The sequence below is a fragment of the Thalassobaculum sp. genome (assembly GCF_040219215.1).
Lineage (GTDB): Bacteria > Pseudomonadota > Alphaproteobacteria > Thalassobaculales > Thalassobaculaceae > Thalassobaculum_A.
In genome coordinates this window covers 56541-171292 of sequence record NZ_JAVJSX010000015.1, presented here as the reverse complement: position 1 = coordinate 171292, position 114752 = coordinate 56541, and the positions used below count along the sequence as shown (strand labels likewise).

At 67.0% G+C, this 114752-nt stretch carries 106 protein-coding genes, 1 tRNA gene and 2 pseudogenes (2 of these 109 cut by a window edge); 59 read left to right on the top strand and 50 right to left on the bottom strand.

Annotation, left to right across the window (positions count from 1 at the left end):
• A protein-coding gene (locus RIC54_RS13355) for a carboxymuconolactone decarboxylase family protein (protein WP_350091010.1) crosses the window boundary here: on the bottom strand, window positions 1-345 show its 5' portion. Its footprint begins 78 nt before the window's first position; only the first 345 of its 423 coding nucleotides appear in the window; it begins with the start codon at window positions 343-345; its stop codon lies off the left edge, out of view.
• A gap of 92 nt (window positions 346-437) precedes the next feature.
• Between RIC54_RS13355 and RIC54_RS13350 the strand changes: the two genes are divergently transcribed.
• A complete protein-coding gene (locus RIC54_RS13350) occupies window positions 438-1241 on the top strand; it encodes an SDR family NAD(P)-dependent oxidoreductase (protein ID WP_350091007.1) in 804 nt (267 codons plus the stop codon).
• An 84-nt stretch (window positions 1242-1325) separates the two neighbouring features.
• Here RIC54_RS13350 and cobB read toward each other — a convergent pair whose 3' ends face one another.
• Window positions 1326-2054 carry a Sir2 family NAD+-dependent deacetylase gene (gene cobB / locus RIC54_RS13345; RefSeq protein WP_350091004.1) on the bottom strand — a complete coding sequence of 243 codons (729 nt, stop codon included), beginning with the start codon at window positions 2052-2054 and terminating at the stop codon, window positions 1326-1328.
• Between the two features lie 120 nt (window positions 2055-2174).
• Here cobB and RIC54_RS13340 point away from each other — a divergent pair, with 120 nt between their 5' ends.
• Entirely contained in the window at window positions 2175-2654 is a 480-nt protein-coding gene (locus tag RIC54_RS13340) for a low molecular weight protein-tyrosine-phosphatase (RefSeq protein WP_350091001.1), read from the top strand.
• Window positions 2655-2658: 4 nt separating this feature from the next.
• On the opposite strand, the gene thpR is transcribed toward RIC54_RS13340, so the two are convergent.
• Both thpR and RIC54_RS13330 read right to left on the bottom strand, forming a co-directional pair.
• Window positions 2659-3249 (bottom strand): RNA 2',3'-cyclic phosphodiesterase, encoded by a 591-nt coding sequence (gene thpR, locus RIC54_RS13335; protein WP_350090999.1) that lies wholly within the window; start codon window positions 3247-3249, stop codon window positions 2659-2661.
• Between the two features lie 114 nt (window positions 3250-3363).
• Window positions 3364-4301, bottom strand: a pseudogene (locus tag RIC54_RS13330) (aldo/keto reductase).
• A 302-nt stretch (window positions 4302-4603) separates the two neighbouring features.
• Between RIC54_RS13330 and RIC54_RS13325 the strand changes: the two are divergent.
• The 3 genes from RIC54_RS13325 (at window position 4604) to RIC54_RS13315 (ending at window position 8015) form a co-directional block, all read left to right on the top strand.
• Window positions 4604-5797: a GmrSD restriction endonuclease domain-containing protein gene (locus tag RIC54_RS13325; RefSeq protein ID WP_350090997.1), complete on the top strand. Its 1194-nt coding sequence runs from the start codon at window positions 4604-4606 to the stop codon at window positions 5795-5797.
• Window positions 5798-5801: 4 nt separating this feature from the next.
• On the top strand, window positions 5802-6413 hold the full coding sequence (locus tag RIC54_RS13320) for a hypothetical protein (protein ID WP_350090995.1): 612 nt from the start codon (window positions 5802-5804) through the stop codon (window positions 6411-6413).
• Between the two features lie 486 nt (window positions 6414-6899).
• Window positions 6900-8015 carry a 3-deoxy-7-phosphoheptulonate synthase gene (locus RIC54_RS13315; protein WP_350090992.1) on the top strand — a complete coding sequence of 372 codons (1116 nt, stop codon included), beginning with the start codon at window positions 6900-6902 and terminating at the stop codon, window positions 8013-8015.
• Window positions 8016-8043: 28 nt separating this feature from the next.
• Here RIC54_RS13315 and RIC54_RS13310 read toward each other — a convergent pair whose 3' ends face one another.
• The gene (locus RIC54_RS13310) at window positions 8044-10443 is read right to left on the bottom strand and encodes a Lon protease family protein (RefSeq protein ID WP_350090989.1); all 2400 of its coding nucleotides are present in this window, start codon (window positions 10441-10443) and stop codon (window positions 8044-8046) included.
• Between the two features lie 118 nt (window positions 10444-10561).
• Here RIC54_RS13310 and pcaD point away from each other — a divergent pair, with 118 nt between their 5' ends.
• Window positions 10562-11347 carry a 3-oxoadipate enol-lactonase gene (pcaD, locus tag RIC54_RS13305; RefSeq protein WP_350090986.1) on the top strand — a complete coding sequence of 262 codons (786 nt, stop codon included), beginning with the start codon at window positions 10562-10564 and terminating at the stop codon, window positions 11345-11347.
• A 25-nt stretch (window positions 11348-11372) separates the two neighbouring features.
• Here the strand turns inward: pcaD and RIC54_RS13300 are convergent, their stop codons facing one another.
• The gene (locus tag RIC54_RS13300) at window positions 11373-12416 is read right to left on the bottom strand and encodes a lipid A deacylase LpxR family protein (RefSeq protein ID WP_350090983.1); all 1044 of its coding nucleotides are present in this window, start codon (window positions 12414-12416) and stop codon (window positions 11373-11375) included.
• A gap of 408 nt (window positions 12417-12824) precedes the next feature.
• Here RIC54_RS13300 and leuA point away from each other — a divergent pair, with 408 nt between their 5' ends.
• Together leuA and RIC54_RS13290 are read left to right on the top strand one after the other, a co-directional pair.
• Window positions 12825-14498 (top strand): 2-isopropylmalate synthase, encoded by a 1674-nt coding sequence (leuA, locus tag RIC54_RS13295; protein WP_350090980.1) that lies wholly within the window; start codon window positions 12825-12827, stop codon window positions 14496-14498.
• 365 nt (window positions 14499-14863) lie between these two features.
• Window positions 14864-15586, top strand: coding sequence for a metallophosphoesterase (locus tag RIC54_RS13290; protein WP_350151091.1), 723 nt, complete (start codon window positions 14864-14866; stop codon window positions 15584-15586).
• 10 nt (window positions 15587-15596) lie between these two features.
• Here the strand turns inward: RIC54_RS13290 and gluQRS are convergent, their stop codons facing one another.
• On the bottom strand, window positions 15597-16436 hold the full coding sequence (gluQRS, locus tag RIC54_RS13285; protein ID WP_350090974.1) for a tRNA glutamyl-Q(34) synthetase GluQRS: 840 nt from the start codon (window positions 16434-16436) through the stop codon (window positions 15597-15599).
• 87 nt (window positions 16437-16523) lie between these two features.
• On the opposite strand from gluQRS, the gene RIC54_RS13280 reads away from it, so the two are divergent.
• From RIC54_RS13280 to RIC54_RS13270, 3 genes are all read left to right on the top strand, one after another.
• Entirely contained in the window at window positions 16524-17192 is a 669-nt protein-coding gene (locus RIC54_RS13280; protein WP_350090971.1) for an alpha/beta hydrolase, read from the top strand.
• 222 nt (window positions 17193-17414) lie between these two features.
• Window positions 17415-18017, top strand: a complete 603-nt coding sequence (locus RIC54_RS13275; protein WP_350090968.1) for an HNH endonuclease — start codon at window positions 17415-17417, stop codon at window positions 18015-18017.
• 492 nt (window positions 18018-18509) lie between these two features.
• A complete protein-coding gene (locus RIC54_RS13270; protein WP_350090965.1) occupies window positions 18510-20471 on the top strand; it encodes a methyl-accepting chemotaxis protein in 1962 nt (653 codons plus the stop codon).
• A gap of 140 nt (window positions 20472-20611) precedes the next feature.
• Here RIC54_RS13270 and RIC54_RS13265 read toward each other — a convergent pair whose 3' ends face one another.
• The 5 genes from RIC54_RS13265 to RIC54_RS13245 all read right to left on the bottom strand — a co-directional run bounded on the left by RIC54_RS13265 (window position 20612) and on the right by RIC54_RS13245 (window position 23266).
• Window positions 20612-21130 (bottom strand): GNAT family N-acetyltransferase, encoded by a 519-nt coding sequence (locus RIC54_RS13265; protein ID WP_350090962.1) that lies wholly within the window; start codon window positions 21128-21130, stop codon window positions 20612-20614.
• Window positions 21131-21146: 16 nt separating this feature from the next.
• Window positions 21147-21728, bottom strand: coding sequence for a demethoxyubiquinone hydroxylase family protein (locus RIC54_RS13260; RefSeq protein ID WP_350090959.1), 582 nt, complete (start codon window positions 21726-21728; stop codon window positions 21147-21149).
• Window positions 21725-22228, bottom strand: a complete 504-nt coding sequence (locus RIC54_RS13255) for a disulfide bond formation protein B (protein ID WP_350090956.1) — start codon at window positions 22226-22228, stop codon at window positions 21725-21727. The genes RIC54_RS13260 and RIC54_RS13255 overlap by 4 nt, the downstream gene beginning before the upstream one ends.
• Window positions 22229-22231: 3 nt before the next feature.
• Window positions 22232-22813 (bottom strand): YqaA family protein, encoded by a 582-nt coding sequence (locus RIC54_RS13250; protein ID WP_350090953.1) that lies wholly within the window; start codon window positions 22811-22813, stop codon window positions 22232-22234.
• Between the two features lie 108 nt (window positions 22814-22921).
• The gene (locus tag RIC54_RS13245; protein ID WP_350090950.1) at window positions 22922-23266 is read right to left on the bottom strand and encodes a hypothetical protein; all 345 of its coding nucleotides are present in this window, start codon (window positions 23264-23266) and stop codon (window positions 22922-22924) included.
• Between the two features lie 171 nt (window positions 23267-23437).
• Here RIC54_RS13245 and RIC54_RS13240 point away from each other — a divergent pair, with 171 nt between their 5' ends.
• Entirely contained in the window at window positions 23438-24451 is a 1014-nt protein-coding gene (locus RIC54_RS13240; protein ID WP_350090946.1) for a 2OG-Fe(II) oxygenase, read from the top strand.
• Between the two features lie 69 nt (window positions 24452-24520).
• Window positions 24521-24607 (top strand) — tRNA-Leu (locus RIC54_RS13235).
• Window positions 24608-24674: 67 nt separating this feature from the next.
• On the opposite strand, the gene RIC54_RS13230 is transcribed toward RIC54_RS13235, so the two are convergent.
• Window positions 24675-25379 (bottom strand): glutathione S-transferase family protein, encoded by a 705-nt coding sequence (locus tag RIC54_RS13230; RefSeq protein ID WP_350090943.1) that lies wholly within the window; start codon window positions 25377-25379, stop codon window positions 24675-24677.
• Window positions 25380-25507: 128 nt separating this feature from the next.
• Here RIC54_RS13230 and RIC54_RS13225 point away from each other — a divergent pair, with 128 nt between their 5' ends.
• Window positions 25508-26404, top strand: a complete 897-nt coding sequence (locus RIC54_RS13225) for a LysR substrate-binding domain-containing protein (RefSeq protein WP_350090940.1) — start codon at window positions 25508-25510, stop codon at window positions 26402-26404.
• Between the two features lie 6 nt (window positions 26405-26410).
• Here RIC54_RS13225 and RIC54_RS13220 read toward each other — a convergent pair whose 3' ends face one another.
• On the bottom strand, window positions 26411-27130 hold the full coding sequence (locus RIC54_RS13220; RefSeq protein ID WP_350090937.1) for an RraA family protein: 720 nt from the start codon (window positions 27128-27130) through the stop codon (window positions 26411-26413).
• Window positions 27131-27159: 29 nt separating this feature from the next.
• Window positions 27160-28608 carry a multicopper oxidase family protein gene (locus RIC54_RS13215; protein WP_350090934.1) on the bottom strand — a complete coding sequence of 483 codons (1449 nt, stop codon included), beginning with the start codon at window positions 28606-28608 and terminating at the stop codon, window positions 27160-27162.
• A 197-nt stretch (window positions 28609-28805) separates the two neighbouring features.
• Between RIC54_RS13215 and RIC54_RS13210 the strand changes: the two genes are divergently transcribed.
• From RIC54_RS13210 to RIC54_RS13200, 3 genes are all read left to right on the top strand, one after another.
• Window positions 28806-29819, top strand: coding sequence for a methyltransferase (locus RIC54_RS13210; protein ID WP_350090931.1), 1014 nt, complete (start codon window positions 28806-28808; stop codon window positions 29817-29819).
• Between the two features lie 116 nt (window positions 29820-29935).
• Window positions 29936-30385 carry a lactoylglutathione lyase gene (gene gloA, locus RIC54_RS13205; RefSeq protein ID WP_502989674.1) on the top strand — a complete coding sequence of 150 codons (450 nt, stop codon included), beginning with the start codon at window positions 29936-29938 and terminating at the stop codon, window positions 30383-30385.
• Between the two features lie 122 nt (window positions 30386-30507).
• Window positions 30508-32091 carry an OpgD/OpgG family glucan biosynthesis protein gene (locus RIC54_RS13200; protein WP_350090928.1) on the top strand — a complete coding sequence of 528 codons (1584 nt, stop codon included), beginning with the start codon at window positions 30508-30510 and terminating at the stop codon, window positions 32089-32091.
• A gap of 7 nt (window positions 32092-32098) precedes the next feature.
• Here the strand turns inward: RIC54_RS13200 and RIC54_RS13195 are convergent, their stop codons facing one another.
• Both RIC54_RS13195 and cysE read right to left on the bottom strand, forming a co-directional pair.
• Window positions 32099-32734, bottom strand: coding sequence for an HD-GYP domain-containing protein (locus RIC54_RS13195; protein ID WP_350090925.1), 636 nt, complete (start codon window positions 32732-32734; stop codon window positions 32099-32101).
• Window positions 32735-32853: 119 nt separating this feature from the next.
• Entirely contained in the window at window positions 32854-33678 is an 825-nt protein-coding gene (cysE, locus tag RIC54_RS13190; protein WP_350090922.1) for a serine O-acetyltransferase, read from the bottom strand.
• 202 nt (window positions 33679-33880) lie between these two features.
• On the opposite strand from cysE, the gene RIC54_RS13185 reads away from it, so the two are divergent.
• From RIC54_RS13185 to RIC54_RS13175, 3 genes are all read left to right on the top strand, one after another.
• Window positions 33881-35464, top strand: coding sequence for a sensor histidine kinase (locus tag RIC54_RS13185; RefSeq protein WP_350090919.1), 1584 nt, complete (start codon window positions 33881-33883; stop codon window positions 35462-35464).
• Window positions 35465-35525: 61 nt separating this feature from the next.
• Window positions 35526-36011, top strand: coding sequence for a MarR family winged helix-turn-helix transcriptional regulator (locus RIC54_RS13180; RefSeq protein WP_007668306.1), 486 nt, complete (start codon window positions 35526-35528; stop codon window positions 36009-36011).
• Window positions 36004-37143, top strand: a complete 1140-nt coding sequence (locus RIC54_RS13175; protein WP_350090916.1) for an HlyD family secretion protein — start codon at window positions 36004-36006, stop codon at window positions 37141-37143. Before RIC54_RS13180 ends, RIC54_RS13175 begins: the two co-directional genes overlap by 8 nt.
• Before the next feature lie 6 nt (window positions 37144-37149).
• Here RIC54_RS13175 and RIC54_RS13170 read toward each other — a convergent pair whose 3' ends face one another.
• Entirely contained in the window at window positions 37150-37593 is a 444-nt protein-coding gene (locus tag RIC54_RS13170; protein WP_350090913.1) for a YybH family protein, read from the bottom strand.
• A gap of 86 nt (window positions 37594-37679) precedes the next feature.
• Between RIC54_RS13170 and RIC54_RS13165 the strand changes: the two genes are divergently transcribed.
• From RIC54_RS13165 to RIC54_RS13130, 8 genes are all read left to right on the top strand, one after another.
• Window positions 37680-38126, top strand: a complete 447-nt coding sequence (locus tag RIC54_RS13165) for a MarR family winged helix-turn-helix transcriptional regulator (RefSeq protein ID WP_350090910.1) — start codon at window positions 37680-37682, stop codon at window positions 38124-38126.
• Window positions 38127-38194: 68 nt separating this feature from the next.
• A complete protein-coding gene (locus RIC54_RS13160) occupies window positions 38195-39715 on the top strand; it encodes a cobyric acid synthase (RefSeq protein ID WP_350090907.1) in 1521 nt (506 codons plus the stop codon).
• Window positions 39712-40908, top strand: coding sequence for a GGDEF domain-containing protein (locus tag RIC54_RS13155; RefSeq protein ID WP_350090904.1), 1197 nt, complete (start codon window positions 39712-39714; stop codon window positions 40906-40908). Before RIC54_RS13160 ends, RIC54_RS13155 begins: the two co-directional genes overlap by 4 nt.
• A gap of 208 nt (window positions 40909-41116) precedes the next feature.
• Window positions 41117-41947, top strand: coding sequence for a transporter substrate-binding domain-containing protein (locus tag RIC54_RS13150; protein WP_350090901.1), 831 nt, complete (start codon window positions 41117-41119; stop codon window positions 41945-41947).
• A gap of 82 nt (window positions 41948-42029) precedes the next feature.
• Window positions 42030-42773, top strand: a complete 744-nt coding sequence (locus RIC54_RS13145; RefSeq protein WP_350090897.1) for an amino acid ABC transporter ATP-binding protein — start codon at window positions 42030-42032, stop codon at window positions 42771-42773.
• Between the two features lie 7 nt (window positions 42774-42780).
• Window positions 42781-43464: an amino acid ABC transporter permease gene (locus RIC54_RS13140; RefSeq protein WP_350090894.1), complete on the top strand. Its 684-nt coding sequence runs from the start codon at window positions 42781-42783 to the stop codon at window positions 43462-43464.
• A gap of 9 nt (window positions 43465-43473) precedes the next feature.
• Window positions 43474-44139: an amino acid ABC transporter permease gene (locus RIC54_RS13135; RefSeq protein WP_350090891.1), complete on the top strand. Its 666-nt coding sequence runs from the start codon at window positions 43474-43476 to the stop codon at window positions 44137-44139.
• Between the two features lie 223 nt (window positions 44140-44362).
• On the top strand, window positions 44363-45250 hold the full coding sequence (locus RIC54_RS13130) for a TauD/TfdA dioxygenase family protein (RefSeq protein ID WP_350090888.1): 888 nt from the start codon (window positions 44363-44365) through the stop codon (window positions 45248-45250).
• A gap of 21 nt (window positions 45251-45271) precedes the next feature.
• On the opposite strand, the gene RIC54_RS13125 is transcribed toward RIC54_RS13130, so the two are convergent.
• The 4 genes from RIC54_RS13125 to RIC54_RS13110 form a co-directional block, all read right to left on the bottom strand.
• On the bottom strand, window positions 45272-46930 hold the full coding sequence (locus RIC54_RS13125) for a peptidoglycan-binding domain-containing protein (RefSeq protein ID WP_350090885.1): 1659 nt from the start codon (window positions 46928-46930) through the stop codon (window positions 45272-45274).
• A gap of 141 nt (window positions 46931-47071) precedes the next feature.
• On the bottom strand, window positions 47072-47755 hold the full coding sequence (locus RIC54_RS13120) for a DUF1194 domain-containing protein (protein WP_350090882.1): 684 nt from the start codon (window positions 47753-47755) through the stop codon (window positions 47072-47074).
• A 3-nt stretch (window positions 47756-47758) separates the two neighbouring features.
• Window positions 47759-48520, bottom strand: coding sequence for a DUF1194 domain-containing protein (locus RIC54_RS13115; protein WP_350151089.1), 762 nt, complete (start codon window positions 48518-48520; stop codon window positions 47759-47761).
• On the bottom strand, window positions 48517-49227 hold the full coding sequence (locus tag RIC54_RS13110) for a DUF1194 domain-containing protein (protein WP_350090876.1): 711 nt from the start codon (window positions 49225-49227) through the stop codon (window positions 48517-48519). The genes RIC54_RS13115 and RIC54_RS13110 overlap by 4 nt, the downstream gene beginning before the upstream one ends.
• 171 nt (window positions 49228-49398) lie before the next feature.
• Between RIC54_RS13110 and RIC54_RS13105 the strand changes: the two genes are divergently transcribed.
• The 13 genes from RIC54_RS13105 (at window position 49399) to RIC54_RS13045 (ending at window position 65443) form a co-directional block, all read left to right on the top strand.
• Window positions 49399-50244 carry an FAD binding domain-containing protein gene (locus tag RIC54_RS13105; RefSeq protein ID WP_350090873.1) on the top strand — a complete coding sequence of 282 codons (846 nt, stop codon included), beginning with the start codon at window positions 49399-49401 and terminating at the stop codon, window positions 50242-50244.
• 12 nt (window positions 50245-50256) lie between these two features.
• Entirely contained in the window at window positions 50257-53022 is a 2766-nt protein-coding gene (locus tag RIC54_RS13100; RefSeq protein WP_350090870.1) for a molybdopterin-dependent oxidoreductase, read from the top strand.
• A complete protein-coding gene (locus tag RIC54_RS13095; protein ID WP_350090867.1) occupies window positions 53019-54515 on the top strand; it encodes a 6-hydroxynicotinate reductase in 1497 nt (498 codons plus the stop codon). The genes RIC54_RS13100 and RIC54_RS13095 overlap by 4 nt, the downstream gene beginning before the upstream one ends.
• Entirely contained in the window at window positions 54512-55411 is a 900-nt protein-coding gene (locus tag RIC54_RS13090) for a UPF0280 family protein (protein ID WP_350090864.1), read from the top strand. Before RIC54_RS13095 ends, RIC54_RS13090 begins: the two co-directional genes overlap by 4 nt.
• Window positions 55412-55479: 68 nt before the next feature.
• Window positions 55480-56355, top strand: a complete 876-nt coding sequence (locus RIC54_RS13085) for a PhnD/SsuA/transferrin family substrate-binding protein (protein WP_350090861.1) — start codon at window positions 55480-55482, stop codon at window positions 56353-56355.
• Complete coding sequence (locus RIC54_RS13080) at window positions 56355-57158, top strand: phosphonate ABC transporter ATP-binding protein (RefSeq protein WP_350090858.1); 804 nt, start codon at window positions 56355-56357, stop codon at window positions 57156-57158. Before RIC54_RS13085 ends, RIC54_RS13080 begins: the two co-directional genes overlap by 1 nt.
• 5 nt (window positions 57159-57163) lie before the next feature.
• On the top strand, window positions 57164-57955 hold the full coding sequence (phnE, locus tag RIC54_RS13075; protein WP_350090855.1) for a phosphonate ABC transporter, permease protein PhnE: 792 nt from the start codon (window positions 57164-57166) through the stop codon (window positions 57953-57955).
• Window positions 57956-58021: 66 nt separating this feature from the next.
• Window positions 58022-59596 (top strand): 2,3-bisphosphoglycerate-independent phosphoglycerate mutase, encoded by a 1575-nt coding sequence (gene gpmI, locus RIC54_RS13070; RefSeq protein WP_350091109.1) that lies wholly within the window; start codon window positions 58022-58024, stop codon window positions 59594-59596.
• Window positions 59574-60974, top strand: coding sequence for a murein hydrolase activator EnvC family protein (locus RIC54_RS13065; protein ID WP_350090852.1), 1401 nt, complete (start codon window positions 59574-59576; stop codon window positions 60972-60974). Before gpmI ends, RIC54_RS13065 begins: the two co-directional genes overlap by 23 nt.
• 8 nt (window positions 60975-60982) lie before the next feature.
• Window positions 60983-62341 (top strand): S41 family peptidase, encoded by a 1359-nt coding sequence (locus tag RIC54_RS13060; protein WP_350090849.1) that lies wholly within the window; start codon window positions 60983-60985, stop codon window positions 62339-62341.
• 16 nt (window positions 62342-62357) lie between these two features.
• The gene (locus tag RIC54_RS13055; RefSeq protein WP_350090846.1) at window positions 62358-63620 is read left to right on the top strand and encodes a divergent polysaccharide deacetylase family protein; all 1263 of its coding nucleotides are present in this window, start codon (window positions 62358-62360) and stop codon (window positions 63618-63620) included.
• A 4-nt stretch (window positions 63621-63624) separates the two neighbouring features.
• Window positions 63625-64137 (top strand): RNA pyrophosphohydrolase, encoded by a 513-nt coding sequence (locus tag RIC54_RS13050; protein ID WP_350090843.1) that lies wholly within the window; start codon window positions 63625-63627, stop codon window positions 64135-64137.
• A 49-nt stretch (window positions 64138-64186) separates the two neighbouring features.
• Entirely contained in the window at window positions 64187-65443 is a 1257-nt protein-coding gene (locus RIC54_RS13045; RefSeq protein ID WP_350090840.1) for a hypothetical protein, read from the top strand.
• Window positions 65444-65459: 16 nt separating this feature from the next.
• Here the strand turns inward: RIC54_RS13045 and RIC54_RS13040 are convergent, their stop codons facing one another.
• The 10 genes and pseudogenes from RIC54_RS13040 to RIC54_RS12995 all read right to left on the bottom strand — a co-directional run bounded on the left by RIC54_RS13040 (window position 65460) and on the right by RIC54_RS12995 (window position 77271).
• Window positions 65460-65810 carry a YdbL family probable chaperone protein gene (locus tag RIC54_RS13040; protein WP_350090837.1) on the bottom strand — a complete coding sequence of 117 codons (351 nt, stop codon included), beginning with the start codon at window positions 65808-65810 and terminating at the stop codon, window positions 65460-65462.
• Window positions 65811-65820: 10 nt separating this feature from the next.
• Window positions 65821-66024 carry a YnbE family lipoprotein gene (locus RIC54_RS13035; RefSeq protein ID WP_350090834.1) on the bottom strand — a complete coding sequence of 68 codons (204 nt, stop codon included), beginning with the start codon at window positions 66022-66024 and terminating at the stop codon, window positions 65821-65823.
• Window positions 66017-69193 carry an intermembrane phospholipid transport protein YdbH family protein gene (locus RIC54_RS13030; RefSeq protein ID WP_350090831.1) on the bottom strand — a complete coding sequence of 1059 codons (3177 nt, stop codon included), beginning with the start codon at window positions 69191-69193 and terminating at the stop codon, window positions 66017-66019. Before RIC54_RS13030 ends, RIC54_RS13035 begins: the two co-directional genes overlap by 8 nt.
• 129 nt (window positions 69194-69322) lie before the next feature.
• A complete protein-coding gene (locus tag RIC54_RS13025; protein WP_007668260.1) occupies window positions 69323-69736 on the bottom strand; it encodes a F0F1 ATP synthase subunit epsilon in 414 nt (137 codons plus the stop codon).
• Window positions 69737-69791: 55 nt separating this feature from the next.
• Window positions 69792-71216 carry a F0F1 ATP synthase subunit beta gene (gene atpD / locus RIC54_RS13020; protein ID WP_350090827.1) on the bottom strand — a complete coding sequence of 475 codons (1425 nt, stop codon included), beginning with the start codon at window positions 71214-71216 and terminating at the stop codon, window positions 69792-69794.
• A gap of 48 nt (window positions 71217-71264) precedes the next feature.
• Window positions 71265-72146, bottom strand: a pseudogene (locus RIC54_RS13015) (F0F1 ATP synthase subunit gamma).
• Between the two features lie 79 nt (window positions 72147-72225).
• Window positions 72226-73761 carry a F0F1 ATP synthase subunit alpha gene (gene atpA / locus RIC54_RS13010; protein ID WP_350151086.1) on the bottom strand — a complete coding sequence of 512 codons (1536 nt, stop codon included), beginning with the start codon at window positions 73759-73761 and terminating at the stop codon, window positions 72226-72228.
• Window positions 73761-74312, bottom strand: coding sequence for a F0F1 ATP synthase subunit delta (locus RIC54_RS13005; RefSeq protein ID WP_350090818.1), 552 nt, complete (start codon window positions 74310-74312; stop codon window positions 73761-73763). Before RIC54_RS13005 ends, atpA begins: the two co-directional genes overlap by 1 nt.
• Window positions 74313-74516: 204 nt before the next feature.
• Window positions 74517-75029 (bottom strand): GNAT family N-acetyltransferase, encoded by a 513-nt coding sequence (locus RIC54_RS13000; protein WP_350090814.1) that lies wholly within the window; start codon window positions 75027-75029, stop codon window positions 74517-74519.
• A gap of 40 nt (window positions 75030-75069) precedes the next feature.
• Window positions 75070-77271 (bottom strand): primosomal protein N', encoded by a 2202-nt coding sequence (locus tag RIC54_RS12995; RefSeq protein ID WP_350090811.1) that lies wholly within the window; start codon window positions 77269-77271, stop codon window positions 75070-75072.
• A gap of 198 nt (window positions 77272-77469) precedes the next feature.
• Here RIC54_RS12995 and fsa point away from each other — a divergent pair, with 198 nt between their 5' ends.
• From fsa to RIC54_RS12980, 3 genes are read left to right on the top strand one after another with little or no spacing between them, the layout of a single operon-like run.
• On the top strand, window positions 77470-78144 hold the full coding sequence (gene fsa / locus RIC54_RS12990; RefSeq protein WP_350151083.1) for a fructose-6-phosphate aldolase: 675 nt from the start codon (window positions 77470-77472) through the stop codon (window positions 78142-78144).
• Complete coding sequence (locus tag RIC54_RS12985) at window positions 78141-78878, top strand: DUF484 family protein (RefSeq protein ID WP_350092336.1); 738 nt, start codon at window positions 78141-78143, stop codon at window positions 78876-78878. Before fsa ends, RIC54_RS12985 begins: the two co-directional genes overlap by 4 nt.
• The gene (locus tag RIC54_RS12980) at window positions 78857-79828 is read left to right on the top strand and encodes a tyrosine recombinase XerC (protein WP_350092334.1); all 972 of its coding nucleotides are present in this window, start codon (window positions 78857-78859) and stop codon (window positions 79826-79828) included. Before RIC54_RS12985 ends, RIC54_RS12980 begins: the two co-directional genes overlap by 22 nt.
• A gap of 108 nt (window positions 79829-79936) precedes the next feature.
• On the opposite strand, the gene RIC54_RS12975 is transcribed toward RIC54_RS12980, so the two are convergent.
• The 7 genes from RIC54_RS12975 to mdh all read right to left on the bottom strand — a co-directional run bounded on the left by RIC54_RS12975 (window position 79937) and on the right by mdh (window position 89518).
• Window positions 79937-80230: a GIY-YIG nuclease family protein gene (locus RIC54_RS12975; RefSeq protein ID WP_350092331.1), complete on the bottom strand. Its 294-nt coding sequence runs from the start codon at window positions 80228-80230 to the stop codon at window positions 79937-79939.
• 213 nt (window positions 80231-80443) lie between these two features.
• On the bottom strand, window positions 80444-81853 hold the full coding sequence (gene lpdA, locus RIC54_RS12970) for a dihydrolipoyl dehydrogenase (RefSeq protein WP_350092328.1): 1410 nt from the start codon (window positions 81851-81853) through the stop codon (window positions 80444-80446).
• 38 nt (window positions 81854-81891) lie between these two features.
• On the bottom strand, window positions 81892-83181 hold the full coding sequence (gene odhB, locus RIC54_RS12965; RefSeq protein ID WP_350151080.1) for a 2-oxoglutarate dehydrogenase complex dihydrolipoyllysine-residue succinyltransferase: 1290 nt from the start codon (window positions 83179-83181) through the stop codon (window positions 81892-81894).
• A gap of 81 nt (window positions 83182-83262) precedes the next feature.
• The gene (locus RIC54_RS12960) at window positions 83263-86154 is read right to left on the bottom strand and encodes a 2-oxoglutarate dehydrogenase E1 component (RefSeq protein WP_350151078.1); all 2892 of its coding nucleotides are present in this window, start codon (window positions 86152-86154) and stop codon (window positions 83263-83265) included.
• Between the two features lie 174 nt (window positions 86155-86328).
• Window positions 86329-87204 (bottom strand): succinate--CoA ligase subunit alpha, encoded by an 876-nt coding sequence (sucD, locus tag RIC54_RS12955; protein ID WP_350092322.1) that lies wholly within the window; start codon window positions 87202-87204, stop codon window positions 86329-86331.
• The gene (gene sucC, locus RIC54_RS12950) at window positions 87204-88373 is read right to left on the bottom strand and encodes an ADP-forming succinate--CoA ligase subunit beta (protein WP_350092319.1); all 1170 of its coding nucleotides are present in this window, start codon (window positions 88371-88373) and stop codon (window positions 87204-87206) included. The genes sucD and sucC overlap by 1 nt, the downstream gene beginning before the upstream one ends.
• 191 nt (window positions 88374-88564) lie before the next feature.
• The gene (gene mdh, locus RIC54_RS12945; protein WP_350092316.1) at window positions 88565-89518 is read right to left on the bottom strand and encodes a malate dehydrogenase; all 954 of its coding nucleotides are present in this window, start codon (window positions 89516-89518) and stop codon (window positions 88565-88567) included.
• A gap of 176 nt (window positions 89519-89694) precedes the next feature.
• Here mdh and RIC54_RS12940 point away from each other — a divergent pair, with 176 nt between their 5' ends.
• Window positions 89695-90402 (top strand): class I SAM-dependent methyltransferase, encoded by a 708-nt coding sequence (locus RIC54_RS12940; RefSeq protein WP_350092313.1) that lies wholly within the window; start codon window positions 89695-89697, stop codon window positions 90400-90402.
• Window positions 90403-90423: 21 nt separating this feature from the next.
• Here RIC54_RS12940 and RIC54_RS12935 read toward each other — a convergent pair whose 3' ends face one another.
• Both RIC54_RS12935 and RIC54_RS12930 read right to left on the bottom strand, forming a co-directional pair.
• Window positions 90424-91602 (bottom strand): tetratricopeptide repeat protein, encoded by a 1179-nt coding sequence (locus RIC54_RS12935; RefSeq protein ID WP_350092310.1) that lies wholly within the window; start codon window positions 91600-91602, stop codon window positions 90424-90426.
• 208 nt (window positions 91603-91810) lie between these two features.
• Complete coding sequence (locus tag RIC54_RS12930) at window positions 91811-92866, bottom strand: hypothetical protein (protein ID WP_350151076.1); 1056 nt, start codon at window positions 92864-92866, stop codon at window positions 91811-91813.
• A gap of 201 nt (window positions 92867-93067) precedes the next feature.
• On the opposite strand from RIC54_RS12930, the gene RIC54_RS12925 reads away from it, so the two are divergent.
• The 9 genes from RIC54_RS12925 (at window position 93068) to RIC54_RS12885 (ending at window position 101652) form a co-directional block, all read left to right on the top strand.
• A complete protein-coding gene (locus RIC54_RS12925; RefSeq protein WP_350092304.1) occupies window positions 93068-94288 on the top strand; it encodes an ABC transporter substrate-binding protein in 1221 nt (406 codons plus the stop codon).
• Between the two features lie 40 nt (window positions 94289-94328).
• Window positions 94329-96095 carry an ABC transporter permease gene (locus RIC54_RS12920; RefSeq protein WP_350092301.1) on the top strand — a complete coding sequence of 589 codons (1767 nt, stop codon included), beginning with the start codon at window positions 94329-94331 and terminating at the stop codon, window positions 96093-96095.
• A complete protein-coding gene (locus tag RIC54_RS12915) occupies window positions 96092-97435 on the top strand; it encodes an MFS transporter (RefSeq protein WP_350092298.1) in 1344 nt (447 codons plus the stop codon). Before RIC54_RS12920 ends, RIC54_RS12915 begins: the two co-directional genes overlap by 4 nt.
• A gap of 157 nt (window positions 97436-97592) precedes the next feature.
• On the top strand, window positions 97593-98165 hold the full coding sequence (locus RIC54_RS12910; protein WP_350092295.1) for a DJ-1/PfpI family protein: 573 nt from the start codon (window positions 97593-97595) through the stop codon (window positions 98163-98165).
• 160 nt (window positions 98166-98325) lie between these two features.
• Window positions 98326-98595 (top strand): DUF1289 domain-containing protein, encoded by a 270-nt coding sequence (locus tag RIC54_RS12905; protein WP_350092292.1) that lies wholly within the window; start codon window positions 98326-98328, stop codon window positions 98593-98595.
• Window positions 98596-98614: 19 nt separating this feature from the next.
• Window positions 98615-99649: a betaine--homocysteine S-methyltransferase gene (gene bmt, locus RIC54_RS12900; protein ID WP_350151073.1), complete on the top strand. Its 1035-nt coding sequence runs from the start codon at window positions 98615-98617 to the stop codon at window positions 99647-99649.
• 25 nt (window positions 99650-99674) lie between these two features.
• Complete coding sequence (locus tag RIC54_RS12895; RefSeq protein WP_350092286.1) at window positions 99675-100070, top strand: RidA family protein; 396 nt, start codon at window positions 99675-99677, stop codon at window positions 100068-100070.
• A gap of 107 nt (window positions 100071-100177) precedes the next feature.
• Window positions 100178-100834: a peroxiredoxin-like family protein gene (locus tag RIC54_RS12890; protein WP_350092283.1), complete on the top strand. Its 657-nt coding sequence runs from the start codon at window positions 100178-100180 to the stop codon at window positions 100832-100834.
• Window positions 100835-100968: 134 nt separating this feature from the next.
• Window positions 100969-101652: a PAS domain-containing protein gene (locus RIC54_RS12885; RefSeq protein WP_350092280.1), complete on the top strand. Its 684-nt coding sequence runs from the start codon at window positions 100969-100971 to the stop codon at window positions 101650-101652.
• Here the strand turns inward: RIC54_RS12885 and RIC54_RS12880 are convergent.
• Window positions 101626-103974 carry a molybdopterin-containing oxidoreductase family protein gene (locus tag RIC54_RS12880; protein WP_350092277.1) on the bottom strand — a complete coding sequence of 783 codons (2349 nt, stop codon included), beginning with the start codon at window positions 103972-103974 and terminating at the stop codon, window positions 101626-101628. The two genes, RIC54_RS12885 and RIC54_RS12880, sit on opposite strands and share 27 nt — an antisense overlap.
• A gap of 135 nt (window positions 103975-104109) precedes the next feature.
• Here RIC54_RS12880 and RIC54_RS12875 point away from each other — a divergent pair, with 135 nt between their 5' ends.
• The gene (locus RIC54_RS12875; RefSeq protein ID WP_350092274.1) at window positions 104110-104916 is read left to right on the top strand and encodes an FG-GAP-like repeat-containing protein; all 807 of its coding nucleotides are present in this window, start codon (window positions 104110-104112) and stop codon (window positions 104914-104916) included.
• 52 nt (window positions 104917-104968) lie between these two features.
• On the opposite strand, the gene RIC54_RS12870 is transcribed toward RIC54_RS12875, so the two are convergent.
• From RIC54_RS12870 to RIC54_RS12855, 4 genes are all read right to left on the bottom strand, one after another.
• A complete protein-coding gene (locus RIC54_RS12870) occupies window positions 104969-105661 on the bottom strand; it encodes a glutathione S-transferase family protein (protein WP_350092271.1) in 693 nt (230 codons plus the stop codon).
• A gap of 130 nt (window positions 105662-105791) precedes the next feature.
• Window positions 105792-106268, bottom strand: a complete 477-nt coding sequence (locus RIC54_RS12865) for a cupin domain-containing protein (RefSeq protein ID WP_350092268.1) — start codon at window positions 106266-106268, stop codon at window positions 105792-105794.
• 127 nt (window positions 106269-106395) lie between these two features.
• Window positions 106396-107043: a TetR/AcrR family transcriptional regulator gene (locus tag RIC54_RS12860; RefSeq protein WP_350092264.1), complete on the bottom strand. Its 648-nt coding sequence runs from the start codon at window positions 107041-107043 to the stop codon at window positions 106396-106398.
• Between the two features lie 43 nt (window positions 107044-107086).
• Window positions 107087-107623, bottom strand: a complete 537-nt coding sequence (locus RIC54_RS12855; protein ID WP_350092261.1) for a cytochrome P460 family protein — start codon at window positions 107621-107623, stop codon at window positions 107087-107089.
• A gap of 158 nt (window positions 107624-107781) precedes the next feature.
• Here RIC54_RS12855 and serA point away from each other — a divergent pair, with 158 nt between their 5' ends.
• Window positions 107782-109026, top strand: a complete 1245-nt coding sequence (gene serA, locus RIC54_RS12850; protein ID WP_350092258.1) for a phosphoglycerate dehydrogenase — start codon at window positions 107782-107784, stop codon at window positions 109024-109026.
• A gap of 35 nt (window positions 109027-109061) precedes the next feature.
• Here serA and RIC54_RS12845 read toward each other — a convergent pair whose 3' ends face one another.
• Entirely contained in the window at window positions 109062-109682 is a 621-nt protein-coding gene (locus RIC54_RS12845) for a LysE family translocator (protein WP_350092255.1), read from the bottom strand.
• Between the two features lie 85 nt (window positions 109683-109767).
• A complete protein-coding gene (locus RIC54_RS12840) occupies window positions 109768-110121 on the bottom strand; it encodes a cyclic nucleotide-binding domain-containing protein (protein WP_350092252.1) in 354 nt (117 codons plus the stop codon).
• 413 nt (window positions 110122-110534) lie between these two features.
• Here RIC54_RS12840 and speD point away from each other — a divergent pair, with 413 nt between their 5' ends.
• Together speD and speE are read left to right on the top strand one after the other, a co-directional pair.
• Window positions 110535-111083, top strand: a complete 549-nt coding sequence (gene speD, locus RIC54_RS12835; RefSeq protein ID WP_350092249.1) for an adenosylmethionine decarboxylase — start codon at window positions 110535-110537, stop codon at window positions 111081-111083.
• Window positions 111080-111928, top strand: a complete 849-nt coding sequence (speE, locus tag RIC54_RS12830) for a polyamine aminopropyltransferase (RefSeq protein ID WP_350092246.1) — start codon at window positions 111080-111082, stop codon at window positions 111926-111928. Before speD ends, speE begins: the two co-directional genes overlap by 4 nt.
• Window positions 111929-111960: 32 nt before the next feature.
• Here speE and RIC54_RS12825 read toward each other — a convergent pair whose 3' ends face one another.
• The gene (locus tag RIC54_RS12825) at window positions 111961-112971 is read right to left on the bottom strand and encodes a putative sugar O-methyltransferase (protein WP_350092243.1); all 1011 of its coding nucleotides are present in this window, start codon (window positions 112969-112971) and stop codon (window positions 111961-111963) included.
• A 43-nt stretch (window positions 112972-113014) separates the two neighbouring features.
• The gene (locus RIC54_RS12820; RefSeq protein WP_350092239.1) at window positions 113015-114157 is read right to left on the bottom strand and encodes a succinylglutamate desuccinylase/aspartoacylase family protein; all 1143 of its coding nucleotides are present in this window, start codon (window positions 114155-114157) and stop codon (window positions 113015-113017) included.
• A gap of 183 nt (window positions 114158-114340) precedes the next feature.
• On the opposite strand from RIC54_RS12820, the gene RIC54_RS12815 reads away from it, so the two are divergent.
• Window positions 114341-114752: the start of a glycosyltransferase gene (locus RIC54_RS12815; RefSeq protein ID WP_350092236.1), read on the top strand. Its footprint extends 1520 nt past the window's final position; only the first 412 of its 1932 coding nucleotides appear in the window; it begins with the start codon at window positions 114341-114343; the stop codon falls past the right edge of the window.

Genomic DNA, 114752 nt, shown 5'->3' with positions numbered 1-114752 from the left:
GTTGAACATTCCGACCACGGCCAGCAGCTCGCCATACTCGGCGTCGGTCATGCCGAGCTTGCGGGCGGCGGCGGTGTGACTGCGGGTGCAGTAGTCGCAGCCGTTGGTGACGGACACGGCAACCGCGATCATCTCCTTGAACTTCGGGTCGAGCGCACCTGGCGCCATGACGTCCTTCAGCCCGTACCACAGGCGCTTGAGGGTCGGCGGATGGCTGGCGAACACCTTCCAGGCGTTCGGCACGAAGTCGATGCCCTTGGTGGCCCTGATGTCGTCGAACACCGCCCGCACCTCGTCGCTGGCGTCGGCGTATTCGACCATCGGCACGGTTGCCGGCTCGCCCATTGCTGTAGTCTCCTTCTGAACGTTCGCGCGGCGGCAACTGTGGCATGGCCGGGGCGTTACGACGAGTGCACGGCGACCAGAGGAGCACGTCCATGAAAGTCTTCGACACCAACCTGTCCGACCGCACCGCCCTGGTCACCGGCTCGACCCGCGGCATCGGCTACGCCAGCGCCGTCGGCCTGGCCGACATGGGCGCGACCGTGGCAATCAATGGCCGCGACGCGGCAGCGGTCGACAGCGCGATCGCCATGATCAAGACCCGGGTGCCGGACGCGAAGTTGGTCGGGGCGCCCGGCGATCTCTGCACTGCCGAGGGATGCGATGCGGTGATCGCAGCCGCCCCCGAGATAGACATCCTGGTGAACAACACCGGCATCTACGAGCCGAAGCCGTTCGAGGAGACTCCGGACGCCGACTGGCAGCGCATGTTCGACGTCAACGTGATGAGCGGGGTGCGCCTGACCCGCCACCACCTGCCGAAGATGCTGGAGCGCAACTGGGGCCGGGTGGTGTTCGTGTCGTCGGAATCGGCCATCGTGGTGCCGGCCGAGATGATCCACTACGGATTCTCCAAAGCCGCCCAACTGGCGATTTCGCGCGGCTGCGCCGAACTGACCAAGGGCAGCCGGGTCACCGTGAACTCGGTGCTGCCGGGGCCAACCTGGGTCGAAGCGCAGGTCGAGCGGGTGGCGGCACGGGCCTCGTCCCTCGGCATCACGTCCGAGCAGTTCAAGGAGCGCACCTTCACCGAGCGCCGGCCGTCCTCGCTGCTGCAGCGCTACGCCGAACCGGAGGAGGTGGCGTCGCTGATCTGCTACGTTTGCTCGCCGGCGGCGGCCGCGACCAACGGGGCGGCCCTGCGCTGCGACGGCGGCATCGTGCGCACGCCGTTCTGAAGCCGTGCGATTGCCCGGGTACCGCCGTGCCGAGCCGGGTTTCGGCCCTCGGTTCGGGATGGCGTCGAACGGCCGAGCGGCGCGCTAGTTCAAGCTCCCCAGCAGTTCCTCCACGAACGCCGGCACCACCACGGTTGCCGGGCCGTGCCGGGCCTCGTCGAAGTCGGTGGCGCCCATCGACGGCTCCAGGTTGAGCTCGACCGTGTGGGCGCCGGCGGCCCAGCGCGCCTCGCGCACGAAGTTGGCGGCCGGGTAGACGTTGCCGGAGGTGCCGATCGAGATGAACAGCGCGCACTCCGCCAGCGCCGCGACGATCCGGTCCATCTCCAGCGGGATCTCGCCGAACCACACCACGTGCGGGCGCATCGCGCCGGCCCTGCGGCAGGACGGGCAGGCGGTGTCGAGGGCGAGATCGCCCCGCCATGGCTCGATCACCGCGCAGGCCTCGCACCGCGCCTTCAGCATCTCGCCGTGCATATGGATCAACGCCGTGGACCCGGCGCGTTCGTGCAGGTCGTCGATGTTCTGGGTCACCAGCAGCACCGGGCCCGGCCAATCGCGCTCCAGCCGGGCCAGGGCGGCGTGCGCCGCGTTCGGCTGGACGTTCGGGTTCAGCATGCTGTGGCGGCGGGCGTTGTAGAATTCGTGCACCCGGGCCGGGTCGCGTCCGAACGCCTCGGGGGTCGCCACATCCTCGATCCGATGCCTGGCCCAGGTGCCGTCGGCATCGCGGAAAGTCTCCAGGCCGGACTCCTTGGAAATACCGGCGCCGGTCAAGATGACGATCGCATCTGTCGGTTTTAGTGTCTTCACGATACTTCCCGTTTAGCTTTTCTGCGGCAATCTCGGCCTTGACCGCGTCCGGTCGCCTCGCGACTGTAGCGGCCGACCGAGCCGGGTGCGACCCGGCATACCAGGAGCCGTCGGCCGCGCATGTACACCATCCTGTTCGTCTGCACCGGAAACATCTGCCGCTCGCCGACCGCCGAGGGGATCGCGCGGGCGATGATCGAGCAGCGCGGCCTCGGCGACCACATCACCGTCGACTCCGCCGGCCTGTACGACGGCCACGCCGGCGAGGCGCCGGACGTGCGGTCGCGGGCGATCGCCAAGTCCAACGGTTATGATCTTTCGGGCCTGCGCGCGCGCGCCTTCACGGATGCCGACTTCGATGCCTTCGACCTGATCCTGGGCATGGACCGCGGCCATGTGCACGACCTGCGGATTCGCGCCGGCACGGCCCACCGCGACCGGGTTCGCCTGTTCCTGGACTACACACCCGACCTGAAGGGCGTGCCGGTGCCCGACCCCTACGGTCGCGATGCCGCCGACTACCGCCGGGCGTTCGAGATGATCGAGACCGGCTGCAAGGCCCTGGTCGAGGGATTGGTGGCCGCCAAGCTGGCCGGATAGCACGCTACGCCGGCTCGGGACCGTCCCATTCGCCGTCCCAGTCGTCGGCGTCCGGCAGCCGGTCGAGCGGAACGGTCAGTCGCCGCTCGTAATGCGGCCCCTCGCGGCCCAGGAAGCTTTCGAACAGCACCACGTCGCGCACCGGGAACGGGCCGGCGGCGAACGGGCTGCGGCTGCCGATCCAATGGCTGACCGAGTCGTCCGAGATCGGTCCCGACATCCGGGCCAGGGTAACGTGCGGCACGAACCGCCGGCCCTCCGGCGGCAGGCCGGCGCGCCGTGCGGCGGCTTCGACCCGGCCATGCAGAAGGGTGAGTGCCGGCTGCGGCTCGACACCGACCCACAGTGCACGCAGGCGTTGGCCGCTGCCGAAATGTCCCAGTCCGGAGAGTCGCAGGTCGAACGCCGGCGCGCGCAGGCCGGACAGCGCCGCCGCCAGATCGTCGGCGGTGCCACGATCCACGTCGCCGACGAACCGCAGCGTCAGGTGGAAATCGTCGGGGTCGACCCAGCGCACGCCGTCCAGCCCGCCCTGCAGGTCGCACAGCGGGTCGGCAACGGCCTCCGGTATCGCAATCGCCACGAACAGGCGCATGGCGCGTGTCCCTTGTCGTCAGTCCCGCCGGCCTTGGGGACGCGCCGATGCAGGCGTCTCCGGTCGACCGGTTTGCAATCCGCTGCCGGGCATCGCCTCAACCCGAATGCAGCGTCACGGGCACGGGTTGGAATAGCGCTGCTGCAGCTCCTCTATGCCCTTCAGCACATCCTCGGACAGCACAACCTCGACGCTGTCGATGTTGGTCTTCAGCTGCTCCATCGAGGTGGCGCCGATGATGTTCGCCGTCATGAACCGCCGGGTGTTGACGTAGGCCAGCGCCATCTGCGCCGGGTCGAGGCCGTTGGCCCGGGCCAGGTTGACATAGGCGGCGATCGCCTCCTCGGCCAGCGGCGTGGCGTAGCGGGTGAAGTTGTGGGCGAACACCGTCATGCGGGCTCCGGCCGGCCGGGCGCCGCCGACGTACTTGCCGCTCAACGTGCCGCCGCCGAGCGGGGAGTAGGCCAGCAGACCGATGTCCTCGCGGATCGCCACTTCGGCGGCCCCGACCTCGAACGAGCGGTTCAGCAGGTTGTACGGGTTCTGCACCGAAACCACGCGCGGCAGGCCCGCGTCGTCGGCCAGCCGGGCGAAGGTCATCATGCCCCAAGGCGTCTCGTTCGACAGGCCGATGTGTCGGACCTTGCCGGACGCCACCAGATCCGCCAGCACGCCCAGGGTCTCGGCGATCGGCGTGGTCGCTTCGTCGTCGTCGTGGACGTAGCCAAGCTTGCCGAAGCTGTTCACCGACCGTTCCGGCCAGTGCAACTGGTACAGGTCGATGTAGTCGGTCCGCAGCCGGCGCAGGCTGTCGTCGACCGCCTGTGTCAGGTGCGTTCGGTCGAACTTCGGCCTGCCGTCGCGGACATGGGCGAACCGCTCGCCCGGCCCGACCGCTTTGGTCGCCAGGATCACCTTGTCGCGAGTGCGCGGGCGGCGAACCAGGTGCCGATGACTTCCTCGGTCTTGCCGTAGGTCTCCGCCGTCGGCGGCACCGCGTACATCTCGGCGGTGTCGAAGAAGTTGATTCCGCGCTCCAGCGCGTAGTCCATCTGCTGGTGACCCTCGGCCTCGCTGTTCTGCTTGCCCCAGGTCATCGTGCCAAGGCAGATCAGGCTGACCTGGAGGTCGGTGCGGCCGAGCCGGCGGTACTGCATGGAGAACGCTCCTGGAAAATGCGGCGGGCGAGACGAAGGGCGGGTGATAACGCGCAGGAGCAAGGTGGGCAATGACTGCGCGTGATATGGACAGACAGGTCAAATCCCATTTAGTCTGATGAGGCTGGAAAGTGAATTTCGCAGTTTAGGGATGCGTCTTTAGTTGGCTTGGCGTGTCGTGCCTGGAAGAGGAAGCAATGGCCGAGTATGCAGGCGTACCTGACGATCAACAGGAAGGCCTTGAGGATCTTGAGGAAGCTGGAAAGCAGTATCAAGCAGTTATAAATCAAACTGATTGGACTGTTGAAACAATAGTTCGTCAGATTAGAAAAGGCAATATAGAGTTAAATCCCGATTTTCAACGACGAGAAGCCTGGCGAAAAATTAGAAAAAGTCAGTACATCGAATCGTTACTGGTGAATATTCCGGTTCCTCAAATTGTTTTGGCCGAAAGAAAAGATCAAAGGGGAAAGTTTATTGTAATAGATGGAAAACAAAGACTGTTAACTCTTCGGCAATTTCATTCAACGGATCAAGAGTTTTTATCATTTAATCTTGAGGGTTTATCCCTTAGACGTGATTTGAATGGCGTTAATTTTGATCAACTTTCAACCGATATATTTAGGGATCAAGATCTTACAGCTCTTCAAAACAGTACAATTAGAACAATTGTGATTCGAAATTGGGAAGACGAACTATTTTTGTATTCAATATTTCTTCGTTTGAATACCGGCAGTGTGCCGTTGTCACCTCAAGAGTTACGACAAGCACTACATCCGGGAGATTTTGCAAAGTTTGTTGATAAATATTCTCAAGAAAGTGACGTATTGCATCGTGCAATGGGCCTTTCTCGGCCAGATCCGAGGATGCGGGATGCAGAATTAGTAATCAGATATTATGCATTTCGAAATTTTCTTGATAAGTATACAGGAAATTTAAAACCATTACTTGATGAAACTGTTAAATATTTTAACCTACGGTGGGAAAGCCATCAACGAGAAGTTCAGAAACAAAAAGTAGAATTTGAGAGAGCCATAGATATATCTATTCAGATTTTTGGTGAAAAAGAAGTTTTCCGTAAATGGAATGGTGAAAGATACGAGTATGCACTGAACCGAGCTGTATTCGACGTTATGATGTATTATTTTTCAGATACCTCAATACAAACAATAGCAATAGATAAAAAAATAGATATCGTTTTAGCATTCAAAAAAATATGTGCGGATGATGATTTTCGATCATCAATTGAAGGAACAACAAAATCGATAAGCGCAATCTTTACAAGATTGAAATTGTGGGGAGAACATATGAATTACCTCAACATACCCGTAGAGATTCCAACTTTGGTTGGTAACAAAATAATATTGGGCAATAGAACTACGATTGGGTAAATTGATGGCGTACTCTAAAGCCTTCAATACATTAAGGGCACGAGCTTCATCTCTGAGATCTCAGTTTCTACCAAAAAGGTTCTCAAAATTAGGCGCCTATAGCGATAAGCAACTGGATGGGGCGCGAGCGTTTAGAGTATTGATTCATGCAGAAATTGAGTACTATCTGGAAGTTCGTGCGCTAGAGATAGCTAATTTATCATTTAACCTTTGGCTTAATCAATCAGTTCCGTCAAATTCATTGGTTTCTCTTCTTTGTAATATTATAGGAGAACACACCGGTTTACCAAGGGAACTTGGTACCAAGAAAACACCCAGCTCAGTAATTGGAAAAGCCGTGGCGCAATACAATCATTCTGTAAACAACAACAACGGTATCAGATCAATGAATGTACTTCAAATTCTACTACCCGTGGGAGTTCTTGAATCACAAATAGATCCTGTTTGGCTGTCAACAACAGATGGATTTGCAGTTAAACGTGGCGCTACTGCGCATAGCACAGCAATTTCATATCAAATTGATCCCAGAGATGACTATCAAATAATTCAACAAATAATAAAAGGAATAAAAGATATAGATAAAATTATGAACTCCATAATTCAAACACTAAAATAGCAATTAGTAAATTTTAATTATATTCACATACTCAACAGTATATTGATTTAATTATCGCATTTTTCATAACAATCGAGTACATGAGATGAATATATATCCATGTATTCTGGTTGTAGGGGTAATTTTTGATATTCAGAGTGAGATATTGATACTTTTTCTTGAAAATCTCTCGTCTCGATGTTCTTTATCGACGATGGGTACATCTCTGTCTGGGAGTATGCCGGGTCGGGCGTCGCTGCAAGGACAGTTCTACGGAATCACGTTCCCGTACGTGACAACCCTCGCGGGCAGTCCTATAGTCAGCCCATGAACCTCGTGATCGCCAGCGCCCGATTTACCTATTGGTACTTTAGCTATCCGCAGACGCTGGCGGTTGAAGGGGTGCGCGCGATCTAGAGATTGCAGCCGAGACGTCCCGAAAGCCGCCAGTTCCCCTGGCGGCTTTTTTCATGCCGCCGGGGGTCTCCAACCCAAGGAGCCCTCGCCGTGAAGACCACTCTCGAAACGCCCACGCCGGACCGGTCCGGCACCGAAGCCGAGGCATTGACCCCGGGCACCGACGATCTGCGGATCGCCGCGATCACCGCGATCAGCCCACCCGAGACGGTGATCGGCGAGTTGCCGCGCACTGCGGTGGCGTCGCGCACGGTCGCCGGCGCCCGCACCGCCATCCACCGCATCCTGCACGGCGAGGACGACCGCCTGGTGGTGGTCATCGGTCCGTGCTCGGTCCACGACCCCAAGGCGGCGCTGGAGTACGCCGCGCGCCTGGTCGAGCAGCGCCGCCGGTTCGCCGGCACGCTGGAGGTGGTGATGCGGGTGTACTTCGAGAAACCGCGCACCACGGTCGGCTGGAAGGGGTTGATCAACGACCCGGACCTGGACGGCAGCTTCCGGATCGACCAGGGCCTGCGCACCGCGCGCGGCCTGCTGCTGCGGATCAACGATTTGGGCCTGCCGGCCGGCTGCGAGTTCCTGGACACTTCCACCCCGCAGTACTTTGCCGATCTGGTCGGCTGGGGCGCGATCGGCGCGCGCACCACCGAGAGCCAGATCCACCGCGAGCTGGCGTCCGGCCTGTCCTGCCCGGTCGGCTTCAAGAACGGCACCGACGGCAGCGTAAAGATCGCCCTCGACGCGGTCACCTCGGCCTCGCACCCGCACCACTTCCTGGCGGTCACCAAGAGCGGGCAGGCCGCCATCGCGGCGACCACCGGCAACCCGGACTGCCACGTCATCCTGCGCGGCGGCAACGACGGCCCGAACTACGACGCCGCCAGCGTCGAGGCGGCCTGCGCCGCAGCGGCCAAGGACGGCCTGCGGCCGATGGTGATGGTCGACGCCAGCCACGCCAACAGCGCGAAAAAGCCGGAGAACCAGCCGGCGGTGATTGCCGACGTGGCCGCCCAGATCGCCGCCGGCGACCGCCGGGTCATCGGCATCATGGCGGAGAGCAATCTGGTCGCCGGCCGCCAGGACCTGGAGCCGGGCCAGCCGCTGGTCTACGGACAAAGCATCACCGACGGCTGCGTCGACTGGGACACCAGCGTGGCGATGCTGGAGCGGCTGGCTGAAGCGGTGGAGCGGCGTCGGGGGCGGTAGCAGCCGCCCTGCTCCGCCCGGCCGGCGCTTACTCCTCTTCGGTATCGCCCAGGAAGCGCCGGCGGGCTTTCGCAAAGCCGATCAGGCGGTCCTCGACCCGGCGGTTGACGCTGTGGTCGGGGAACAGCCCGTCCGCGCCGCGCTCGCCCGCCGCAACGCCGGTCAGCACCTCGATGCCCTCGTCGATGGTGTCGATCGGCCAGATCCGGAACGCGCCGCGCCGGCACGCTTCGACCACCTCGCTCTTCAGCATCAGGTGCTCGACGTTGGCACGCGGGATCATCACGCCCTGCTCGCCGCTCAACCCTCTGGCGTTGCAGATGTCGAAATAACCCTCGATCTTCTCGTTCACTCCGCCGATCGCCTGGACCCGTCCCATCTGGTCGACCGACCCGGTCACCGCGATGCCCTGGCGGATCGGCAGCTCGGACAGCGCCGAGAGCAGGGCGTAGAGTTCGGTCGACGATGCGCTGTCGCCGTCGACGCCGCCGTAGGACTGCTCGAACACCACGCTGGCCTGCAGCGCCACCGGGATGTCCGTGGCGTAGGTGCCGGCGAGGAAGCCCTGCAGGATCAGCATGCCCTTGGAATGCAGCGGCCCGCCCAGTTCGACCTCGCGCTCGATGTCGATCACCCGGCCGCGTCCGACCCGCACCCGTGCAGAGATCCTAGTCGGGCGGCCGAAAGCGTGGGCGCCGATCTGCAGCACCGACAGGCCGTTGACCTGCCCGACCGCCGTGCCTTCGGTGGTGATGCGGATGGTCTCTCGCAGGATCTGCTCGCGCATCCGGCGCTCGATCCGGTCCGAGCGGTAGATCTGTGCCGCCAACGCGTCGTCGACGTCGTCGGCGCGGATCACCTTGTGGTTCTTGTCGCGCCCCACGTAGTCGGCCTCGCGCATCACGTCGGCGATCAGGCCGACCCGCGCCGTCACCTTGCGAGTGTCCGAGACCAGGCGCGAGCAGTGCTCGATCACCCGTTCCACCGCCTTCCGGTCGAACGACCGCAAACCGGCGCGGCGCTGAATCGTCGCAACCAGCCGGGCGTACATCGCGTCGTGCTCGGGATCGCGGTCCATCACGTCGTCGAAATCGGCCGCCACCTTGAACAGGTCGCCGAAATCCGGGTCCATCGCCGACAGGGCGGCGTAGACCTGCTGGTCTCCGAACAGCACGACCTTGACCGAAATCGGGATCGGGCAGGGCTGGATCGAGACGGCCAGCGCGGTGGCCGCCGAGTCCATCGGACCTTCGATCGTTACCTGTTCGGCGTAGAGCGCTCGCTTCAACGCGTCCCACGCGAAGGCGTTATTGAGCAGCTTGGCGGCGTCCAGCAGCAGGTATCCGCCGTTCGCTGCGTGCAGCGCCCCCGGCCGGATCAGCGTGAAGTCGGTCAGCATCGCGCCCATGTAGGCGCGATGCTCGATTCGGCCGATCAGACGGCCCAGGGTCGGGTGATCCTCGTTGACCACCGGTGCCCCGGCGTCCGGATCATGGGCGATCAGGACGTTGACCTCCCAGCGCCGGAACCGCCGGTCGGCCGGCTCGGTGGCCGCGCCGGCCGCCGCCTCCTCGCCGGAGGGATGGGCGAAGCGGGCGATGTTGCTGATCAGGTCGTCGCGCAACCGGTCGAACCACGCTGCCACGGGCGATGGCAGATCCAGCCCGGCGCGCGCCTCGGCAATCTGCAGGTCCACCAGGGCGGAGGCCTCGCGGCGGTCGAGGTCGCGGACCGCGATCTGCCGCTCCCGCTCGAGGATCGGCGCCTGGTGCAGCGCGGCGCGCAGATGCACCTGCACCTCCTCGATCGCCGTCGCCAGGGTCTCGCGTTGATCCTGCGGCAACTCGGCAAAGCGCTCCTGCGGCATCGGCTTGCCGTTCTCGACCGGTGCTATCACCAGCCCCTGTGGGGTGCGCACCAGCGCCAGGCCGCGTTTGGCCGCTTCGTCGGCCACTTCCTTGAAACCGCTCTCGCCGCGCTCGGCGAAACTCTTCTCCATCGCCTCGCGTTTCAGTCGGTAGTCCTCGCCCTCGAACAGGCTCGGCAAGGTGTCGCTGAGGTCCTTAACCAGTTCGGCGACGCGCCGCGCGAACGCCGGGCCGACGCCGGACGGCAGGCGCAGGCAGCGCGGCCGGTGCAGGTCGTCGAAGTCGTTGACGTAGACCCAGTCGTCCGGAGACGGAAAGGTCGCCGCGCGCTCCGTCAGGTAGGAATGGACGGCGGCGTGCTTGCCCGACCCCTTCGGGCCGATGACGAACACGTTGTACCCACGCGAGCGCATGCGGGCGGCAAAGCGAACGGCGTCGAGAGCACGGTCCTGGCCAACCAGCGTCTCCACGTCGGCCAGATCCTTCGTCGTCCGAAAACCCAGCGCGGACAGGTCGGTGGTGCGGTACAGGGCACTGGCGGGCAGCGGTTCGGGCGCCATCGGGTCCTCCGGTCAGGATGAGTCATTCGAACCGACCAACAGACCGGTGTCGAGAGGTGGTCTTGCGGGCGGGTCGCCAGTGCGGTCGAATGCCGCCGACCCGCCTCAGGAGATCCCCATGCCGCACGCGACCGTCAACGGAATCCAGCTGCACTACCAGGTGTCCGGCAACGCCGACGGACCGGCGCTGCTGCTGTCGAACTCGCTCGCTTCCACATTGAACATGTGGGACCCGCAGATGGCGGCGTTCGAGAAGCGCTTCCGGGTGATCCGCTACGACAGCCGCGGCCACGGACAATCGGCGGCGCCCGATGGCGGCTACTCCATCGACATGTTGACCGCCGACGCGGTCGGGCTGCTCGACCACCTTGATATCGCCAGGACCCATTTCTGCGGCTTGTCCAAGGGCGGCATGGTCGGCCAACGGCTGGCCACCCTGCACCCGGACCGCGTCGACCGGCTGATCCTGTGCGATACCGCCAGTTACATGGGCCCTGCCGAGCTCTGGGAAGGGCGTATCCAGTTGGCCAAGGACAAGGGCATGGCCGGCGTGGTCGACGCCACCATCGAGCGCTGGTTCACCGAGAGTTTCCGGGTCAACGACCCAGCCTCGGTCGCCCGGGTCCGGGCGATGATCCTGAACACCCCGGTCGCCGGCTTCGTCGGTTGCTGCCGGGCCATCCAGGCCATGGACCAGCGCGAGAGCATCCGGACGATCACGGCACCGACCCTGATCATCGTCGGCGCCGATGACCCCAGCACCACGCCGGACAAGGCACGGGAGATCCAGGAGCAGGTTCGCGGCTCCAAGCTGGTGGTGCTGCCGGACGCCGCACATCTGTCGAACATCGAGCAGGCCGAGAAGTTTGATCAGGCGGTGCTCGGATTCACCGGCGCCACCTGAAGTCGGCGACCGGCCCGGCTGCCGCTCAGAACCGATAGCCCGCGCTGAAGCCTCCGAACATGCTGGGGCCTTCCTGACCATCGAACTCCTTGGTGCGCATCACCTGAACGTAGGTCAGGCGGACATCGCCGAAGGTGACGACGGCACCGGCCGACAGATCGCCGACCAGCAGTTCCTTGTCGACGCTGCGGCTGTCGCGGAAGGTGTTGCCGTCCAGAAAGATGTTCCGGGCCACCGCGCGGCCCTCGACGCCGGCGAAGAGATACCAGCCGATCGCATCGTCGTCGTCGCCCGGCGGCGCAAAGTACTCCGAGCCCGGCGTATGCGGCTGCAGCCGCGGCGGCCCGTAATCGAACTTCGGCGGCTTGCCGAACCGGACCGTCAGACCGGCCGCGGCGTGGGTGAACACGTTGCCCAGCGCCGCGCCGACATGGGGCGATACGTCGGCGCGCAGGTCGTCGAAGATCGTCTCCGACGGCACCACCCAGCGCCGCTCCAGATTCAGCAGCACCGCCGGTTCGTCGTGAAGCTGATGGTCCCAGCCCTGCGGCTCCGGCGAGTTGATGACCTCGTGCACGGTCTTCTGCGCCAGTTCGCCCTGGGCGGACGGCCCGATCACGCCGAGCGACAGCTGCACGCTGGTCTGCGTGCGCCTGCCGTCCCCGGTCGCCAGATCGTTCAGCAGGCCGAAGCTGCCGTACAGCCAGGCAGCGTAGGGCTGGTCTTTTGGATCCGGGTTGCTGACGGTGATGTCGGACGGCGTGTACATGTTCTGGCCGATCGCGGCGGTCCATCGAACGGTTCCCACGGTACCGATCAACGGCTGCACGAAGTCGATCACCGATTCCGGAACATCGCCGACCGGGCTGGTGCGGGACAGCCGTATCCCATTGGTGAAGTACCGGTCGGTGTCGTTCGTCAGGTCGTTTTCAAGCGTCAGGGTCCAGACCGGGCGATCGGTCTTTTCCGATGGTTGTCCGACCTTCGGTTCCTCCGCCTGGGCGAACGCCGGCCACAGGATGGCCGCGGCCAGCAGCGGGAGAATTCGGATCTGGGAACCTGTGAGCATGACAACAGTATGCGCCCGGAAGCGCATCGCGGCCACTGTCTGTTGTCGGGTCCGGGCTGCGGCCAAATGACCACGAACGCTTGACCCGGCGCCGGGCTTGTGGCTCAAATCCGTTCCATGATGTTCGGAACCTGGACGCTCGGCCTTCGACTTACGGACCCGGCTCTCTGACGAGAGACCGGGAGTTATCCGTTCGCCGTCCGCGTCCAATCCAAGGGTTCCGCCGATGATCGTCGGCACGCCTGTCATCCCCGCCCCCGCGCTCTGCATTGCGAACCGAACAACTCGGTACGCACGGGGTGGGTTCCCATCGGGAAACACGGACGGCACGCACGCGCTGCACACCACACCTTGATTGATGAGACGCGCCCGCCGGTAACGTCGCGGGGCGCGGCATAGGAGACGATCATGAAAACCCCACCGACCAACAAGTACCGGCCCTACGCGACCGTCGCGTTGCCGGACCGGAGCTGGCCCGGGAAGACCATCGACAGGGCGCCGATCTGGTGTTCCGTCGACTTGCGCGACGGGAACCAGGCGCTGGTCGATCCGATGGATGGGCCGCGCAAGCGGCGGATGTTCGAAACCCTCGTCAAGATGGGCTTCAAGCAGATCGAGGTCGGATTTCCGTCGGCCTCCGATACCGATTTCAACTTCGTGCGCCAGCTGATCGAAGACCGGATGATTCCGGACGACGTCACGATCCAGGTGCTGACCCAGGCGCGGGAACATCTGGTCGATCGCACCGTCGACAGCGTGATGGGTGCGAAGAACGTCATCCTGCACCTTTACAACTCGACCTCCGAACTGCAGCGGCGCGTGGTGTTCCAGCAGGACCAGGCCGGGGTGAAGCAGATCGCGGTCGACGGGGCGGAGATGGTGAAGTCCCGCCTCGACCGGCTGAAGGACACCAACGTCCAGCTGCAGTACTCCCCGGAAAGCTTCACCGGCACCGAGCTGGACTACGCGCTCGAGGTCTGCGAGGCGGTGATGGATGTCTGGTTCCCGGCCACCGACAACCCGATCATCATCAACCTGCCGTCGACCGTCGAAATGTCGACGCCCAACATCTTCGCCGACCAGATCGAGTGGATGCACCGCCGGTTCTCCCGGCGTGACCGTATCGTCCTGTCGGTCCACCCGCACAACGACCGGGGAACGGGCGTGGCCGCCGCCGAACTGGCGGTGATGGCCGGTGCCGACCGGGTCGAAGGCACGCTGTTCGGCAACGGCGAGCGCACCGGCAACGTCGACATCGTGACCCTGGGCCTGAACCTGCTGACCCAGGGTGTCCACCCGATGCTCGACTTCTCCGACATCAACGGGCTGATGGAGGTGGCCGAGTACTGCAACCAGTTGCCGATCCACCCGCGCCATCCCTATGCCGGCGAGTTGGTGCACACCGCGTTCTCCGGCTCGCACCAGGACGCGATCAACAAGGGCATGAAGGCGATCCAGGCCTCGAACTCCGGCCTGTGGGAAGTGCCGTACCTGCCGATCGACCCGCACGACATCGGCCGGTCCTACGAGGCGGTGATCCGGGTGAACTCGCAATCCGGCAAGGGCGGCATCGCCTATGTCCTGGAGCACGATCACCACATCCGGCTGCCGAAGGAATGGCAGGCCCAGTTCAGCCAGGTGATCCAGCGCCTGACCGATGCCTCGTCCCAGGAGATCTCCAGCCAGGAAATCTGGAACGCCTTCGAGACCGAGTACGTGACCCAGCCCAACGGCGAGTTCGATCTGGTGTCGTTCGAGGCGGCCCGGGTACCCGGGTCGAACCAGACCGTCCGCATCGAGGCGGTGGTCAAGCGCAACGGCGTCGAGCAGACCATCAAGGCCGAGGGCAACGGCCCGGTGAATGCCTTCTCGCGGGCAATGCGCGACGCGTTCGGACTCAAGTTCAAGCTCAAGGACTACGCCGAGCACACCCGCTCGGTCGGCTCCGACGCCGAGGCGGCGGCCTATATCGAGTTGAAGGCACCGGACGAGAACGGACGCAGCGTGTTCGGCGTCGGTATCGCCACCGACATCACGCTCGCCCCGGTCAAGGCGGTGGTCAGCGCCTGCAACCGGTTGTGACAACCGCGAGCGGGCGGGCACCGATGCTCACGACACCGTGTCCGCCCCTCGATCGGTTCACCTCTGGTCCTGCGGGCATGCCGATACCACATGTTATCCACACCCGGACCGGCGTGGCGGCGCACCCTGCCCCCGCGCCGCGCTACTCCTAGGCTCCTCTCGACGGTCCGGGCCGCTTGAGTGAGGCTTGCGCCTCTTCTCGCGCGAACGGGCCGGCCCGCTCCATGCCCCCGGAGTTGGGTCGGCCCACCGCGCCGGCAGCCTTCCCTCTTGCATGCCGGCCCCGCCTACGGTTTCGTGACGGTATGGTGACAATCGAACACAGCGATTGGACGCACGCGCCCAAACCGCTTCACACGGACCATTTGATCTGCGCGATCGGTGACGTCCACGGTCGGGCCGATCTGCTTGATCCCCTGCTGGAGACACTCGCCGACGACGCACGGGTGCCGGGCGTTTCCCATGTGACCTGCGTGTTTCTCGGCGACCTGATCGACCGCGGCGACCAGTCACTGGAAGCGCTGGGTCTGGCTGCCGGCGGTCTTGGCGCCTATCTGGGTGACCGGCTGCCGGTCGACGACGTCCTGCTGCTCGGCAATCACGACGCCTGGCTGAAGGCCGCGTTCGAGGACACGCTGACACCGGAAATGGTGGATCTGTGGGCCGCCAACGGCGGGCAGCCGACCTGGCGGTCCCTGCGGGTCCCGCCCATGACGCCGCCCGGCAAGCTGGCCGACGCCCTGCGCAAGTCCGTGCCCGATTTCGTGCAGGAAGCAGTCCGCGGCATGCAGGGATGCCGGCAGATCGGCGACTACCTGTTCGTCCACGCCGGCATCGACCCGCGCCGGCCGTTCGACGATCAGCCGCTCGAGGTCGTCACCTGGATCCGCGACCCGTTCCTGCACCCGGCCGAACCGTGGCCGTTCGACACCGTGGTGATCCACGGACACTCGCCGGAAGACCCGCTGGAGGAACCGACGGTCGAGCGCCATCGCATCAACCTGGACACCGGCGCGGTGTTCACCGGGGTGCTGACGGCCATCGAGATGCGGAACGACCTCTACCGTTTCGTTCAGGCCAAGGGCTGACCGCCGCGGCTCACAATCCGACCATCGCGCGGATATCGTCCGGTGTCCGCCCGGCCTCGCGCAACGCCCGCAGCGTCAGGCTGCGGTCCCGCTTGGCATAGCGCCGGCCTTCCGCATCGGTCAGCAGGGGATGGTGGCTGTAACCGGGAACCGGCAGCTCCAGCAGCGCCTGCAGCAGGCGGTGGACGTGGGTCGCCTGGAACAGGTCCTCGCCGCGGACGATCCGGTTGACGCCCTGCAGCGCGTCGTCGACCACGACCGCCAGATGATAACTGGTCGGCGTGTCCTTGCGCGCCAGCACCACGTCGCCGAACACCTCGGGCGTCGCCGCCTGTTCGCCGTGCCGGTCGTCGGTCCAACCCACCGGGCCGGCCTTCGCCATCGCCTCCGCCATGCGCAGGCGCAGCGCGAAGGGCTCGCCGCCGGCCAGGCGCCCGTCGCGTTCCCCGGCCGGCATCAACCGGTCGGCATCCACCACCACCGGCCCCTCGGGGCCCTGCATCGGCTGGTGATGCGGCGCCGACAGCGCGGCATCGAGTTCCTTGCGGCTGAGGAAGCAGCGGTACAGCAGCCCCATGCCGTCCAGCCGGTCAAGCGCCGCGCGATAGTCGTCCATGTGTTCGGATTGCCGGCGCACCGGCCGCTCCCACTCCAGGCCGAGCCAGGCCAGATCCTCCTCGATCGCGTCCACGAACTCCTCGCGGCAGCGACCAAAGTCGATGTCTTCGATCCGCAGGATGAACCGGCCACCGGCGGATTGCGCCGCCCCGTGGGCCAGCAGCGCGGAGTACGCATGTCCGAGATGCAGCAGGCCGGTCGGGCTGGGGGCGAAGCGGGTGGTGACGGTCATTGACAGGCCTGGGGCAATGGCTGAGAAGTTTTCGATCCATCGACGCACATCGCTGACACAGCCTGCCGCTCCCAGGAGATTCCGCCCGTGACCCATCCGACGACCGTCGAACTGGACGGCCCGCGCCTCGCTCCGCAGGACGGTGCCCCGCCGAAGGCACTGGTGGTGATGCTGCACGGCGTCGGCGCCGACGGCAACGACCTGATCGGGATCGCCCCGATGTGGGCGCCGATGCTGCCGGGCGTCGCCTTCGTGTCGCCGAACGCGCCGGAGCCGTGCGACATGGCGCCGTACGGGTATCAGTGGTTCAGCCTGCAGGATCGCCGCCCGGCCGCGATGCTGGCCGGAGTCGAGTCCGCCGCCCAGGCGCTGGACGCTTTCCTTGACCGCGAACTGGAGCGCCACGGCCTCGGCCCGGACAAGCTGGCGCTGGTCGGGTTCAGCCAGGGCACGATGACGGCGCTTTACACCGCGCCGCGCCGGCCGGCGGCGGTGGCCGGCGTGCTCGGTTTTTCCGGCGCGCTGATCGGATCGGAAACCCTGTCCTCCGAGACGACCGCGAAACCCCCGGTGATGCTGGTGCATGGAACCGCCGACCCGGTGGTGCCGTTTCAGGCTATGGCGACCGCGGAACAGGGCCTGAGCGCGGCCGGCATTCCGGTGGAAAGCCATGCACGCCCCGGCCTCGCCCACGGCATCGACGATGGCGGGTTGCGCCTGGGCGCGGCGTTCCTGAAGCGCGTGCTCGGCGTTTGAGCGTGTCGTTTGCCTGGACGGTCTTGCGGCGACTATAAAACTGTAACAACATCTAGTTATACAGACGGTGCAGTTCGACCGGATATTCCCGACACGGGAGTGAATCGACTCGATGAAGACGGCGCTGACAGTCCAGATCTTGTGGCGGCACGAGCCGCGACACTCGACCAGTCGCCCTAGTCGCGATCACCGTCCGCTGCTCCCGACGTGGAGGGCGGTGCGGTGATCGGCCCGGACAACGCGCCTGCGCTTGTCCTGAACGCCGACTTCCGGCCGCTTTCGTATTTCCCGCTTTCGCTCTGGTCCTGGCAGGACGCCGTCAAGGCGGTGTTCCTCGACCGGGTGAACATCGTGTCGAATTACGACATCCTGGTACACAGTCCCAGCTTCGAGATGCGGCTGCCGAGCGTCATCGCGCTCAAGGAATACATCCACCAGTCGCGGCGGCCGGCATTCACCCGGTTCAACGTGTTCCTGCGCGACCGGTTCGCCTGCCAGTATTGCGGCGAGCGCCTGCCGACCCAGGATCTGACCTTCGATCACGTGGTGCCGCGCTCGCGCGGCGGCCGCACCACCTGGGAAAACGTGGTGACCGCGTGCGGCGGCTGCAATTTGCGCAAGGGCAGCCGCATGCCGCGCGACATCGGCATGATTCCGCGGGTGACGCCACGGCAGCCGACCGCGTACGACCTGCAGGACGCCGGTCGCGGCTTCCCGCCGAACTACCTGCACGAGAGCTGGCGCGACTATCTGTACTGGGACATCGAACTGGACCAGGACGACGACGCGATGCGCCCGGCGGTTGCGACGGTGCCTGCGTTCTAGGCTCCCGCGGGGCTGCCATGGGTGTGCCGCCTTCCGGAAGGCCAGCAATCCGGCCTCCGGGGATTCACTGCCTTGCCGGGTCAGGGTAGCGCCAGACATCATCCGATTGCCCGCCGAATCCCATACGAGAGATCACCGCAATACGCTGTGATTGAACACCTAACCGCTGTTCAGCGCGATCGCCGTATTTCAACGACGGACCGTCTTTCGTGGTTCACCCAGAGTCGAAACTGCTTTCACCCTCAGTGATTTCGATGAGCATCGAAGCAAAATCAAAACAATCTCGATGCTTATTTTTTTATCAACGTGATTATATTTACAGCAACTGCAGATCCCCATCAGATTTATCTTTTCTTCTCGGATTCAGTTTTTATTGAATGCCGAACATTTATAATTTTAACTAATAATTTGAAGCCGCTGTTAGGAATTTTGACCGTATTCAGCTGCCGTTCGCTCGGAAAGACGAGCTTTTAGCTGTTAGAGGACCGGGTTATGACGCAGCTGTTTAAAGGCATGAATCTGCGACTTCAGATCGGCCTGATTGTTGGATTGGTGCTGGTAGGCTTCTCGATCGTCGGAGTCGCCTATATCGCCATAGACGGTGAACGGGCGCACCAGCAAGCAATGGCGGACGTCTCAGTTCACCGCGCCGAGTTGACCCGCTTGGTTCAGATCGACTTGTTGAGCGCCCGCCGCCGGGAAAAGGATTTCATTCTCCGGCTGGATGAGAAATACGTCGCCCTGCATTCTGAGACCGCTACCCGGATCTTTGAACGTCTGAGTAAGCTTAAGCACAGCGCCAGCGAACAGGGCGCGGTACTGATTGAAAATATCAGCACTGCTGTTTCTGTCTACCAAGAGGTGTTCAACGCTATGGTAGACGACCGCAAACGCATCGGTCTTACCGAAAAGGAAGGCTTGCTCGGTAACCTGCGTGGTGCCGTGCACGCCGTCGAGACCAAACTGGAGACCTATAACCAGGACCGTCTCTCCGTACTGATGCTGATGATGCGGCGCCATGAGAAGGATTTCTTTGCCCGCCTCGACCCCAAGTACATCGACAACATTACGAAGCGTCAGGCCGCGTTCGCCGAGGCTCTGACCCAGAGCACCTTGAGCGAGGCCGATCGCGCTGAGGTGACCACGCTGATCGCCAGCTACGTGGCCGACTTCAACACCGCCGCCGCTCTGCGGCTGGCAATCGTCGACCGCGAAGAAGAGCTGTCGGCGGGGTATGCAGTGGCCGAGGACCTGCTGACCGAGCTTTCCAAGCAGATCGACGTCACCAACGATGCAGCGGCAGCCGAAGCGCGGGCCGCGGGCGAGTCAACCCGGATCGCGGTGTTCGCAGCCTTGGGCGGAACCGCTGTACTGGCGACCCTGGTCGCGCTAGCCATCGGCCAGATGATTATCCGCCCGATCACCCTGATGACAGACGCCATGAGCGCGCTGGCCCGTGGTGACCACAATATGGATACTCCTGCCACCGACTATCGCAACGAGATCGGCGCCATGGCGCAAGCCGTCGAGATCTTCAAGCAAGGCCTGATCGAGGCGGCCGAACTGCGCGCCGAACAGGCCAAGGAGCAGGCTGCCAAAGAAGCCCGTACGAGCGTCATTGAAGGGAGCATCGCGAACTTCGATCGCACCGTGGCAGATGCCTTGCGCGGCCTTTCGTCGTCATCGACCGACTTGCAATCGACTGCCAAGTCGATGTCCGCAACAGCCGAAGAGACCCAGCGCCAGACCACCACGGTCGCCGCAGCCTCGGAACAGGCATCGACCAACGTGCAGACAGTCGCCTCAGCTGCCGAGGAACTGTCCAGCTCGGTCACCGAGATCGCTCGGCAGGTCAGCGAGTCCGCGTCGATCGCCAACCAAGCGGTCGCCGATGCCGGGCGCACCAACGACGAGATCAAGGGCCTAGCCATTGCCGCGCAGAGCATTGGCGACGTGGTCAATCTGATCCAGGACATCGCGGCCCAGACCAACCTGCTGGCCCTGAACGCTACGATCGAGGCGGCGCGCGCCGGCGAAGCCGGCAAGGGTTTCGCGGTGGTCGCGTCGGAGGTCAAGTCGCTGGCCACCCAGACCGCCAGAGCCACGGAGGAAATCTCCTCGAAGATCGCCGAGATCCAAGCCGCGACAACCGGCGCGGTCAGTGCGGTGGAGGGCATTGGCAGCACGATCGGGCGGATCAACGACATCGCCACGACCATTGCGTCGGCGGTGGAGGAGCAGGGCGCCGCCACGGCGGAGATCGCCCGCAACGTTCAGCAGGCATCGGCCGGTACCTCGGAAGTGACCACCAACATCACCGGCATCAGACAGGCCGCGTCGGAGACCGGCACTGCGGCAAGCCAGGTCCTTGGGGCATCCGGCAATCTGTCCCGCCAAACCGAAGCGCTGCGCGCGGAAGTCGAGAGCTTCCTCGCCAAGATCCGGGCCGCTTGACGAACTCCGAACAGCATCTCTCTGGGTAGACTTGGCAGCCGGGACCACCGTTCGGGCTGCCTTACCTGTCCTTAGAACCGCTCGCCGATCCAGATGACGCCACGTAATCCCGGGCCGCAGATCGCCACGTTGCCAGCGCATCAGGGCCGCGGAGCGCCAGCGGCGCCCAGCGGCAGCTCCATGTAGACCGCGTCCTCGCCGTACTCCCGTAGCTTGGCGGCGAGTCCATCGGCTGCGACCTCCTGGAACCCGAGCTTCCGCCAGTAGCCGTCGGCGCCGGCAACCGCGACCAGCGCCACCACGGGGAACTTTTCGCGCTCGGCCGCCCGGATGATCCGGCCGGCGATCTCGGTCGCCGCGCCGGTGCCACGCACTCCCGCTCCCATTCCGAGATCGTGGACGTACCAGCAGTCCGCTTCGGCCGGCAGCTCGCCGATGAGACTGTCCAGGGCGGACGGGCTGCGGCGGCGCCATGGATGGCTGAGGATGTAGCCGACGATAGCGTCGTCGGATTCAAGCACGTGGCAGCCCTCCGGTGACAGCCGGATCTTCTCCGCGAACACCTCCTCGCGCTCGGGAAACAGGGTGTGGATGGAGTTCGACAGGCGCGCGATCCGCACCACGTCGTCCAGCCTCGCCGGCCGCCACGCGGTCGTCATCGACTGCTGCCGCCGCTCAGAACCGTTCGCTGAGCCAGATCGCGGCGCGCGAGCCGGCGCGGATCGCGGCGCGCATCACGGGATAGCCGACCGCTTCCTCGCCGCCGTGCTCCTTGCCGATGTCGCGGTGTTCCGCCTCCTCGGCGCGGAACTCCTCGATCGTCTCCTTCAGCGCCGCCTCGTCGTCGCCCAGCGCCTCGGTCTGGCGGCGGTAGTGGTCGTCGATCACTTCCTCGACCGCTATCGTGCACGCCATCGCCGCCTTCTCACCCAGCAGCGCGGTACCGGCACCCAGCGCAAAGCCCGCGATGTTCCACAGCGGGTGCAGGACGGTGGGCCGGACCCGGCGGCTGCGGATCAGCGCCTCGAACGCCGCAAGATGCCGTTCCTCCTGCTCCTTCATGTGCCGGATGGTCTTGGCGCACGGGCGGCGGCCGAGCACGGCGAGCTGGCCTTCGTAGATGCGCTGCGCCCCGAACTCGCCGGCGTGGTCGACCCGCACGATCCGGTCGATCAGCGCGTCATGGGACAGGTCGCCCGGCAATCGTCGCGGGTTCGCGTCAGCTCCGACCTTCGCGGTTCCGGCCTTGCTGGTCATGACCAGTCCTCCCTGCGGCGGTTGACGTTGCGGACCACGGCACCGAGACCGAGCCCGGCCAGCGCGGCGGCCAGCACCACGTTCCATCCTGCCATCGAAATCCCCAGGAACGCGAACACCACCTCGTCGCACCGCACGATCGGCTGGTTCATGATCTGCGCCTTCAGCGCGGCCAGACTGTCGGCCCCGCCGGTCGACCCGCAATCGGCGGTCCCTTGCCACCAGCCCTGCTCGACCCCGACGTGGAACACGCCGATGCCGCCGGTGATGACTTCGGCCGTGATCGCCAGCCCGAGCAGGCCAAGCGAAACCGCCGGCCAGTCGCGGAACGCCCAGACCGCAAGCCCCAGCGCCACCGCCGCTCCATGCGGCCAACGCTGCCAGATGCACAGCACGCAGGGCTGCAGGTCGAAGCCGTACTGCGCGACGAACACCGCCAGCAGCGCCAGGGTGGACGCCCACGCGATCAGCAAACCGGCACGGGAAACGAAAGAATCCATGGCCTACACGATGTATTTGAGGGCGACGAAACCACCAATCAACAACACGAAGAAGACAACCGTTATCGGCCCCAGGTAGCGCTCAAGCAGCCGCCGGATCGACGGCCCGAAATGCCACAGCAGACCGGCGACCACGAAGAACCGCAACGCCCGCGCCAGCACCGACGCGACGACGAAGACCAGAAGGTCGAGTCGGGTCACTCCGCTGGCAATAGTTATGACTTTATAGGGGAATGGTGTAATCCCGGCGCCGAACACGATCCAGGCGCCCCAGTCGTTGTAGCGGGCGGCAAAGTCCGTGAACTTTTCGGCGTAGCCGTAGAGATCGAGGATCGGACGGCCTATCGCCTCGAAGAACAGGCTGCCGATGGCATAACCGAGGAGCCCGCCCGCGACCGAAGCGACGGTCGCGATCGCAGCGATCCGCCAGGCCCGGCGGCGGTCGGCCAGGACCATCGGTACGATCATCACGTCCGGTGGAATCGGGAAGACCGAACTTTCCACGAAGGCGACCAGCGCCAACCACCAGTCGGCCCGCCGGTCACCGGCAACCCGCAGGGTCCAGTCGTAGAAGGGCCGGAGCATCGAGGCGAACCCCACAGAGTGTCGAAGCCGCCTGCGATAGCAGCGCCGGCCGAAAGCCGCAAGGAGAGCCGCCGGCGCCCGGTGCTTGCCGGGCGCCGGCGGCCGACCTCAGCGGCAGACCTGCACGTAGTTGCGGTGCCACTCGCTCCAGACGACCTGGCAGCGTTGGACATAGGCATGGGCGTATGGTCCGTAATAGGGCCGGTGGCCGCGCGCCCACGGCGGCGGACCATGCCGGTGGTGCCGACGGCCATGCCCGTGACCCCAGTGCCGGTCGTCGCCACGCCAGCCGTGATCGCGGTGGCCTCGGTGACGTGATCCGCGATGACCGCCACGATCGTCGTCGGTGGTGATCACGAATCCGAAGGAATCGGCACGGGCCGGCTCCGGTACGGCAAGCGCTACACCGGCAACCAGGGCCAGCGCAGCCAGCGAACGTGAAAGAACAGACATCCGAGTCTCTCCTCCTGTCGCCGTCCCCAATGCACATCCAACGCCCGAGCCAACGACTTCCGTCGCTCGCGTTCTATTTCATCGCCGCGCCCCATCGCGGACGGCCGCCAGACCGATGTTCCCGGCGACAGACGCGTTGCCCGGCAAGCCCGGTCCGGCCAAGATGCGGCCATGCAGAAACCCGCGCTCCATCCCTGGTTCGATGTCGGCGACGTGGCGCCGGTCGTCGAGCTCCGCACCGCCGACGGCAAGACACGGCCGATCACCCGAATGGCCGGACGGACGTGCGTCATGCATGTCGCCGTCGGATCCGGCGATCCGTCGCCGGTGATCGCCGCCATGCAGGCTCGATCCGACGCCTTCGCCGCCCTTGGCGCCGACCTGTACGCGGTCCGTCAAACCACGCCCGGGGCCATAGGCACCGTGCCGCCCGGCATCACCCCGCTCGCCGATCCCGCCGGCGCACTGGCCCGCAACTTCAACCTCACGGCGTCGGCGACCGTCGTGTTCGATCGCGCGTCACGTCTCGCCGGCGTGATACCCGGTGACGGCGATCCGGCGGCCCACGCCGAAGCCTGCCTCGCCCTGATCCGGTCCCGGCTGCCGGCGGCCGCGTTTCGGGAAGGCCCTGTCGCGCAGGCGCCGGTGATGGTGATCCCCGGCGTGCTGTCGCCGGAGTGGTGCCGGTGGCTGATCCATGTGCACGACAGCCAGGGCAACGAGCCGTCCGGCTTCCTGCAGCAGGTGAAAGGCGAGTCCGTCCTGCTGTCCGACGCCGAGGTCAAGGTTCGACGCGATCACGTGGTGCCCGAAGGCTCGCCCCTTGAAGCCGAGATCCGCCACATCTTCCAGCGCCGGCTGATTCCGGAGATCGCGCGGGCCACCCACTCGCCGATCCAGCGCCACGAACTGTTCAAGATCGTGCGCTACGAGGCCGAGGAAGGCGGGCATTTCCGCCCGCACCGCGACAACACCTCGACCGCCGGGCGCACGCGACGGTTCGCCGTCACCCTGAACCTCAACACCGGCGCCTATGACGGCGGGCACCTGGTGTTCCCGGAGTACGGCGACATCGGCTATCGGCCGGCCACCGGCGAGGCGGTGGTGTTCTCCTGCTCGCTGCTGCACGAAGCCCGTCCGGTGACCCGCGGCACCCGCTACGTGCTGCTGGCATTCCTGCATTGAGCTGGAGCGACGTGCCGGGTGAAAATTCTGGTCGAAAACCGCGCGATGCCGTAGTAGGACATCCGCGTCGCGGGCGTGGCGGAATTGGTAGACGCGCTGGACTCAAAATCCAGTTCTGGTGACAGAGTGTCGGTTCGACTCCGACCGCCCGCACCACCTCCTCTTTGACCATTCCGACGTCAGGCGGCATCGCCCATAAAGCCGATGCCGCCCGCATCGTCGATCAGCGGGCCTGCCGCGCTGCCAGCACCTCATCGAGTGACACGTGCCCCATGAAACCGCCACTGCTACGGGTCGGTTCTTCATGCTCGATGGCGTGGGCAAAGCGGACGGCGGGGTCGGACGCCATACGCTCGTAGAGCCTGTTCAAGCCCGGATAGTCACGCCGGTCGATCGCTTGGTGAAAATCGGCCCACCGCGCGATCCCCATGAAATAGGCGTCTGCCAGGCTACGCCGATCACCGACCAGCCAGTCCCGACCACCAAGCATCGCTTCCAACTGGGCGTGCGTCTTCTGCACGTTCGCCCGGCCATAGGCGGTCAGTACGTCCTTGGTCGACCGGTCGACTTCATGTTCGATCACGTGCCACAGAGGGCTGAAGGCGTTGAAGTAGCTGGTGTTCAGGAACGCCAGCATCTGGTTCAGACGGTCGAATTCCTGGCTGCCCTGGGCAAACGCCAAGCCACTGTCGATGCCCAGCGCTGCGATGTGATTCAGGATGGCCAGGCTTTCGCTGACCAGTTGACCGTCCGAAGTCATCAAGGTCGGAGTCTCACCAACCGGATTGAGCCGACGGAAGTCGTCGCCACTCGCCACCTCCGGCATCTGGATGCGGCACAGCCGATAGGGTCGGCCAAGCCATTCGAGCGCGACGATTGATCCGAACGAGCAGCCCTCGGGCACTCCGTAAAACAGAACTGGCTCCATGTGTGTCTCCGTCACCATGTCAAAGGCACCGCGCCTTCGTTGCCGATAACCTGGCTGTATGGACATCCGGGCGACAGTGGGCGATTCTCGAACTTATCGTCCCGCTCTGTGGACTTTGAGATCGACCAATGCTCAGCCTCAACGACCTCCACCTGTTCGTCCGGGCGGTGGAACACGGCGGGTTCGCCGCAGCCGCCCGACAGACCGGCATACCCAAGTCCACCATCAGCAAACGGGTGGCGGAGTTGGAGGCCGACCTCGGGGCCCGGCTTGTTCATCGAACATCACGCAGTTTCACGCTGACGGAGGCCGGTCGGGACTTCTTCGACCACGCTCGGGCGGCGCTGATCGAAGCGGATGCGGCCGAAGCGGTGGTGCGCCGCCGGACCGCCGAACCCAGCGGATCAGTGCGGCTTACCGCCTCGATCCCGACCGCGCAGTTCTACCTGGCACCGCACCTGCCGGCACTGGCGCGCGACCATCCGAAGCTCCTGGTGGAACTGCACGCCACCGACCGGTTCGTCGACTTGGTGCAGGAAGGCTTTGACATCGCAGTCCGAAGCCATTTCGCGCCGTTGCCGGACTCCTCGCTGGTGCAGCGTCGCGTGGCCGAGGAACCGGTGGTGCTGGTGGCCGCACCGAGCTATCTGGCACAGCGCGGCACCCCCGGCGATCCGCAGGATCTAGCGATCCACGACGCCCTGCTCACCGGGCGGAGTGCGACGGTCTGGCAGTTGAGTCGCGAGGATGGCGGAGGCTGCCGGGTCGAACCACGTCCACGCCTGATCGCCGACGAATCCATCGTTCTGCTCGAGGCCGCCGTGGCCGGCCTTGGAATAGCCTGCCTGCCGACAACGATCTGCCGCGACCGCATGGAAAGCGGTCAGTTGTCTGCTGTGCTGCCCGGCTGGACCGCCGGCCGGGTGACCACGACACTGCTGGTTCCGCACCGGCGCGGTCAGCTGCCGGCGATCAGGGCGGTCATCGAGTTCCTGGCCGATCGGATCGGGAGGATTGGCGGGTAGCCGCCCTCACACCTTCGCCGGTGACGCCGGGCGGATGTGGGCGAAGCGCGGGTTGCGCTTGAACACCTCGGCGCGGGTGCCACCTGCGCGCAGACCGTTGCCGATCTCGCGCTCGACCTCGGCCAGTTTCTCGGTGTCCTCGATCACCGTGGCGGCGATCGCCGCCGGGATGACCACCAGACCGTCGCCATCAGCCAGGATGTAGTCGCCCGGTGCGACCGGGACCGGCCGTCCCTCCTGCCCCGGCAGGGCGATCGGCACACCGACATCGGTCCACTGCCAGCGGCGCGAGCCGTTCACCGGCGTCACGGCAGCCGAGATCACCGGCAGGCCGAGGCCGCGGATCTCGTCGGCATCGCGTACCCCGCCATCCGACACGATCGCCACGCAGCCCGCCCGTTGCAGGCTGTAGGCGACGAACCCGCCGAACAGCGCACCACGGGTGAAGCCGCCGCTCTCGATCATCAGCACCGCGTTCGGGTGCATCGCCTGTTCCAGTGCCTCGCCCGGCATCGCCGGACGGGCATGCCGGCCCTGAACCGACGCCTCGCCGCGGGCGCATACCGCGATCCCGGCAAACCGCGTCCCGGCGGTCAACGGGGTGAGCGGGGTCAGCGCCGACGACAGCGCATGGTTCGACACCCCGGCCTCGTCGAGCACGTCGCTGACCTGCCCGGTTTCCAGTTTTGCAAGGCGGGCAAGCAGGTCGTCGGCGGTCTTGGTCACGGCGCGGATCCTTCGTTGTCGGGGGTCGGTCAGGTGCGGGAGGTGTCGGGCGCCACACGGATGACACCCATCATCCCGGCCGCCTGATGCTCCAGGATGTGGCAATGGAACATCCAGTCGCCAGGATTGTCGGCGACGAAGGCGATGTCCACCCGCTCGCGCGGATCCATCAGCACCGTGTCCTGCCATTCCCGGTACCGGGTGGGAACGCCGTTGCGGCCCAGCACCCGGAACGAGTGGCCGTGCAAGTGGATCGGATGGTGAAAGGCCGTGTCGTTGGTCATCGCCAGCAGGTAGGACCGTCCGTGCGCCAGTGTCAGCATCGGGTCCATGACGTGGCCGGTCGCGGAAACCCCGTTGATGTTCCAGATACCGCCGTGCTGCATCCCCGGCATCATGCGGCGCATCATCCCACCCATTCCGCCGCCCATCATCCCACCCATCATGCCGCCGCCGAAACTGACGACGTGTCGCTGCGCATCGGCCACATCGGGTTCGGCCAACGGGTTGGCGGGCAGTTCGATCATAGTCTCCAGCGGCGCTTCGCGAAGCGGGGTATCGGCATAGACCATGTCGTGCAGACGGTACTCGCGACCGCGGTAGAAACCATCGATCACCCGGAACCGGGCGCCCGGCGCGCCCGTCATGTCGATGACCAGATCGGCGCGCATTGCCGGCCCCAGCACCACACGCCCGCCGCTCGGCGCGTGTGGCACAACCGGCTGGCCGTCGAGCGCAACGATCCGCGGCTGGTGTCCCTCGAATTCCAGCGCGAAGATCCGTGCGTTGGCGGCGTTGATCAGCCGCAGGCGGATGCGCTCACCGGCTCGGACGGCGAAACGATCCGGCACGCCGCCGTTGATCGTCACCGTGTTGCCGATCCGGCCGGCCATCGCCGAATCGTGCATGTTCTCGAAATCACCGCTGATCGAGGCGTCGTTGCGCAAGCGCCAGTCGTCCAGGACCCAGGTCACGTCCCGATCGACGGCGACCGGCTCGGCCTCCTCGACGATCAGCGGGCCGTACAGGCCGCGGTCGACCTGCTCGAACCCGCGCTGGTGCGGGTGGTACCAGAACGTGCCGGCATCCAGGGCCTCGAACTCGTAGGCGAAGGTCTCACCCGGCGCGATCGGACGCTGGGTCAGATGCGGAACCCCGTCCATGGCGTTCGCGACCCGCAGGCCGTGCCAGTGCACGGTGGTCTCCTCCGCCAGCGCGTTCTCGACCAGCACCCTCACCCGCTCGCCCTGCCGGACCCGGATCTCCGGGCCGGGCACGGTGCCGTTGAACGACCAGACCGTGGTGTCGGGATAGGGCGCCGGGACCAACCTGACCCTGGCCGGCCCGGCCCGCAGCCGAAACTCGCGCGGCTCCGCCCGGCCGACGGATGGAAATGCCGCCCCCGCGCCCGCCAGCACGGCCGCGCTCCCAACGAGGAAACGCCGTCTGGTCGGTCCTTCCATTGTGAAACTCGGCATCGCAGCCATCCTGAATGTCGATGCGTCGAAGTCGCCAACGCAGCCTGACATGGTTGGCGCCATCGCGACACCGGGAACCTCGCCCCTCGGACCACCGCAGCGCACCATCCAAGCCAAGAGCCAGCGGCCCGATTTGTCAAAGTGTGTCGATTTCAGATAACTATTGTCGCCTTCAAACAATTTCTAAGGAACGCCGAATGACGCTGCTGACCAAGGCCGAAGAAATTTCCGATGTCGCATTCGGCTTCATGGGATCGAAGGCGCTGTTCGCTGCGCTGCACCACAAGGTATTCACCCGCCTCGCCGACGGTCCGATGACCGCCGAGGAAGCCGCGGCGGCGACCGGGCTGCATCCGGAGCGGGTACGGACCCTGCTGACCGCACTCGCCGCCCTCGGCGTGCTGTCCGTCGAGAACGGCCGGTTCGGCAACTCGCCGGCGGCGGACTCCTTCCTGGTCAAGGGCGCCAAGTACGACTTCGGCGACTATCTGCGCCTGCAGGTCGACCGGCAGATGTACAGCCTGCTCGACCAGATCGAACTGGCGCTCGCCAACAAGCTGCCCGAGGACGCAACCGCATCATACGCGGAGTGGTTCTCCGACCCCGAGGAGGCCCGCCTCTACTCGATGAGCCAGCACGCCGGCTCGCTCGGTCCGGCGCTGGGCCTCGCCAAGAGCGTCGACCTGTCGAGCGCCCGCCGCCTGCTGGACGTCGGCGGCGGCACCGGCGCGTTCGCCATCACATTGTGCGAAGCCTTCCCGGAGTTGACGGCGACCGTGGTCGACTTCCCGAACGTGGTGTCGCTTGGGATTCAGTACGCCGCGGACGCCGGGCTCAGCGACCGCATCGCCTATGTTCCCGGCGACGCCCTGAAGACGGAGTGGCCGGGGGAGCAGGACGCGATCCTAATGTCCTACCTGTTCTCCGGCGTACCCGGCGAGGCCCATGACGGCCTCCTGGCCCGGGCGTTCCAGCAGCTGGCGCCGGTCGGCCGGATCATGATCCACGACTTCGTCGTTTCGGCGGACCGGACGGGTCCGAAGCTGGCCGCGCTGTGGCAGTTGCAGCACACCGCGTTCACTCCCAAGGCCCGCTCGCTGGACGACGCCTGGCTGGCGCAGCAGCTGACCAAGGCCGGGTTTGTCGACGTGTCGGTGACACCGATGATCCCCGGCATGACAATGCTGGCCCAGGGAGTGCGGCCAAGCTGAACCTTCCCGATCTTGCGGACTCGGCTATCGGCTATCGACTCTTCGGCGCTCCGCGCTATGTATCGCACCGACGAACAATCCGAGTCCGCAACTCGCCCAAAAGGGAGGTATTCCCCATGTCCATGCAGTACCTGCACACCATGGTCCGGATCAGCAATGTCGACGACAGCCTGAAGTTCTACTGCGACCTGCTCGGCATGAAGGAAGTCCGGCGCTACGACAGCGAGAAGGGCCGGTTCACCAATATCTTCCTGGCCGCGCCGGCGGACGAGAAGGACGCCGCCTCCGACAAGAAGGCGCCGCTGCTCGAGCTCACCTACAACTGGGACCCGGAAGACTACAAGACCGGCCGGGCCTGGGGCCACCTGGCGTTCCGGGTCGACGACATCTACGCGACCTGCCAGCACCTGATGGACAACGGCGTCACCATCAACCGCCCCCCGCGCGACGGCTACATGGCGTTCGTGAAGTCGCCGGACGGCATCTCCATCGAGTTGCTGCAGAACGGCAGCGCCAAAGACCCGGCGGAGCCGTGGTCGTCGATGGCCAACACCGGCAGCTGGTAAGATCTTCGCCCTTCGGGATCCCGGCAAACGGCCCCGAAGGGCGGAACCACCCATCGGTCAACGCGTTCCGGAGCCGTTGCCTGCGCTGACGCAGGCCGCCCGCACAGCATCACGGACGGATCATGCCCGCTTTCGATCGACGCTCGCTCCTGCAGCTCTTGCTCGCCGCCGGTACCGCCCGGCTGGTCGGCGGCCCCGCATCGGCCATGGCCGCAAACGGCCTCAAACTCGGCGGGGCCGCGCCGTTCTCATACGAGTGGCTTAAGCAGCACGCCCGCGATCTGGCAGGGCAGCCGTACCAGGAGCCGCCACGCCCCGACCCCGGCATCGTCGCGAAGATCGACTACGACGCCCACGGCAAGCTGCGGTACCGCAAGGAGTTCGCGCTGCACCGGGACGACGCGTTTCCGATTTCGTTCCAGCACGTCGGTATGTTCTTCCCGAAGACGGTGCGAATGCACGCGATCGACGGCGCCAACGCCCGGGAGGTCCTGTACGACCCGACCTACTTCACCGTCGGGCAGGACCATGTGGCCGCCGGCTTGAGCGAACAGCCCTCGGCCTTTGCCGGCTTCTGGGTGCACGAGCCGGCCCGCAAGGGCGACCTGGACAAGGTCGAGCCGTGGGCAACGTTCCTCGGCGCGTCGTATTTCCGCGGCGTCGGCGAACTCGGTCAGGTCGGATTGTCGGCCCGCGGCATCGCTTTGGCGCCCGGTGCGCCGGGGCCGGAGGAGTTCCCTGATTTCGTGAGCTACTGGTTCGAGCCGGCCGGGACGGAAAGCGAGCCGGTAACCGTGTACGCGCTGCTGCACGGCCCCTCGGTCGCCGGTGCCTACCGGTTCAAGATGCACCGCACCTCGGGCGTCGTGATGGATATCGAGGCGTCGGTTCATCCTCGCAAATCCATCGAGCGCCTCGGGCTCGCGCCCCTCACCTCGATGTACTGGTTCTCCGAGACCGCCAAGCCGTCGATGGTCGACTGGCGGCCGGAAGTCCATGATTCCGACGGCCTGGCCCTGTGGACCGGAGCGGGCGAACGGATCTGGCGTCCGCTGAACAATCCGGGCCGGACCATGATCTCCAGCTTCCTGGACGAAAATCCGCGCGGCTTCGGCCTGTCGCAACGCGACCGGAACTTCGATCACTACCTGGACGGCGTGAAGTACGACAAGCGGCCTTCAGCCTGGGTGGAGCCGTTGGGCGACTGGGGCAAAGGGGTCGTGCAACTGGTCGAGATCCCGACCGACGACGAGATTCACGACAACATCTGCGCCATGTGGGTGCCGGATGCGCCGCATGGCGCCGGCAGCCACATCGAGATTGCCTACCGCCTGCACTGGCTGGCCGACGAGCCCTACCCGGGCGAGCTCGGGCGCTGCGTCGCCACCCGGATGGGTAACGGAGGACAGCCCGGGCAGCCGCGGCCGAAGGCCGTGCGCAAGTTCATGGTCGAGTTTCTGGGCGGACCACTCAAGGATCTTCCGATGGGCGTGCTGCCGGAAGCGATCCTGACGACGTCGCGCGGTGAATTCTCGTACACCTTTACCGAGGCGGTGCCGGACGACGTGCCGGGCCATTGGCGTGCGCAGTTCGATCTCGCCGTCGACGGCGACGAGCCGGTCAACCTGCGCTGCTATCTGCGCAGCGGCGACACCGTCCTGACCGAAACCTGGCTGTACCAGTACCATCCTACGCCGACGGCCTGAGCCGGGATCAAGCCTCGGCCACCGGCTCCCACAGCCGCCGGATGGCATCGGAGTTGTCCCGGAAGGCCTGCAGCACGACCGGATCGAAGTGACCGGGCAGACACCGGCCGTCGCCTTCGAGGATGATCCGGCAGACCTCGGCGTGGTCGAACGCCGGCTTGTATGGCCGCGCGGCGCGAAGCGCGTCGTACACATCGGCCACCGCCACCAGCCGGGCGACCAACGGAATGGCCTCGCCGGAAATGCCCGTCGGGTAGCCGGTCCCGTCATAACGTTCGTGATGATGCAGCGCCGCCTGGACGGCCAGCCCGTCGGGGTCAAAGCCGGCCTTCTCCAGCAGCATGGCGCCGTAGCCGGTGTGGCGGCGGAGTTCTGCGATCTCGTCGTCGGTCAGCGGATCGCACTTGGCGAAGGTCTCGTCGGACATCGAGTGCCGGCCGACATCGTGCATGGTCGCCGCGTACGCCATTTCGGCCGCCGACTCATTGTCATGACCGAGCGCGGTGGCCAGCAGATGGGTGATCAATCCGACCTTGGCTTCATGATGGAACAACGGCTCGTCGGTCGTCTGACGCAACGCCGTAAACAGTGCCGGGCTCGGCATGTCGCCGATATCGCCTGAAGCTGGTTGCTGATCGATCATCCTCGGTTCCCCCTTGGCCCGTCCCCGAGACGGTGCGCGGACCATCACTACCGATCAGGCGTCAACGAAAGGTAAACCCGAGTGAGTTCGTGCCGGCCCCGGGGGGCCGACCGACGCCGTCAGTCCGCACAATCCTCGGAAAAATGCTGATCCATGGCGAGAGCGGGGCGCTCGCAGCCGGCTTCGCCCACGACCTTCGCCGGCACGCCCGCCACCGTGGTATTGGGCGGGACATCGTGCAAAACCACGCTTCCGGCACCCACCCGCGAGCAGGACCCGATCTCGATGTTGCCGAGGATCGTCGCGTTGGCACCGATCAGGGCACCGCGCCGAACCTTCGGGTGACGATCGCCGGTTTCCTTGCCGGTGCCGCCAAGCGTCACGCCATGCAGCAGCGACACCTCGTCCTCGATGACCGCCGTCTCGCCGACCACCACGCTTGTGGCATGGTCGATCAGGATGCCCCGGCCGATGCGGGCGGCGGGGTGGATGTCCACGCCATACACCTCGGACGTCCGGGACTGCAGATAGAGCGCCAGCGCCTTGCGGCCGTTCTCCCAAAGCCAACGAGCCACCCGGTAGGCCTGAAGTGCCTGGAACCCCTTGAAGTAGAGGAACGGCTCCAGATAGCTGTTGCATGCCGGATCGCGGTCGAACACCGCGGAAAGATCGGCGCGGACCAACTGGCCGATATCAGCCTCGCCATGCACCGCCTGATCGATGGTCTGCCGCAGCGACAGCCCGGTGATCGATTCCGATCCGAGCTTCTGCGACAGGTGATAGGCGAGGGCGTGTTCAAGCGTATCGTGGGCCAGGACCGTCGCGTGCAGGAAACTCGCCAGCGCCGGCTCGTCGCGCGCGGTCGTCTCTGCGTCGGCCCGCAGTCCATCCCAGATCGGATCAAGGTGCGCCGCTACCTTGCGGGGCCAATGGGCTTCGGCCATTCGACAACCTCCACGCTGGCGCCCCGTGCAACGCTGCCGGGGTCTGCGGTCCTGACGTTGGTCGGCAGTCTATGCCTGTCAAGCGGGTGCGGTCACCATCTCCGGGGAACGGGTGCCGTTCCGGACGGTCACTCGACCCATCGATCACAGCCGATCCTCAACATCTGACGATCCTTAACGGCTGGTTAACGAGTCCCCCCGCATGATGGCCATCCAGCCCAGCGACGCGAAGCGCGCCATGACGAACGAAGTTCCCTCGGCTGCACGAACTGAACCCGGAACCGACCCCTCGGATACGGCGACGCATGGCCGTTCCGATGCCACTCCCGCGACGGACATCGCGATGGTGCGCCGGGCGCTTCGCCGCCTGACCATTGCGGTGACTGCAACCGTCCTGTTCTCCATTCCCGCACTGTTTGCGCTTGCCGGAATCCGCGCGCTCCACGAGCACGTCGGCCTGGAGGCCGCCATAACCGCTGAACGCCTGGCGAAGTACGCCCAGGGGGCAGGATCCCAGTGGGCCAGCGACACCGATGCCGTCCGCGACGTGATTGCCTCGGTTCCGTCGATGGGAATTCAGATCGAGCGGGCAGTGCTGTGGCCGAAAGGCGACGTCCTTCTGCCCCCGACAATCCATGTCGATCGGCCCGTCCTCACCGCCGCAGCGCCGGTTCTCGTCCACGGCAGACGCGCCGCCGAGCTGACCTCTACCGTCAGTCTCTGGCCGATCCTCTTCGAGACGGCACTGGTCACGATGTTCTCGGCGCTGATCGCGGCCGGACTGTACCTGGGGATCGACCGCGTCGTGCTGCGAGCGTTGCGCCAAGCGCTCGATCACCTGCAAACCGCCGTTCGGCAGCGCGACAGCGCGCTTCAGGAAACCTCCGACGCGCTCGCCCTGCTCGCCCGGCAGAACACCCGCCTGAAGGCGGCATCGGAGGAGCTGTCGCGGACCCGCGATGCCGCGCTGACGGCCGACCGCTCCAAGTCGATGTTCCTGGCCGCCATGAGCCACGAGCTTCGAACCCCGCTGAACGCGATCATCGGTTTCTCGGAGATCATGGCCAGGCAACTGTATGGACCGATCGGTCACGCCAAGTACCGCGACTACGCGAGTGATATCCGCTCGAGCGGTGACCATCTGCTCGCCCTCATCGACGATGTCCTGGATCTGTCACGGGTCGAAGCCGGAAAGCTGGTTCTGCGCCGCGAGCCGCTCGACGTGGTCGAACAGATCGAATCCTGCTGCCGGCTGGTCCAGGGGCGCGCCACCGATTCCGGCATCGATCTGCGGTTCGCTCCCGCAGCGAACCCGTCCGCGACGATCCTCGGTGACCGGGTTCGGTTCCGGCAGATCCTGCTGAACGTGCTGACCAACGCCGTCAAGTTCACCGACTCCGGCGGATCGGTCCAGGTCGAGGTTGGGGACGATGTCGCCGGCACGGTCGCCATCCGCATCGCCGACACCGGTATCGGCATGTCGGACGATGATCTGGAGCGCGTGTTCCGACCCTTCGAGCAAGCCGGCGTCAGCGGGGCGCGGGCCGTCGAAGGCGTTGGCCTCGGTCTCGCCCTGAGCCGGGCGCTGGTCCGCGAACACGACGGCACCCTGAACATCGCCAGCGCCCCCGGCCGCGGCACGACCGTGACACTGAGTTTTCCAACACTGCTTGAACCAACATCGGGCAATCAGCGTGATCAGATGTCTCTGCGAGAGGTCCTGCGCGCCGACGACGACGCCGATACGGCCTCGTCAACACCCTCATCATCCACGCGAGAGTCATGACCAGCCGACGGCATTCGACCCCGCTGTTGGCAACTATTGGCATGCCAACTATCATCGGGCCATGGAACGATCGGATTTACATCGAAACTTCGGCTTTCTGATCCACGACGTCGCACGGCTGATGCGTGTCGCGTTCGACCGTCGTGGGCGCGAGCTCGGCCTGACCCGGTCGCAGTGGTGGGTTCTGACCGCGCTGTACGCCAAGGAAGCCGTGACGCAGTCGGAACTGGCTGCGTTCATGGATCTGGAGAAGGCGACGCTCGGGCGGCTGCTCGACCGCCTTGAAGAGAAGGAATGGATCGAGCGGCGGCCAGATCGGCACGATCGCCGGATCAAGCGGGTCTATCTGACCGACCGCGTCCAGGGCTTGATGCGGTCGCTGCGCTCCATTGCCGCCGACATCCGGCGAGACGCGACGAAGGGCATCGAGGGCGAACGGCACGAGGCCTTCGTCGATACCCTGCTGCAGATCAAGGCGAACCTGCACGACTTTGACGAGCTGCGCAGCCCATTGGCGGAGAACGGTCGCGAGGCCGCCGATGACTGATGGGGCCGAGGCGGCCCAGGACGTAACGGCGACGCAGACACGGGCAAGACGGGGCCGGGGCCGGCGCATTCGCCGGCTGGTCATGCTGGTCCTGGTGCCGCTTGTCCTGATCGCGGGCGCAGCTTCGTGGTATGCGTTTACCGGGCGCTACGTGACCTCCGAGAACGCCTATGTGAAGGCGCACATCATTGCGATATCGACCGATATCGACGGCCGGGTGGTCGAGGTCATGGTGCGCAACGACCAGCGGGTGCAAGCGGGCGACGTGCTGTTCAGGCTCGATCCCGACCCGTATTGGCTGCAGTTGCAGATTGCCGAGGCCAAGATCGCAACCGTGCGCAACGACATCGATGCGATACGCGCCGAGTTCCACCAGATCGAAGCGGAAATCGACGAAGGAAACGAGACGGTCCGGTACTTCCAGCGCGAAGCCGAACGGCAACGCGCGCTCGCCAAGACCGGCGCCGGAACGTCCGCCAAACTCGACGAAGCCGAGTTCGAATTCGCCTCCGCCCGCCAGCGGGTGCGGGCGCTGCGCGAGAAGATCCGCAAGGTGCTGGCCGAACTGGGCGGCGACCCGGAGCGCGCTGCCGAGTTGCACCCGAAGTATCTCGAAGCGCTCGCCGAACGGAACCTGGCCGAGTTGCGCCTTGGGTACACCGAGGTAAGGGCGCCGACGTCCGGCATCGCCACCCAGGTTCACCTGGAGGCCGGCGAATGGCTGGAGGAAGGCAAACCGGCCTTCGGCTTGATCGAGGTCGACGATACCTGGGTGGTCGCAAACCTGAAGGAGACCGAATTGACCCATGTCCGCGAAGGTCAAGTGGTCGAAGTCTCGGTCGACGCCTACCCGGACGTAACATGGGCGGCTCGGGTAACGTCCATCGCGCCCGCTACGGGAGCCGAGTTCGCGGTGCTTCCGCCGCAGAACGCCTCCGGCAATTGGGTCAAGGTCGTGCAGCGTGTCCCGGTGCGCATCGACCTGGAGAAGATCGATGGCCGGCCGCCACTGCGCGCCGGCATGACGGCATCGATCGCGATCGATACCAAGCGCGAGCGGCAACTGCTGACGGTCGCGCGCGAGGCGCTGGCCGCCTGGCGCGACGATCGCAGCCAGGCGAGCGCGAAATAGCACCGATCAAGGGGTCAGATCGAACAGAGCCTTGCCGCTTTCCGGGTCGAACGGAGCCGAATAGTGTTCATGCGTGACCAACCAGCGGCCCGCCACCTTGCGGCACCCCACCGTCGCCCGCATCCACCCCATACGCTCCTTGCCGTCCGGCCCGGCGCCGCCGCAGCGCGCCAGATAGTGGGCAAAGGCGACCTCGTCGGCCGCGGTGATGTCCAGGTCATGGATCTCGAACGCCATCGACTCACACATCGTGAAACACAGCTTCCAGTGCTCCCGGTAGGCGTCCCGCCCGGTGAACTGCAGCTGCCCGATGGCATCGAACGCCCGGACGTCGTCGACATAGCACGCCATGATCCGGTCCAGGTCCTGGGCGGTCACCGCCCCGACCCAATCGTCGAGCAGGCGCCTGACCTCGGTCTGTGCCGCGCTGCTGCGGGTCGCACCATCCATACTGGCCTCCATTGTGATCGCGCTCGGTCGAGCGTCTCGGTTGCGATTGCGGTTGACTTTTACGTTGATATCAACACTATTATCTGATGTCAAACCCCGACGATCTGCCATTCGATCTCACCATCCGGGTCCGCGATCTGTGCGTGTGCCTTCATGTGCAGCGGGCGGCGCGGGCGGTGGCGCGACGGTACGACGACGCGCTGCGGCCGGCCGGGCTTACCAACGGGCAGTTCTCGCTGATGATGTCGCTGAACCGCCCCACCCCGCCAAGCATCCGGTCGGTCTCGACCCTGTTGGCGATGGACCGGACCACGCTGACCGCCAATCTCAAACCGCTGGAGCGGCGCGGCTTGGTTACCGTCGCGGTGGATGAATCCGACCGGCGCAGCCGTCTGCTGGCCCTGACGGATGCGGGCCGTGCCCTGCTGATCGAGGCCATGCCGATCTGGGAGAGAACCCACGCCGAGCTCGAAGCGCTGATCACCGCATCCGACCCCGACACCCTGAGGGCGGATCTTCGCGCGTTGTCCTGATCGACAAACGCGGGGCTATCTGAACGGACCCCGTTCCCAACGGTACGCACCTGCGCTAAGTCCGACCCATGGCGGCTCGCGCGATCATGTTCCAAGGCACCGGTTCCGACGTCGGCAAGTCGCTGATCGTCGCTGGCTTGTGCCGCCTGTTCGCCCGCCGCGGCCTGGCGGTCCGACCGTTCAAGCCGCAGAACATGTCGAACAACGCCGCCGTTACGGTCGACGGCGGTGAGATCGGGCGAGCCCAGGCGCTTCAGGCCCGGGCCGCCGGCATTGACGCGACGGTCGACCTCAACCCGATCCTGCTGAAACCGGAGACCGACACCGGTGCCCAGATCGTCATACACGGCAAACGGGTCGGCCACGCCCGTGCCCGCGAATACCAGACGCTGAAGCCGACCTTGCTGGCCGCCGTCCTGGAAAGCTTCTCCCGCCTGGCCGCCGACGCCGACCTGCTGCTGATCGAAGGTGCCGGCAGTCCCGCCGAGATCAACCTGCGCGAGGGCGACATTGCCAACATGGGGTTCGCCCATGCCGCCGGCGTGCCGGTCGTCCTGGTCGGCGACATCGACCGCGGCGGAGTGATCGCGGCCCTGGTCGGAACCCATGCCGTGCTGGAGCAGGCCGACCGGGCACGGGTGGTCGGGTACCTGATCAACCGGTTCCGCGGCGACGCTTCGCTGTTCGACGACGGCTTGGCGGCCATCACCGATCGCACCGCCTGGCCGAGCTTCGGCGTGGTGCCGTGGTTTGCCGATGCGGCCCGGCTGCCTGCCGAGGACGCGGTCGCTCTCGACCGGCCGGCGCGCACCGCCAAGCCCGGCGCCACCGTGGTGATCGCCGTGCCAAAGCTGGCGCGCATAGCCAATTTCGACGACCTGGATCCGCTGGGTGCCGAGCCGTCGGTGGACCTGCGGATCATCCAACCGGGGCAGCCGCTTCCCGGCAACGCCGATCTGGTGCTGCTGCCCGGATCCAAATCGACGATCGGCGATCTGGCCTTCCTGCGCGCCCAGGGATGGGATGTCGATCTGTCCGCCCATCTTCGGCGCGGCGGACGGGTGCTGGGACTGTGCGGCGGCTATCAGATGCTCGGACGGTTGATCCGAGACCCCGAGGGCATCGAGGGTCCGGCCGGTGAGGTCGATGGGCTCGGCCTGCTGGACGTCACGACGACTCTGACGCCCAGCAAGACCCTGACCCGTACCACGGCGCGGCACATCGCATCCGGCGAGACGGTCGAGGGCTACGAGATCCACATCGGCCGTACCGACGGCCCGGACTGCGGCCGTCCGGTCCTGCGCCTGCCCGACGGCACCAAGGACGGAGCGACCTCTGCCGACGGCAGGGTTTCCGGCTGCTACATGCACGGACTGTTCACCGCCGACGGCTTCCGTCGGTCGTACCTGCGCACACTGGGCGCGAACGAGGATATGGATCTCAACTTCGACGCGACGGTGGACACAACGCTCGACCGATTGGCCGACCATCTGGCGACGCATCTCGACACCGAGGCCCTGCTGGCCGCGGCACGGCCAGTGCTCGCCCAGCCGACAGCCGTCGCCAAGGCTCGGAAGGCAGTGCCGTGATCGACACCCTCGACGTTCGAACCTTGGCCGTCGTCACGGCGGCAGTGTTCACGTCGGTGAGCGCGATCCTCATTCTGGTCTACTTCACCCGCCAGGTGTACGCAGGCTTCGGGCACTGGGTGCTCTGGCAGCTTTGCCTGATCGCCGGTGCGCTGGTGTTTGCGGTTCGCGGGTCGGATCCGTCGGCCCTGGCCGTCATTCTGACCAACGCGCTCCTGCTGACGTCCTCCGCGCTGCTGTTCAGTGGCGTCGCCCGCTTCCACTCGCTCTACCCCGGCCGGGCGCCTGACCTCGCGAACTATGCGCTGGTCGCCGTCGCCGTCGCGGCACAGGGATACTTCGCCGGCGTCGAGCCCGACCTGGACAGCCGGGTCGTGATCTATTCGCTGACTCAGGCGGTCCTGCTGGCCCGTTGCGCCCTTGAGCCGCTTCGGGTGCCGGCGATCCGCCGCAGTCTCTCCTTCCTGGTGCTGTCGGCGGTCCTGCTGGTGCTGGTTGCGAACAACCTGCATCACGCCTGGCTCAGCGCCCAGCCGGGGCCGGTCATGGCACTCGAGAGCAATCCCAAGATCCGGCTGGCTCTGCTCCTGGTGATTGTCTTCGACGTCGTCGGTACCTACTCCCTGCTGATGCAGACCGGGGAGCGCCTGGAGGCCGAACTGCGCAAGGCCCGGCAGGACATCGAGACGCTCGCCCGAACCGACAGCCTGACCGGCCTTTGGAACCGGCGCCACTTCGAGGACATGATCGAGGTCGAGATCGCCCGCTCGCAGCGCGACGGATTGCCGCTCTCGCTTCTGGCGATCGATGCCGACCACTTCAAGCGGGTGAACGACCGGTTCGGCCACCACACCGGCGACGCGGTGCTGCGCGAGTTGACCGATCTGCTCGGCCGGCACGTTCGGGAACGCGACATCCTCTGCCGCTGGGGCGGGGAGGAGTTCATCATCCTGATGCCCGCAACCGACCGCAACGAAGCCGCCATGCTGGCGCGGACCATCCGGAACGCTGTCGCCGGACATGGCTTCACCGCCATCAAGACCATGACGGTCAGTATCGGGGTGGGCCGGATCCTGGCCGACGAGACTGCCGAGGACTGGCTGCGACGGGTGGACGCAGCCCTCTACGACGCCAAGCAGAGCGGCCGGGACCGGGTTTCGATCAGCGAGCCACAGGAACGCATCGCTTCCTGACCGCCCCCGGGCTCCACCTTCTTGTACGCGCTGTCATCGTATGCGCTTGGAAACCGGCGGCGAATCGTGCCAGCCTCCGCGAACACGGCCCGACCGGATCCCGTCCTGGGGCCGAACCGGTACTTCATTGCGACAGAGCGCGGACCAACGCGTCACAGCCAGATATCTCCGGGGAGGTCGGCACACGTTTCCAACTGGGGGACTGACCATGAACAGACTGACCGCAACACTCGGCGCCTTCCTGCTGACGGCCGGCACGGCGTTGGCGCAGGCGCCGCTGAAGACCGGCGTCGACGGCACCTTCGCGCCGCACGCCATGCCGACGCTTAGCGGCGGCGTGGAGGGCTTCAACATCGACCTCGCCAACGAGATCGGCAAACGCAGCAAGCGCGGCGTGACCATCGAGGCGACCCAGTTCTCGGGGCTGCTTCCGGGCCTGCAGGCCGGCACCTATGACTTCGTCGCCGCCCCGACGACCGTGACCAAGGAGCGCGCGGAGAACCTGCTGTTCACCGAGGGCTACCTGAACACCGATTTCCAGTTCGTCATTCTGGCCTCCACGCCCGACATCAAGGACCTCGCCGAGCTGAAGGGCAAGGTGATCGCCGTCAACCGTGGATCGGCCTATGACAGCTGGGTGCGCGGCCTCACCGACAAGATCGGCTGGACGGTCGAGACCTTCGGCACCAACACCGACGCGGTGCAGGCGGTGCTGTCCGGGCGCGCCTACGCCAATGTGGCCGGCAACACGGTTTCGGCCTGGGCGGTGAAGAAGAACCCGCAGATCAAGCTGTCCTACCTCCATTCCACCGGCCTGGTCTGGGCGGCCCCGATCCGCAAGGACAACGCCGAGATGCGCAAGCTGGTGGAGAACGCCATCGAGTGCATGAAGCTCGACGGCACCATGGCGGCGATGCACGAGAAGTGGTTCGGCATCAAGCCGGCCGCCGGTTCCGCCGCGGTCACCGTCTATCCAGGCTACGGCGTTCCCGGCACGACCGGGTACGATCCGACCGAGCACACGCCGAGCTGCGACTGACCCCACGGCTTGACGGGCGGCTCCGGTCGGAGCCGCCCCTCATCCCATCGGACTTGTGCATTCCGGCACCCGGAGGCCAACCGTGCCCGAATCCGCTGCAATTCTTGAAGTCACCGGTCTGCGCAAGAGCTTCGGCACCCTCGAGGTACTGCGCGGCATCGACCTGACGGTGCGGGCGCAGGAGCTTGTCTTCGTCATCGGCCCATCCGGCTCCGGCAAGAGCACCTTGCTGCGCTGCTGCAATCGCCTGGAGGAGCCCAACGAAGGGTCGATACGCGTCGACGGCGTGGAACTGCTCGACCCGAAGACCGACATCAACGCCATGCGGCAGCGCATCGGGATGGTGTTCCAGTCGTTCAACCTGTACCCGCACATGACGGTGCTGGCGAACGTCACCCTGGCGCTGCGAAAGGCCCTGGGGAAAGGCCGCGAGGAGGCTCGGGCGATCGGCGCAGCCGCATTGGCGCGGGTCGACCTGGCCGACAAATCCTCCGCGTATCCGGCGCAGCTCTCCGGCGGCCAGCAGCAGCGCGTGGCGATCGCCCGCGCCATGGCACTGGAGCCGAAGATCATGCTGTTCGACGAGCCGACCTCGGCCCTCGATCCGGAGTTGGTCGGCAGCGTGCTGTCAGTCATGCGCGAACTGCGGCACGACGGCATGACCATGGTGGTGGTCAGCCACGAGATGCGGTTCGCCCGCGACGCCGCCGACCGCGTGGTGTTCATGGACGCCGGCCAGATCGTCGAGCAGGGCCCGCCCGATCGGATCTTCGGCGCGCCGCAGCACGCGCGCACCCAAAGCTTCCTCGCCGACTTCGCGGCCTGACGACGCGATGGACAGCACCACCGTCTTCCTTGACGCGTTCTTCAACCGCGCCGTCATCGACAAGTACCTGCCCGACATCCTTTGGGGCATGATCATCACCGTGGAGGTGGCGCTGGCGGTCGTCGCGACCGGCATCGCGCTGGGCCTGCTCCTGGCGGCGGTGCGCAGCTTCAGGGTGCGTCCGATCAACGTCCTGATCGTGCTGTTCGTCGACGTACTGCGCGCGCTGCCGCCGCTGGTGCTGATCCTGATCATCTATTTCGGGCTGCCGAGTGTCGGGATCCGCCTTTCCGGCTTCGCCGTGCTGTGGCTGGTGCTGTCGCTGGTGCTGGCAGCCTTCGCCGAGGAGATCTTCTGGTCCGGCATCCTGTCGATCCGTAAGGGCCAGTGGGAGGCGGCGCGCTCAACCGGCCTGACGTTCCTGCAGACACTGACCCACGTGATCCTGCCGCAGGCCGTGCGGATGACGGTCCCGCCGCTGACCAACCGCACCATCGCGATCACCAAGAACACCGCCCTCGGGGCGGTGATCGGGGTGCCGGAAATCCTGATGCAGGCCCAGACGGCCCAGAGCTTTTCCGGCAACGCGACGCCGCTGCTGCTCGGCGCTCTCGCCTACATCGTGCTGTTCGTTCCGGTGGTCGTGCTCGGACGCTGGCTGGAGACTCGGTTCGCCTGGGGCCGGGCGTAGGAGCGCGGCATGGACATGTTCATCAGCCAGTTCCTGAACGTCGAGATCATCGGCCAGGCCCTGCCGCTGCTGCTGCGCGGACTGGGCATGACCGCGCAACTGTGCCTCGCCGTGGTGCCGCTCGGCCTGGTCGGCGGGTTGCTGATCGCACTGGTCTGCCTCAGCAAGCACCGCGCCATCCGCTGGCCGGCGTTCGTCCTGGTCGACTTCTTCCGCGCGGTGCCGCCGCTGGTTCTGCTGATCTTCATCTACGCCGGCTTGCCGTTCATCGGCATCCGGCCGTCGCCGTTCGTGGCGGTGTGTATAGCCTTCCTGCTGAACACCGGTTCTTACTACGGCGAGATCTACCGCGCCGGCATCGACAGCATCGGCAAGGGGCAGTGGGAAGCCGCCCGTTCCACCGGCCTCACCACCACGCAGACCCTGGTCTACGTCGTGATCCCGCAGGCGGTTCGGAACGTGCTGCCGGACTTGGTGTCGAACACGGTCGAGGTGGTCAAGCTGACGTCAATCGCCAGCGTGGTGGCCCTGCCGGAACTGCTTTACTCGGCCGACATGGCGCGGTCGCTGACCTACAACCCGTCGCCGATCGTGGCGGCGGCGGTCATCTACCTGATCCTGCTGTGGCCCTGCGTGCGGCTGCTGAGCCGGCTGGAGCACCGGGTGGCGCGTTAAGTCACTCATGCGCAGCGCGAAGCCGTTGGCCCCGACGATCACCGCGTCGACGTCAGACCCCCGCCATGCCGACGAAGCTCCGTTTCACGAACCGTCGGTGAGCGCGGCCCATCCGGTTGGATCGGGTACGACCAACGCAGCACAGCCGTTCCCGGCGCGCAGTGGAACAAGGCTCGGGGAACGCGCTATCGTTCCGGAAAACATCCTCCAGGGACGAAACGCCATGGCTCTCTCGATCCGACCGATCAACCCGAGGCGCGACGACTTTGTCGCCGAAGTTACCGGCCTCGACATCGCCGCCGGAGTTTCCAAGGCAGTAGCCGAGGAGATCGAGGAGGCAATCAACCGCTACGCTGTCCTGGTCTTCCCCGAGCAGCGGGTGAACGACGACCAGCAGTACACCTTCTCCACCCATTTCGGGCCGATGGAGACCGCCACCGGCGACATCGCCGCGCAAGGCGACCGGCGGCTGTCGATGGACATCAACGACATCTCCAACCTCGACAAGAACGGGCAGGTCCTGCAGCGCGACGACCGGCGGCGGTTGTTCGGCCTCGGCAACATGCTCTGGCACACCGACAGTTCGTTCAAGGCGACCCCGGCCAAGTTCTCGCTGCTGTCGGCCCGCACGATCCCGGGAGAGGGCGGCAACACCGAGTTCGCCGACATGCGCGCCGCCTGGGACGACCTGGACTCGAAGACCCAGGCCGACCTGATTCCGCTGGTGGCGGAGCACAGCCAGCTGTATTCGCGTGGCTCGTTGGGCTTTGACCAGTTCACCGACGAGGAGCGGGCCAAATGGGCGCCGGTGCCGCAGCGCATGGTGCGCCGCCATCCGGGCAGCGGCCGGCTCTCGCTGTTCCTGGCCTCGCACGCCGGCGCGATCCAGGGCTGGCCGATCCCGGAGGCGCGGATGTTCATCCGCGACCTGACCGAGCACGCCACGCAGCGCGAATACACCTACGCGCACCGCTGGCGGCAGTACGATCTGGTGATGTGGGACAACCGCGCGGTCATGCACCGCGCCCGGCGCTACGACCACACCCAGCCCCGCGACATGCACCGCACCACCGTTGCCGACTGCGCCCCGACTCTCGAGCAGCCGCTCTGAGACGGTCGAACAGGATCCCGGTCAGCGACCTTCGCCGGGCCCGTTCCGTCCCGCGAACGCCTGCACCGACGAGATGGGAATTCCCTCGGTTCCGAATAGGTCAGCCAGGGTGTTGACGATACCGTCCATCGGGCCGTCGCTCGGATCGGCGCGGCGCGGACGGGTCGAGGGCGCCGTCTTTAGGCTGCGCAGCAAGGCTGCGTCGATGACGCCGTCCGCCGTAACGCCGCGGTGGCGCTGGTAGGCCCGGACCGCCGCGACGGTCTGGGATCCCTGAATACCATCCACCGGTCCGGGGTCGAACCCGCGCTCGAGCAGGGCGCTCTGGACGCGGCCAACCAGCGGCGACCTCTTCGGGGTAGGCGGCGCGGCGGGCGCGCGTGCTGCCGGCGCCGGGTCGGAGACGCGCGAGACCTTCCGAGCCGGCGGTGCCTCCGGCGTGACTGATGCCAGCAGCTGCTCCGGATCGGCGTCGCGGGCGGTGATGTACTGCAGCGACGGCCGTACGGCCTGTTCCGGCCCGGCCATCGCCACCTGCTCGACAACCGGTGTCCAGGTTCCGGCTGGCGGCTGGCCGATCAGGCGCTGAAGCGCAGCTTCGACCGCCGTTGGTGCTGCAGGCCGCAACACGGCGTGTTCGACCGGATCGAGCGGCTCCAGGCTTCCCGGAACGATGGGGGACGCCGAAGGCGCCGGAGCCATCGGCTCCAACGACGCAACCTGGACCGAGGCGGGTTTCAAGGGCGCAGCTTCCGCCCCAATGGGCATCAGCGCCAGAACCGGCGGGCGAGTGACCGGCTCTGGGCCGGAAAGTGCTAGAGCCTGGTCGGCTGCCGTGGACGAGGCAACACTCTCCGCCAGGATCGTTTCCGCCAGCGGCGCTCTCGGCAGTCCCTTCGATGCCACTGGCACCGGTTTGGCGGCCAGGGTGGACGCTGGCACGTCCATCACCTCAGGCACCGGGACTTGTCCAGGCCGGGTTACGGGCGGCATCGCGGGCTCAATCGCGTCGACGTCAAGCGAGCGCGCCACGATCGTCTCCTCAAGCACGAGCGGGGGGACAGCCGATTGCCGGGGCGGGACAATCTCCGGAACCGGTCCGGCGGTCGCCAGCAACGCTGCCGCTTGCCCGGTCTGCGCCGTCGGCCCGTCGACCGGCGCGGCAATCGGTGACGTGCGCAACTCCAACGTCGGCACCGACCTCGGGTCCGGTCCCACGTGAACCGGGGCCACGAAATACGCCACCGCCACGCCGGCAATCGCCGCGGCTGCCACCATCGGCCGGGTGGGGAAGGGTTGCCTCGGCCGACGCCGCGCGGCCGGCCGGCTCCGTCGCTCGGGCGGCTTGACGGAAGTGCCGGCCGGACGGCGCGGGAAGTCCATGGCCTCGGCGGCGCGGTCAAATCCCTCGAACACCCGATCGTTCGGCACCGGGCGGCCGGTGCCCAATGGTGTCCAGTGGGCGGACCATTGGCTGGTCCACTGCGGGTGGTTTTCGGTCTGGCGGTCTTTCTGGTCCGGCTCCCGCAGACTATCGGGCCAGCCCTGCACTGCATCGGTCTCGGCCGCCGCTCGATGACCGGTGCCTGCGGGCGTACCGCCGACGATCGTTGCGAAGCCGTTCTCCCATTCCTTGGGTGGCTTCGACGGGTTGAAATCCGTCCGTTTGACGCGACGCATGGTGCGCGCTCCGGGTCGATGGTGCCGTTCCCGAAACGTCTTCCTCCGACCAGCGGTTCGCCCCTGACGTTCCGGGCCTCGCCCCTCCAACAGCGCCGGCGGCCGAAGGTTCCCGGCCATCTCGAATTCTGTGCCGCCGAACTATGACATCGGTGGCGCCTGGATCTCGCGCAGCAGCTTGCGGCGGATCTGGCCGAGATAGTCCCGATAATCGGTGGCGCGCATGGCGAACGCGGCGACGCCGCCGATCAGCTGTTGTTCGAAGTACTCGGTGAGCCCGAGCACTTGGTTCTCGATCGCCAGGGCGTTGATGGTGGTGCCAGTTGCCAATACGGCCGCTCGGGTTATGTCCAGCGGCTCGCCCTGGTTGTTGTATCCGTCACCAGACAGATCGATGACCCGTCGTACCCCCTCGAAGCCGTTGCCGGCGAACAGTCCATTGGCGAAGCCGATTGCCGACGAGATCGACGTGGCGCCGGTCTGCAACTGACGCGGCGACCGATCGATGGCATCGGCGAACGCGCTGGCGTCCGCCGCGGTGGCGATCCGCGTCCACGGCAGGGCCACCTCCTGGCGACCGATACTCGACCACTCCATCAGCGTGACCGCGATGACGCCGTGGATGCCGGCGCCGATGGTCGCCGCCAGTTCCGGATCCCGGAACGCCAGTGCCAACCCTTCCAACTGTAGACTGAACTCGCTGTAGTCGACGCTCGCCGAGGAGTCGACGGCTAGCACAAGCTCGAGGTCGACCGGCTCGGAGCGGGCATCGAGGCCCCATCCGGCCACGACAGCAACGATCGACGCAATCAGGCGCAAGCGCATGTTTCAGGGCCCTGGTGGCAAAGCGGCAACCAGTTGAACCCGGCTTTCGGGCGGCAATATGGCATCGCTGACCGTCAGGCTGCGGATTTCGCGGATCAGCTTGCGGCGGATCGCGCCGACATAGGCGCTGTAGTCCTCGGCGATCTCGACGAACGCGCCGGGACCGCCAATGACCCGGTCCTGGAAATAATGGTTCAGCGTGGGATGCTCGTTCAGGATCGCCAGCCCGTTGATCGTCACCCCATGCGCCACCACCAGCCGGCGCACATCCTCGACGTTCTGGCCCTGGTTGTTGCGGCCGTCCCCGGACAGGTCGATAACCCGGCGGGTCGCCTCGAACGGCGCGGTGCGCAACAGGGCATTGCCGAAAACCAGCGCGCCTGCGATCGACGTGGCCCCGGTCGGAATCGCCCGCTCCAGGGCGTCGATTCGATCGGCCAGGGTCAGCGCACCGGTCGAATCCGCGACCACCACCCACTCCACCGACACGGTCTGCTGGACCGCCCCGGCCCACTCCATGACCGTCACGGCGATGCGCCGCAGCGGTCCGGCGGCGATCGCCTCGACGACTTCACGGTCCCGGAACGCAGCGGCCAACCCGCCACGCTGCAGGGCGAACTCGTCGGCGTCGACGCTGGCGGACGAGTCCAGGGCGAGAACCAGGGCCAGATCGACCTCGGTGTCCGTGGCCCCAGCGGGTGTGGTTGCTATAAGCGACGTGATCATGGCGGCGACGGCCGCCAACGCCCTGCGGCGGACAGTCATGGCCGCGCCGCACGATGGCCGGCAGCGACCGGCAACCATGCCTGCTGGACCCGACCGTCATCGAGCACACTGACCGGCGTCTGGCCGATCTCGCGCAACAGTTTGCGCCGGATCGCCTCGGGATAGTCTGGGTAGTCGTTCGCCGCCATGACGAAGGCACCGAACCCACCGATCACCCGCTCGCCGAAATATTCCTCCAGATCCGGCATCTCGTTCAGGATTACCAGGGCGTTGATCGTAACGTCGCGCGCCAGGGTCGCCTCCCGCGCCAGGTCGATACGCCGGCCCTGGTTCTGGACACCGTCGGACGAGATGTCGATCACACGGCGCGCCGCGACGAAACCGTTGCCGTCGAACTGGGCGGTTGCGAAATCCAGAGCACCGGAGATCGATGTCACCCCTTCGTCGAAGGCGCGCCGCAGACCGGCAATCTCGTCGGCGAAGGCCAAGGCGGCCGCCGGACCGTCCAGCCGCGTCCATGGGATCTGCACGATCTGCTGGTACCGGCCCGACCATTCGATCACTGCAACGACGATCGATCCGAGCATTCCGCCCCGGATCGCCCGATGCACCTCGGGGTCGCGAAACGCCTGGGCCAGCCCACCGACCTGCAACGCGTACTCGCCGCCGTTGACGCTGTCTGAGGAATCGATCGCCAGGATCAGCTCAAGGTCGACGGGAACATCGGCGGCGACGGAAGTCGTCATACCCCCGTTCAACAAGGCCAGTATCACGGCCCTGAGAAGCCAGGGGAAGCTGGATCGACCCGCCATGATGACAGCCTTGCACCAGCCCGTGGTTAAATCCAGTGTGCCCGCTTGACCCCTCACGAGCGTGTGTTCACACTCGTATGCATACGAATGACTTGGCCGAGGACGATGGCCGTGGGTGCGTACACGCGACCGACCCGACTGCACGATGCGCTGGCAGCCCTGCGCGACGGTCCATGCACCGTGCTGGCCGGCGGAACCGACCATTTCCCGGCCCGCGTCACCCATTCCCCCAATGAGGCGATCCTCGATATCACCGCCCTGCCGGAACTGCGCGGCATCCACCGGACCTCCAATGGCGGCCTTGCGATCGGTGCCTGTACCACCTGGAGCGCGGTGATCGCGGCCAACCTGCCGACCGCCTGCGACGGGCTGAAGGCGGCCGCCCGCGAGGTCGGCGGCGTACAGATCCAGAACCGCGGGACGGTCGGCGGCAACCTTTGCAACGCCTCGCCCGCCGCAGACGGGGTTCCGCCCCTGCTGTCGCTGGACGCCGAGGTTGAGTTGACCTCGCTCGACGGAGTCCGCTGCCTGCCGCTCGACGGCTTCGTGCTCGGCAACCGTCGCACCGCCCGGCGACCGGACGAGCTGCTGACCGCGATCCGGATCCCGCCGGCAGCACTGGACGGGGCCGGCCGCTTCCTGAAGCTCGGCGCCCGGCGCTATCTGGTCATCTCGATCGTGATGGTCGCGGGCACATTGACCAAGGCTGCCGACGGCACCGTCGCCTCGGCTCGACTGGCGGTCGGTGCCTGCTCCGCCGCGGCCCTTCGGCTTCGCGAACTGGAAGCCGCGCTGGTCGGCCGTCCCCTTGCCGAGGCCGCGGCCTCGGTCGACGATGGTCATCTTGCCGGCCTGGCACCGATCGACGACGTGCGGGCCGACGCCGGATACCGGCGGGATGCCGCATCGGTCCTGGTCCGACGCTGCCTTGCCGATCTCGCGGCGGCCTGAGGGAGGGACGCGATGACCGTGACCATCGCTCTGACCATTAACGGAACCGAGCGGACGGCGACGGTCGATCCGGCCCGCCGGCTGGCCCGGGTCCTGCGCGATGATCTCGGCCTGACCGGAACCAAGATCGGCTGTGACGCCGGGGATTGCGGCGCCTGTACCGTCCTGCTCGATGGCGCGCAGGTTTGCGCCTGCCTGGTACCAGCCGCCCAGGTCGACGGTACGTCGATCGTCACTGTCGAGGGATTGGCCGATCCGGACGGTCGGCTATCCGCGCTGCAGCGTGCGTTCCAACGGCACGGCGCCGCGCAGTGCGGAATCTGTACGCCGGGCATGCTGATGGCCGCCGCCGACCTGCTGGCCCGCGAGATGCAACCGAACCGGCAGCAGGCAATGGACGCGCTGGGTGGCGTGCTGTGCCGCTGCACCGGCTACCAGATGATCGTCGAAGCCGTGCTCGACGTCGCCTCCAACGCGCCCGATCCGGCGATGCCCGACGCCGGAGCAGCCGTCGGCGCGCGGGTCGCCCGGCTTGACGGAACCGGCCGGCTCGACGGCAGCGCGTTGTATGCCGACGACCAGCATCCCGGTGGCGCGCTGTGGCTGAAGGTGCTGCGCTCGCCGCATCCGCTGGCCGATTTCGCCTTGGGTGACATCGACCGTTGGGCTGCCGCCACCCCGGGCGTGGTCGCGGTGCTGACTGCCAGGGACGTATCCGGCAACAACAGCTTCGGCATCTACCCGACGCTCAAGGACCAGCCGGTGTTTGCGGAATCCTTCGTGCGCTACCGCGGCGAGGCGGTAGCGGCCGTCGTGGTCGAGAATCGGGCCGCATTCGAGAGCGTCGACCTCGGTGGGTTTCCGATCACCTGGAACCCGCGGGACGCGGTGGTGGGCATCGAGGCCGCACTGGCCAGCGGATCGACGCAACTGCACGATGCCTCGCCCGGAAACGTTCTGATCCGTGGCCGTGTTGCGACCGGCAACATCGACGCGGTGTTCGCCGGCGCCGACGTGGTGGTCGAGGACGAGTTTGAAACCCCCTTCGTCGAGCACGCCTACATTGAGCCGGAAGCCGGCTGGGCACGCCCGGTTGGCGAACCCGGCGGCAACCGACGGATCGAATTGAGGGTCACCACCCAGACTCCCTACATGGACCGCGACGAAGTCGCCCATGTCCTCGGTATCGCGCCGGAGCGGGTGCGGATCATGCCGTCGGCGGTCGGCGGCGGGTTCGGTGGCAAGCTCGACCAGTCGGTCCAGCTGCCGCTGGCGGTCGCGGCCTGGACGCTCGGCCGGCCGGTCGCTGCGCTGTGGACCCGGCCGGAGAGTCTGGCGTCCTCGACCAAGCGTCACCCGGCGCGGATGCAGGCGGGCCTGGCCGCCGACCGGACCGGCCGGATCCTGGGCTACCGGTTCAACGGCGACTTCGACACCGGCGCCTACGCCTCCTGGGGACCGACGGTGGCCGGCCGGGTGCCGGTGCACGCACCCGGCCCCTACCGGGTGCCGGCCGTGCTGGCGACCAGCGCGGCGGTCTACACCGACGGGCCGCCTGCGGGCGCGTTCCGCGGCTTCGGGGTGCCGCAGGCGGCGATCGCCGGCGAAGCGCTGATGGATCGAATGGCGGACCGCCTCGGCCTCGACCGGCTGGAGTTCCGCCTGACCAACGCCCTGCGCGCCGGCGACGTCACGGCCACCGGCCAGCGCATCGAGGCGTCGGTAGGCCTCGTCGCCTGCCTGGAGGCCTTGCGACCACATTGGCAGGACTACCTGGACACCTGCGCCACGGCGAACGCACGCGGCGGAACATTGCGCGTCGGCGCCGGTATCGGCTGCATGTGGTACGGCTGTGGCAACACCTCGATGAGTAACCCGTCGATCATGCGGCTCGGCCTGAAGCCCGATGGCTCGCTGGTGCTGTACAACGGCGCCCTCGACATCGGCCAGGGCAGCCACACCATCATGGCGCAGATCGCCGCCGACGCGCTTGGCGCGCCGCTGGCACGGATCGCCCAGGTGTGCGGCGATACCGACCGCACCGCCGACGCCGGCAAGACATCGGCGTCGCGCCAAACCTTCGTGTCCGGAAAGGCGTCGGAACTGGCCGGTCGCGACTTGCGTGTCCAGTTGCTTCGGCTGGCCAATGCCGGTGACGACGCGGCCTTGAGCTTCGAAGACGGCCGCGTGATCGTCCGGCACGATGGTCGGGTCCGAGCGATCGAACTCTCCGATCTACCCGTCGACGGCGAGGGCGACGCCCTGGTCGGCACCGGCACCTTCGATCCGCCGACCGAGCCGCTCGATGCCGACGGCCAGGGCACGCCCTACGCCACCTACGCCTTTGCCGCCCAGATCGCACTGGTCCAGGTCGACGTTGAACTCGGAACCACCAAGGTCCTGAAGATGGTGGCCGCCCACGATGTCGGGCGCGCCATCAATCCGACCCTGGTCGAGGGCCAGATCCACGGTGGCATCGCCCAGGGCCTGGGGCTTGCGCTGATGGAGGAGTATCTGCCCGGCCGGACCGAGAACCTGCACGACTACCTGATCCCGACCTTCGGGGACATGCCGGAGATAACCTGCATCCTGGTCGAGGATCCAGAGCCGCTCGGCCCCTATGGCGCCAAGGGCATTGGCGAGCCGGCCCTGGTGCCGACCGCACCCGCCATCCTGGGCGCGATCCGCCATGCCACCGGGGTTGAGATCACCCGCGTACCGGCCCTGCCGCACCGGGTCCGAGCGGCGCTGAGGGCACAGGCGAGGGCTGCGGAATGAGCGAGGCACTGACGGCTGACTCCAATACCGGCGACATCGTGCGTTGCGATGCCTGCCCGGTGCTGTGCCGGATCCGCCGCGGCAAGGCCGGGGCCTGTGACCGCTACGCCAACCGCGACGGCGAGTTGGTCCGTCTCGACCCGCTGGTGGTGACCGAGCGTGCCGCCGAGCGAGACGGCGAGTTGGTGCCGTTCCTCGACGCCGCCCCCGATTGGGACGGCAAGCTGGTGGCCGCACCGCCGGTGTTCGTCACCGGCATCGGCTCCGGCACCACCTACCCCGACTACAAGCCGGCCCCCTTCATCGTCGCCACCGAGTGGCAGGGCGTCGATACCGTGACCGTGGTGACCGAGGGCATCTTCAGCTACTGCGGCGCCAAGGTGAAGATCGACACCGACCGCCATCTCGGCCCCGAGCAGGCGGCGATCCGGGTGGACGGCGAGCCGGTTGGCCATGTCACCACTGCCGAGTACGGCTCGCAGATGCTGTCGCTCGGCGGAGTGCGCCACCTGACCGGCGGATCCAAGCGCGAAGGCACGGTGACCTGCGCCACCCTGCTGGCGCTATGCAACGGCGAGGCGGTCGACCTGACCATCGACGGCGGGTCCACCGTCACCGTGCAGGCCGGCAAGGCGCCGGTGGTCGACGGCGAACGCGAGGAGCGCATGCGGGTCGGCTGCGGGTCGGCCACCATCGGCATCTTCGCCAAGCAGTGGATCGGCCACGCCGACGAGGTGATCGTGGTCGACGACCACATCACGGGGGTGTTGAGCGAGCATCAGGCCGGCCGCTTCCTCGACATGCGGCCGGGCGGCATCCGGGTGCGCGGGCGCAAATCCACCCCTGGCCGGTATTTCCAGGTCGCCGATCCCGGCTCCGGCTGGGGCGGCACCGACGTCACCGACCCGCTGGCAATCATCGACCGGATCGACACCAAGACCGCCTGGCCGGGCGAGCGGGTGCTGATGGTCTCCACCACCGGCGAGGACTCCGCCTATTTCGAGCTGGACGAGGCTCTACGGCCGGTGCCGATGCCGATGCCGGCGGCGTTGCAGGCGGTGGTCGACCGGATCGGCGAGAACTGCGAGCCGGCACTGTGCACCGTGCTGTTCATGGGTGGCGCCGGCGGCAGCCTGCGCGCCGGCGTGACCGAGAATCCGGTTCGGCTGACCCGCTCGGTGCAGGACATGATCACCCGCGTGACCTGTGGCGGAGCGCCGGCCTATGTCTGGCCTGGCGGCGGCATCACCCTGATGGCCGACGTTACCCGCCTGCCGGCCAACGCCTTCGGCTATGTGCCGACCCCGGCCCTGGTCGCGCCGATCGAGTTCACCCTGCCGCGCGCCGCCTATGAGCAGCTTGGCGGCCACATGGAATCGATTCGGGAACTGGATGCGGTGCTGGCCCGGCACCCGGAGCTGCGGCGCGAGCGTGGACGGGCCGACAACCCCTGGCCCTACGACCCGCCGGGGGACGCGAAGCGCCGGCCGTGACCGGCACCGCCGCCCGGCTGCCCAACGGGCGGCTGCATGTTCAGGAAGGGCCGATCGATCTGGTGATCGGTGCCGACGGCCCGCCTGATGCGGTGCAGCGTGCCTATGCCAGCGCAATCCACGCCTTCGACGGATTGCTGGCCGGGCTCGCCGCCGAACTGCCGGCACTGCGTCGACCCGCCGGGAACCAGCCTGCCGTCGTGCACGGCCCGGTCGCGCGCCGCATGGTCGAAGCCGTCCACCCGCACCGCCGCGTGTTCGTCACCCCGATGGCCGCCGTCGCCGGCGCGGTCGCCGACCATGTGCTCGCCGGCATGGTCGCCGCGGCGCCGGATCTCGCCAAGGCATGGGTCAACGACGGAGGCGACATCGCCTTCCACCTCACCCCCGGCACTACGTTTGAGCTCGGCCTGGTGCCCGACCTCGACGATCCGGCGCTGGCCGGAACCGCGACGATCCGGTTCGACGATCCGGTGCGCGGCGTTGCCACCAGCGGGCGCGGCGGGCGTTCGTTCTCTCTCGGCATTGCCGACGCCGCAACGGTGCTGGCCGCGACCGCCGCCCAGGCCGACGTCGCCGCCACCCTGATCGCCAACGCCGTCGACCTGCCGAACCACCCGGCGATCCGGCGCGGTCCGGCCAGTGCCGAGGACCCGGACAGCGACCTCGGCGACCGGCTGGTGGTGCTGAACGTCGGGCCGCTGACCGACGTCGAGATCGCCTGCGCCCTTGAGGCCGGCGCCCGTGAGGCCGAGCGTATGCGGGCGGCCGGGCTGATCCACGCCTGCGCGCTTGCCCTGCGCGCTGGTTGGGGGGTCGTCGGCATCGATCCGGCGCGTCTTTCCATCGCCACCGAAACGCTGCCGAACATTCACGCCAGCGTCACCGATCCGTAACGCCCCATGCGCATCCTGCGGCATCGACCGGCTCTCGGTCGGAACCGTGTTCCATGGGGAGACACCACATGACGATGTCCCGCATCCTGGGTGGCGCGCTGGCCGTTGCCATCGGGCTCTCGGCGGCGGCGGCCAGTGCTGCCGAAACCATCCGCTTTGCGGTTACCGACATCGCCGGGATGGAGAACCTGCAGCGCGAGTTCGCGCCGTTCCAGGCGGCACTGACCAGGACCACCGGCTACGACGTGAAGTTCTTCCCGGTCAGCAGCCGCACCGCGGCGGTCGAGGCCATGAACAGCAAGCAGGTCGACTTCGTGCTGACCGGCCCCGCCGAGTACGTGGTGTTCCGCTCCAAGTCGAACGCCGCACCGGTGATCGGCTGGCAGCGCCCGGACTACTTCGCGCAGGTCGTCGTGATGGCCGACAGCGCCTACCAGACCGTCGGGGACCTGAAGGGCAGGAAGGTCGCGTTCGGCGACGTCGGCTCGACCTCGACCCATCTCGGTCCGGCTCAGGCTCTGGCCGACCTGGGCCTGATGCCCGGCCGCGACTACCAATCAATGAACATCAGCCGCAACGTCGCGGTCGAAGGCATGATCCGTGGCGACATCGCCGCTGTCGGCATGAACTTCACCCACCTGCAGAAAATCCGCAAAGCCTTCCCGGATCACGGCTTCCGGGTGATCGCCCGCGGTCGGGACCTGCCGAACGACATCCTGGTCGCCGGCCCGCACGTACCGGACGCCGCCGTGGCCACGGTCCGTACCGCCTTCACCGACCACGGCAAGGAGATGATGGCGGCGGTGCTGGAAGGTGCCGACGACGTCAAGAAGTACACCGGCGGCGTGTTCCTGCCGAAGGTGGTTGACGCGGACTATGACTATGTCCGATCAATGTACCGCACCATCGGCGTCACCGCCTTCGACAGCTTCGTCGGCAACTGATGACAACCGCGCTCTCGCGCGCAATCCCGTCAACCGTCGTCGGCACTCCGGCGGCGGTTGGTGCGCTGCATGACCTGACGGTCAACGGGCTGACCAAGAGTTTCGCCGCCCGCCGGGTTCTGCGCGGCGTCGACCTGACGGTGCCGCGCGGCCAGGCCGTCGCCCTGATCGGAGCCAACGGCGCGGGCAAATCGACGCTGCTGCGCTGCTGCCTGCGGCTGATCGAACCCGATGCCGGCCAGATCGGCCTGCTCGGCGCCGACGTCGGCGCGCTCGGTCGCGACCGGCTTCGCGCGCTGAGAGCGCGGGTCGGCTTCGTCTTCCAGCGTCACAATCTGGTCGGGCGGCTGTCGGCCCTGTCCAACGTGGTGCATGGCGCCCAGGCGTACCGCCGCGGGCCGTTGTGCTGGCTGCAATCGCTGGCACCGGCCAGGGAACGCGCTGCGGCGATGCATTGCCTCGACCGGGTCGGCCTCGCCGATCTTGCCCTGCAACGCGCCGACCGGTTGTCCGGCGGCCAGTCGCAGCGGGTCGCCATCGCCCGTGCCTTGATGCAGCGCCCGGCGTTGGTGATGGCCGACGAACCGGTCGCCAGCCCGGACCCGTCAGCCGGCGAAGACGTCATGGGACTGTTCGTCCAGTTGATCCGCGAGGAGGGCCTGACGCTGGTGTTCACCTCGCACAACCTGGAGCACGCCCTGGCGTACGCCGACCGAGTGGTCGCGCTGAAGGACGGGCGAATCGTGCTCGACGCGCCACCCAGCACGCTGGACCCAGACGCGCTCGGCTTCGTCTACGACTGACGGTCATGGCAACACCGCACGCTTCTCCACCCCGCCTGGACCGGCCTACACCGCTCGCCTTCCTGGCGTGGTTCGTGGTCGCCGCGGTCCTGTTCCACGCCTTCACGGCCGTCGGATTCTCGCCGTTGCAACTGATCGAGGGGCTGCCGAACATCGGGCGCATTGTCGACCAGATGATGCCGCCGGACTTCAGCCGGTTGCCGCAGATCGGTCGATCGATCCTTGAGACCTTCCAGATGGCCATGGTCGGCACCACGATCGGGGTGATCCTGAGCCTGCCGCTCGCGATCCTCGCCACCCGGTCGCTGTCGCCGCACCCGGCAGTCTATCTGGCCGCCCGCGCCGTCGTCTCGTTCTGCCGCACCGTGCCGGACCTGGTCTGGGCCCTGCTGTTCGTCATCGCGGTCGGCCTCGGTCCGATTGCCGGCACCTTGGCGATCGCGGTCGACTGCGTCGGGTTCTGCGGCCGGTTCTTCGCCGAGGCCATGGAGGACACCGAGCCCGGTCCGCGCGAGGCGCTCACCGCCCTCGGCGCCGGACGGATCGGCGTGGTGTTCTCGGCCGTGGTTCCGCAGGCCATGCCATCGTTCATCGCCACCGCCCTGTTCGCCCTGGAGAAGGCCACCCGGTCGTCGGTCGTCCTCGGCCTGGTCGGTGCGGGCGGGATCGGCATCGAGTTGAAGGTGGCGATGGATCTGTTCTCCTACGACCTCGCCGCCACCATCATCCTTGCGGTTTTCGCCTTGGTGATCGTGGTCGAGCAGATCGGCGGCCTGCTGCGCGCACGCATCATCTGACCGACGTCGTTCCGGCACCGCGGCGGCGATGACGTCCCGGCTGTGGTCCTGTATAACCGCGCCATGATGACGACCCCGAAAACTCCCCGCCCGGTGGTGCTGTGCATCATGGATGGCTGGGGCGAACGAGCCGACACCGCGGACAACGCGGTGGCGCTCGCCAACACGCCCGTGTTCGACGCCCTGCGCAAGCGCTGGCCGAGCGGGCTGATGAACGCGTCCGAGGAGCATGTCGGCCTGCCGAAGGGCCAGATGGGCAACTCCGAGGTCGGCCACATGAACCTGGGCGCCGGCCGGGTGGTCTATCAGGACCTGCCCCGGATCGATGCCGCCATCGCCGACGGCAGCATGGCGGGCCAGCCGGCAGTTGCCGAGATCGTCGGCGCGCTGAAGGCCAGCGGCGGCACATGCCACCTGATGGGCCTGGTCTCGACCGGCGGCGTGCACAGCCACCAGCGCCAGGTCGCGGCCCTCGCCCGCACCATTGCCGGCAACGGTGTGCCGGTGGTGGTCCATGCCTTCACCGACGGCCGTGACTGTCCGCCGAAGAGCGCTGCCGGCCAGATGGCCGATTTCGTCAAGGACCTCCGGGGCGTCGCGACGATCGCCAGCGTGACCGGCCGGTTCCACGCCATGGACCGTGACAAGCGCTGGGAACGGATCGAGGCGGCCTGGCAGGCGATCACCCTGGCCGAAGCCCCGCACCGCGCCGACGATGCGATTGCCGCGGTCGAAGCGGCCTATGCCCGCGACGAAACCGACGAATTCATCACCCCGACCGTGATCGGCGCAGGCACGCCGATCCGCGACGGCGATGGCATCGTGATGGCCAACTTCCGGGCCGACCGGGCGCGCGAGATCCTGACCGCCTTGCTCGACCCCGCCTTCGACGGGTTCGTCCGGCCACGGGTACCGCAACTCGCCATCGCCGCCGGGATGGTGGAGTACTCAACCGCTCTCGCCGAGCGGATGGCGACGATCTTCCCGCCCCAGGATCTGGTCGACACCCTGGGCGAGGTGGTCGCCAAGGCGGGCCGCACCCAACTGCGAATCGCCGAGACCGAGAAGTATCCGCACGTGACGTTCTTCCTGAACGGCGGGCGCGAGGCGGTGTTCGAGGGCGAAGACCGCATCATGGTGCCGTCGCCGAAGGTCCGGACCTACGACCTGAAGCCGGAAATGTCGGCACCTGAAGTCTGCGACAAGCTGGTCACCGCCATCCGGTCCGGTGCCTACGACCTGATCGTCGCCAACTTCGCCAATCCGGACATGGTCGGCCACACCGGCAGCCTGCCGGCCGCGATCAAGGCGGTGGAGACCGTCGACACGTGCGTCGGCCGGGTCGTCGAGGCACTGGAGGACGTCGGCGGTGTGATGTTCCTGACCGCCGACCACGGCAACTGCGAGGTTATGGTGGATCCGGGAACCGGCGGCCCGCACACCGCCCACACCGTCAACCTGGTGCCGACCGTGCTCGTCGGTGCTCCGTCGGAGGTTATCGGCCTGCGGACCGGCAAGCTGGCGGACGTCGCTCCGACCCTGCTGACCCTGATGGGCATAGCGCCGCCCGCGGCCATGAGCGGCACGCCGATGCCGGTGACCGCTGACAAGGCCGTTCGTGACGATCACGCTGCCCAATAGCGGCACCCGCGTCTTCGCGCTCGCGCTGTCGGTCGCGTTTGCCGGCGGTATTCTGCTTGCCCACGCCCCTTCGGCGGCCCAAACCACGCTCGACCCGGAGCGCGCTTCGAGCGAGTTGAAGCGCATCGAGGCGGACCTGGCCGGGGGGCGCTCGACCAAGGCGCAACTCGACCGGCTGGCTGCCGATCTCGGCCGCGAGATCAACCGGCTGCGTGCCGAGATGGCTGAAGCCGCCTCGCGCCATCAGCGGACCGAGGAAACCGTGGCCGAGGTCGAAGCGACGCTGTCGGTGCTGCGCCACGAGGCGGGCGACAAGCGCGCGGTGCTGGCCAGCCGCGAGATTGAGCTCGGACGGCTCGTCGGCGCGTTGCAGCGGCTGGCGCGGCGGCCTCCGGAGACCCTGCTGCTGATGCAGCGTTCGCCACTGGAGACGGTCCGCACGGGCATCCTCCTGGAAGCCGCAATCCCGCAGATCAATGCCGAAGCAGAACGGCTGAAGGCGGAACTGGCATCGCTGGCGGCCGTCGAGGCGGATATCCGCAGTCAGCGGGCGCGGCTCGATGCCGCAACAACCGCCATGGAAAACCAACGCACACGCCTGGCGGCACTGGCCGATGACAAGCAGCGCCTGCTCGCCAGCACCGAGAACCGCGCCGCCAGCACGGCCGAACGTCTGCAGTCCCTGGGCGATTCCGCCCGATCGCTGCGCGAGTTGATGGACCGGCTGGACGCCCAGCGGGTGCGCGAGCGCGCCGAGCAGCAGCGTCTTGCAGCCCTTGTCCGGCCGCCACAGCCGGTCGCCCCGGAAACCTCGGGAGAGCCTCCCAAGCCCATCGTTGTTCCGCTGCCTGAAGCCCGCCCGGCACCGTCACTCCCCTCGCAAGCCGCCGACGCGGTTCGGCCCGCGCCGAGCCCCGGCAAGGCTGCGCTTCAGGCAATGCTGCCATCGGCCCCTCCGATCGGAACTGCCAAGGGGCAGTTGATCCGCCCGGCCACCGGAGCAATCGTCCGCCGGTTCGGCCAGCGAGATCCCGAAGGCCTGCGCAATCGCGGCCTGGTGATCGGTACCCGCAGTACCGCGACCGTGGTGGCGCCGTACGACGGAACCGTGATCTATGCCGGGACTTTCGAGGGCTTTGGGCTCATTTTGATCATTGAACACGGCGAGGGATATCATACCCTGCTGGCTGGGCTCGGACGGATCGACCTGCAGGTCGGCCAACGCGTGCTTGCCGGCGAGCCGGTGGGAACGATGCGGTCGCAGCAAGCTGGAAGCGGCGCCGAAAGTCCCGAGCTGTATGTGGAGCTTCGCCACAATGGTGACCCGATTGACCCGCTACCGTGGATCGCGGGACTGACCGGAAAGGCCAAAGGATGACCACGCTGATGACCCGCCTCCCCCTGGTGCGCAGGCTGTTCGTGCGCCGCGCCGGAATTACCGCCGCCGTGGTCGTGTTGCTGGGCGGCCTGACCGTCGCCGGTGCCGGGCACCTGGACGCGCAGACCAACACCTCGGAGACCTACAGGCAGATCAATCTGTTCGGCACGGTGTTCGAGCGCGTCCGCGAAAGCTACGTCGAGGAAGTCAGCGAGGAGAAGCTCTTCGAAGCGGCCATCAACGGCATGCTGGCGTCGCTGGACCCGCACTCTTCGTTCCTGAATGCCAAGAACTACCGCGACATGCAGGTTCAGACCCGTGGCGAGTTCGGCGGCCTCGGAATCGAAGTCACGATGGAGAACGGCCTGATCAAGGTGGTGTCGCCGATCGATGACACACCGGCCGCCAAGGCCGGCCTGCAGCCCGGCGACCTGGTCAGCCATCTGAACGGCGAACCGGTGCTCGGCCTGTCGCTGTCGGAGGCGGTCGAGAAGATGCGCGGCAAGGTCGGCTCGGAGATCAAGCTGACGATCCGTCGCGGCACCCAGGAAGCCTTCGACGTCGTCATCGAGCGGGCGATCATCACCATCCGCTCGGTCCGTCATCGTCCGATCGGCGATATCGGCTATATCCGGATCACCACCTTCAACGAGCAGTCGACGTCCGGACTGCAGAACGCGGTCGCCGACATCAAGAGCAAGCTCGGAGACAAGCTGCACGGCTATGTCATCGACCTGCGCAACAACCCGGGCGGCCTGCTCGATCAGGCGATCTCGGTGTCCGATTCCTTTCTGGAGCGCGGTGAGATCGTATCGACGCGGGGCCGGATCGAGGAGAACTCGAGCCGTGCCAACGCCGAACCCGGCGATCTGACGGACGGTGCGCCGCTCGTGGTTCTGATCAATGGTGGTTCGGCATCGGCGTCGGAGATCGTCGCCGGCGCCCTGCAGGATCATCGACGTGCCATCATTCTCGGCACCCAGTCCTTCGGCAAGGGATCGGTCCAGACCATCATTCCGCTGAAGGATCACGGCGCCATGCGGCTGACCACGGCTCGGTACTACACGCCGTCCGGCCGTTCCATCCAGGGCAAGGGAATCTCGCCCGATATCATCGTGGAGCCGGCCAAGATCGAGAAGCTGTCCCAGCAACGCGGCCGCCGCGAGGCCGATCTGCGTGGCGCGTTGGCAAACCCCGACTCGGCGGCCCCGACGCCGTCCGCTCCGGCACCGTCCGCCCCGGCGACGACCGAGGAGCCGGCCAGCAGCGATGCCGATCAGGCGAACGAGATCGAGGATTATCAGTTGGCCCGGGCAATCGACCTTCTGCGCGGCATCTACCTCTATCAAGCACGCGTGGTGAACTGAGGAAACGAAGCCGACCGTGAAACTGCCCTCGATCCGGCTTCCCTTCCTCAAGAGGCAACCGAAGACGGCCGAGCAGGAGGGCGGCGGCGACCCACTGGATGATGCTCCGGCGAAGCCGCGTGCGGCGGCAGCTTCCGGCGGGCGTATCGGCCGTTTGCTGGTTGGCATTGCCACGGGCGTGCTTGCCGTTGCCGTCATCGGCGGGACCGGTGCGCTTGTCGGCTGGCTGCTGGTCAACGCCGAGACAACTGAATCGCGCCAGGTCCTGCGCCGACCGCAATTGACCGTGCCGATCCTGGCCGAGGGCGAAGCACCGACCCCGAACAGTTCTGACGGCGGGCAGCCGGTTGCCGCCGGCCCGCATGCCGACAAGGACGGCCAGAATACGGCCGCCACGGACCCGACGGCCACAGGGCCCGCCGGTGAAGCTGCAGGACCGGCACCGATGCCGGAAGTGGTGTCGCTCGACGGCGTCCGTCTTGCGGCCGTCGATCCGACGCTGTTGGAAACCAAGGACGAAGCGAAACTGCCGATCATCGGACCCGACGGCCGGCAGCCCTGGTCGACCTACGCCCGACCTTTCAACCTGGACGACTCCCGCCCGCGGGTCGCCGTCGTGATGATCGGAGTGGGGTTCGGGAAGGACATCACCGAAAAAGCGATAACCTTGCTTCCTGGCGCCATCAGCCTGAGCTTCTCGCCCTACGTGCGGAACATCGAGACCCAGATGGCTCGAGCGCGCCAAGCCGGGCATGAGACGCTGCTCGATCTGCCGATGGAGCCGCTGGATTTTCCGCGCGACGATCCGGGGCCGTCTACCCTGCTGACCTCGCTGTCGCTGGTCGACAACCTGAACCGCCTGGAATGGATTCTCGGGCGCGCGCCCGGCTATGTCGGTGTCACGACCTGGATGGGGTCGCAGTTCACCACGGTGGAAGACGCGCTGATGCCGGTGCTTCAGGGCCTGCGGCAACGCGGCCTGATGTTCGTCGACAGCCGGTCCTCGTCGCGCAGCATCGCGACCGAGTTGGCGTCCTCGATCCAATTGCCACGCGCGTTCAACAACACGTTCATCGACCAGACCCCTTCGGCCGTCACCATCGATCGGGCCTTGGCCAGCCTCGAGGCGACGGCCCGGCAGCAGCGCTACGCCGTCGGCATCGCCCGCCCGCTGCCGGTCACCATTGAACGGCTCAGCCGCTGGGCCGGGACCCTGGAGGGCAAGGGCATCGCGCTAGCCCCGATATCCGCCATCGCCGATCGCCAGCGTCTGCGCTGAAGGAGTGCCCGTGGTCGACCGAGACTCATTGCCGTACCGACCCTGCGTCGGCGTTCTGCTCTTCAATTCTGCCGGCAAGGTGTTTGTCGGCAGGCGGATCGACACGCCGGACGCCTGGCAGATGCCGCAGGGCGGGATAGACGACGGCGAAACCCCGGAAGTGGCGGCGCTGCGCGAACTTGGCGAGGAAGTCGGCACCAGCAATGCGGTCATCGAGGCCGCCACTGCCGACTGGCTGACCTACGACCTGCCCGACGAACTGATCGGAAAAGTGTGGCGCGGCCGCTGGCGCGGCCAAAGGCAGAAATGGCTGGCCTGCCGGTTTCTCGGAGAAGACGAGGACATCCGGATCGAGACCGATCATCCGGAGTTCGACGCGTGGCGCTGGGTCGATCTCGACGAACTGGTCTCGCTGATTGTCCCGTTCAAGCGCGCGATCTATCAGGCCGTGGTCCAGGAGCTCGGCCCGGTCGTGCGTCAGGCGGCGCGCAAGACGTCCGAACCCGGACTTTTGTAATCCGGCAGTCGCGGCGTACACTCATTGCCAGTGCAAGTGGGGGATGAGTATGCGCGGGATCAACCTGCCGCAAACCTTCGAGAGGAGGGGGACCAGTGTTCCCCTTCATCACAAGGATTTCGCCCACACGCGGGTGCGTGAGTATTTTCACGGCGAAGACCGGCTGCTGGAAGCGGTGATCCCCAACTATTCCGGCACGCGGCGTGGCGAACTGGTGGTTGTGCCCTGGGAACAGCTTCCCCAGATGGGCAGCCTGGACATGCGCGACCTGCAGGTCCACGAGAAGGTCCAGGCGACAAGCAGTACCCGAGACCTCGACCCGATCAAGATACGCGAGATCTGCCTTGCCGCGGATGCCGCGCTGAGCGGCGACCCGTCGATCATGGATGCCGCCAAGCAGGCCGTCGCCCGTGACGACGAGGATCGCGCCATGGTGCGACTGTCGCTGATCGCCCAGCTGACCCGGGAATCCGGAATCGCACGCGGCGACACCCTGATGGCGCGAACCAACACCCGGACGTTGATGGAACTGATGGGCAGCGGCTCCGGCCGGTCGCGGATCGATCTCGACCTGCTGATCGAACGGGTGATGATCTTCGCCGCAGAGCGCGGGAACTGCACCGTCGTCGACGCCCGGAGCTACCTCGACCCGCTGGTCGGCATGATCACGCCGTTCGGGAATGTGACGACCAAGGGCGAGGAGAAGAACAACGGCTTTCTCTACCTCCAGCACACCCGTCTTCTGCAGTTCCGATCCGAACTCTCCGGATACCGGAACCAGATCCGGGAAGAGCTCGACCATCAGGTCGGACTGATCCTGGAGGCGGCGGACGAGTGCATCGCCTACGTCAACGAGCGGCTCAGCCTGCTGAACGAGTTGCTGGGCAAGCTAGCGGACATGTTCGACGGAAACATGAACGCCATCGACCGGCTCGACCGGCTGCGGCGTGACGTCGGCTACGGGCTGGATGGCTGGGAAGACATGATAACCATGTGGCGCGGGGCCTACGCCGCGCGTGACGCGATCGGCGGGGACCGCGCCATGGAGCGTGCCGTGCAACGGATTGCCGGCTATGCGCCTCGGATCCCCGTGCGGGAAATGTTCCCGGACCATGAGTTGGTCAAACCCGGTTCGCGCTACGAGCAGGCTCGGGTGAAGATGGTCAGCGAAATGCACAGTTGGGAGAACGGGACTCTCGACGCCGAGTTGCAGTCGCGGGTCACGAAAGGGCGCGAAGCCAAGGCGGGCGGCCAAGCCGCTTCGCGGACCGACACCCCGGCCCGCGAACCGAAATCCGATCAGTAGGGTCGGCCGACGGCGGCTACTTGCGGATCCAGCGACCCGCGGCGTCCATGACAAAGGTTCCCGGCGCGGCGCGGCCGATCAGTTTCTGACCCGCCAGTGCCTCGACCTGATCGCGCGGAACGCTGTTCTGCTCGGCAACGCTCTGATACGCCGCGCGGCGTTCGGCATTGACCGTATCGACCAGGGCCCGCGCCTCGGCCGGCGCGGAAGCAACCGCCAGCCCGATATAGCCGTCGCGCCGCTCGCCAATCCACCCCTGGGCCTTGGCGGCGTCGAGGTCGAGCGCCATCGCCGGGCCGACCGCGAGCACGGCGCACGCCGCAATCCCACACAGCGCGGTCATCAGGGTCCGTCGTCCGAGCCGCATCGCCGCCTCCTCAGAAGATCTTCGAATCACTCTTGAAGAGCTGTTCGAGGTCGCGCTCAACCTTGATGCGGACCTCCTGCTCGATCTTGATGTTCAGGTTGATGGTTATCGGCTCCGTCGGCGCCTCGAGCCGTACCCGCGGCTCGCACGCCGCCACCGCCAATGCGACCCCGGTAATCAGGATCAGCGCACCCAGGCGAGCGGGATTAACCACCACCGGACGCCTCAAGCTTGCGTCGGATGACGTCGGTGAGTCCCAGGCTGCGTCGCAGATTGCCGAACAATTGATCGAGCGCCCCGGTAAGGGTGACGTTGAGCGCGATCGGATATCCATCGTAGAGGTCGGGATTGGCACCGCGCAGCCTCAGTTTCACGTCGAACGGCTCCCCCGGGCGGCCATCGGCCTCGACCTCGAGGGATTCGTAGACAAAGTTCCGAATCGCCTTGAGCAGCAGGCTAACCTGCTCACCCTGATCCTGCAACGCGGCAGCATCCTCGCCAGGCGCATAGCGCAAGGATCCGCCACCTTCGCCGGCGGTCAGCCGGGCCTGCTGGATGGCGATGCCGCTGGTCGGGTCCCAGATCAGCGGCAGCCAGCCCGACAGCGTGCCGGTCGCCGCCAGCCCGTCCAGATCGATTGCCTCCGCCAGCCGCGCCGCGTCAACGCGCTCGACCGCCAGGACTATGGGCACCGGACGGCCGCCGCCCAGCGGAACTGCCACATCCTCGGCGGTGACCCGGCCGCCTGCGAAGCCCGACTCAACACGCTCCAGGCGTAGGAGGCTGTCGGCCTCCAATCGGAACCGGACACGCGGCGCCACCATCGGGATCCCCAGATCGATCGCCTTGGCCGACAGCACCTGTCCAGCCGGGGTCATCGGCGGATCGATGCGGCTGAGCGCTACAGCACCTTCGAGGCCGGTGACGGTGCCGAGCGAGCCGGTGAACCCCAGATCCTTCAGGGTCAAGGTCAGTGGATCGTCAGGCGGGACCGCCTCGCCCGGCCAGCGCACGTGGCCGGCCAGCGATACCTCGCCCGAAGCGCCCCGGAACAAGGCTGCCGCAGCCGGCGACAGATCGGCCGGCTGCAGGCCGCCGGGAACGAACCGGATCGGAAACAGCGTCAGTTTCGCAGCACCACGCCCGGCAGCCGGAGCGTGATGACCCTCGGCATCCACGACGAAGGCACCATCCGCCCCACGCACGGTCACGCGGAATGCCAGCCGGTCGGGCGTTGCCGCGGTTCCGGCTCCGCGCGCGGAGCCTTCGAGCGACAGCGGGGTGAAGCGGGCAAGCCTGGCCTGGTCGACCATGCGATCCGCCCGGACATCGACACGCTGCAATTCGGCTCCCTCCGCGGCAAGAGCCAACCGCAGATCGGCCGACAGGCCCTCAAGCGTCACACCGGCCGGGGCAACCGACGCCGCTGCACCCGACAGGCGGGCCCGCAATCCGCCTCGCCCTTCACGATCGATCATGCCGTCGACAACCGCCCGCATCGGTTCGAGAGCAATCCTCCAGGCGCCGGGCTCCGCCGACTCGACGACCAGCGCCGGCAGGCTGAGCGGCATACGAATATCGATCGGTCCGCCGTCGGCGGGCAGGCTCAGGACGGGCCGGTCCGCCGCCAGGATGCGTGCCGACAGTTGCTTTACCGGTGCGATCGCCGCTGCTGTCATTTCGCCGACGGCCAGCCGACCCGGCTCGGACAGTGTGACCCGAATTCCCTCGGTGTCCGAGACGATGCCTCCACGCGCGCTCACCACCGCCCCGGATATTCCGCGCTGTGGCGCGCTCGCCCTGACTTCCAGTTCGAACGCGCCGTCCGGGCCTGCGGGCAACAGGGTCACCCCATCAACGCGGCCATCCAGCCGTTCGATCCGAATGCCGTTCAGCTGGAACCCCGCGGCCTGCAGGGTCGCCTCGGTGATCCGGTCGATCTGCCAGCCGTCTCCGGTCCGGTGGAAGGTCAACCGGGGCACCAGCCCTGCCGTCCCGCCATGGGCGACCGACAGCTTGACCGGCCCCTCCAACCCGCCACGTCCGACCCCGAACGGCGTCTCGACGAGCATCCGAAACGGAACCGCCGGACTTCCGAACACCAGGGCGACCGGGCCGGCGCCCAGAAGCTCTCCCATCGGTCCGGGCGGTGCCGTCGACAGCGTGGCGTCGACGGTGACCGGCTCGACCGTCTCGACCGCCAACCGGCCGGCGGCCAGAGCCAGTGCCAGCCGAACCGTGGCCCGGCCGGTCCCGGCAAGCGGGGCCGGCAGTTCGCCCTTCGTTACGTCGATGGTGATGCCGCCAGAAGCGACCGTTCGGGTCCAGAGTTCTGCCGGATCGGCCAGATCGGCCGGCGCGCCGCCGGTGATCTCGAAGTGTCCGGCGCCCTGCAGGCCAAGCGATTTGGTGTTGGTCCAGGCTGCCGCCAAGGCGTCGACCCGGGCGAGGTCGCCGCTGCCGTCCAACCGGAACGACCGGCGACCGCTGATCGTGGTGGAATCGACGACCGCCGCGACGGTAACTTCCGGCGCCGCTTCCGATCCGAGCCGGGCCACCGCGGAGACGTCTGATCGGTCGTAGCGAACGTGCACGTAGGGTGAAGGCAACGCGGCGCTGCCGGCGCTCGCACGGTCCGCTGCCAGTTCCACCGTCGCCTCCGACAGCGCACCATCGGACAGTTCGGCCGCGGCCGTGCCACGAAGTCCGTCGACAAACAGGTCGCCGCGCTTCATTCCGCCATCGGCGATTGCAAGCACGATCCGGGCGGCGTCAGCCGAGTGATTGAGGGTGCCTGTACCGTTGGCCGCCAGTTCCAGAGGAACACCCTCGGTGGTCTGTACGTCGGCTCGCCAGTTCAGGGACGCCGCGGTACCGTCCGCTCCGGGCACGACGGTACCGTCGACGTGCAGCCGCCCGGCCACCGCACCCGCCATGGCGATCCGGGCGTCCCGAAGCTCCAGGCGGCGCACGGCCGGCGGTCCGTCCGTCGCTCCGCCGCCGGAGAACGCCGCAATCGCCGGGTCCAGGCTGCCAAACCCGAGCGTCCCGTCCGGGCCAACCGAGATATCGAGTTGGGCGTTCGTCAGTACGACGGTGCGAAGCCCGCCGCGCAACAGCTCCCTGGGTTCAAACTCAAGCCGGGCCTGATCGGCCCGGAGCGCGCCGTTGCGGTTCACCCGCACGGCGTCGACGGTCACGTGATGCAGGGACAGATCACTGACATGGAACGCGAGGTCGTCCAGCACCTCGGTACCGGCCGCGTAGTTGACCGCCCAGCGGACCACCCGGGGCGGCACCACATCCCGGCCGATCCAGAGCGCCGGCGCCAACAGCGCCACGATTGCCAGCAGGATCAGGATCGCGCGGCCGAACCAACGCACGCTCTGGACTCCCCCACTACCGCTGCGAATCGGCGTGGAGTATGGCAAGACGACGAACGGCCGTCCAACAGACGGCCGTTCAACTCAGGTCAGGGTCCGGTCAGGCAGCCGAAGCCGCCCGGTTCGGCGTCACGCCGCGAGCCGCCGTTTGGCCGCCAGCATCGCTTCGCGGTTGCGGATCCGATCCTCAAGCTTGCCGCGGGCCACCGCGTCGGTGGTGTCCTTGAGAACGTCGCGGTCGTCGGCGATCGACTTCTCGGTCGCCGCCACGTCGACGTCGCCCAGCGGCATCGCTTCCTCGGCCAGTACCGTGCAGCGGGTCTCCGTCACCTCGGCGAAACCGCCGGCCACAAAGATGCGATCGACGACGGCACCGCCCTCGTAGATGTCGATCACGCCGGCCGACAGGGTCGAGATCATCGGCGCATGCCGCGGCAGCACGCCGAAGTAACCCTCGGTGCCGGGAACGACGACCATCTCCACGTCGCGCGACAGCACGAGCCGTTCGGGCGACACGAGTTCAAACTTGGTGGTCTCCGCCATCGCTTCCTACCTCTGTACCGACCGCACCCGGGTCACCGATCGTCGGCTGATCCGCTCAGGCCGCCTCGGCGGCCATCTTGCGGGCCTTCTCGACCGCCTCGTCGATGCCGCCGACCATGTAGAACGCCGATTCCGGCAGGTCGTCGTACTCGCCTTCGACAATCGCCTTGAAGCCCTTGATGGTGTCTTCCAGCGACACCAGCTTGCCCGGGCTGCCGGTGAAGATTTCGGCAACGTGGAACGGCTGCGACAGGAAGCGCTGGATCTTGCGGGCGCGGGCCACCGTCAGGCGGTCCTCTTCCGACAGCTCGTCCATGCCCAGGATGGCGATGATGTCCTGCAGCGAGCGGTACTGCTGCAGCACCTCCTGGACGCGGCGGGCGATGTTGTAGTGCTCGTCGCCGATGACCCGCGGGTCAAGCATACGCGAGGTCGAGTCGAGCGGATCGACCGCCGGGTAGATGCCGAGCTCGGCGATCTGCCGCGACAGCACCGTGGTGGCGTCCAAGTGCGCGAACGACGTTGCCGGCGCGGGGTCGGTCAAGTCATCGGCCGGCACGTAGATCGCCTGCACCGAGGTGATCGAGCCCTTCTTGGTGGTCGTGATCCGCTCCTGCAGGGCGCCCATGTCGGTCGCCAGGGTCGGCTGATAGCCCACCGCCGACGGCATGCGGCCCAGAAGCGCCGAAACCTCGGAGCCCGCCTGGGTGAAGCGGAAGATGTTGTCGACGAAGAACAGCACGTCCTGGCCTTCCTCGTCGCGGAAGTACTCGGCCAGGGTCAGGCCGGTCAGGCCGACGCGGGCACGCGCGCCCGGCGGCTCGTTCATCTGGCCATAGACCAGGGCGGCCTTGGAGCCCGGTCCGTCCGGCACGATGACGCCCGACTCGACCATCTCGTGGTAGAGGTCGTTGCCCTCGCGGGTGCGCTCGCCGACGCCGGCGAACACCGAGTAGCCGCCGTGGGCCTTCGCGACGTTGTTGATCAATTCCATGATCAGCACGGTCTTGCCCACGCCGGCGCCGCCGAACAGGCCGATCTTGCCGCCCTTGGCGTACGGTGCCAACAGATCAATGACCTTGATGCCCGTGATCAGGATCTCGGATTCCGTCGACTGGTCGATGTAGGCCGGGGCCGGCCGGTGGATCGGGAATCGCAGCTTGGTTTCGACCGGCGGCCGCTCGTCGACCGGGTCGCCGATGACGTTCAGGATGCGTCCCAGCGTCTCCGGGCCGACCGGCACGGTGATCGGGCCGCCGGTGTCGGACACCGACTGGCCGCGAACCGCGCCCTCGGTGGAGTCCATGGCGATGGTGCGCACGGTGTTCTCACCAAGGTGCTGCGCAACCTCAAGAACCAGCAGGTTGTCGCCGATCTTGGTGTGCAGCGCGTTCAGGATCGCCGGCAGCTCGCCGTCGAACTTAACGTCGATGACGGCGCCGATGACCTGGGTAATCTTGCCAGTAGCGTTGTTCGCCATGCTCTAGGCTCCTCGTTTGGGCGGGGCGGCGGAGGTGTGCGTCGCGCCTCAGAGCGCCTCGGCGCCCGAAATGATCTCGATAAGTTCCTTGGTGATCACGGCCTGACGGGTCCGGCTCTAGACCAGGGTCTAGCGATCGCTCATGTCGCCGGCGTTGCGGGTGGCACTGTCCATCGCCGTCATCCGCGCGCCGTGCTCGCTCGCCGCGTTCTCGAGAAGCGCGGTGTAGATCTGCGTGGCAACGTTGCGTGGCAGCAGGGCGGCCAGGATGCCCTCCTCGTCCGGCTCGTACTCGTACAGCGCCTTCAGTTCGCTGCCAGTCTCCTCCTCAGCGTCCGGCAGCTTCGCCGGGATCAGCTGCTGGGAGGTGACGATCTGGGTCATCGCCGACTTGAAGCGGTTGAAGAAGATCGTGCAGACGTCGAATTCGCCGGCCTCGAAGCCGTGGATCAGCTCGCGGGCGATGTTGTCGGCCTGTTCAAAGCCGACCACGGTGCGCGCAATGTTCTCCAGGGACTTGACGATCTTGGTGCCGTGGGTGCGGCGCAGCTGGTCGCGGGCCTTGCGGCCCACGGTCATGATCTTGACGGTCTTTCCGGCGCCCTCCAGCTCGCTGATCCGGCGCCGGGCGGCGCGGACGATCGAGGAGTTGAAGCCGCCGCACAGGCCGCGGTCGGCGGTCGCCACCACGATCATGTGCACGTCGTCCTTGCCGGAACCGGCAATCAGCTTCGGCCCGCCGGCGGAGCCGACCTTGGCGCCGAGCGACGCGATCATCCGCTCCATCCGCTGGGCGTAGGGCCGAGCGGCTTCCGCCGCCTCCTGCGCCCGGCGCAGCTTGGCGGCCGCGACCATCTTCATGGCCGAGGTGATCTTCTGCGTCGACTTGACGCTTTTGATCCGGATCTTCAGGTCCTTGAGGTTGGCCATCGTACCGTCCGCTGCCTACCGTTCGCTGTTGGCCGTCGAGCGTCCTGTCCGGCGCGCCTGGTTGAGGCGCGCCGCAGGATCACGCGAAGGTCTTCGCAAAGGAGTCCATGAACTCCTTCAGCTTGCCCTCGGTCTCGTCCGACAGGGCCTTCTCGGCGCGGATCGCGTCGAGGATGCCCGATGCCTTCGACTTGATGTCCGACAGCAGCTGCTGCTCGAACCGGCCGATATCGGCGACCGCGACCTTGTCGAGATAGCCACGCACACCGGCAAAGATCGAGACCACCTGCTCTTCGACCGGCATCGGGCTGAACTGCGCCTGCTTCAGCAGCTCGGTCAGACGCGAGCCGCGGGCCAGCAGACGCTGGGTCGCGGCGTCGAGGTCCGACGCGAACTGTGCGAACGCCGCCATCTCGCGGTACTGCGCCAGTTCCAGTTTGATGCGGCCGGCCACCTGCTTCATCGCCTTGATCTGGGCGGCGGAGCCGACGCGGCTGACCGACAGGCCGACGTTCACCGCCGGGCGGATGCCGCGGTAGAACAGGTCGGTTTCCAGGAAGATCTGGCCGTCGGTGATCGAGATCACGTTGGTCGGAATGTAGGCCGACACGTCACCGGCCTGGGTCTCGATGACCGGCAGAGCGGTCAGCGAACCGGCGCCGTTGGCGTCGTTCATCTTCGCCGCGCGCTCCAGCAGACGGGAGTGCAGGTAGAACACGTCGCCCGGATACGCCTCCCGCCCCGGGGGACGGCGCAGCAGCAGCGACATCTGCCGGTAGGCGACCGCCTGCTTGGACAGATCGTCATACACGATCACCGCGTGCATGGCGTTGTCGCGGAAAAACTCGCCCATCGCACAGCCGGTGTACGGCGCCAGGAACTGCAGCGGCGCTGGATCGGAGGCGGTGGCGGCGATCACGATCGAGTACTCGAGCGCGCCGTAATCTTCCAGCGTCTTCACGATCTGGGCGACCGTGGAGCGCTTCTGGCCGATCGCGACATAGATGCAGAACAGCTTCTTGCTGTCGTCGTCGCCGGCCGCGTCGTTCACCGACTTCTGATTGATGAAGGCGTCGATCGCGATCGCGGTCTTACCGGTCTGGCGGTCACCGATGATCAGCTCGCGCTGGCCGCGGCCGATCGGGATCAGGCTGTCGATCGCCTTCAGGCCGGTCTGCATCGGCTCGTGCACCGACTTGCGCGGCATGATGCCCGGCGCCTTGACCTCGACGCGCTTGCGCTCGACGTTCTGGAGTGGGCCCTTGCCGTCGATCGGATTGCCGAGACCGTCGACCACACGGCCGAGCAGGCCGCGGCCGACAGGCACGTCAACGATCGCGCCGGTGCGCTTGACGGTATCGCCTTCCTTGATGTTGCGGTCGTCGCCGAAGATCACGATACCGACGTTGTCGGTCTCGAGGTTCAGCGCCATGCCGCGGACCCCACCGGGGAATTCCACCATTTCGCCGGCCTGGACCTGGTCCAGCCCGTAGACACGTGCAATTCCGTCACCGACGGAGAGCACCTGTCCGACCTCGGCGACTTCCGCCTCGGCTCCGAAATTGGCGATTTGCTCCTTGAGGATGCCGGAAATTTCGGCGGCGCGGATGTCCATCAGCCAATCCCTTTCATGGCGAGCTGCAGACGCTGCAGCTTGGTACGGAGCGAACTGTCGATCATGCGCGAGCCGACGCGCACGATAAGGCCGCCGATCAACGACGGATCGACGGTGAGAGCAACGGAAACCTTCTGGCCGACCACCTTGCGAAGCGCCTCGGTGACGGATTCGATTTCCGGATCGGAAAGTGAAACCGCGGAAGTAACCTCGGCGGCGACTTCGCCGCGGCGACGGGCCAGTTCCGACAGGTAGGCCTCAATCATCTGCGGCAGGGCGAACAGACGGCGGTTGGTCGCCAGCACGCCGACGAACTTGGCGGTGAGCGCGTGCGCTCCGGCCTTGTTCATGACGGCAAGCACGCCCTTGCTCTGTTCGTCGCGGGTCAGAACCGGCGAACGAATCAAGCGCAGGAACTCCGGGCTGTCGCTCAGAAGCTGCCGCACCGCGGTCAGGTCCGAGGCGACGTCGTCCAGAGCTTTACCCTCGTCGGCCAGCTCATACAGAGCCAGCGCATATCGAGCGGCAAGTCCTTGGGTTTCCGATGCCACGAGGAAACGCCCCTTCGTTTCGATTGGTGCCGACAGTTCCCGCCAGAAGCGAGACCACGCCAGCAGGCCGCGTGGTTGGTGAAGCCGCCGCGCAAAGACCTCCCGGAGGGGCCTCCCCCCGCGGCGCGGCGCCTAACTAGCACACGGGTATGGGGGGTGCAAGCGGCCCACGGCTTCGGTGTGCGCAGCCGTGCCATTGTGTCGCTAAACGCAGCTTTCGACCGGCTTTTCCATCATCGTCATCGGCAGTGACCGGCCGCCGACCGTCAAGCTGCCGGCCCGGGTCACCTGGTATCCGAGCCGCTGATAGAACGCCACGGCGTTCAGGTTGGCCCGCACCACGAAGCCGCGGCAGCCCGCCGCCGCGGCGCGCGCCTGCGCCGCTTCGACCAGGACACGGCCCAGGCCTTGCCCGGCCAGCGCCGGCTCCACGAACACCTTGCGGACCCGGCCGCGCGGCGGAGCGGATCCGGGTGCCTCCATCACCGTCCCCCAACCGGCAGACCCGACGATCGCACCATCCTGACCAACCGCCACCCAGAGATCGTTGCCGAGCAGCGCCTCGGCGTAGTCCGGCTCTCGGGATGCCGCGATCAGCAGGGCGGTCTCTTCATCCGAATAGTGGCTGCGGCCAAGCAGATCGACCGCGCGGCACTGCATGGCGACGGTGGCCTCAAGATCAGTGGGCTCGAATGGGCGCAGTGTGGTCGTGGTCATGGTCCGACCATCGTAGCGGAGCGCGCGGTGGGTCGAAACGTCACATGAAGCTGTAAGGATCGACGTCGATCGACAGCCGCACGGCGTTCTCCAGACGGATCGGCGCCAGCCAGTCGCGCAGGACGCGCTGCAGGTTGATCTCCTTGCGCGCCTTGACCAGCAGCCGGCGGCGGTGCCGGCCGCGCAGCAGGGCAAGCGGCGCCGGCGCCGGGCCCAGCACCGTCACCCCGTCGAGCCGGGGAGCAGCGCGGGCGATGGCGCGGGCGGCGGCATCGGCGCGCTGCGGGTCGGGGGCGGAAACCACCAGCCCGGCCAGCCGACCGAATGGCGGCATCCCTGCCTCGCGGCGTTGCTCGGTCTCGTAGTCCAGGAAGCGCTCGCGGTCGCCCGCCGCCAGGGCCGCCATCACCGGGTTCTCCGGCACGTGGGTCTGCATCAGCACCCGCCCCGGCCGATCGGCCCGACCGGCCCGGCCGGCTACCTGGTGCAGCATCTGGTAGGTGCGCTCGCCGGCCCGCAGGTCGCCGCCGGCCAGGCCGAGGTCGGCGTCGACCACCCCGACCAGGGTCAGCCAGGGAAAATGATGGCCCTTGGCGACGATCTGGGTTCCGACGATGACGTCGACTTCGCGGGAATTCACCGCCCGCACGAACTCGGCCGCCTGGTCCGGACCGACGATGGTATCGGACGAGGCTATCTGGAAGCGGGCGTCGGGAAACCGGCTCAGCACCTCCTCAGCCAGCCGTTCCACGCCGGGGCCGCTGGCCACGAAACTGTCCTCGGCCTCGCAGGACGGGCACTGCCGTGGCAACCGGCCGGAAAAGCCGCAGTGGTGGCACTGCAGCTTGCCGAGCAGTCGATGCTCGACCAGCCACGCCGTGCAGTTGGGGCATTCCAGGCGGTGCCCGCAGCCCCGGCACAGGGTCAGCGGCGCGTAGCCTCGGCGGTTCAGGAACAGCAGCACCTGCTCGCCGTCGGCCAGGGTCTGCTCGACCGCCCGGACCATGCCGGGCGCCAGGAAACGGCCACGGTCGGGCCGGTCGCGGCGCAGGTCGATCATCTCGACCGACGGCAGGGTGGCCGACCCCGGCCGGGCCGCCAGGTGCAGCCCCTGGTAACGACCGCCGCGGACGTTCTCCAGGGTCTCCAGGCTCGGCGTCGCCGAGATCAGGGCGACCGGCATTTCTTCCAGCCGGGCTCGGACCACCGCCATGTCGCGGGCCTGGTAGGCGACACCGTCCTCCTGCTTGTAGGCCGGCTCGTGCTCTTCATCGACCACGATCAGACCCAGCTCGCGGAACGGCAGGAACAGGGCGGAACGCGCGCCGACCAGAACCCTGGCCGTGCCTTCGGCGACCGCCCGCCAGGTCTCGCGCCGGACCTTTGGCTTCAGATCGGAGTGCCAGACCGCCGGCTGGACGCCGAACCGCGCCTCGAACCGTTCCAGCCACTGCGCCGACAGGGCGATCTCCGGCAGCAGCACCAGGGCCTGCCGGCCGGCGGCCAGCGCGGTGGCGATCGCCTCGAAGTACACTTCGGTCTTGCCCGATCCGGTCACGCCGTCGAGGGCGGCCACGCTGAACGCCCCCGCCGTGACCGCCCGGCGCAGGGCGTCGGCGGCAATCTCCTGCTCGGCGGTCAGCGGATGGCCGGGGCGATCCGGGTCCGGCGTCTTGAACGGCGGCGGCGGAGCCAGTTCGTGGCGATCCAGCAGCCCGGCGTCGGCCATTGACTTGATCACGGACGGACCGACCGCCGCCTCGCGCGCCAGATCCTTCGGCTCCAGCGCCGGGCCGTCGCTCAGCGCCGCCAGGACCCGGCGGCGCGCCGGGGTCATCCGGGTGCTCGGCGGCCAGGCGGCCTCCGGCACGCCGGTCAGCACCACGCTCGTCGGCGGCGGCTCCAGCGCACCCGGCGAGCTGATCGCCATGCGCAGCACCGAGCCGCGCGGCGCCAGGGTCCAGGCCGCCACCCAGTCGACCAGATCGAGCACGCTGTCGGGGATCGGCGGCACGTCAAAGGCCCGGATCACGCCGCGCAGCCGCTCCTCGGCGACGTCGTCGCCACCGGGGCCGAGAACCACGCCGGTCATCCGGCGTTTGCCTAAGGGAACCTCGACCACCGCACCACGGCCGAGCCCCAGGGCCGGATCGGCCCTGTAATCGTAAGGCCCGTCCAGCGGCAGGGGCAGCAGCACGCTGACCCGGTCGTAGGGCGCATCCAGGGGCAGGAGGTCGTCCACTCGGGTCGGTCTCTCTCTCGAATCGTCGCAAACCGTGAATCGGCGGCGAGTGTGCCGGTCGAAGGGCCGAGCGACAATGCGGCAGTCGGTCCGCAGCACCCCGGGGCCGGCGGCTGGCCGGTGCCTTGGGGATGGGGTAGACTCCCCCAATCGATTCGCGTAGGGCTCCGGCCTTCCACGAGTGGAGACGAAGCGGCCATGAAGTTCTTCATCGATACCGCCGATGTGGCGGAGATCCGCGATCTGGCAAGCACCGGCCTGGTCGACGGCGTGACCACCAACCCGTCGCTGATCGCCAAGTCCGGCCGGCCGATGGCCGAGGTCATCGCCGAGATCTGCGACGCGGTGCCAGGTCCGATCTCGGCCGAGGTCACGGCGACCGACTACGCCACCATGCTGCGCGAAGGCCGCTACCTCGCCTCGATCGCCAAGAACGTCGCGGTCAAGGTGCCGCTGACGGTCGACGGCCTGAAGACCTGCAAGACGCTGTCCGACGCCGGCACCCCCGTGAACGTCACGCTGTGCTTCTCCGCCGCCCAGGCGCTGCTGGCCGCCAAGGCGGGCGCCGCCTTCATCTCGCCGTTCGTCGGCCGGCTCGACGACATCGGCGCGGTCGGCATGGACCTGATCGCCGACATCGTCGAGATCTACAGCGCCTACGATTTCAAGACGGCTGTCCTGGTCGCCTCGGTGCGCGGCCCGCAGCACGTGATCGAGGCCGCCAAGCTGGGCGCCGACGTGGTCACCCTGCCGCCGGCGGTGCTGCGCCAGATGTACAAGCACCCGCTGACCGACAAGGGGCTGGAGGCGTTCCTGGCCGACTGGGCCAAGACTGGCCAGTCGATCCTGGGACCGGAGACCGACACCGCATGACCGACAAGGTTCCGGCCAAGAGTGCCAAGGGCAGCGGCAAGGCGCCGGGCGACCTGAAGGACCTGACGGCCGACCGGGTGGTCGACTACCTGAAGGATCACCCGGACTTCCTGGTCGAGCACCCGGACCTGTTGCAGATCCTGACGCCGCCGCGCCGCGAGGCCGGCAACGTCATCGATTTCCAGCACGCCATGGTCCAGCGCCTGAAGTCGGAGAACGACAAGCTGCAAACCGCCCAGGACTATCTGGTGGTCACGGCGCGTTCCAACCAGTCGATCCAGTCTCGGGTCCACGACGCGGTGCTGGCGATCCTGCGCGCGCCGTCGTTCGAGAGCATGATCCACACGGTCACCAGCGAGTTGGCCGTCCAGCTCGACGTCGACGCGGTGACCATCGGGGTCGAGGCCGGCGACGTGCCGATCCCCAAGGCCTACGCCGCCGGGATCCGCGCCCTGCCGGAAGGGGCGGTCGACGGCATCCTGGGGCGCGGGCGCGACGTGGTGCTGACCAGCAACATCACCGGCGATCCCCGACTGTTCGGCGCCGCGGCCGGGCTGGTCCGCAGCCAGGCGCTGACCCGGCTGCGCGCCTCCACCCAGGCGCCGGTCGGACTTCTGGCCCTCGGCTCGCGCCGGCCGGACGGCTTCATCGCCGGCCAGGGCACCGAGCTGCTCGGCTTCCTGGCCCGGTCGCTCGAAATCATGATCCGGCAGTGGCTGCACCTGCCCGGCTGAGCGATCCGCTCGACCCGGCGACCACACCGGTCGATGCCGGTCTGGCCGGCGCCATCGCCGACTGGCGCGAATGGCTGAAGTCCGAGAAACGGGTGTCGCCGCACACCCTGGCCGCCTACGTCCGGGACCTCGGCGGCTTCGTGAGCTTCCTGGCCGGCCATCTCGGCGATACCGTCGACCTGAGCTCGCTCGGCACACTGCAGCCGGCCGATTTCCGGGCATGGCTGGCCCGGCGGGCCGGCGAGGGGCTGGAAAAGAGTTCGACCGCCCGGGCGCTGTCGACGATCCGCGGTTTCTTCCGGTTCCTGGAACGCCGCGGCCTGGCCAGCAACGCCGCGGTCGGCGTGGTGCGCGGGCCGCGGGTGCCGCGGTCGATCCCGAAGGCGCTGACGGTCGAGGAGGCTCGCGATGCCCTTGAGAGCGTGGGCGAACTGACCGACGAGCCATGGATCGCCGCCCGCGATTCCGCGGTGCTGACCCTGTTGTACGGCTGCGGCCTGCGGGTCGGCGAAGCCCTTGACCTGAACCGGCGCGTGGTCCCGCTGGGCGATACCTTGACCATCACCGGCAAGGGCGGCAAGGCCCGGATGGTGCCGGTACTGCCGGTGGTGCGCCGCGCGGTCACCGACTACCTGGAGCGCTGCCCCTACCGCCTCGGCCCGGACGACCCGCTGTTCGTCGGGGTTCGCGGCGGCCGGCTCGGCGCCCGCCGGGTCCAGCAGTCGATCCAGACCCTGCGCGGCTGGCTCGGCTTGCCGGAGACCGCCACGCCGCACGCCCTGCGCCACTCGTTCGCCACCCATCTGCTGGCCGGCGGCGGCGACCTGCGGGCGATCCAGGAACTGCTGGGCCACGCCTCGCTGTCGACCACCCAGCGCTACACCGAGGTCGACGCCGCCCGGCTGCTCGACGTCCACCGCTCGGCCCACCCGAGGGACCGGAGCCGCTAAGGCGGAACGCTCCGGCATCCGTCACCGTATGGCTGTTCGGCCCGTCACCGTTATACGCCGTCACGCCGGCAAGCGCAGCGCGACCCGGGGGCACCCGCAGCACGGGCGTCACGGAGCGTCGACCAATTCGGAGTACAGGTCGCGCCACGCCGGATTAGCCGCCTCGATCAGTGCGATCTTCCACGCGCGCCGCCAGCGTTTCGGGCGTTTCTCCTGCCGGATCGCGGCGAGCATGTCCGGCTCCGACCGATACCAGACCAGCCGGTCGGTCCGGTAACGCGCACTGAACCCGGAACGCGCCTGACGGTGCATCCAGACCCGGCAGGCGAGATCGCCGGTCACGCCGACATACAGCGTGCCGTGACGATGGGAAGCCAGCAGGTAGACGCACGGGCGCAGCATAAGGCGGTCTATGGCAGGGCGAGGGCCAAAGCCCGTCGCCCGCGGGATCCCGGCTCCGTCCCGCTGGCGCCGGTCCGGTCCGGGATGACGACCGTTGGGCGGGACACTCCTCCCCCTCGGCCGTCACCCCGGGCAAGCGCAGCGCGACCCGGGGGCCACCCGATGCGTCGACGCCAACGGCGTTGTTCGGTCCGTCGCCGCGTGGGTCCCGGATCAGATGTGGATCGGCCGGCCGTCGACCGCCAGGGCGGCTTCCTTGATGCCTTCGTTCAGGGTCGGGTGGCCGTGGCACATGCGGGCGACGTCCTCGGCCGAGCCGCCGAACGCCATCGCCATGCAGATCTCGTGGATCAGCGTGCCGGCGTCCGGGCCCAGGATGTGGGCGCCGAGAATCCTGTCGGTCTTGGCGTCGGCCAGGATCTTGATCTGGCCTTCGGAGTCCAGGTTGGCGCGGGCCCGGCTGTTGGCGGAGAACGGGAACACGCCCTTGCGGTACTCGACCCCGGCTTCCTTCAACTGCTCCTCGGTCTGACCGACGGTCGCCAGTTCCGGCCATGTGTAGACGATGCCCGGAACCAGATTGTAGTCCACGTGGCCGGACTGGCCGGCCATGATCTCGGCGGCGGCCACGCCGTCTTCCTCGGCCTTGTGGGCCAGCATCGGCCCGGGGATCACGTCGCCGATCGCGAAGATGCCCTTCACGTTGGTCTCGAAATCCGCGTCGACCAGGATGGCGCCGCGCTTGTCCAGCTCGACGCCGAGCGCCTCCAGGCCGAGTCCGGCAGTCAGCGGCCGGCGGCCGATCGACAGCAGCACCACGTCGGCCGTCATCTCCTCGGCGTCTCCGCCCTTGACCGGCTCGACCGTCAGCTTGACCCCGGTCTTGGTGGTCTTCGCGCCGGTGACCTTGGCGCCGAGCTTGAATTCCAGGCCCTGCTTCGCCAGCACGCGCTGAAAGCGCTTGGCGGTGTCGGTGTCGGTGCCCGGCACGATCCGGTCGAGGAACTCCACCACCGTCACCTTCGAGCCCAGCCGCTTCCACACCGAGCCCAGTTCGAGTCCGATCACGCCGCCGCCGATGACGATCAGATGCCCCGGTACCTTGGTCAGTTCCAGCGCGCCGGTCGACGTGACGATCTTCTTCTCGTCGACCTCGACCCCCGGCAGCGGGGTCGACTCCGAACCGGTGGCGATCAGGATGCGCTCGCAGTTCAAGGTCTGGGATTTGCCCTTGCCGTCCGGCGCCACCTCGACCTTGCCGGGCGCGGTGATCTTGGCGGTGCCCTGGACCCAGTCGATCTTGTGCTTCTTGAACAGGAAGGCGATGCCGTCGGTCAGGCCGGTGACGATCGCGGTCTTGCGGGCCATCAGCGCCTTGACGTCCAGCTTCGGCTTGCCGACCTGGATGCCGAAATCCGACAGGTGGTGCTCCGCCTCGGAGAATTTCTCCGAAGCGTTCAGCAGCGCCTTGGACGGAATGCAGCCGACGTTCAGGCAGGTTCCGCCGAGGGCGGAGCGCTTCTCCACGCACGCCACCTTCAGGCCGAGCTGGGCGGCGCGGATGGCGGCGACGTAGCCGCCGGGGCCTGCGCCGATGACCACGAGATCGTAGGTGTCCGACATCGGTTCCTCGGGTTTCGAAGTTGTTGGCGTGGCCGCGCTCAGAGATCCAGCAGCAGGCGCCGCGGATCCTCGATCGCGTCCTTGAGCCGGACCAGGAAGGTGACCGCCTCGCGGCCATCGACGATCCGGTGGTCGTAGCTGAGCGCCAGGTACATCATCGGCCGCACTTCGACCTTGTCGCCGATCGCCATCGGGCGCGGCTGGATCTTGTGCATGCCCAGGATACCGGACTGCGGCGGGTTCAGGATCGGCGTCGACATCAGCGAGCCGTACACGCCGCCGTTCGAGATCGTGAAGGTGCCGCCCTGCATGTCGGCCAGGCTGAGCTTGCCGTCGCGGGCCTTCAGGCCGAGTTCGTTGATCGCCTTCTCGACCCCGGCGAACGACAGCTGGTCGGCGTCGCGCAGGATCGGCACCACGAGGCCCTGGGGCGTGCCGACCGCGACCCCGATGTCGAAGTAGTTCTTGTAGACGATCTCGTCGCCGTAGATCTCGGCGTTGACCGCCGGCAGTTCCTTCAGCGCGGCCAGCGCGCCCTTCACGAAGAAGCTCATGAACCCGAGCTTCACGCCGTGCTTCTTCTCGAAGCTGTCCTTGTACTCGTTGCGCAGGGCCATCACCGCCGTCATGTCCACCTCGTTGAAGGTGGTCAGCATGGCCGCCGTGTTCTGGGCTTCCTTCAGGCGCCGGGCAATGGCCTGACGCAGGCGGGTCATCTTCACCCGCTCCTCGCGCGGATCGTCCGGGCGCGGCGGCAGCGGACCGGCCGCGGGCGCCGAACCGGCAGCCGGCGCGGCCGAGTAGGTGCGCTTGGCGTTGCCCGCCTCGATCGCCTTCTGCACGTCCTCCTTCACCAGCCGGCCGTCCTTGCCGGTCGGCTTGATCTTGCCGGGGTCAAGGTCGTTGTCCTCGACCAGCTTGCGCACCGCCGGGGACAGCGTCTTGACGTCGTACGAGCCTGAAGCCGCCGCTGCGGCCGGCTTGGATGCCGCCGGAGCCTCGGCCTTCTTGGCTTCCGGAGCCGGCTTTGCCGCCTCCTTCGGGGCCTCCTTGGGCGCCTCCGGCTTCTTCGCCGGTGCGGACGCCTTGGCGGTCTCGTCGATGGTGCCGAGCAGGGCCCCCACCGCGACCTCGGCACCCTCCTTGGCGGCGATCTCGGTCAGCACGCCGGCGGCCGGTGCGTTGACCTCCAGGGTAACCTTGTCGGTCTCCAGTTCGACCAACGGCTCGTCCGCTTTGACGGCGTCGCCCACCGCCTTCATCCACTTCGCGACCGTCGCCTCGGACACGGATTCGCCGAGTGCCGGAACGGTGATCTGCGTCGCCATCGCCTATGCGCCTCTTGTCTGTCGTTCGGACGGCAACAAGCGGCCTTGGCCGCTCGTTCCCAAGGGTTGGTTGTTTGCGGCCTACTCGGCGGCCAGTCGGCCCTTGCGGACCGTCGCGCTGACAGTAAGTGCTTCGTCGACCAGTTTCTGCTGCTCGCGGACGTGCCGGCCGTGGTTGCCGGTCGCCGGCGACGCGGCTTCCGCCCGTCCGACGTAACGCGGCCGGCGGCAGGCGCCGTCAAGCTCGATCAGCACATCCTCCAGCCGACGGTCCAGGAACGTCCAGGACCCCATGTTCTGGGGCTCCTCCTGGCACCAGACCACGTCGGCCTGCGGGAAGCGCGACAGTTCATGCAGCAAAGCCTTCTGCGGGAACGGATAGAGCTGCTCCAGCCGCAGGAAGAACACGTCCTTGATGCCCCGCTTGGCCCGCTCCTCGTACAGGTCGTAGTAGACCTTGCCCGAGCAGAGCACGACGCGTTTGACGTCCTTGTCGTCGCACAGGATCTCGTTGTCGTAGAGGACCCGGTGGAAAGTGGTGCCTTCGCCCATTTCCGCGAACGTCGAGACGCACAGCTTGTGGCGCAGCAGCGACTTCGGCGTCATCACGATCAGCGGCTTGCGGAAGTCGCGGTTGAGCTGACGACGCAGCACGTGGAAGTAGTTGGCGGGCGTGGTGCAGTTCACGACCTGCATGTTGTCTTCGCCGCACAGCTGGAGATAGCGCTCCAGCCGGGCCGACGAGTGCTCGGGGCCCTGGCCCTCGTAGCCGTGCGGCAGCAGCATCACCAGCCCTGAAAGGCGCAGCCACTTGGCCTCGCCCGACGAGATGAACTGATCGACAATCACCTGGGCGCCGTTGGCAAAGTCGCCGAACTGCGCCTCCCACATCACCAGCGCGTTCGGCTCGGCCTGGCTGTAGCCGTATTCGAAGCCGAGCACGCCAGCCTCCGACAACGGGCTGTCGATCACCTCGTACTGCGCCTGGCCCTCCTTGACGTGGTTCAGGGGGACATAACGCTCCTCGGTGGTCTGGTCGATGTAGACCGAGTGGCGCTGCGAGAACGTGCCGCGGCCGGAATCCTGACCGGACAGGCGCACAGGGACGCCGCTGGCCAGAAGCGATCCGAACGCCAGCGCCTCGCCGAACGACCAGTCGACGCCCTCGCCGCTCTCCACCGCCTTGCGCCGCCCCTCGATGAAACGGGTGAGCTTGCGATTGATGTCGAGGGACTCGGGAACCTCGCACAGCTTGCTGCCGATACGCTTCAGCTCGTCGACGGGCACGGCGGTCTCGCCGCGCCGCGCGTCACCGGACGCCACCTTGATGCCGGACCATTTGCCTTCCAGCCAGTCGGCCTTGTTGGCCTTGTAGGACAGGCCGGATTCGAACTCCTGGGCCAGATAGGCGTTCTGTTCCTCGACCAGCCGGTCACCCTCGCCTTCGGCGATTACGCCCTCGCGGGTCAGCTGATCGGCGTAGATCTGCCGGGTGGTCGGCTGGGAGCCGATCTTGGCGTACATCAGCGGCTGGGTGAACGTCGGCTCGTCGCCTTCGTTGTGGCCGAAGCGGCGGTAGCCGATCATGTCCACCACAACGTCGACCCCGAACTCCTGGCGGAACTCGGTGGCGATCCGCGTGACGTGGATGACCGCCTCCGGGTCGTCGGCGTTCACATGGAAGATCGGCGCCATCACCATCTTCGCGATGTCGGTCGGATACGGCGACGATCGCGAGTAGTGCGGGCTGGTCGTGAAACCGATCTGGTTGTTCACGATGATGTGGATGGTGCCGCCGGTCTTGTAGCCGCGCAGGCTGGAGAAATCGAAGGTCTCCGCCACCACGCCCTGGCCGGCGAACGCCGCATCGCCGTGCAGCAGGACGCCCATGACCTTCTTGCGGTTCTTGTCGCCGCGCTGCACCTGCTTGGCGCGCACCCGGCCCAGCACCACCGGATTGACGATCTCCAGGTGCGACGGGTTGGCGTTCAGGGTCAGGTGGACGTTTGCCCCGTCGAACTCACGGTCGGCCGACACGCCCATGTGGTACTTCACGTCACCCGAACCGCCGGCATCTTCCGGGTTCGCCGGGTTTCCCAGAAACTCCGAGATGATCGCGCGGAACGGCTTGTCCATGAAGTTGCACAGCACGTTCAGCCGGCCGCGGTGCGACATGCCGAGCACGACTTCCTCGATGCCGATCTGGCTGCCGCGCTTGAGGATCTGTTCCAGCGCCGGGATCAGCGTCTCGCTGCCGTCGAGGCCGAACCGCTTGGTGCCGACATATTTGACGGCCAGGAATTTCTCGAAGCACTCGGCGGCGGTCAGGCGGTCGAGGATCGCGCGCTTGCCCCGGTCGGTGAAGTCGGTCTGATTGCGGATCTGCTCGATCCGCTCCTGGATCCAGGCCTTCTGGGCCGGGTCCTGGATGTGCATGAACTCGACGCCGATCGACCCGCAATAGGTCGCCTCGAGCAGGTCCATGATCTCGCGAAGGGTCGCGGTCTCAAGCCCGAGTACATGGTTGATGAAGATCGGCCGGTCCCAGTCGGCGTCGGTGAAGCCGTAGGTCTCCGGGTCGAGTTCGGGGTGCGGCGTCGGCTCGTCCAGCCCGAGCGGATCCAGCTTGGCCCGAAGATGGCCGCGGATGCGGTAGGCGCGGATCAGCATGATGGCCCGCAGCGAGTCCAGCGTTGCGGCCCGGACGTCCGCCGCCGCCGGCGCCTTGTTGCCGGATCTGGCGTTCTCGTTCGCGGGGTCGGCCGCACCGATTACCTTGGTGCGGCGCGGCGCCCAGCTCGGACCGTCGGCATCGTGCGCGGCGGCCCCCGCCTCGTCCTGAAGCTGGTCGAAATAGCTGCGCCAGCTCTCGTCCACCGAGGTCGGCTTCGCAAGGTAGCGCGCGTAGAGTTCAGCCATGAACGGGGCGTTCGCACCGTTCAGGAAGGTCAGATCGAGATCATCCGTCGACATGATCGTTCACGCCTCTCGTCACCCCCGGCTCGACGCCATCCGGCAAGCCCGACACTTGGGCCGGCTGTGCCAGCCGTTCATCTCAGGCCCGATGGTAGACACCGATTCCTTAACAAATGGTCGTCTCATCCGCCCTGCAGATCAAGGGCGGGACCGAGTCCCGCCCCTGCCGCATCACCCGTTGATGGCCGCGAGCATCGTCTCGCCCAGCTTGGCCGGCGAGGCCGACACCTTTATTCCGGCCGCCCGCATCGCCTCCATCTTGTCGTCGGCGCCGCCCTTGCCGCCGGCGATGATCGCCCCGGCATGGCCCATGCGCCGACCCGGAGGAGCCGTCACGCCTGCGATGAATCCGGCCACCGGCTTCTTCACCTTCGAGCTCTTCAGGAACTCGGCCGCCTCTTCCTCGGCCGACCCGCCAATCTCGCCGATCATGATGATGCCCTGGGTCTCGTCGTCAGCCAGGAACATCTCCAGCACGTCGATGAAGCTGGTGCCGTTCACCGGATCGCCGCCGATGCCGACGCAGGTCGACTGGCCCAGCCCGGCCGCCGTGGTCTGCGCCACCGCCTCGTAGGTCAGCGTGCCCGACTTCGACACGATGCCGATCTTGCCGCGCTTGTGGATGTGGCCCGGCATGATGCCGATCTTGCAGGCGTCCGGCGTGATCACGCCCGGGCAGTTCGGTCCGATCAGTCGGGTCCTGGTGCCGGACAGCGCGCGCTTGACCTTCAGCATGTCGAGAACCGGGATGCCTTCGGTGATGCAGATCACCAGCGGCAACTCGGCGTCGACCGCCTCCAGGATCGAGTCCGCGGCGAACGGCGGCGGGACATAGATCACGCTGGCATTCGCTCCGGTCTTGGCGACCGCCTCGTGCACGGTGTCGAACACCGGCAGGCCGAGATGGCTCTGGCCGCCCTTACCGGGGGTGACGCCGCCGACCATCTTGGTGCCGTACTTGATGGCCTGCTCGGAGTGGAAGGTTCCCTGGCTACCGGTGAAGCCCTGGCAGATGACCTTCGTGTTCTTGTCGACGAGAACCGACATCAGGCCGCCTCCTTCACCGCTTTGACGATTTTTTCTGCAGCGTCTCCGAGATTGTCCGCCGACACGATCGGCAGGCCGGAATCCGCCAGGATCTGCTTGCCCAATTCGACGTTCGTGCCTTCCAGACGTACCACCAGCGGAACGTGCAGGCTGACCTCGCGGGCCGCCGCCACCACGCCCTCGGCGATCACATCGCAGCGCATGATGCCGCCGAAGATGTTGACCAGGATGCCTTCGACGTTCTTGTCCGACAGGATGATCTTGAACGCCGCGGTCACCCGGTCCTTGGTGGCGCCACCGCCGACATCGAGGAAGTTCGCCGGCTCCCCGCCGACCAGCTTGATGATGTCCATGGTCGCCATGGCCAGACCGGCCCCGTTGACCATGCAGCCGATGTTGCCGTCGAGCTTGACGTAGTTGAGTTCGTGCTTGCCGGCCTCGAGCTCCGCCGGATCCTCCTCGTCCTCGTCACGCAGCTCGGCGATGTCGGGGTGCCGGAACAGGGCGTTGTCGTCGAAGTTCATCTTGGCGTCGAGCGCGATGATGTCGCCCGCACCGGTCACCACCAGCGGGTTGATCTCCATCATCGAGGCGTCCAGGTCGACGAACGACTTGTACAGCGAGATCAGGAACTTGACCGCCGAAGACACCTGCTTGCCCTCGAGCCCGAGGCTGAAGGCAATGCGGCGGGCATAGTGCGCGCTCATGCCGACGACCGGATCGATCGCCACGCTCAGGATCTTGTCCGGGGTGTGAGCGGCGACTTCCTCGATGTCCATGCCGCCTTCGGTCGACGCGATCACCGTCACCCGGCTGGTCGCGCGATCGACCAGCAGCGACAGATACAGCTCGCGAGCGATGTCGCAGCCATCCTCGATGTAGAGGCGCTTGACCTCCTTGCCCTGCGGCCCGGTCTGATGGGTCACCAGGGTCATGCCGAGCATGCGTTCGGCCTCGGCCTTCACCGCGTCGAGCGACTTGACGACCTTGACGCCGCCGCCCTTACCGCGGCCGCCGGCGTGGATCTGCGACTTGACGACCCAGACCGGCCCGCCGAGCTTCTCCGCAGCCTTGACCGCTTCGTCCGGGGTGAAGGCCACCCCGCCGCGCGGCACTGCCACGCCGAACTTGGCCAAGAGCGCCTTGGCCTGATACTCGTGGATGTTCATGGTTCCCCGCTCATCGTATTGCAGCCGCCAAGCGCGGCGTCCGTCCGGATGGCCGCGACGCCGGCCGCCTCGCTGCACTCTGCGTCGGACACGGGCGCGTCGGCCATCTCGGTTCCGGCTTGCGTGTAGGGCGCATTACTGTACGAGCCGGGCCGGGCCGGGGCAACCGGCCTGACCCGACCGTGCACAGATCAGCTCCCGAGCTTCACCACGACCTCGTTGAGCGCGCGGACGGCGCCGACCGAATGGTCGAACATCGCCTTTTCTTCGGCGTTCAACGCGATCTCGACAATCCGCTCCACGCCACCGGCGCCGATCACCACCGGCACGCCGACATACAGGCCGTCCAGACCATAGGCGCCCTTGACGTAGGCCGCGCACGGCAGAACCCGCTTCTTGTCGCGGATATAGGCCTCGGCCATGGCAATCGCCGAACTGGCCGGAGCGTAGAACGCCGACCCGGTCTTCAGCAGGCCGACGATCTCGGCGCCGCCGTCGCGCGTGCGCTGGACGATCGCGTCGATCTTTTCCTGGGTGGTCCAGCCCATCTTGATCAGGTCGGGAACCGGGATGCCGGCAACCGTGGAGTAGCGGGTCAGCGGCACCATGGTGTCGCCGTGGCCGCCCAGCACGAAGGCCGTAACGTCCTCGACCGAGACCTTGAACTCCTCGGCCAGGAAGTAGCGGAACCGCGCGCCGTCCAGCACGCCGGCCATGCCGACCACCTTCTCGTACGGCAGCCCGCAGGCGTCGCGCAGCACGCCGACCATGACGTCCAGCGGGTTGGTGATGCAGATCACAAAGGCATCGGGGCAGTTCTTCTTGATGCCTTCGCCGACCGACTTCATCACCTTGGTGTTGGTGCCGATCAGGTCATCCCGGCTCATGCCGGGCTTGCGCGGGATGCCAGCGGTCACGATGACGACGTCGGCCCCGGCGATCGCCGAGTAGTCACTGGCGCCGGTGACCGAGGCATCGAAGCCCTCGACCGGCGACGCCTCGGCTATGTCGAGACCCTTGCCCTGCGGCACGCCGTCGACGATGTCGAACAGCACGATGTCGCCGAGCTCCTTGAGGCCAGCCAGCAAAGCCAGCGTGCCACCGATATTGCCGGCGCCCACGAGCGCAATCTTGTTGCGAGCCATGATCTCCCCTGTCGCAGCGATGAGGCGTTCAATACCCGCAGCGGCCGGCGGCGGAGAACGGCCGTCGGCGGCCAAGGGCGTGCGCGGCGGGACATACCCCGAATTGCCGGATGGGGCAAGCGCCCGGCGCCGGGCGGCGGGTTGATCACAGGCCATCCAGCGGTCAGTGTTTGCCGATGGAGCAGCCCGCGACCGGCAAGATCAACGTCGTCTCGACCACCACCGAGGCCGAAACCACGGCTCTGGCCGCCGGGACGACCGATCCGGTCCTGCAGGTCGGGGCCCGGGAAGCCGTCGTGGACCGCTCCGACCGGAGCTGGCGGCGCCAGTTGGACGGCCGCGATTTCACCGGGCTCGACGTCGCCGACGGCGATGGCGTCGACGTCGTCGCCGATCTGTGCTGGCCGTTCGAGCGCCTGGACGCAGCGCTCGCGCACCGGCGCTTCGGGCTGATCCTGTGCCAGCACGTTCTGGAGCACGTCAAACGCCCGTTTACCGCCGCCGACAACCTCGCCGGCCTGCTGGCGCCCGGCGGCACGCTCTACGTGGCCACCCCGTGGGTGCAGGCCTTTCACGGCTACCCGGACGACTACTGGCGGTTCTCGTTCCGCGGGCTGATGGAGTTGTTCCCGGACCTGAGCCCCGTCGACATGTACTACAGCGCCACCGGCACCGGGCTGGACGCCGCCTACAAGATCACGGTCGACGGGAATGTCGATCTGGATCGCACTCCGTTCGAGATCGAGAGCCGGCTGTTCGAACTGAGCTTCCCGCCGGACCGGAACCTCGAGATCCTGCGCGGTCAGGCCGAGCAGCCCAAGCTGCCGCTGGCGCGCCACTACCTGCCCGCGATCTTCGTCAACCTGGTGCTCAAAGCACCGTAAGGACAGGGTGCCGGCAGACACTCACTTGGTAGGAGCGGGTGCCGGTTCCGCCGGCTGAACCGGCTTGGTCTCGCCCATCGCCGCGGGCTTTTCAGGGGTCCCCGACTTGCCTGCCGGCGCCGCCTTGGAATCGTCCAGGGCTTTCTGCGCCCGGTCGATCCGGTCGGCGTAGAGTTCCGATGTGGTGTCGAAAGCCTCGGCGTAGCGGTATTTCTCGAGTGCGCTTTCGTACCATCCCAGTTTGAACAGCGTGTCGCCCCAGCCCGCCATCAGCGTGTCCGACACCAAGCCGAGTTCGGCCGCCGTCGCGAACCGCCGGTCGGCCAGCCGGTGCTTGCCGCCCTGGGCGTAGCCCGTGGCCAGGGCAAGGAACCGTTCGCCGATATCTGGATCGAGCGACCGTGCCTTGGCGTATTCGCGCTTGGCGGCCTCCTCCTGTCCCAGCGCCGCAAAGGCGTCGCCGTAGAACGCCACGCCAAGGGCGGATTCGGCGCCAATCTTGTTGGCCGCCGCGAAGTCGTCGAAGGCCCGGGGCAGTTGGTCGGAATACAGGTTCGCCATGCCGCGCAGCAGATAGGCGTTTTTGATGTTGGAGTCGGTGCACGCCCAGGAGAAGAGCTGCTTGCAGTCGACCAGCAGCTCGGACGCCGCCTCGATGGTGGTTTCGTATTCGCCGGTCTCGGAATCCTGAATGAAATGGAACGCCAGCGCCTCGAACGGCGAGACATAGCTGACCACCTGGAGGCCGAGATAGTCGATCAGAGCGTCGGGGTCCTTCAGCGGCAGGTCACCCTGCCGGATCGTGAAGCCATGGACGATATGGTCGCCGCGGATACGCCAGTGCGCGGTTTCCTCGTTCTGGGTGATCTCGAGCTCGACGCGATGCGGTTCCAGGCCCAGCAAGCCTTCGGTGGCGCGCAGCAGCTCGACAATCCCGAAATACGACGCGACGTCGCCGATCGGCTGGGCTTGGCCCTGGACCACGACCTTGGTTTCCCGCAGCGAGGCCACTTCGAGCTGGATCCGCCGCATCGAGTCGACGACCTGATTGGCCACGATCTTCGAAGAGTAGCCGCGCTCTTCAAGATAAGGGGGGATTGTGTAGGTGTGCACCTCCGCCACTCCCCAATGGGAGTAGGTGCTGAGCGCCAGCAGCGTGACGAACACGGACACGGTATAGCCAACAAGCGTCAAGTCCATGCGCCACCCCCCGGAGCCGATAGTACGTCGGTACAGCGCGCCTGTGCCGCCTGGGATGCGCGGCACGCGCTACCGGAAGCAAACGCCGCCGGCACGACGACGTTCCCCATCCACTTGCCGAACCGCGGCCGATGCTCGCCGAACGATAGCAGAGGGGGTCGGAGGGATCGATATCGGTGTTTGAACTTGCGACCGGAACGGCAGCCGGTCAGGCCCCGGCGCGGCCCGGATCGTCGAATTTCGGGGCCCGGCGCTCGACGCCCCACAGGCCGTCCATCCCGGGCTTGAGGTCGGTGGTGACGAACTCGGCCCGCTTGTCGGGACTGCCACCGCCCTGGGGAAACCGCTGTTCCCATTCGTAGATCTTCACCGTCAGGCCGCAGATCACTTCCGCCAGTGACCGCTGGTGCTGGGAGATCAGGTCCCGAACATGGCGGAAGGTACCGACCGTCACCTTGTCCCAGTTGATCTCGGTGTTGCGGTCGAACCCGTCGAACCGGCGGGTCACCGATGCCGAGACATGGACCAGCACATCCTCGACCTCCTTGAAGGAGCGTTGCGCGTTGGCATTCTTCTGCAGGTAAGAGTTGTCCATCACCTCATGCATCCAGTCCTGGATGCGCTTCAGCACCGGGAACGCATACTGGAAGTAGCTGCGGTAGTAGGACAGCGCCAGATAGGTGTCGCCATAGTCTTCAAGCATGTCCGGCAACGCGTCCAGGCTGACCTGAAGTCCCGCTGTCATCGATTGGATGCGGGCACGCACCTTGGGCGTGTCCGGGTTGGCGATCAGGCGGATCAGAGCATTCAGGTCGTCCGGATCGACACCGCCGTTGCCGTAGAGATGGGCGATCAGCGGACGGGTGATGTTCCGCATCAGCGGCAGCAGTTCGGCACGCTTCGCCGGCGACAGCTGCAGCGCGTCGACGGTGAGCACGTCGATGCCCGCCTGCCGCAGGCCGATTCGCAGACTGTAGGGATCGAAGGCCGGCAGCTGGCCGATCCGCATCAGCAGCGAGAGGTCGTCCTGCAGGGCGCCCGGTTCACCGGGAAAGAAGTCCGGAACTTCGTCGATCGCGATCTGGCCGGATCCCATTCCGGCCTCGCGGAACAGCTCGATGCGGGTTTCCAGGCGATGGTTCTTGATCAGGCGCGCCTTGCTGAGCGCGGTGTTCGAAATCGGCAGCACCGACAACGGCAAAGTGTGGATCGAATCACGATCGAAGTCGGCGATGACCGACCCGGGCCGCATAGCATCCGGCATCTTGTCCCCCACCATCCGGATCGCGTTTTCCTTCCGACCCGGCTCTCCGCTTCCGCGGTCTTTGGATGAAGGTTTAATGGTATTTTAGCTAAAACGCAACCGATCGCGCCATTCTAACCGATTTGTGATCGATCGCGGCATGACCTCCGCTCCGGGCGCAGGCTATCGTCACGCCCCGCCGAACAGCGATCGAGAACGACGATGCCAAGCCGCCGCCTCGATGCCTTCCGAATTCTGCTGATTGCTCTGCTGCTCGTTGCTGTTACCCCGGCAGCGGCGGGTTCTCGACCCTGGAACGAAGTGGTCGAAGCTGCACGCGGCCAGACCGTTCATTTCAACGCCTGGGGTGGCTCAGCCCAGATCAACGGTTACATCGCCTGGGTAGGCGAGCGGGTGGCCGAGCGTCACGGGATACGTTTGGTGCATGTCAAGTTGGCCGACACCGCCGACGCCGTGGCCAGGGTCGTGGCCGAGAAGACCGCCGGACGAAACAGCGGCGGATCGGTCGACCTGATCTGGATCAACGGCGAGAACTTCGCCGCCATGAAGCGGGCCGGCCTGCTGCACGGTCCCTGGGTGGAGCAGGCGCCGAACTTTCGGCATGTCGATGTTCAAGGTAAACCGACGACCACCGTCGATTTCACGGTGCCGACCGACGGGCTGGAGGCGCCGTGGGGCATGGCGCAGTTCGTGTTCTTCCACGATACCGCCCATCTCGCGACGCCGCCGCGCACCCTTGCCGCGCTGGCCGACTGGATCATCCAGGAGCCCGGTCGCTTCACCTATCCGCAACCGCCGGACTTCATCGGCACCACCTTTCTGAAGCAGGCGCTGGTCGGGCTGGTGGCGGACCGGACGGTGTTGGCGAAGCCGGTCGACGCCGTCGACGCCGCTGCCGTGTCGGCGCCCCTATGGGCCTGGCTCGACCGGATCCGGCCTTCACTCTGGCAGGACGGCCGGACGTACCCGCAGAGCGGCCCGGCGCTGCAACGCCTGCTGGCCGACGGCGAGGTCTCGATGGCCATGGCCTTCAACCCGGCCGAGGCCAGCGCCGCGATCGCGGCGGGGACCCTGCCGGACACCGTACGCACCAGCACCCTGGACGGCGGTACCCTGTCCAACACGCATTTCGTTGCAATCCCGTTCAACGCGGCGGGCAAGGAGGCGGCGATGGTCGTCGCCGACTTCCTGATGTCGCCGGAGGCCCAGGCCCACAAGCAGGACCCGCGGGTATGGGGCGATTTCACGGTGCTGGACGTCGCCGCCCTGCCGCCGGCCGATCGCCGGCGTTTCGCCGATCTGCCGCTCGGCATCGCCACCTTGTCGCCGGAGCAGCTCGGCCCGGCGCTGGCGGAGCCGCATCCGAGCTGGTCCGCCTGGCTGGAGGCCGAGTGGGAACGTCGCTACGCCGCCGGCCGATGATCCGTCGCACCGGCACGACCGACCCGACCGTCGGGCCTCCATGATCCGGATGTTCCCGGCCCTGGCGTTGCTGGCGATGCTGGGGCCGATTGCGGTCGGGCTTGCGGGAACCGTACTGCCGGCCTTCGGCTGGCTGCCTGCACTCGGGCGGTCATCGATCTCATTGGATCCGTGGCGCGATCTTCTCGGCCAGCCCGGCCTGCTGCGATCGGTCGGTCTGTCCTTCGGCGTCGGGCTGGGCGCCAGTGCCGCGGCCTTCCTGGCCGCTCTCGGCTTCGCGGCGGCCTGCTACGGCACCACGGCGTTCGCCTGGATCGGCCGGCTGCTGTCGCCGCTCCTGGCGGTACCGCACGCAACGGTGGCGCTGGGACTGGCTTTCCTGCTGGCGCCCAGCGGCTGGATCGCGCGTCTGCTGTCACCCTGGGCCACGGGCTGGGACCGACCGCCGGACCTGGCAATCCTGCACGACCCCTGGGGAATCGCCCTGGGGTTCGGGCTGCTGCTGAAGGAAGTGCCATTCCTGTTCGTGATGACCCTGGCCGCGCTGGACCGGCTTGACGCCACGCGCCTGCACGCCGCCGCCCGCAGCCTAGGCTGCCGGCCGATGACCGCCTGGATCGTCGTGGTCCTGCCTCGGGTCTATACCCGGCTGCGTCTGCCGGTGCTGGCGGTGATCGCGTTCTCGACATCGGTGGTCGACATGGCGGTGCTGCTGGGCCCGACCACGCCCGCGCCACTGGCGGTCCGGGTGGTCGGCTGGACCGGCGACCCCGACCTCGACCGGCGCCTGCTCGGCTCGGCCGGCGCGTTGCTGCAGGTCGCCGTCACCGCCGCCGCCATCGCGACCTGGCTGGTCGCCGAGCGGCTGGTCGCCCGGCTCGGCCGTGGGTGGCTGGCGCAAGGGGTCAACGGACGACACGAGAACTGGCTGCGTCTGCCGCTGGGCGCGCTGGCGCCGCTGTGCGCGGCGACCGCCGGTGCCGCCCTGCTCGGCCTTGCGGTGTGGTCGGTCGCCGGATCGTGGCGGTTCCCCGACGCATTGCCGGCGACGACCGGGCTCGGCGCGTGGGTCGGCGCGGCGCCCATCCTGGGCGGTACGCTGTCGGTCACGGTGCTCACGGCCGTCGTCAGCGCCGGCGTTGCGACCGTCCTGGTGGTTGGCTGCCTGGAGAACGAGACCCGACGCGGCCTTCGGCCGCCACCCTGGATCGACTGGGTGCTCTACGTGCCTCTGCTGATGCCGCAGGTGGCCTTCCTGTTCGGCCTGCAGGTGCTGTTCGCCGCCACCGGCATCGACGGAAGCTGGGGTGCGCTGATCTGGGCTCATCTGGTGGTCGTCCTACCCTATGTGTTCCTGTCCCTCGCCGGGTCCTGGCGCCGGCTCGACCGGCGCTGGGCGCAGACCGCCCGCACCCTCGGACACGGCCCGGGCCGGGTGCTGTTGCGGGTCACGCTGCCGCTGCTGCTCCGTCCGATGCTGACGGCGATGGCGGTCGGGGTGTCGGTCTCGGTCGCGCAGTACCTGCCGACGTTGTTCGCCGGTGCCGGACGCCTCACCACCCTGACCACCGAGGCGGTGGCGCTGGCTGGCGGCGGCGACCGCCGGGTCATCGGCGCGTTCGGGCTGCTGCAGATGGCGGTTCCCATGGTGGCGTTCGCCGCCGCGCAGTTCCTCCCATCGCTGCTGTTCAGGAGACGACGAGGCGCTGCGGCAGCGATCGATCGGAACGGGCACCACCGTGAGGGGTTCTCAAGGACGGGCCCGGCGCGGCACACTGGGCCGGATGCATCGCCGAGGATTCCATGATTAAGGTTGTCGCCCCGGTTGGGGCCCTGCTCATCAGTGTCGCGCTGCTGCTGATGGGCAATGGCCTGCAGGGGACGCTGCTGCCGATCCGCGCCGAGATCGAGGCGTTCGGCCCGGTCGCCATCGGCATCATGGGATCGGCGTACTTCCTGGGATTTGCGCTTGGATGCCTGTCGGGGCCGATCGTCGTCGGCCGGGTCGGGCACATCCGGACCTTCACGGCCGCCACCGCCCTGGCATCGACCGTCGCGCTGGCCCACGCGCTGATCACCGAGCCCTGGGCCTGGTGGCCGTTGCGGGCGCTGACCGGCTTCGCCTTCGCCATCCTGTACATGGTGATCGAAAGCTGGCTGAACGAACGCGCCACCAACGAGACCCGCGGCACGGTCATGTCGATCTACACGGTCATCAACCTGACCGTGATCATGGCCGGCCAGATGCTGCTGACGCTCTACAACCCGGCGTCGTTCGCGCCGTTCGCCCTGGCATCGATCCTGGTTTCGCTGGCCGCCCTGCCGGTTGCGTTGACGACCTCGCTCGCCCCCGCGCCGTTGCAGAGCACTAAGATTCGGATCCTGCGGCTCTACCGGATCTCGCCGGTCGGCTTCATGGGGGCCTTCACCGTGGGGCTCGGCAATGGCGCGTTCTGGTCGCTGGCGCCGCTGTTCGCGACCGGCAGCGGCCTCGACATCAACGGCGTGGCGGCCTTCATGAGCCTGGTTGTCCTTGGCGGCGCTATCGGACAATACCCGCTGGGCAAGCTGTCCGACCGGACCGACCGCCGCCGGGTGATCCTCGCCGCTGCCGTCGGTGTCGTGCTGATGGGCGGACTCCTGCCGTTCGTGACGGTCATGTTCGTGCCCGGCCTGTATGTCGGAGCGTTCCTGTTCGGCCTGACCGCCATGCCGGTCTACGCCCTGGCCGTCGCCCACATGAACGATTTCGTCGAGTCCGACGGCTTCGTCGAGGCTTCGTCGGGCATGCTGATGATCTACGCCGCCGGCGCGGTGGTCGGCCCGATGATCGCCTCCTGGGCGACCGGCCTGGCCGGAACCGACCTGCTGTTCCCCTACATCGCCGTCGTGTATGCCGGGTTCGCGGCCTTCGTGGTTGTGCGGATGCGGGTCCGGTCGGCGCCGCATCCCGATGTTCGCCCGGACTTCGTCGCCACCGCGGGCACATCGCCGACCATCAACACGCTCGACCCGCGCTCGGACGCCGAGGCCACGCCGGATCCGTCATTGGCCGGCGGCCCAACCGAGCCGACGCCCGCCGGTTCCGCCCCGCCCGACGACGACGGGCGCGGCATGGTGTCGCGGACGCCCCCGGAACAGGGTTGAAATCCGGCGCCCCAGGGGCTATGTGAGCGCCTTCGAGTTCCCATCATTCACGCGCCCCGCCGGTCGGATCCCGTCCGGCGCGCGCGTCGCTCGCGCCTTTGAGCCGGTTGAAGGTTCGTTTTCGGCGCGATGCCAAAACATCTAGAGGAGGTTTTGTATGGCCGATAAGCCGCTTGCCGGACGCGTCATTGCTATCATGCTCGCCAATGGTTTCGACGAGATCGAGTTCACCGAGCCGCAGAAGAAGCTGATCGAGGCCGGTGCCACCACCAAGGTGGTGTCGCGGGCCAATGGTCTGGTCAACGGCTGGTACGAAGGCTCCTGGGGTCATTTCTTCCCGGTCGACGTCGACCTGGCCGAGACCCTGGCGGTTGATTTCGACGGCCTCGTGGTGCCGGGTGGCATCCGGGCGGTCGAGAAGCTCGCCGAGGAAGCCCACTCCAAGCGCGTCCTGAAGGCGTTCATGCGCGCCGGCATGCCGGTGGCCGTGACGGGCGACGCCGGCAAACTGCTGGTCGTCACCGAAGACGCCAAGGGCCGGACCGTGACCTCCAGCGAGGAAGCCCGGGCCGACCTGGAAGCCGCCGGCGCGAGCTGGGAAGCCGGCCCGGTTGTCGTCGAGGGCAACCTGGTAACCGCCAATGGCGTCGAGGGCGTTCGCGAGGCGATGGATCGCTTCGTCGAGGTCGTTGCCGCTTACCACAACAAGGAAGACGCCAAGGCCGCCTGAACCGGCCGGGTCCCGCAGCGCGGGACTCGCCCAGGCACGGCCACCTCTTCGTCATCGACGATCCCGTTGATCGGATGACTGCGATTGAACGACGCCGCCAGACTGGTCGGCGTCGTTTTTCGTTGGGGCATCCGGTCCCGAATCCACTTAGTGTCGGGCCATGACAACATCCCCATCCATTCCGTCCGCTGACGCGCCACGCACGATCGCCAGTCCATGCGTCGGGGTCTGCCAGATCGACCGCGACACCAAGTTCTGCCTCGGCTGCTGGCGGACCATCGAGGAAATCGCGCACTGGTCGCGCTACCCCGACCCGCAGCGCCTCGAAGTGCTTGAACGCCTGCGGGAGCGGCAACGCGACGCCGGCCAGGACCGCCGCCGCGTGACCCGCCGGCGGCAGGCCCGCATGGATTCGACCAACACCCCCTGACGAGACGGGAGCCCCTGCCGTGGCCGATTGCCTGACCGACCTGCTCGCCGAACGCGGCCACCTGATCGCCGACGGCGCCATGGGGACCAACCTGTTCGCCCTCGGACTGGAAACCGGCGACTCTCCGGAATTGTGGAACGTCGAGCATCCGGACCGGGTCGCCACGGTTCACCGCAACTTCCTGGAAGCCGGCTCCGATCTCGTACTGACCAACAGCTTTGGCGGCTCCAGCTTCCGCCTCAAGCTGCACCATGCCCAGGATCGGGTGCGCGAACTCAACGCCGCCGCCGCCGCCATCGCCCGGCGCGAGGTCGACGCCCACGCCGCCGCAACCGGCCGGCAGGCCCTGGTGGCCGGCTCGATGGGACCGACCGGCGAGTTGTTCGTCCCGTTGGGCGCACTGACCGCCGAGGACGCCGCCGAGGCGTTCGCCGAACAGGCCGCCGGCCTCGCCGAGGGTGGAGCCGACGTGCTGTGGGTTGAGACCATGTCGGCACCGGAGGAGGTGCTGGCCGCGGTCATCGGCGGCGCCCGCACCGGGCTGCCGATCGTCGTCACCATGACCTTCGACACCAACGCCCGCACCATGATGGGCGTCACCCCGGCGGAGTTCGCGGAGTTCGCGCAAGGCCTTGAGCATGTGCCGGCCGCCATCGGCGCCAACTGCGGGGTCGGACCGGCGGAGCTGGTCGACACCATCCTCGGCATCACGGCAGCGGCGCCGGGCGCCGTGGTGGTCGCCAAGGGCAACTGCGGCATCCCGCAATACGTCGAGGGTGCCATCGTCTACAACGGCTCGCCCGAGGCCATGGCCGCCTACGCCCGGCTGGTCCGCGACGCCGGCGCGCGCATCATCGGCGGCTGCTGCGGGTCGACCGCCATCCACGTCAAGGCGATCGCCGACGCGCTGGACGGCTATCTCCCCGGTTCCCGACCGGATCTGGCGCGGGTGACCGAGGTGCTCGGCGCGCCATGGGCCAAGCCGGGGCGCCTCGCCGATTCCGACCCGCGCGCAGACAGCGAGCCGCGGCGCCCGCGCCGCCGCCGGGCCTGATCCACCGAGCAGGAGCGACGAACCCATGGCCGATCCGATCTTTCACCTTCTGGCCGGCGCTCCGGCCCCCGTTGCCCCGTACAGCCACGCGGTCGAGACCGGCGGCTGGGTTCTGGTCACCGGCCAATTGGCCACCGATCCGGATGATGACGACACGCCGCTGCCGGATGGTGTCGAGGCGCAAACCGCCAAGACCATGGACAACCTGGGGCGGGTCCTTTCCGGCCTTGGGCTCGGCTTCGAGCATGTGCTGCAGGCCCGGGTGTTCATCACCCATTTCGAGCGCGACTACGCGGCCATGAACGCGGTCTACGCCTCGTATTTTCCCGACGACCGTCGCCCCGCACGCACCTGTATCGGCGTCACCGGGCTCGCCCGGGGCGCCCTGGTGGAGATCGATTTCGTCGCAAAGCGGCCCTGAACACTTCAATTGAAGCGGCGACGGAAGCAGATCGGCGACGCTGCCGGTCCTTGCGGCCCCACTGCGGATGTCATTCTCTGAACTGAAGCCCAGGGACGGAGAGAATGATGAGCTTTCAGGACGAACTGGCCGACATAAAGCAGGCAGTGACCGAGAAGCGCGGCGCCGAGATGATTGCGACATACGAGCGTGGAATCGACGCGCTGCGAGCTACCGGCATCGCGAACCGCGCGCTTGCCGTTGGCGATGCCATGCCGGACTTCGAGCTTCCGAACGCTCGCGGTCATACGATTCGATCGAAGGACCTGGTCGGCCGCGGGCCGCTGATCATCACATTCTACCGGGGTGGCTGGTGCCCATACTGCAATCTGGAACTGCGCGCCTATCAGGCCCAACTTGACCGGATCCGCGCACTCGGCACCAGTGTGGTGGCGATCTCGCCGGAACAGCCCGACCAGTCGCTGTCGACCGCCGAGCGCAACGAACTAGCCTTTGAAGTGCTGAGCGACCATGGCAACGCGGTCGCCCGGAGGTTCGGTTTGGCGTTCAGGCTCAGCGACGAGCTGATCGAGACCTTCCGGCGCAACGGCAACGACCTGGAGCAACGCAACGGCGACGGATCGTGGGAGTTGCCGATCCCCGGGACCGTCGTGATCGACCGGCACAGCCGGGTCGTCCTGGCGGACGTTGATCCCGACTACACGAAGCGCCAAGACCCAGTGGATGTCCTAAACGTCGTTCAACATTCGGTCGAAAAAGCCTGATAACTCGTCGTTCTCGTGATTCCTTAACCAGTTCGAAACCTGCTTGCGGCATACTGTACAGCCGAAACGGGACCGCACCGTAGACTGACGACGGCCGGTCTCCAGACACATGGCCGACGCTGGCTGGACAGAGCATGACCCAGGTCGACGAGATTGCATGGATTGATCCCTCGGATGCTGCAATCGAGGGATCGGCGGACCAGGTGCTGCGATTCGACGGTGTGGTCGACGCCGCCGTGGTGAAAGCCATCGATCCGGCGGTCGAGCAGATCGCCTGGATCACCAGCCCCGGCCAGCTTGAAGAACCGAAGCACGCGTTCCTGCTGGAGCATTGGCAAGCCCTGGCCAAGGCACGCCAGGGCATTCCCGACCGCCGCGACCTGGACGTGCTCGATCTGGTGCCGGCGCTCGGCAACCTGATGATGCTGGAGGTCGAGCGCGACGGATTCGATGCGACCTACCGGGTCTACGGCACCAACGTCGCCGACAAGGCGGCGCGAGACTGGACCGGATTTCGGGTGTCGGAAATGAACCGCACGACGAAGACCGCGGCCGCCCTGCTGTACCGATCGTGCTACCGCGCCATCTACCGGCGCCCGGCTCCGCTGTTCACCGAGCACGCGTCACCGCCGTATCTCAGCGTCCGATCCTGGCGCCGGCTGATCCTGCCGCTGGCCGACGGTGACCGGCGCTGCGCCCGCTTCCTGGTCGGCAACCTGCCGGTCGGTCAGCGCATCCTGACCCCCGCCGAGATCGAGGACCTGCCGCGCCGCACCGGCCGGATCGGCCCTTCAGATTCGGCTCACCTCACACCATGAGCAGCGCAGCGGAATCGAGCCACTGATTGGGTCGGCCTTCGCGGTCGGGATTGCTGCATTGATGTTGGCCGCCAACGGATGCGCGGCGTCGTACGGACTGCCCGCCGGCCCGTCCACCCACCAGCCGTGCTGGCCAAACACGCCGCCGGGCGGCAGGTCGCGAACGATCGACACCCGCGCCACCGTCCGGCCGCGCGCCGTGCGGACCACCGCCCAGTCGCCGCGCGACAGGCCGCGCGCCGCCGCGTCCGCCTCGGCCATCTCCAGGACCGGATCGGGCATCAACCGACGCAACGACGCGATGTTGCGGTGCTGGCTGTGGCAGAACGCCACCGTCTTGGCCGACCCGAGCCGCAGCGGATAGCGCGGATCGGCCGGGATCAAGTCCTGCGGATCGAAGGACGGAACCGGACGCTGGCCATGGCCGTGCAACCGTTCGGAATAGATCTCCAAGCGTAGGCTCGGTGTCGGGAAGCCGCGTGGCACCCCGTCTACGTCAGCAACAGCATGGGCTTCCAGGACAGCGGTGCCGTCGACTGCCACCCCTTCCGGTGCCGCCCGAAGCTGCGCGACCGTCAGACCGGCCGGAGACAGCGCATGATCGTGCCCGGCGTCGGCGCTGCCGTCGAAAAACTGTCCCGACAGGCCCAGCCGCTCCGCCAGCGCCAGCACGATGTCGGTGTCGGCACGTGCCTCGCCGACCGGCGCGACCACCGCTGGGCGCAGCTGCACCCGGCGCAGCCCCTCAAGGCTGCCGTCGAATCCGGTGCGCAGCCCCTCGCGCTCCCACGACGTCGCCGCCGGCAGGATGATGTCGGCAAACCGCGCCGTGGCGTTCACGAAGAAGTCGGTGTGGACGTGGAAATCGAGTGCCGCCAGCGCACGCTCGGTCAGATCGGTATCGGGTTGCGAGACCAGCAGGTTGGTGCCGAACGACACCAGCATTCGGACCGGATACGGATCGCGTTCCAGGACCGCCCGCCAGACGTCACGCGCCGTCACCCAACCGTTCAGCCCCGGCCCCAGCGGCCGGGCGTCCAGGCCCAGCGCCTTGGCTTTCTGCCCGGGGCTGATCAGATCCCCGCCTGAAATGTCGGCGAACGCCGCCGCGCCGCCCGGCACGTTGCCGCCGGCCTTCCCGTAGCTGCCGGTCAGGGCGTACAGCAGGGAAATCGCCCGATCGGTCTGCGTGGCGGTCGGGCTCTGGCCGACGCCGTTCCAGGCGTAGTAGGCGACGCTCGGCGCACTCGCCAGGATCTGGGCGGCATTCGCCAACGCAGCCTCGGGAACGCCGGTCACCGCCGCCACCCGCTCCGGTGGCCATGCGGCGGCGGCACCGGCGTAGAGCTCGAAGGCGCTGCGGCAGGCGATCGAACCGGCAAGCCCCACCACGGTGGTCTGCGAGCAAAGTTCAGGCTCCGCATCGTCCAGCCAGACGCCGCGGGCGGTGTCGTAGCGCAGCAGGCCCCCATCCCCGTCCAACGCCATCGCCACGTTGACGCGCCCTTCGGCGGTCAGGTCCGCCTCGCGCAGCAGGCGGCCGGTATCTTCGCGCACCAGCAGCGGGCCGTTGGTCCAGCGTACGGCAAACTCCTGGTCAAACGCGCCACGCCCGATCAGCAGATGGGCAAGGCCAAGGGCAAGGGCCTGGTCGGTTCCCGGCCGGACCGCCAGCCACTGGTGGGCCCGCCGGGCCAGCGCGGTCGGCCGGGGGTCGATCACCAGCAGCCTGGCGCCGCGCCGGACCGCCTTCAGCACCTCGACATTGCGGGCAAGCCAGGTGGCCGACGGGTTGGTGCCCCACAGCACCACGCATTCGGTATTGGCGAAGTCCGGCGTGCCGATGTCGGTGCCATAGGTGAAGCGGCTGGCGAAATCCTTGTGCCAGTTGCAAATCTCGGTGCCGTAGATGGTGTTCGGGCTGCCATAGGCGCGGATCAGCCGTTCGATCCAGGAGATCGAGTCGGAGATGTGGGTGCCGCTCGGCGTGGTGACCGAGAACGCCACCTGCTCCGGACCGTGTTCGCGCGCGACCGTCAGCAGCCGGCCGGCGATCTCGTCCAGCGCCTCGTCCCAGGTGATCGGCTGCCAGCCGGGATCGGCCGATCCCTTTGGCGCGGTGCGGCGCATCGGCCGGGTCAAACGGTCGGGATGGTAGACCAATTCCGGCGCTGCACGGCCCTTCGGGCACAGCTTCTCCCCGGTTGGATGTTCCGGCAGCGGCTCGATGCCGGTCAGGCGGCCGTCTTCGACCACGGCGACACAGCCGCAACGCGACCGGCACTGCGTGCAGAAAGCAGGGGTACGGGTGACAATAGACATGTGGGCCTCACGGAATGCCGCAGCAGCCTGGCCGTTTAATCCCGGCGGGCGACGGGTAGGATCAACCGAACACGCTGCCCAGACTCGCACACGAACCAGATGGTCGAACAGGGGATCCATTGGATGACAGCCGGAATGCCGCTTCTCCTCCTGATACTCGCCGGCTGGTCGATCGCATCGGCATCCGCCCAGCGTCTGCCGGACGGAGACATAGCGGTGGCCGATGGGCACGGCGCCTTGCAGGCCTGGTACGAACGGCCGACCACGCGCTACGGGCACGGCGTGCTCGGCGATGCAATCGAGGCCGGCAGCCTCGTGGTACTCGACGATCACGGTAAACGGCACGAGCACGTGTTGCCGGACCACCGGGTCTTCGAGGACATCACCCCACGGCTGGCCGACCTCGACGGCGACGGGCGCATCGAGGTGGTGACCATCCGCTCCGACCTCGACGCCGGCGCCGCCGTGGCCGTCTACGCGGTGAACTCGGGATCGCTGGTCGAAGTCGCCGCCAGCGACCCGATCGGCCAGCGCAACCGCTGGCTCTCGATCGCGGCGATCGCCGATTTCCTCGGCGACGGAAGGCGATCCATTGCCGTCGTCCGGACACCGCACCTCAGCGGGGTTCTGGAACTGCTGGCTCTTCGGGAAGGCAAGCTGGTTCGGGTTGCAGGCCCGCAGTCGGGATACTCAAGCCATGCCATCGGCTCGCGGGTTCTGTCGCTGGCGGTGGCCGTCGATCTCGATGGAAACGGGACCGCCGATCTCGCGGTCCCCGACCTGTCCCGCCGGCAGGTAGTGTTCGTGACGTTCGCAGGCGGCCTTCGCGCGCTGTCACGCCACCCGTTGCCGGCTCGAGTCGGGGGTCAGATCCGTGCCGCCGGTTCCCGCACCATTGCCGTTCCGCTGGAAGACGGCACGGTGCTCGAGATCCGGAACTAGGAGAGAGGCGGAGGCGGTCCCGCCAAAACGACGACGACCGCCTCCAGCGGTATCAGAGGCCGATACGGGCGTTCTGCGGGAACATGAACTTGCGGGCATCGGCATCCAACTCGGCCTTGAAGGCGTGGCCGGCCTTGTCCTTGACCGCCAGCGCGCGGGCGGCGGCTGGACGGGCCCCGATCTCGTCCATCAGGCGCTTCAGGTTCGGGAACTTGTCGAGAGCGCCGTCATCCATGACGAAGCCCAGCAGCCGCGCCCAGCCCCACACGCCCATATCGACGATCGTGTAGGTGTCGCCCAGCATGTAACGGCCCTTGCCGAGCTGTGCGTCGAGGATGCCGTAGTGGCGCTCGGCCTCGAAATCGTAGCGGTTGATCGCATAGGGCAGCTTCTCCGGTGCCATGCGCTTGAAGTGCACCGCCTGGCCGGAGTACGGGCCGATGCCGGTTGCGATGAACATCAGCCAGGACAGCAGGTCGCCGCGTGCCTTCGGCGTGTTGGCCGGCAGGAACTTGCCGTGCTTCTCGGCGAGGTACAGCAGGATCGCGTTGCTGTCGAACACCGTCACGTCGCCGTCGACGATGGTCGGTGCCTTGGCGTTCGGATTGATCGCCAGATACTCCGGCTTGAACTGCTCGCCCTTGCGGGTATCGACCGGAATCGACTCGTAGGGAATCTCCAGCTCTTCAAGGAGCAGGGCCACCTTGGTCGGGTTCGGACCGGTATTGTAGTAGAATTTCAGCACAGTATGCCTCCCGTTGGCATTGAAAGGACGGTCCGGTTGGATCGCCTGAGATGGATGTTCGGCGGAGTGTCGGACAGACGCGGTTCGACCCGCGTTCACAATATGAGGAGCCGATGCCTCCTGTTCATCCCTAGCTGCGGTGGATCGGGTCGATCCACTTGACGGCTTCCGGCTTCTCCACCGGATCGATGTCCAGGTTGACCACCACGCTCTCACCGTCGCTGCGCACCAGCACGCAGTCCAGCGGCTCGTCGGTCGAGGCGTTGATCTCCTGGTGCGGCACGAACGGCGGCACGAAGATGAAATCGCCCGGGCCGGCCTCGGCGACGAATTCCAGTTTCTCGCCCCAACGCATGCGCGCCCGGCCGCTGACCACGTAGATCACGCTCTCCAGCTCGCCATGATGATGCGCGCCGGTCTTGGCATTCGGATGGATCTTGACCGTGCCGGCCCACAGCTTCTGGGCACCGACACGGGCGAAGTTGATGGCCGCGGCACGGTTCATTCCCGGCGTCTGGGCAGTGTTGGTGTCCAGCTGATCGCCAGGGATCACCCTGACGCCGTCGTGCTTCCAGTCGGTCGGAGCGTGGTGATGATCGTGGCTCACGGCCAGCCTCCTTCGTCGAATCGAACGGTAATTCGGTACGCCGAACAGATAGCCCGTCACCGCCGTGACGCAAGGCGCGCGCTGGGAACGACTGCATTCGTCCGCAGGGCCGTCTGCGGTGCTCGACTCAATCCCCCGCTGCGTGCTGCCGACGCATCTCCGCGAGCGCGCCGGCGGCATACACGCGAGCCTGCAACGCGACGATATCCGGATGGCTGACCGGAAACGCCACACGGTAGACGTCGCGGCGGATCAGGGTGAACACCAGTGCCCCATGCAGCATGACGGCAAGCTCCCGCTCCGCCGGGCTGACCGCCAGCGCCTCGAGGTTCGGCAGCCCCGCCTCCCGGCGCAACGCGCCCAGGATCGGCATCAGGTAGCGCTGGTCCAGGCGCGAGCGGTACCGCACCGGCAGATTGACGCCGTCGAGCGACGCCCGCAGGAAGAGACGCAGGTTCTGGCGCGTCGCCCGGTTCACGAAGTCGATGTAGAACGCGGCAATCCGGCCGTCGAGCGCCCCCGGGCCGTCCAGAAGCCTGGGATCCGGTCCGCTGCGCTCGGCCAGGAACCGCCGCTCAAGGACCGCGTCGATCAGCGCATCCTTGGATGGAAAGTGCTTGTAGAGCAGCGCCTGCGTCACGCCCATGCGCCGCGCCAGCTCCCGTGTGGTCACACCGAATCCGTCCTCGGCGAATGCCGCGGCGGCACCCTCGATCAGCACGATCTGACGTTCCGCCGAGGGCAGGCGGCGGCGCGGTCGGGCAGGCTCGTCCATGCGGCGGGTATGACCGCCGCCGGGTCGCCGCGCAAGCCCGGCGTCACTTGCCCTTCAGGCGCTTCAGGGCGTCCATGGTGATGAAGGTGAAGTCGCTTGAGGCCTGCGGCTTGTGGCACTCGAAGCAGCGGTCCATGGTCTTGTCGGTACGCCGCGCCCCGTCGGCCGCGAACCAGGCATACTCCCACTCGCCGTTGCGGGTTGCCTCCGGATACTGGGCCCCCCAGCCCTGGCGCTTCTCCATCACGAACACCCCGGCGACCGCGTCGGTCGGCAGCAGTGCGCCGTCGGCATCGAGCACCGGAGCATCGCCTGCGCCGAGTCGGGCTTTGTGATCCTCCATCACCAGAACGGTGCCGTACGGCAACGGCGCGTCCGCCTTGGCCGCCTCATAGGCGTCGCGGTTGATGTAGAAGAATCGGGTGATCTTTCGATCGACCTTGTCCTTGGTGGCGTAGCGCAGGAATTCGGTCTCGAAACCCTTGGGGTAAGCCACATCCTCGGTTCCGGCATTGACCGTCGCGGCGAAGCCGGCGAGTACGGCCGCAAGCGCATAGGACCAGCGATTCCGATTTGCCATCGTGATCTCCCGTCGTGGCGTGACGCGAACCCGGCTACTTCGCGTTGGAGACGATAAGTAATCAAATGACAACTTAGTGATCCGGCCGTGACCGCCGTCTTGGACCGGCTCGGGACCTGGGGTATGGAAGCGCCCTCCGCCATAACGGAAGCATGTTGATGAACAAGGGCCTGTCGCGACCGAAGAACCAGATCCGCTTCCTGCTGCTGGAGGGAATCTCGCCTTCGGCGGTCGAGGTGCTGCGCAGTGCCGGCTACGACAATGTCGAGGTGCTGCCAAAGGCGCTCGACCAGACCGCGCTGACCGAGGCACTGAAGGACGTGCAGATCCTCGGCATCCGGTCGCGCACCCAGCTCACCGAAGCGGTGATCGACGCGGCTTCATCGGTGGTGGCCGTCGGATGCTTTTCGGTCGGCACCAACCAGGTCGACCTGGGCGCCGCCCAGCGCCGCGGCATCCCGGTGTTCAACGCCCCGTTCTCCAACACCCGCAGCGTCGCCGAACTGACCATCGCCGAGATCGTCATGCTGTTCCGCGGCGCCTTCACCAAGTCGATGGCCGCCCACCGGGGCGGCTGGATCAAGAGTGCCGCCGGCAGCCGCGAAGTACGGGGCAAGACCCTGGGCATCGTCGGTTACGGCAACATCGGAACCCAGCTCGCGACCCTGGCCGAGGCCATGGGCATGCGGGTCATCTATTTCGACCGCACCGACAAGCTGCGGCACGGCAACGTCGAACCGACTGACAGTCTGCAGCAGTTGCTGGAACGCGCCGACGTGGTGTCGCTGCACCTGCCGGAGACGTCCGAGACCATGGGCATGTTCGGCGCCGCGCAGATCCGTGCCATGAAGCCCGGCAGCTTCCTGATCAACAACGCCCGCGGCACCCTGGTGGATGTCGAGGCGTTGGCCGCCGCCCTGCGCGACGGCCACCTGGGCGGGGCGGCGGCCGATGTGTTCCCGACCGAGCCGAAGTCCAATGCCGACGCCTTCGAAAGCCCGCTGCGCGGCCTCGACAACGTGATCCTGACCCCGCATGTCGGCGGCTCGACCGAGGAAGCGCAGGAGCGCATCGGCGACGAGGTGGCGCGCAAGCTGGTGGAATACTCCGACGTCGGATCGACCGTCGGTGCCGTCAACTTCCCGCAGGTCCAGTTGCCCAAGGGCACCACGGTGACCCGGTTCATCCAGGTCCAGCGCAACCTGCCCGGCGAACTCGGCACGCTGAACGACCTGTTCGCCCGCCACCGCATCAACATCGCCGCCCAGCACTACCAGACCGCCGGCGATATCGGCTACGTGGTGCTCGACGCCGAGGGCGAAGTGCCGGGCGCCTTCGAGATCCTGACCGAGATCCGCGCCCTGTCGGGCACCATCCGCGCCCGTCTGCTGAACCGGGCGTAAGAATCGTCCGTCGAACCGTGGCCGCTCGGGACCTCTTAGGCCCGACGCATCGCCGCCGTCACCAGGCCGGCACCGATCAGGCAGCTGCCACCGACCCGGTTGATGGCGCGCAGCACCGACGGTGAGCGCAGCCGGGCCCGCACCCCGCCGGCCAGGAGGATGAACGCCGCGTTGGTGACCCCGCCCATCAGGACGAAGGTCGGCGCCAGGATCGCCAGCTGTGGCAGGACCGGCGCGTCGGCGGTCATGAACTGCGGCAGGAAGGCCACGAAGAACGCCAGCCCCTTGGGGTTGAGCGCTGTGACGATGAAACCCTGCACCGCCCGGCGTCGGCCGGCACCGGCAGCGGCTCGCGCGATTCCCTCGGGATCGACCGGCGCCCTCCAGAGCTTGATGCCGAGCCACACCAGATAGGCCGCACCCACCCATTTGAACACGGTGAACACCGTCGCCGACGCCGCCAGCAGCGCGCCGAGTCCGATAGCGCACACCGAAATCGCCAGCAGGTCGCCCAACAGGACGCCGCCAAGGGTGATCAACGCCGACCGGCGACCTTCGCCGAGGGCATAGCCAACCACCAGCATGACCGTCGGCCCGGGAATGATCAGCATCACGAAGGAAGCGGCGGCAAAGGCGAGCCAGGTTTCGATCGGCATCAGGTGTCCTCCCAGCAGATGGTCACGGTTCGGTTGAGCAAGCCCGCGGCCGGATGATCCGGTCAAGCCTGATCAGCGAGCCGGCCTATTTCCCGAACGTGACTTCGGTCGTCTTGCGCAGCTTGCGGACCACCCGGGTCAGGAACAGCTTCAGGATCGGTGGTGTCTGCTCGATCATCGCTTCGTACTGGGCGCGCGAGATCAGCAGGCAGTGCGTGCTGTCGACCGCCCGCACATATCGGGCGTGCGGGGCGTGGTCGATCAGGGCCATCTCCCCGAAGATCTCGCCCTTGCCGAGGACCGCGACCACGATCTTGCGCTCGCCGACCTTGCGGTACACCTCGACCTTGCCGGCTTCGATCAGGAACGCGCCCTGGCAGGCTTGGCCCGGCTCGACGATGATCTCGCCCGCATCGAAAGACAGCTGCTTCAGCTTCATGGCACCCCCTCGATCGTTCCGAGCTTACCCGCAGTGCCGGCGGCATCGCCAGCGCAGGGGTTCCCGCCGTTGCCATGCGGCGGAGACACGTCGGATATGCGGATGACCGCAACGGAATCCGCTTGACCCCCGGGAACAGCATCCCCATTCTGCGCCTCACGAACGGCTGGGAAACGACGGGGCAAAATCCCATCGCTTCCTGGCCGATCTTTTTGGGGCGGCATCCCGCCCGTTTGGAGGTCGTCGACGACATAGTCTGCACGGTAATCGCCCGGCGAAACCCGTGTCCGCCCGCCCTTTCGGGGGTGGGCTTTCTTGTCTGCCCATTCCGCTCGTCCCGTAGGGCCCCACGTGGTCCATGGGGGTGGAGGGTCTAAGGGTAGCTGGGTCAATCTTCTGGTTAGGAGGAGTGAGTGTTGGATCAGAAACTCGCCACCAAATTGGGGATGGACTCGGCCACTCAGCCGAGCGAATTCCATGCCGACTCCGTCAACCGCGATACCGTCTATCGCGGCCCCGCGCCCCGCACCGAGGGCGAGGACAATATTATCCGTCTGCCGTCGGCGGGTATTTCCAGTTCGGACGAACGGCTCGACCACTTCGTCAAGAAGGACGGGCTGACCTTTGCCGGGACCCACCTGATTATCGATCTCTGGGGTGCCAAGCGCCTGGACGAGATCGAGCACATCGAAGAAGCGCTCAAGGAGTGCGTGACCGCGGCCGGTGCGACCCTGCTGCACATCCACCTACACCACTTCTCGCCGAACGGCGGGGTGTCGGGCGTGGCGGTGCTGGCGGAATCGCACATCTCGATCCACACATGGCCGGAGTGCGAGTACGCCGCTCTCGACGTGTTCATGTGCGGCGACGCCAAGCCGCACGCCGCCATCGAAGTCCTGAAGCAGGCCTTCGCGCCGACCAGCGTCAACCTGGGCGAGCACAAGCGGGGCATGGTGGCATGACCGAGTGGTTCACGGAGACGCTGCACCCCTGGTTGGCGCAGCGTCTCCGGATCGACCGGGTCCTGTTCCGCGACAAGACCGAGCATCAGGACCTGATCATCTTCGAGAACGAGCGCTTCGGCCGGGTGCTGACGCTGGACGGCGTGGTGCAGACCACCGAGGGCGACGAGTTCGTCTATCACGAGATGCTGACCCACGTGCCGTTGATGGCCCATGGCGCAGTGCGCCGGGTACTGATCATTGGCGGCGGCGACGGCGGCATGGCCCGTGAGGTCCTGAAGCACAAGGCGGTCGAGAAGCTGACCATGGTCGAAATCGATCGCGGCGTGGTCGACATGAGCCGCGAGCACCTGCCGTCCCTGTCGGCCGGCGCGTTCGATGACCCGCGTCTCGACCTGGTGATCACCGACGGCGCGAAGTTCGTCGCCGAGACGGCCGAGCGCTTCGACGTGGTGATCGTCGATTCCACCGATCCGATCGGCCCCGGCGAGGTGCTGTTCACCGCCGAGTTCTACGCCAACTGCAAGCGCTGCCTGACCGACGGCGGCATCGTGGTGACGCAGAACGGCGTGCCGGCCCTGCAGGGCTCGGAAGTCACCAACTCATACCACCGCCTCGGCAAGTCGTTCGCCGATGTCGGGTTCTACGTGGCGGCGGTCCCGACCTACCAGGGCGGCTTCATGGCACTCGGCTGGGCGACCGACGATGCGGCCAAGCGCCGGCATGACGCGGCTACCATCGAGGCACGCTTCGGCCCACTGGGCATCGCCACCCGCTACTACACGCCGGCGATCCACCAGGCCTGCTTCGCTCTGCCGAAATTCGTGCTCGACCTGATGAAGTAGGGCGTCCCGGCCTGCGCGACGCGGGTCGGAGACTACTTGCGGATCATCAACTCGCCGACGATCCGGCCCAGCACCCGGTTCTGGCCGTCCTTGGACACGCCGAACTCGGCCGCGGCCGCCACGGCGAAGGCATCTCGGAACGGATAGTCGGGCACGGCGACGTCGAAGGTGTCGCGCCGCTGCTCGCGGTTCAGATGATACAGCGCCGCCGCACGCGGCTTGATCAACCGGTCGGCGTAGTAGCGCAGCGCCTCCATCGACATGTGCTGGAACGAGTAGAAGTTCACCAGCAGGTCGACCGGCACGGCGATCCGGTCGATCAGCCACGGTGCGACGATGTTGATGCCGCCGCCGACGACCGTATCGTCCTCGCTCCACACCAGGTTCACCCGGTCACCGAAGAAATGGCCGAGGAACCGGGTCGCCAGCAGCATGTTCAGCGGGAGGTCGGTGTAGAACGCGGTCTCGACGCCGAACATCCAGATCAGGTCGCGCAGGCTGCGGCCATGACCACCGCCGATCTCCACCAAAGTGTTCACGCTGCGGCCGCGGGCCCGCATCAGCTCGCTGACCGTAATCGCCCGGCGGGCGATCCGCAGGGCGTGCAGCGTGCTGAAGCCCCGGTGAGCGCCAACGCTGAACGGGAGGCGGATGCCGCCGAACCTGCCGTCGTCACCGATCAGGCGGACCCAATCGTCGATGCGGCCCGGGCTTGAATTCATGAGCGCCCGGCATTCGAGCACCAGGCCGTTGTTGAAGATCGTCTGGTGACGGGCCCGGGCCTCCGGGCTGAGTTCTGGCCGCCGGTGACCATAGCCATCGATGCCGAACGCGGTCGGGCCCAGCATATAATCGTCGGGTTCGAATCCAATGCCGCCGAACACATGGTCGGCGAAACGGTCGACCGCCTGGACGCTGGGCCGCACGGCGAACTTGTAGACCTCGCCGCCGGATGGATACCAGCCGAGTTCCTTGTAGCGGTCGCAGTCCGCGATCAGCCGAGGGTAGCGCTCCAGCGCCGCGCGGATGGCCGACTCATTCATCATCGATCCTTGTATCGGCGTTCAACCGGCGGCGGACCGCCGATCAATCGGTCAGCAGCTTGCCGGCTCGTCCGGCCAGCGGCTGGCCACCGGCGATCTTGGCGATCGTCTCCCCCGGCCAGACGAAGCGATGGGTCTTGCGGGCGAACACGAACCCATCGGTTCCGGCTGTGATCTCGATGCGACCCTCCGCCGGGTCGTCGGCGGTCGGGTCGATCAGGTCGGCGACCGGCTGGCCGGCGACCACCTCGGCGCCCAACGGCACCCGGTAGCTGACAATCCCCGGCAGCGGCGATTTCACGATCTCCATGCCGTTCAGCGGGGTCGCCGGGCGCAGCAGGTCCGGGACCGGGCCGGGGTCGCCGCCGATCACCCCCCGATGCTGCAGGAACCGATAGATCCGGTCGGCGTCGTCCTCGGCCAGGGCGTCGCCGACATCGCCGCCGCCGCGCAGCTCGACGGTCGACGCGAGGCAGGCCGACGGCACCGGCGTGGCCGCGCCGAAGCGGTTTCGAAGGTCGAACCAGAGTTTGCTCAGGGACTCGTCGAACGGGTTGCCGCCGGATTCATTGGCCAGCATTGTCACCGGGCTTTCCAGGAACGCCGGCAAATCGGCCGCATCCGGCCACAGGTGGTCGGCCAGGTAGACGTGGAACGTGGCATCGTCATCGCAATGCAGGTCGAGCACGATGTCGGCGTCGCACGCCAGCCGCATCAAGGTCAGCCGCAGATAGGCACCCTCGCCCTCCGCGTGGGCGGCCTGATCGGCCAGGATCTCGGCGAACACGTCGCGAATCAGCGCGACGTTGGTCTCGGTATCCTTGCCCAGGCGGCCGGCCACCGCGTCGCCCACCGCTGCGGCCAGGTCGGGGTATTCCCGGTTGAAGTTGGTGCCGTCGGCCAGGCTGGTCCGCCCGATCATCTGGCCGCGCAGCAGCTGGGACTGGCCGATCGGGTTGGCCACCGGCACCAGCACGATCTGCCCGAGGATCGGATCCTCCCCGGCGTCGAGCCGGCGGATCAGATGGTGTTGGACCAGCAGGCCCGGCAACTCGCCGGCATGCAGACCGGCCTGGACATAGGCCTTGGGATGGGCGTCCGGGTCGCCATAGGCGTGCACCGTCAGGTGGCGCTCGGTTCCGAGGCTCATCGGCGGAAGCGGAAAGCGCGAGACGATGCGGGTCATGACGAATCCCCGGTTGCTGGATGGTCGAGAACGGCGGCATTCGGCGGATCGAGGGGCACCCTGTCAAGCAAAGTGTGGCATTCAGACATCGCCATCCGCGTTGATGCCGGGCGCGAGCGGCGAAGTGGCTGCTTGCATGCCCGACCGTGATATGGTCCCGATCGACCCGCAACGCCGACACCGATGACCGATCTGACCGAGCCCACGAGCCCTGCCCCGACCGTGTCCGTTCTGATCGTCGCCTGGCAGTCCGGCGACCATCTGGCGCGTTGCCTCGAGGCCTTGGAGCGCCAGAGCCGATGCGATTTCGAGGCGATCATCGTCGACAACGCCTCCAGCGACGGTGCTGTCGACCGGCTGGTCCCGCGGCCATGGCTGCGCATCGATCGCGCCGACCGCAACCTCGGCTTCGCGGTCGCCAACAACCGCGCCGCGGCCCAGGCGCGCGGGCGCTATCTGGTGACCCTCAATCCCGACGCCTTCGCCGAGCCCGGCTGGCTGGCCGCCCTGGTCGCGGCGGCCGAGCGTCATCCACAAGCCGGCAGCGTCGGTTCGGTCCAACTGCTTGATGCCGATCCGACCGCGTTCGACGGGG

Excerpts from the sequence above, each read along its gene's own strand:
- RIC54_RS12885 (WP_350092280.1), top strand. The coding sequence starts at position 100,969 with ATGACCCAGGTCGACGAGATTGCATGGATTGATCCCTCGGATGCTGCA.
- RIC54_RS13310 (WP_350090989.1), bottom strand. The coding sequence starts at position 10,443 with ATGGCGCCCGAACCGCTGCCCGCCAGTGCCCTGTACCGCACCACCGAC.
- RIC54_RS12860 (WP_350092264.1), bottom strand. The coding sequence starts at position 107,043 with ATGGACGAGCCTGCCCGACCGCGCCGCCGCCTGCCCTCGGCGGAACGT.
- RIC54_RS12890 (WP_350092283.1), top strand. The coding sequence starts at position 100,178 with ATGAGCTTTCAGGACGAACTGGCCGACATAAAGCAGGCAGTGACCGAG.
- atpA (WP_350151086.1), bottom strand. The coding sequence starts at position 73,761 with ATGGACATCCGCGCCGCCGAAATTTCCGGCATCCTCAAGGAGCAAATC.
- RIC54_RS13170 (WP_350090913.1), bottom strand. The coding sequence starts at position 37,593 with ATGGATGGTGCGACCCGCAGCAGCGCGGCACAGACCGAGGTCAGGCGC.
- fsa (WP_350151083.1), top strand. The coding sequence starts at position 77,470 with ATGAAGTTCTTCATCGATACCGCCGATGTGGCGGAGATCCGCGATCTG.
- RIC54_RS13230 (WP_350090943.1), bottom strand. The coding sequence starts at position 25,379 with ATGGAGCCAGTTCTGTTTTACGGAGTGCCCGAGGGCTGCTCGTTCGGA.
- RIC54_RS12855 (WP_350092261.1), bottom strand. The coding sequence starts at position 107,623 with ATGGCAAATCGGAATCGCTGGTCCTATGCGCTTGCGGCCGTACTCGCC.
- RIC54_RS13100 (WP_350090870.1), top strand. The coding sequence starts at position 50,257 with ATGACCGTGACCATCGCTCTGACCATTAACGGAACCGAGCGGACGGCG.
- RIC54_RS12880 (WP_350092277.1), bottom strand. The coding sequence starts at position 103,974 with ATGTCTATTGTCACCCGTACCCCTGCTTTCTGCACGCAGTGCCGGTCG.
- RIC54_RS12925 (WP_350092304.1), top strand. The coding sequence starts at position 93,068 with ATGCCAAGCCGCCGCCTCGATGCCTTCCGAATTCTGCTGATTGCTCTG.
- RIC54_RS13320 (WP_350090995.1), top strand. The coding sequence starts at position 5,802 with ATGGCGTACTCTAAAGCCTTCAATACATTAAGGGCACGAGCTTCATCT.
- leuA (WP_350090980.1), top strand. The coding sequence starts at position 12,825 with ATGAAAACCCCACCGACCAACAAGTACCGGCCCTACGCGACCGTCGCG.
- mdh (WP_350092316.1), bottom strand. The coding sequence starts at position 89,518 with ATGGCTCGCAACAAGATTGCGCTCGTGGGCGCCGGCAATATCGGTGGC.
- odhB (WP_350151080.1), bottom strand. The coding sequence starts at position 83,181 with ATGGCGACGCAGATCACCGTTCCGGCACTCGGCGAATCCGTGTCCGAG.
- RIC54_RS13325 (WP_350090997.1), top strand. The coding sequence starts at position 4,604 with ATGGCCGAGTATGCAGGCGTACCTGACGATCAACAGGAAGGCCTTGAG.
- gloA (WP_502989674.1), top strand. The coding sequence starts at position 29,936 with ATGTCCATGCAGTACCTGCACACCATGGTCCGGATCAGCAATGTCGAC.
- lpdA (WP_350092328.1), bottom strand. The coding sequence starts at position 81,853 with ATGTCGGACACCTACGATCTCGTGGTCATCGGCGCAGGCCCCGGCGGC.
- RIC54_RS13110 (WP_350090876.1), bottom strand. The coding sequence starts at position 49,227 with ATGACGACTTCCGTCGCCGCCGATGTTCCCGTCGACCTTGAGCTGATC.
- RIC54_RS13125 (WP_350090885.1), bottom strand. The coding sequence starts at position 46,930 with ATGCGTCGCGTCAAACGGACGGATTTCAACCCGTCGAAGCCACCCAAG.
- RIC54_RS13000 (WP_350090814.1), bottom strand. The coding sequence starts at position 75,029 with ATGACCACGACCACACTGCGCCCATTCGAGCCCACTGATCTTGAGGCC.
- RIC54_RS12975 (WP_350092331.1), bottom strand. The coding sequence starts at position 80,230 with ATGCTGCGCCCGTGCGTCTACCTGCTGGCTTCCCATCGTCACGGCACG.
- sucD (WP_350092322.1), bottom strand. The coding sequence starts at position 87,204 with ATGTCGGTTCTCGTCGACAAGAACACGAAGGTCATCTGCCAGGGCTTC.
- RIC54_RS13240 (WP_350090946.1), top strand. The coding sequence starts at position 23,438 with ATGCAGAAACCCGCGCTCCATCCCTGGTTCGATGTCGGCGACGTGGCG.
- RIC54_RS13165 (WP_350090910.1), top strand. The coding sequence starts at position 37,680 with ATGTCAAACCCCGACGATCTGCCATTCGATCTCACCATCCGGGTCCGC.
- RIC54_RS13105 (WP_350090873.1), top strand. The coding sequence starts at position 49,399 with ATGGCCGTGGGTGCGTACACGCGACCGACCCGACTGCACGATGCGCTG.
- RIC54_RS13185 (WP_350090919.1), top strand. The coding sequence starts at position 33,881 with ATGATGGCCATCCAGCCCAGCGACGCGAAGCGCGCCATGACGAACGAA.
- RIC54_RS12935 (WP_350092310.1), bottom strand. The coding sequence starts at position 91,602 with ATGGACTTGACGCTTGTTGGCTATACCGTGTCCGTGTTCGTCACGCTG.
- RIC54_RS13260 (WP_350090959.1), bottom strand. The coding sequence starts at position 21,728 with ATGACCAGCAAGGCCGGAACCGCGAAGGTCGGAGCTGACGCGAACCCG.
- RIC54_RS13140 (WP_350090894.1), top strand. The coding sequence starts at position 42,781 with ATGGACAGCACCACCGTCTTCCTTGACGCGTTCTTCAACCGCGCCGTC.
- RIC54_RS12930 (WP_350151076.1), bottom strand. The coding sequence starts at position 92,866 with ATGCCGGATGCTATGCGGCCCGGGTCGGTCATCGCCGACTTCGATCGT.
- RIC54_RS12825 (WP_350092243.1), bottom strand. The coding sequence starts at position 112,971 with ATGAATGAGTCGGCCATCCGCGCGGCGCTGGAGCGCTACCCTCGGCTG.
- RIC54_RS13180 (WP_007668306.1), top strand. The coding sequence starts at position 35,526 with ATGGAACGATCGGATTTACATCGAAACTTCGGCTTTCTGATCCACGAC.
- RIC54_RS13245 (WP_350090950.1), bottom strand. The coding sequence starts at position 23,266 with ATGTCTGTTCTTTCACGTTCGCTGGCTGCGCTGGCCCTGGTTGCCGGT.
- RIC54_RS12920 (WP_350092301.1), top strand. The coding sequence starts at position 94,329 with ATGATCCGGATGTTCCCGGCCCTGGCGTTGCTGGCGATGCTGGGGCCG.
- RIC54_RS12960 (WP_350151078.1), bottom strand. The coding sequence starts at position 86,154 with ATGTCGACGGATGATCTCGATCTGACCTTCCTGAACGGTGCGAACGCC.
- RIC54_RS13095 (WP_350090867.1), top strand. The coding sequence starts at position 53,019 with ATGAGCGAGGCACTGACGGCTGACTCCAATACCGGCGACATCGTGCGT.
- RIC54_RS12905 (WP_350092292.1), top strand. The coding sequence starts at position 98,326 with ATGACAACATCCCCATCCATTCCGTCCGCTGACGCGCCACGCACGATC.
- RIC54_RS13300 (WP_350090983.1), bottom strand. The coding sequence starts at position 12,416 with ATGCTCACAGGTTCCCAGATCCGAATTCTCCCGCTGCTGGCCGCGGCC.
- sucC (WP_350092319.1), bottom strand. The coding sequence starts at position 88,373 with ATGAACATCCACGAGTATCAGGCCAAGGCGCTCTTGGCCAAGTTCGGC.
- RIC54_RS12840 (WP_350092252.1), bottom strand. The coding sequence starts at position 110,121 with ATGAAGCTGAAGCAGCTGTCTTTCGATGCGGGCGAGATCATCGTCGAG.
- RIC54_RS13210 (WP_350090931.1), top strand. The coding sequence starts at position 28,806 with ATGACGCTGCTGACCAAGGCCGAAGAAATTTCCGATGTCGCATTCGGC.
- RIC54_RS13080 (WP_350090858.1), top strand. The coding sequence starts at position 56,355 with ATGACAACCGCGCTCTCGCGCGCAATCCCGTCAACCGTCGTCGGCACT.
- atpD (WP_350090827.1), bottom strand. The coding sequence starts at position 71,216 with ATGGCGAACAACGCTACTGGCAAGATTACCCAGGTCATCGGCGCCGTC.
- RIC54_RS13215 (WP_350090934.1), bottom strand. The coding sequence starts at position 28,608 with ATGCCGAGTTTCACAATGGAAGGACCGACCAGACGGCGTTTCCTCGTT.
- RIC54_RS12940 (WP_350092313.1), top strand. The coding sequence starts at position 89,695 with ATGGAGCAGCCCGCGACCGGCAAGATCAACGTCGTCTCGACCACCACC.
- RIC54_RS13225 (WP_350090940.1), top strand. The coding sequence starts at position 25,508 with ATGCTCAGCCTCAACGACCTCCACCTGTTCGTCCGGGCGGTGGAACAC.
- RIC54_RS13265 (WP_350090962.1), bottom strand. The coding sequence starts at position 21,130 with ATGACGACCGCGTGGCGGCCGGCGAGGCTGGACGACGTGGTGCGGATC.
- cysE (WP_350090922.1), bottom strand. The coding sequence starts at position 33,678 with ATGGCCGAAGCCCATTGGCCCCGCAAGGTAGCGGCGCACCTTGATCCG.
- serA (WP_350092258.1), top strand. The coding sequence starts at position 107,782 with ATGAACAAGGGCCTGTCGCGACCGAAGAACCAGATCCGCTTCCTGCTG.
- RIC54_RS12895 (WP_350092286.1), top strand. The coding sequence starts at position 99,675 with ATGGCCGATCCGATCTTTCACCTTCTGGCCGGCGCTCCGGCCCCCGTT.
- RIC54_RS12875 (WP_350092274.1), top strand. The coding sequence starts at position 104,110 with ATGCCGCTTCTCCTCCTGATACTCGCCGGCTGGTCGATCGCATCGGCA.
- pcaD (WP_350090986.1), top strand. The coding sequence starts at position 10,562 with ATGCCGCACGCGACCGTCAACGGAATCCAGCTGCACTACCAGGTGTCC.
- RIC54_RS12820 (WP_350092239.1), bottom strand. The coding sequence starts at position 114,157 with ATGACCCGCATCGTCTCGCGCTTTCCGCTTCCGCCGATGAGCCTCGGA.
- RIC54_RS13255 (WP_350090956.1), bottom strand. The coding sequence starts at position 22,228 with ATGGATTCTTTCGTTTCCCGTGCCGGTTTGCTGATCGCGTGGGCGTCC.
- phnE (WP_350090855.1), top strand. The coding sequence starts at position 57,164 with ATGGCAACACCGCACGCTTCTCCACCCCGCCTGGACCGGCCTACACCG.
- RIC54_RS13135 (WP_350090891.1), top strand. The coding sequence starts at position 43,474 with ATGGACATGTTCATCAGCCAGTTCCTGAACGTCGAGATCATCGGCCAG.
- RIC54_RS12845 (WP_350092255.1), bottom strand. The coding sequence starts at position 109,682 with ATGCCGATCGAAACCTGGCTCGCCTTTGCCGCCGCTTCCTTCGTGATG.
- RIC54_RS13195 (WP_350090925.1), bottom strand. The coding sequence starts at position 32,734 with ATGATCGATCAGCAACCAGCTTCAGGCGATATCGGCGACATGCCGAGC.
- RIC54_RS13200 (WP_350090928.1), top strand. The coding sequence starts at position 30,508 with ATGCCCGCTTTCGATCGACGCTCGCTCCTGCAGCTCTTGCTCGCCGCC.
- RIC54_RS13340 (WP_350091001.1), top strand. The coding sequence starts at position 2,175 with ATGTACACCATCCTGTTCGTCTGCACCGGAAACATCTGCCGCTCGCCG.
- RIC54_RS13270 (WP_350090965.1), top strand. The coding sequence starts at position 18,510 with ATGACGCAGCTGTTTAAAGGCATGAATCTGCGACTTCAGATCGGCCTG.
- RIC54_RS13350 (WP_350091007.1), top strand. The coding sequence starts at position 438 with ATGAAAGTCTTCGACACCAACCTGTCCGACCGCACCGCCCTGGTCACC.
- RIC54_RS12985 (WP_350092336.1), top strand. The coding sequence starts at position 78,141 with ATGACCGACAAGGTTCCGGCCAAGAGTGCCAAGGGCAGCGGCAAGGCG.
- RIC54_RS13085 (WP_350090861.1), top strand. The coding sequence starts at position 55,480 with ATGACGATGTCCCGCATCCTGGGTGGCGCGCTGGCCGTTGCCATCGGG.
- thpR (WP_350090999.1), bottom strand. The coding sequence starts at position 3,249 with ATGCGCCTGTTCGTGGCGATTGCGATACCGGAGGCCGTTGCCGACCCG.
- RIC54_RS13040 (WP_350090837.1), bottom strand. The coding sequence starts at position 65,810 with ATGCGGCTCGGACGACGGACCCTGATGACCGCGCTGTGTGGGATTGCG.
- RIC54_RS13150 (WP_350090901.1), top strand. The coding sequence starts at position 41,117 with ATGAACAGACTGACCGCAACACTCGGCGCCTTCCTGCTGACGGCCGGC.
- RIC54_RS13115 (WP_350151089.1), bottom strand. The coding sequence starts at position 48,520 with ATGACTGTCCGCCGCAGGGCGTTGGCGGCCGTCGCCGCCATGATCACG.
- gpmI (WP_350091109.1), top strand. The coding sequence starts at position 58,022 with ATGACGACCCCGAAAACTCCCCGCCCGGTGGTGCTGTGCATCATGGAT.
- RIC54_RS13175 (WP_350090916.1), top strand. The coding sequence starts at position 36,004 with ATGACTGATGGGGCCGAGGCGGCCCAGGACGTAACGGCGACGCAGACA.
- RIC54_RS12910 (WP_350092295.1), top strand. The coding sequence starts at position 97,593 with ATGGCCGATAAGCCGCTTGCCGGACGCGTCATTGCTATCATGCTCGCC.
- RIC54_RS13060 (WP_350090849.1), top strand. The coding sequence starts at position 60,983 with ATGACCCGCCTCCCCCTGGTGCGCAGGCTGTTCGTGCGCCGCGCCGGA.
- RIC54_RS12915 (WP_350092298.1), top strand. The coding sequence starts at position 96,092 with ATGATTAAGGTTGTCGCCCCGGTTGGGGCCCTGCTCATCAGTGTCGCG.
- RIC54_RS13045 (WP_350090840.1), top strand. The coding sequence starts at position 64,187 with ATGCGCGGGATCAACCTGCCGCAAACCTTCGAGAGGAGGGGGACCAGT.
- gluQRS (WP_350090974.1), bottom strand. The coding sequence starts at position 16,436 with ATGACCGTCACCACCCGCTTCGCCCCCAGCCCGACCGGCCTGCTGCAT.
- RIC54_RS13160 (WP_350090907.1), top strand. The coding sequence starts at position 38,195 with ATGGCGGCTCGCGCGATCATGTTCCAAGGCACCGGTTCCGACGTCGGC.
- RIC54_RS13025 (WP_007668260.1), bottom strand. The coding sequence starts at position 69,736 with ATGGCGGAGACCACCAAGTTTGAACTCGTGTCGCCCGAACGGCTCGTG.
- RIC54_RS13120 (WP_350090882.1), bottom strand. The coding sequence starts at position 47,755 with ATGCGCTTGCGCCTGATTGCGTCGATCGTTGCTGTCGTGGCCGGATGG.
- RIC54_RS13130 (WP_350090888.1), top strand. The coding sequence starts at position 44,363 with ATGGCTCTCTCGATCCGACCGATCAACCCGAGGCGCGACGACTTTGTC.
- speE (WP_350092246.1), top strand. The coding sequence starts at position 111,080 with ATGACCGAGTGGTTCACGGAGACGCTGCACCCCTGGTTGGCGCAGCGT.
- RIC54_RS13250 (WP_350090953.1), bottom strand. The coding sequence starts at position 22,813 with ATGCTCCGGCCCTTCTACGACTGGACCCTGCGGGTTGCCGGTGACCGG.